The sequence below is a fragment of the Pandoraea commovens genome, from assembly GCF_024704525.1.
Lineage (GTDB): Bacteria > Pseudomonadota > Gammaproteobacteria > Burkholderiales > Burkholderiaceae > Pandoraea > Pandoraea commovens.
Genome location: NZ_CP102780.1, coordinates 4,197,264 through 4,311,900, shown reverse-complemented (window position 1 = coordinate 4,311,900; position 114,637 = coordinate 4,197,264). Strand labels below are relative to the sequence as shown.

The window sequence follows — 114,637 nt, the reverse complement described above, 5'->3', positions numbered from 1 at the left end:
GCCGTCGAGCACCTGCAATGGCGACTGACGTGAGCCAAACCAGTGACTTACGCCCTGAATGTCGATCTGCGCGCCGGTATCGTTGGCCGGATGTGCACCGTTGTGAATCGAAGGCGATGGCAAAGCGGCATCCGCACCTGCGAACGTGGGGGAAGAAGTTGACGAGGAAGTTGAGGACGAAGCGGCGGCGCTTACCATTTGACGGTTCCTTTCTGCCAGGCGAGTGCACGGTCGCGCACGGTGAAGAGCAGTGTGATGACGCCGGAGAAGAGCAGGGCCATGACGATCAGCGCGGCGTACATGTTCACGTAAGACGCCCAGCCTTGCGCCCATGTGAGATACCAGCCGAGGCCGGACTTCACGCCCATCATTTCGGCCGTCACCAGCACCGAGAACGACGCGCCCAGCCCCATGAACAGGCCGACGAAGACGTTCGGCAGCGCGGCCGGAATCGCCACGCGCAGCACCAGAAACGCTTCGGACGCGCCCAGCGTGCGTGCCACGTCGTAATAACTCTTGTTGACGCCTGCGACGCCCGACCACGTGAGCACGGCAACGGGAAAGGCCGTCGAAAGCGCGATGAGGAAGGCCGCTGCGGAATAGCTCGACGGGAAGAAGTAGAACGTGAGCGGCAACAACGCCGTGGCGGGCACGGGGCCCAGCACGCGAAGCACCGGGTGCACCCAGTAGCCAATGGCGCGCGACCAGCCGATCGAGACGCCGATCAGAAAGCCCGCAATCGCCCCGAAGCCGAAGCCCAGACCGAGCAGCTTGAGGGTGTTAGCGGCGCTGTCGCCGAGACGTCGCCAGTCTTCCGTGTAGACCTCGATGAGGGCCTGCGGCGGTGCGAAGAACGGCGTAGGCAGCGAGCCGGTCTTTGCGGTAAGGATTTCCCAGGCGGAGAGCGCCACCGCGATGGCCACAAGCCACGGCCCCGCACCCGTCAGGGCTTCACGCAACCGCAGCAGCGGCGGTGTCGCGCGGCCAGCAACCGACAGCACGGCGAGGAGGGCGGCCACAGCCAGCGCAAACACGCCCAACTCGTCGGTGAAGGCCCAGTCGGAGAAGCCGACGACCTTGTTCGGCCAGCGCAGCGTGAGCGCACCGAAGGCGGCCCACGCCAGCGCGGCGGCGAAGCCCACACCCCACAGCGCAGACGTGCGCGGGGCGGCGAACAACTGGTCGATCTCGGTTTCGTCGAAGGCCGGGATGCGCGGCACGGAAGCGGCGCTCGCCGCACTGGTCCGCAGCGCGGAGCCTTCGGTCTGTTCCGTCAGCTCAAGCGCACTGGCGGGCGATGCACCGCGCAGTGCGGCGTTGTCGAGAATGGCACTCATGGTCACTTGTCCAGTGATGCGCGCTTAGCCCAGCACGTTGGCGTAGACGTGTTGCGCGAGTTTCTGCGGATCGGTCGTCTTCTTGAGCACACCGATGCGGCGGAAGTCGTCGGCGAAGTACGCGATCTCGTCGCGCAGGTCCACGCCGGTCGGGTGATGCGAATAGGTCAGCGTGGCGTAGAGCTTGCGCAGATCCTCGGGGCTGATCTTGGGCGAGTACTTCGCGAAGATCTTCGCGGCCTCGTTCGGGTTCTCGTTGACGAATTCGGTGGCCTGCACGATGGAGCGTGCCAGCGCACTCGCCGCCGCGCGGTCGTTGCGCACCAGATCGCCGCGCGCGCCGATCACGCAGCACACCTTACGGGCGTACTCGCCGGAGAGGTTCGTCGCCAGTTCGACGTAAGCGCCGTTAGTGCGCTTCTCCAGCAGATAGAGGTTCGGATCGCCGTCGGCAATCGCCTGGATCTCGCCCTTGTCGACGGCGACACCGAGCAGGTCGGCCGGGTACTGACGCCAGGTGATGTCTCGCTCGGCGTCGATACCGTTTTTCGCCAGCAGAATCTGGAAGAAGTGCTTGCCCGGTGCAGCCAGATCCGACACGCCGACCGTCTTACCCTTGAGGGCAGCGAGCGACGTAATGCCCGCCGCCTTCGAGCCGAGCAGGCGCACGCAGCCGCCGTGCGAACTACCGATGATCTTCACGTCGAAGCCCGATTCGAGCGGCTTGAGCCAGCGGTGAATCATGCCCACGGCCGCGTCGGCCTTACCGGTGGCGATGGATTCGAGCAACTGGTCCGTCGAACCGCTGTAGTTGATCAGGTCGACTTGCAGGCCGTTCTTCTCGAAGAAGCCACGCTCCTGTGCGGCAACGATGGGCGTCAGGCAGAACGAGTTCTGGTTCCACGCGAAGGTGAGCTTCTTCGGCTGCGACCAGGCCCGACGGCCAAGCAGCAGGGCGGGCGCGGCAAGCGCGAAAGCGGTGCCTGCACGCAGCACCTTGCGGCGACCGGCGTGCACGTCGGCCTTGGTGGCGGTGCTGCTGATACCGGTAATGCCAGTGGTCTTGTCGGTGTGGCGGAACTTCATGGGTACGACTCCCCTGTTGATTTCTGATGTTTGTGTGTCTGGCGCTTTAGTCGATCACGTCTGTCGATCACGTCAGTCAAGAAGATCGGGCTCCGCCTCGACGAGACCTTCGTAAAGGCTCTCGAACGAATACAGCGCGCCCTCTGGGCCGCCGACCTGACTGTGCGTGTGACGTGCCGTCGCTTCGTCGATGGGGTGCGGCGTACCTGCGGCTTCGGCGAGCAATTGCGTGTGCGCCACGTTCTCCAGCGCGATGTACCACCACGCGGCGGCTTCGACGCTCGGACCGGCGGTGAGAATGCCGTGGTTCTTCAGAATCACGCCTTTGACGGTGCCGCTGCCATCCGGCTTGTTCAGCGCGTGCGCAATGCGGTCGCCTTCGCTGCCGTCGACCACCATGCCGGTGAAGTCGTCGAACAGCGCGTGGTCTTCGAAGAAGCCGCACGAATCCTGCGTGAGCGGATCGAGCGGACGGCCCAGCGTCGACCACGCTTTGCCGTAGGTCGAGTGCGTGTGCGCGGCGGCGACCAGATGCGGATGCGCTTCATGGATGGCCGCATGAATGGCAAACGCCGCTTTGTTCAGGGGACGGTCGCCGACCACGGTCTCGCCTTTGGCGTTCACCAGCAGCAGATCGGAGACCTTGATGCGCGAGAAGTGCACGCCCAGCGGATTGACCCAGAAGTGATCGGGCAACTCCGGGTCTCGTGCGGTGATGTGACCGGCCAGCCCGAGATCGAAGCCGTGGCGCGCGAAAATGCGGAACGCGGCGGCGAGCCGTGTCTGACGATGGCGACGCTCGGCGAGGATGTCGCTGCGCACGGGCGGCGCGTCGAACCAGAAGCGCTGCTGCGGCGCGGCGTTGAGCACGAGGCCGGTCGGTGTGGTCTTGGTCTGCGCGGGTGGGGTGGACGTGGTGCGTCCGAAGCTATGTGTGTCGACGGGCAGAACGGCTGCCATAGTGTTTTCTCCGTGTCGTGTGGGGGCGCCGCTCAGGCGGCGCGGCGCGTGGCGTCGTTCTGACGGTCGCGCTCGGCGACCAGCGTGCGCAGACGCGGAATTAGCTCTCGGCCGTAGTCGATGGCGTCGCCCAGCGGATCGAAGCCGCGAATGAGGAACGTCGTCACGCCGAGGTCGTAGTAATCGAGCAGGGCGTCGGCGACTTGCTCCGGCGTGCCGACGAGGGCCGTCGAGTTCGAGCGTCCGCCGATCAGCTTGGCGATCTCCGTCCATAACACTTTGTCCAGACGCGCGCCCTTGTCGGCGGCGGCGAGCAGACGTCGTGCGCCTTCGCTTTGCAGCGCCGAGCCTTGCGGCACACCGGCGGCTTCACGGATCGCCTTGGCTTGCGCCAGAATCTTGTCGGCACGTTCCCACGCCTTCGCTTCGGTCTTGGCCAGCACCGGGCGGAACGAAACCGAGAAGCGCGGCGTGCGGCCATGCACGGCGGCGGCGGCGCGCACGCGCGTGGTGATGTCGCGCACCTGATCGAGCGATTCGCCCCACAGCGCGTAGATGTCGGCATGTTTGGCCGCGACTTCCAGCGCGGCGTCGGACGCGCCGCCGAAGAAGATCGGCACATGCGGCTGCTGCACGGGCTTGACCTCGGAGAAGCCCTGTTTGAAGCGGTAATACTTGCCGTCGTGATCGAACGGCGTGTCTTCCGTCCAGATGCGACGCAGGATGCTCAGGTATTCGTCGGTGCGCGCATAGCGCTCGTCATGCAGCAGGAAGTCGCCGTCGCGCTGCTGTTCTTCGTCCGATCCGCCGGAGATAAAGTGGACGCCGAGGCGGCCGCCACTGAACTGATCGAGCGTGGCGATCTGACGTGCGGCCAGCGTCGGCGCAACGAAGCCCGGACGATGCGCGAGCATGAAGTGGATGTTCTCGGTCACTGTGGCCGCATAGGCAATCGTGAGCGTGGCCGACGGGCTCGTGGAGTGATGGGGCACCAGAATGCGGTCGAAGCCGGATTGCTCGTGAGCGCGCGCAAAGTTGCGCACGTAGTCGCGGTCGACAGCGGCCCCCTTCTTGGGATGAATTTCGGACTGCTTACTGCTCTGAATCATGCCGATGATTTCTACGCTCATGACGACGTTCTCCTTGTGGGGTAAGGGACGCGTGCACGGCGACGTGGGTCGGTTTGCGCTACACGCCCATCGATCGGAACAGACGGTGAATGGGAGTGAGCCTACGCAAACAATCATCGAGCGTTAAATAATCATTTACGCAAAGATTATTCGATATGGATGGTTGGGCGCGGCATCGCCGAGCTTTACGCTAGGGGCACTGCGTAGATCGGCGCATTGTGCGTCGAACGCGTATTTGCTTATTCCAAAATCATGGCTTCTTCAGGTCTCGCATCTTCCGGGGCGGTGCTGCCACTGCCGACCCAGCCACGTGGAGACGGCCCCGCACGTCACGCGCAACTCGATGCGCTCCTGCCTCCGATCACCCGCGCGCTGGCCGAGAGCGCGACAGCGCTCGATCGCGATGCACGTTTTCCATTTGACAATTTCGCGCTGCTGCATCGCCACGGGCTGATCTCGGAAGTGGTGCCGCGTGCGGCGGGCGGGGGGGATGGCGGTCTCGCGACGGCACGTCGCATCGTCGGTGCCGTTGCCAAGGGGGAATCGGCCACTGCACTGGTGCTGACGATGACGTATCTCCAGCACCGCTCGCTCGTGCGGGAAAGCACGCGCTGGCCGCAGGCGCAGCGTCGCGCGGTGTTCGAGAGTGCGGTGCGTGAGGGTGCGCTGATCAACGCGCTGCGCGTGGAGCCGGATCTGGGCACGCCCGCCCGGGGCGGGCTGCCCTCTACGATTGCACGACGCACCGAGACAGGCTGGCGTTTGTCCGGCCGCAAGCTCTATTGCACGGGCATTCCCGCGTTGCGCTGGCTCAATGTGTGGGCACGCACGGACGAGGCGGAGCCGCGCGTCGGGGTGTTCTTGGTGCCACGTCCCGCCGGTCCGACGGATTCGCCAGACCGCCCGGGCATTCGCGTCGTACAGAACTGGGATCACCTCGGGCTGCGCGCGTCCGCCAGCCATGAGGTCGTGCTGGAGGACATCGATCTGCCGTTCGGTAACGCCGTCGATATTCGTCCACCGAACGAATGGGCACCGGCGGGGATCGGTCAGCGTGACAACGATGCACATATCGAACAACAGGCATGGATGAGCGTGCTGCTGGGCACGCTTTACGATGCGGTCGCGCGCGCTGGCGTCGACTGGCTCGTGACGTTCCTGAACACCCGTGTGCCGGGCAATCTCGGCGCGCCGCTGGCCACTGTGCCGCGCATTCAGGAGACCGTCGGAGAAATTGCCGCGTTGCTGCACGTCAACCAGCGTCTGCTGGACGCGGCGGCGCAGGCGGCCGATGCGGGAGAACCCGATGACGATATCGCCAGCGGTGCGCTAAAGTTCACGGTGACGGGCAATGCGATCCGAGTCCTCGAACTGGCCTTGCAGCTTTCGGGCAATCACGGGCTTTCGCGCAACAACCCGCTTGAGCGCTATCATCGCGACGTGCTGTGCAGCCGTATCCACACGCCGCAAAACGACACCATTCTGGGCGCTGCCGGTCGGCAGACGCTCGCTGCTTTCCGGGAATTCGCATGACTGGTACGACCGAAGTGCTGGATGGCATCGCCTTGTCGCGCGACCTGCCAGCTCACGATTACGACGCGCTCGATCCCTTGCGCACCTTCGTCGCCGGGTTCTCGCGACTGTTGGATCGACGTCCCAATGAAACCACGCTACTTGAAGAGGGCGCGGGCCTGCTCGCTCAACTGGTGGCGCGCGACGACTGGCTGCCCGACGCATTCGCCACGCCGCATCCCGACCATTACCAGCAGTTCTTGCTGCACTGCGACTCGGCGCAGCGTTTCTCCATCGTGAGCTTCGTCTGGGGCCCTGGGCAGCGCACGCCGATTCACGATCACACCGTATGGGGGCTGATTGGCATGCTGCGCGGCTCGGAAGACTCGCAACCTTATGTGCTCGACGCGAAGGGTGTTCCCGTCGTGGCAGGCGAGGCGGTGCGGCTACTGCCGGGCGACGTGGAAGTGTTGTCGCCGCGTCTGGGCGACATTCACCGCGTGAGCAATGCGTATGCGGATCGCGTGTCGGTGAGTATCCACGTGTATGGCGCGAACATCGGCGCGGTGCATCGCAGTGTCTTTACCGAGACGGGCGAGCGCAAGGGCTTCGTGTCCGGCTACGCCAACGCGCAGTTGCCCAATCCGTGGGGCAAGGCCGCGCCACCTGCCGACAAACAATAGACAAGCCTCAACGTTTCGACTTCTGAAGAATTCAAGGAATGACCGTGTCCGAGCATCCGAACCACACGACCCCCGATGCACCGTCGCAGGCCGCAGACTTCCCCGAACTGACCTACGCCGAAGTGCGCGCCGCGCTGCTCGCGCGTGAGGAAATTGCACTGCTCGACGTGCGTGAAGAAGACCCGTTCGCGCAGACGCACCCGCTGTGGGCCGCGAACCTCCCGCTTTCGCGCGTGGAGATCGACGCATGGGCGCGTATTCCGCGCCGCGACACGCGCATCGTCGTCTATGGCGTGCATGACGGCGAAGACCTCGCACCGCGCGCAGCCGCCGTGCTGCGCAAGCTCGGTTACACCGACGTCAATCTGCTGGCGGGCGGTCTGGACGGCTGGATTGCCGCGGGCGGCGAAGTGTTCCGCGACGTGAACGTGCCGAGCAAGGCGTTCGGCGAGTGGGTCGAAGGGCTGCGTCACACGCCGTCGCTCTCGGCGCAGGAAGTGCAGGCGTTGCTCGACGCGGATGCCGACGTCGTGGTCGTCGACGCCCGTCGCTTCGACGAATATCAGACGATGAACATTCCCGGCTCGACGAGCGTGCCCGGTGCCGAACTGGTGCTGCGCGTTCGCGAGCTTGCGCCGGACCCGGCTACGCGCGTGATCGTCAACTGCGCGGGGCGCACGCGCAGCATCATCGGCACGCAATCGCTCGTGAACGCGGGGCTGCCGAATCCCGTCGCAGCGCTGCGTAACGGCACCATCGGCTGGACACTTGCCGGGCAAACGCTGGAGCGCGGCGCGGACCGTCGTCACCCGGCAACTGTGCGAGAGGCCACGCTGGCCGTTGCCCGAGAAGGCGCGCGCGCTGTGGCGGATCGTGCCGGTGTGCGCCGCGTGGCGCTTGAGGACGTGCCATCGCTGAATGCGCCCGGACGCACGGTCTACCGCTTCGACGTGCGCACGCCGGAAGAGTATGCGGTGGGGCATCTGCCGGATTTCGCAAACGTACAAGGCGGTCAGTTGGTGCAGGAGACGGACCATCAGGCACCGGTGCGCGGCGCATGGATCGTGCTGGCGGACGACGATGGCGTACGCGCCGACATGACCGGCTCGTGGCTCGCGCAGATGGGCTGGACGGTGTATGTCGTGGAGCCGCACAGCGCTCATGCCCGTAGCGCGCAAGGCGGCTGGCCGCTGCACACGCCGAGTGCACCGGAAGTCGCCACCGTCACGCCCGCGTTGCTCGCGCGCTGGCTCGACGAAGCGGCGCTGGGGCAGATCGCGGTGCTGGACTTCACGTCCGGCGTCAATTACGTCAAGCGGCATATCCCCGGCGCGTGGTTCGTGATTCGTGCGCGTCTGGCCGAAGCCCTGCGCACCATCGGGCCGGTGCAACGCTATGTGCTGACGTGCGGCTCCAGCTTGCTGGCACGTTTCGCGGCGGCCGACCTGCGTCGTCTGACCGATGCCGAGATCGTAGTGCTCGACGGCGGCACGCAGGCATGGATCAACGCCGGGTTGCCGCTGGAGTCCGGTGAGACACATCTGGGCAGCGCGCGGGATGATCGCTATCGCCGTCCGTACGAAGGCACCGATAATGCGGCCGAGGCCATGCAGGCCTATCTCGACTGGGAGTTCGGTCTCGTCGACCAGTTGCATCGCGACGGCACGCATCACTTTCAGGTGGTGTAAGCCGTCAACGTTCAGGGCATTCGACCGAGTCTGCCGGGGCGCACGCCGTCCCGGCGGTGCGCCCGTGGCATACTCCGGAACTTCCGGCGCTGCCCTGCTTTCGATCCGACCATGCCACTTCCGCGTTTCATCACCCGCCGACTGGAGGCGCTCACCGAGCCGAGCACCCGTATTCCGTACGCGTGGGTGTATCACGAGCCCGACGTCTTCATGCAACGCACGTCGGCGTTCAAAGTCGCCAAAAAATATCTCCACCGCCGTCTGCGTCTCGCGATGAGCGGACAACTGCGCCATGAGGTGCAGCACGTCGCACCGCAAGCGCGCGTGTTGTGGATTTACGGTGGAAAGCATTCCGTGGGCGATGCCGTGATGGATATGTCGGGCCGTGCGCTACTGCGCGGACGCGAAGGCCCCATCGATCTGCTCATCAGCACGGGACTCAAAGCGGTCTTCGAGGGCGACGACATCTTCCGAAATGTCTTCGACGATCCGGCCGCGGTGAATCCGGCCGAGTACGACGTCGTCGTCATGCAGGAATTCAACTACCCGACGTTGCGCATCAAGCGCCGCTTTTTCGCGACGCTCCCCTTCGCGTGCCTGTTTCGCTTTTTCCACGGCCCGGACCGGAATCAGACGCAATTCAGTCTGGCAGCCGTCAACGATGTTTTCGGCCTGGAACTGGCGCCGGACGAACTCTTTACACAGGCGAAGCCGTATTTGCGCGATGAGACGGACTTGCCTGCGGCTGTCGTGAATCAAATGCCTGCGGGACCGTTCATCGTGCTGGCGATGGGGGGCGTGGAGCCGCGCCGCACCTATGCGCATTGGCGCGCGTGCCTCGATGCCTACGATGCGGCGTACGCGCCCGGTCTACCCACGGGTATCGTGCTGTTGGGTTCGGGCAACGGGGCCGATGCCGCCCGGGCGCTCATGGAAGCGAAATTCCGGCATCTCGAAATGGTGTCGTTCGTCGGCCAGTTGACGCTGCGCGACGCGAAGCGCGTGATCGCGAATGCCGCACTGTTCGTCGGCGCCGATGGGGGGCTGATGCACGTGGCCCACACCACGCGAGCGCCAAGCGTGTCGCTGTTTGCTGCTGCGGAGCCGCCGTATCTGCGTCTCACACCGCGCTGTCAGTCGACACCTTTGCAAACGCAAAGCGACGTGAGCGCCCTCGATCCCGCCGAGCTTGCCGAGACCATCATCGCGACCCTCGCCAGTCATCCCCCACGCCTTCGGTAAGGCGTTCATCGCGCGTTCGCGAGCGCTTTGCGCGTCGCGGGTCCGCTCCATCCCCACACCACACAACAGCGCTGTCACCCCTTCACAGAGGTCGGTGACGGCGCTGCTTCGCCTGCGCCGCGCACATTCGCGACCGGCGCATCTTCGGCTCACGTTGCCCTTTTTGTGTCGCCGAAGCAACAAGGGTGACGTCCGATTAATTCGAATGAATTGCCGTGAAAACCAACGTATTCGATCGCCTTTCGGCGGCGTTGACGCTTATCGTTTGCTTCGATCGTCGTCGAGCAAAGAGGATTCAATAACGATTTGTCAGGCACGCAGGTGGAAGTCGGTGAGGTTGTGCCTTATCGATGCAGAAAGAGAATATCTGCGGGCGTGTCGGGATGCTTGTAGTGCGGCGACGAGTGTCCCGACATGCCTTGGGAAGTGCGCGTAGGGGTGCGTGCACTGCCCTACCACTGGCTTGACGTGGCCTGAGAGCTGGTTCCCCTAACCTGGCTTCCAGGACCCTTGTTCCCCGCACAGTTTCGGCTGTGCGGGGATTTTTTCGTTGCCGGTCACCTGTCAACGTTGACAGGTGACGCATTGCCATGTGTCGCCTAAGGTAAGTCGAAATGACTAGGTGTATGCACGTCACGGGTGGTTTTTCTGCATGACGAATCGGATTTTGGCCGCTCAGATGCGAATTTGGCGCATGACAAGAGACTTCGAATAACAACTCGATTGCGCGCAACGCAGACTGAAATGGCATGGCGAAGGGCAACGCCAAGGAACTCGTTTTCTTGAAGTTGTGAGCTGGGATGGCGGAGGCTAGCCCGGTCTTTGGGAGCCAACGATCATGCGTAACTCTATCTCCGTGAAACCTCGGCAGCGCGTGCTGGCGTCGGCTGTCGGGCTGGCCGTCGCGTCGCTCGCTATCCCGGCTCAGGCCGGTACGGTGACATCGGGCACTACCACGGTGGCCGCTCCGGGCGATGCCAATACCACCTGGACGGTGACTAACAACTCCACGTTGAACGTCCAAAGTGGCGCATCGACCAACTGGATATCGTTGAAGGGCGATCCACCCTCGACGGGACGGCCTCAACTGATCATGGACGGCGCGACCGTTATCTCGACGCTGCCGCCGCTCCCCACTTCCCCGCCCGGCTCGACGCCGCCACCGGCGATCAGCGTACGCAACGCCTCGGCAACCATCTCCAACTCTACGATCTCCAGCCCGAACAACATCGGTATCGAATTCGTCACTCAACTGACAGCCGGGCTCCAGCCCTCGACGGGGACGATCACCAACAGTACGGTTTCCGGATTTCAGTACGGCGTGGCGGCGAGCGCCGGGGCGACCGTGACGATCACCAATTCGACCCTGAGCGCTGGCACCGGGACTAACGGCGGGATCAATGGCGGGCTGATCAATTTCGACTCGAACGTGACCGTCAACGGCGGTTCCATCAGTGGCAATCTGGCCGGTGTCGGTGCCATCTCGCTCAATACCGGGCTCTCGATCATCTCGAACACGACGCTCAACGGCGTCGCGGTAAGCGCGGCCAGCGGCCCCGCGATTCTCATTGCACCGGGGCGTCCCATATATACCGGTCACACCGCTAATGTCTTGGTGCAAAACGGCACGTCGCTACAGGGCAGCAATGGGTTCGCGGTACAGGCGAACGGCAGCGTGACAGGCAACGTGACCATCGACGGCGCGAACACGGTGATCGGTGGGGATGTCGGCAGCGACGGCACCGCCACGCTCAATCTCACGCTTCAGAATGCCGCCTCGCTCACCGGCAATCTGACCAATCTGAATTCGCTGGCGGTCAACTCGAGTGCCGTGTGGCGTCAGGCAGGCGACAACACCGTTTCCAACGTGACGATGAATGGCGGCACGATCGACGTCTCCGGTACCGCGCTCGGTACGTCGACGCTGCGTACCTTGAACATCGGCACGCTGGCGGGTAGCGGCACGTTCCAGATGAGCACGAATCTGGGCACACATTCGGGCGATCTGCTCAATGTGACCGGCGCCGCCACCGGCGACTACCAGGTTCTGGTGCGCAACACCGGCGCGCAGCCGACCAACTTCTTGCCGCTGACCATTGTGCAGACCGGCGGAGGCGGTGCAGGCTTCGGGCTGGTCAACGGCAAGGTCGATATCGGCGTGTACACCTACAAGTTGCAACAGCAAGGCAACAACTGGGCGCTCGTGACCGACACCGGTACCCCCATCGACCCGCGCACGGGCGAGGAGACGCTCGGTGTCGTGACGGGAGATCCGGGCGATCCGGCGACCGGCGATCTGTCACCGAGCACGCAGACCGTGCTGGGGCTGTCGTCCGCTGCGCCCTCCGTCTGGTATGGGGAGGCGACAGTCCTTCGCACCCGCATGGGCGAGTTGCGAATGGACGATCAGCGCAATAGCGGTGTCTGGGCACGCACCTTCGGCAAGCAATTCAATGGCAAGCCCAATGCGGGAACCAGCTATCGCCAGACGCAATATGGCGTGGTGGCGGGCGTGGACGGGGTGGTCGGGCAGACATGGGGCGGCTCGTGGCTGGTAGGCGCGATGCTCGGCACCAGCCACAGCAAACTCACCTTCGAGAATGCCTCGACGGGGGGCGTGAATAGCTATTCCGCCGGACTCTACGCGACCTGGCTTGGCCCGACGGGATGGTATTTCGACGGTGTGTTCAAGTACAACCGTTTCCAGAACACTGCCGACGCTGTGATGAACGATGGCGTCGCCGCGCACGGCAGCTTCAACAACAATGGCGTGGGGCTGCAACTGGAGTTCGGCCGACATCTCGAGTTCGGCGATCGCTGGTTTGTGGAGCCTTATGTTCAGTTCTCGGCGCTGGGGGTGAGCGGGGCCGATTACGGACTGACCAACGGGATGGTGTCCAACTCGGCGCACAGCGGGTCCGTACAGGCGCGCGTTGGCGCTGCGTTCGGCAAGACGCTGACGCTGCCCGGTGGCGGCGCGATTCAGCCGTATCTGAAGATTGCGCTGGTCCAGGAATTCATCAAAAGCAACCAGACCACCATCAACGGCATTGTGTTCAACAACGACTTGTCAGGCACGCGCGCGGAGTTTGGCGCCGGGGTGGTCGGGCAATTGCGGCGCAACGCTCAGGTCTATGTGGAAGCTGAGACTGCGGTGGGCAAACGTCTCAACCAGTCCTGGGGAGCGCAGATCGGCGTGCGTTACACCTTCTGAGTCTTTCAACAAAATCTGTGATGATGCTTCAAAATCGATGAAATTTTATTAAATTCACTGATATTCGTCTTAAGTTGACGTAGATTCGCGGTTCTTGCGCATATCGTTCGCCTTGCTTTTTTACCCCGACAAGGATTATCGATATGCCATCCCAAGCCCAGACACCTTTTCGTGTCCGCCTTTTAGCGGCCGCCGCGTCCGCTCTCGTTTTCGCGCCTCTGGCGCACGCGCAAACCAACCCGGTCATGACGATCGACACGCCCGGCCCCGGCGGCATGGCCCACGTTGTCTCGGCGACCGACAACATGGGCGTGACCGTGACGGGCGCAGGAATTGCGAACATCGGCGGCGGGGGCAGAATCTCGATCGATGGCCGGACCCCGATGTCGTACCTGCGTACGACGAATGGCGGCACGAGTTTCATCAGTGAAATCAACATTACGGGCTACGCCGGCGTAGCACCGAGTTCTGCGCTGGCGACCGCGATGTATGGATCGACCGTCACGCTCATCGATTCGACGATCAGGAACTCCGGCGATGTCGCCTTTTGGGCGGCGCGCGGCAATACCGACATGAACGTGCCGGGTTCGACCGTGCACATGGATAACGTGATCCTGGAAGGTAGCGGCCGCGCGCTCGTGGTGGCTGGCGACAGCACGGTCGACGTTAAGAATTCGCACATCTCGGCAACGCGTCGCGACGGTGCGCGCATGAATTACGCCGTGCAGGTGACCGATTCCCAGTTCACTGCCGTCGATACGACGATTTCAGGGTCGGACGCCGCTGTGAAGATCACCACCGAGTCGCGCCCGCAGCGGGCCGGTTCGACGGTCGTGCTGGACAACGCGCGTCTGCTTGCCGAAGGTGCGGGCATTCGAATCGAGCGCGGCGTTCTGAGTGCGCCGGGCGATTTCATGATCGACGTCGATATCAGGAACGGCACGACCATCAAGGCTGACAGTGGCACGCTTCTCAGTGTCACGTCGGTGCCGAATGCGACGACGCCGTATCACGTCAACGTGAACGTGGACAACAGCGTTCTCGAGGGCGACATGATGTTCCATCCAGAACACATGACGAACGAGCCTGTCGACACACGTCTGCGCCTGGACAACCACGCGATCCTGACCGGCCGAATCGACGGTCTGGCCCATCTGCACGTCAACAACGACGCCGAGTGGCGTCTTGTCGACAACCAGGTGCTCGCGGGCGAGGTGATCATGGGCGGCGGCGTGATCGATCTGCGTCATGGCGAGGTCCCCGGTCAGTTCCGTACGCTGGAGATTGCCACGCTTGCGGGCGAGGGCACCTTCCGCATGCAAACGGATCTCGAGCACGGTGGTGCCGACCAACTGCACCTGACCGACAACGATTCGACGGGCCAGTTCAAACTCGACGTGCGCAATACGGGCGCGTTCGCCGCAATACCAGTGCAGCAACTGGTGCAGGACGATGGCGGTGCCGCAACCTTCTCCGTCGTCGGCGGCAAGGTCGATCTCGGCACTCGCGCCTATGAACTGGCGGCGCGCGAGGAAGATGGCAAGCGCTATTGGGAGTTGGTGCGCACCGAAGAGCAATCCAATAGCACCGAGACGGTTCTCGGCGCGGCCAGCGCCCTGCCGACAGTGTGGCTCGGCGAGATCACAACCCTGCGTGCGCGTCTGGGCGAAGTCCGCCTGAACGAAGGCAAGGGCGGTGGCGTGTGGGCGCGTACGTTCGGCAACCGATACAACGCCAAACCGGCGGGCGGCCACGGTTATTCGCAGGATCAGTGGGGCGTGCTCGCTGGCGCCGATGGTATCGTCGCCAGCAACGGCGCGGGCCAGTGGCTCGTCGGTGGGATGGCGGGTACGTCGACCAGCCGGATGAAGTTCGGTGTCGGCTCCACCGGCAGCGTCGAGAGCTACACGGTAGGCATGTACGCGACGTGGCTGGGCAAGAACGGCTATTACTTCGACGGCGTGCTCAAGTACAACCGTTACGCATCCGACCTCGATGTGATGATGCGCGACGGTCGCCGCAGCAAGGGCGACTACCATGCCAATGGTCTCGGTCTATCGACGGAATTTGGCCGCAAGCTGTCGTTCAACAACGGCTGGTTCGTCGAGCCTTATGCGCAAGTCGCCGCCATGATGTCGAGTGCCTCCGACTACACGCTCGATAACGGTATGCAAGTCGACGCGGGGCGTGGCCGTTCGGTGCAGGGCGCGCTGGGTATCGGCGTGGGTAAGACGATCGAAACGAAAATGGGGACGTTCGAGCCTTACGTTCGCGCCGCGGTGGTGCAAGAGTTCGCGAAGAACAACGCGGTCGTGATCAACGGCGAAGCCTTCAATAACGACTTGTCGGGTACGCGCGCAGAGTTCTCCGTCGGTCTCGCGGCCCAGATGCAGAAGAACCTTCAGGCCTATGTCGATACGTCGTACGCCGTGGGCAAGCGTCTCGAAAAGCCTTGGGGCGTCAATGTGGGCGTGCGCTACACGTTCTGAAAATAACGAGAGGCGAAGATACGGCCGGGTGTCGACATGAGCGAACACCTGGCCCGGATCTTCTTCAACCCTGTGCGACGTGATATCGCACAGGGTTTTTTTATTGCCGCTCGCAAAAGAGGCGGGGCTGGTCGACGAACGCCATCGCCGCGTTGTTCTTCACGCGCACGATCTGGAAGTAATCGGTGTTGCCGGGACGAAAACGCGGCAGCAGATGTCGCAAGACTTTCTCCTCGTCCGAGTTGTCGCTCAGCATTCGGGCGCTACGCGTGGTGGTCATGCGCACGGTGTCGGCGAGCGTCTGATAGTCGAACTCCATCGCGCGATGAATTCGCGTCGACGAGCGGCCGTCGGCGATGTAGCCGGCGAAGCGGGAAAACCCCGTGCCGTCCCGGCCAAACGCCGTGTCGAGTTCTCCCCAGACCCGCACCATGCCGGGTTGGGGCGTATCCGAATGTGTCACGATTTCAATGTCGGAGTGACATTGCCAGGGCATGCGCTGCGGCGTTGTGGTCAGCCACACGACCACCCACGGCACGATGACGGCGAGTGCCGTTCCGAGCACAACGTGGCGCAGGCGAATTCGGAGTCTCATTGCAATCACCGGTTGCCCGTCTCCTGCATGACCAGATACGAAACACAGTTCGCATCGGGACGATCAATGGGTTGTCGGCAGAGGAAGTAACTGTACAAATCGTTGTACGCAGTGCCGTTGATGTAGACCAGCCGTTCGGGAAAGTCGACGATCGATTTGGGAGGCTCCTTTTCGATCATGCTCACGCGATTCGCGAGGAACTGGGCGTCACCCGCGCGCTCCGGCGTCACGAAGTAGCGATGGGTCTCGTCGCTCGGCACGGGGACCCATTGGCCCGAACGCGCATGTTGATACAGATTTCCGAGCAACGGCGGAAGCGTTCGGAAAGCATAAATGGCACTTGCCAGCGCGATGATCGTCCAGAGGCCCATCGCGAAGAAGAGATGCGTGGTGCGTACCGGCCGCACAAGCATGCGGTGCCGGGCAAGGGGGGGGACATCGTGGGACGAAGGGATTGTCACCGGCGATGTCGTTGCCACCACGGCGTCCGAGGGGATGGGCGTAAGCGCAGGAACACCGTCTGTCGTCAACGGGATGTCGCCTGGCAATCCCGCTTCCGATGCGGTTGCGGATGCCGTTGGCGACATCGGTGCGAGATCGGATTCAATTTCGCGAACGATCGCTTCCGTGATGGGAAAAGAATTTTCTGGTTCCGAGTCACTTTGGGATTTTTCATCGAAAAAGTGAGGTATCGGAAGCACCGGAGAGGCCGGAAGTACGCTTTCGACTGCGCTGGCGTCGACGAACGGACTGACCTTCACAACGCTGTTCAGGCGATAGCCGATGCGCGGCACGGTTACCAATAACGAGGGGTCGGCACCGGCTTGCTCGAAGGCGCGCCGGATCTGCATGATTGCCTGGCTCAAATTGTTGCTCGTCACGACGGCGCCGTATTGCTCCCATGCCTTGCCGAGCATTGCACGCTTGGTGACGATTTCGCCGTTCGCTTCGAGCAGCACCAGCAAGCACCGGCCTGCTGCCGCGCCCAGTGGGAGCGACACGTTGGGATTCCCTTTGGTAGCAAGCGCAAACGTATCGCTGTCGAAACGTACGGCGTCGCCGATCAGGAGCTTGGCCATCTATGAATGTAAGAAAGCGGCGTTGCGCGTCTGCCACTGGCGCTGCGTCGCGGTGCTGTCGGGGGGACTTCGTTACGTGCATCTCGCGCTTGTGGCAACAGCCGGACGCACTGGTTTTCAACCATAGTACGCCGAAAACGTAGCTTCGGAGTTGGCCCGCCCTTCGACGCCCCGAGTTGAAAAAACGGACCGTTTCCCGATGATCGGGGAAACGGTCCGGCGTGCCGCAATGTACCGGCGAAGCCGTTGAACGAGCGTCCGATCAGGTCGGGCGACTCGGGTCGGTTGGCGGGGTCCTGTTTGCCCGCGTATCGGCGAAGATCATCGGCGCCTGCGGCGACGTGACCGAACCGCGGAGGTTGGTGACCGTCACCCGGGCCGTGACCTGACAGATCGAGTAAAAATATTGCTGACGAGACCATGGGTACCTGAACTCGATAGGTTGTCCCGGCGTGGTCACCGTGACCTCGAACGGTGTCCCGGGAAGCAACGTGTCGCCGACATGGCCGAATTCGGCGAGTGCAACCGGTCCCAGATCGCCGTTTCTGCCAAAGAAGCCGAAAACGTGAATACGCACGCGGTCGCCGACCTGCATATTGAGGTACGGCAGGACGCGAACGATCGAGCCCCCGGCCGCGAACGAGCGCGTGTAATCGAGGTTGTTGTTGGGCGCGCCGACTAGCGGCATGAACACCGGCACCGGTAACCCGCCGCCGCCGCCGGGAAGTTCGGCCGCGCTTTGCACCGTGACGTTCTGCACGCGGGAGTACGACGTATTGGCGACCTCCGTGATGCCGTTAGCAGGGTCGGCTGCACGCACCACGCGTGTGGCGGTGTACGCGGCGGGAATCGCTCCGCTGCCGAACTCGGTGATCTTTGCGAAGGGCAGCACCTGCGTGAGGTCGACGCCGCTCGTCACATCGGCCGGGGTGACGGTATACGTCGCAAATGGCGTGGCGGCCGGCGTGACCAGAGGATCGACGCCGTAGAAGAGCGAGATGACGTCGCCTGCCTGGAACGAGGGGGTACCCGATGCGCCTAGCCACGGGATGACGAAAGTCGCGTCCCTGAGCGAGTCTTCCACCGGAATGTCGTTGATGGGAGCGGGGGCGACCCAGCCTCCCTTGCGCACGATTGGCAGACCGAGGTTATCGTTGGTCGGCGTGTTCGGATCGGCATCGTCTCCGCCCGGCTGCGACAGATCGACGACCACGGTGGCCGCCATGGCTGGCGTACCGAGCAATTCGCCGTTGCGAAGGACCTCGTAGGTGACGGCAATGTTGCCGCTACCCTCGGCCTGAACCGTCGCATACGGGATCGAAATGCTCATGAGCGGCTCGACCGTCCCATCCGCGTTGGTCACGGCGACCGGTGCACTGCGTGTGTTTCCCCAGATGACGACAATCCGGTCGCCGTTCTGAATCTTCGCGTTCAGCGGAATGTCCACGCCGACCGGCGTGCGGGCGTCGGCCTCGCCGATGAGACCGTCATCGTCGAACAAGGGGACGACCGGCGGTGCGAGATCGGTGATGCCTTCCTGAAGACGAATGACGGACGGCACGCCGGGCGAAGTGGTCGACGTGTTGCCCGCCAGATCCTCGATCGTGTAGGTGAACGATACGGGGCCGTCCCCCAGAGAGAGCAACTGGTCGCGGGTGAACGGCACTTGGATCAGATCGTCCTGGCCGCCCAGGGGAATGCGATAGGTACTCGTCGCGGTGGAGCCGTCGGCACCGGTCGCGACGACGGTGATGACATCGCCCGGAAGCCGGTCGGAGTAGCTATGGATGGTGGCATTCACCACATCGCCGAGTGCGGTGAGTACGGCGTCAGTAATGCCGTCGGGCAGGACCTCTGGCGGAAGACTCAGACTGCCCGGATTGGGCATCGCCGGGCGTCTCGTGTCGACGAAGAAGAACACAGGGTCGCTGAAACCCGATTCGTTACCGACGAGATCGGAGATGAGTTGATACCGCACCTGATAATCGCCGTGGGCGCGCGGCGCGGGAATGACGATGGTGATTTCTGCGGCATCGCTTTCAGCCCGGGTAATCGCACGCTGCAGCTGAAGCTCGCCGTTGATCGACACTTCGACCAGATCGCCTTCAAAGTAGCCGTCAATGCTGGCGCGATCGAGCGTCGCCCTGAGCGTAAGCGGCTTGTCGTTCGCCGATGCCAGCAGCAGTCCATTCGCAGGAAATCCGGGGGGCAACGGTGCCAGGAGTTCTACGGGAAGTGTCGGCGTGTAGATGTCGATCCCGGAGTCGCTTTGCACCTTGATTCGAGGGGCCGCGACCTGATCGCCTACCGGCACGATCAGTGGCGTATTTTCATCGGTTCTCATAACAGAACTCCTTACCAGTGGAAGTCGGCGCGTGCGCGTTGCTTGCTGGCTGTCGGGGCCATGCCTCCATGCTCGCGACTCGCGAGCAGATCCGCCGGGCGCACACCGTTGGCGGGTGACCATTGTTAATCCGCAGTCTGCTGCCGGGTAACTGTCAACCTTGACAGTTGGCGCACACAAATCAAGCGTGGCTTGATGGAGCTCCGGAGTGCCGGGTGCGCTATCGTCGCGCCCGGGCATTCGACGGCTCATCGAATTCCTGCGGAGACGAACCATGCCGACGACCGACGTTCTTTTCGCGCTGCAACCCGAGACATCGACAAGCGACGCGCTTGTCTTTGCGCCTGTGCAGCGCGATCTCATTTCGATTAATACCGACCTTCAATCGATTATCGTGCCGGTGGTCCTGGCATACGGCGGCGTCGGCTTTCGCGATGTTCAGCAACCCGACGCAAAGCTCCTCGTGACCATTGCGCCGAATGTGCTTTTCGAGCTCGGCGACGTCTTCAGGGTGTTCTGGGGTACTGACCAGTTCGCTGCGGCCGTGCACACGATGACGCCGGAAGACAGGAACCTGCCCATCACGCTCGAGATCGACGTGACGTTGATTCAACGTATCGGCGACGGCCTGATTCCGGTCTGGTTCACGCTGACGTCTGCCTTCACTGGCGACGTGCAGCGCTCCCCGGATGCGCTGGTGCGCGTGAAGATGACGGTGCCGGGCGGTCGCGATCCGAACCCGGTCGATACGCCTTACACCAACGAGAACCTCGCCGCGCCGACCATTCCGCCGGGCATCATCGGCGTGCCGGAAGCGGAAACCGGCGTGCCTGTCACGGTGCCCCCCTGGCTGAACATGGCCGTAGGCGATCGGCTGCGCATTCGCTGGGGCATCGAGTCGGTGCGTCACCCGCCGCTCACGCAGGCGGAAGTCGGCAAACCGGTCACGGTAGTTATCGACAAGAACACGATCCTTGCTGGCGGGGATAGCGAGAATCTGATGGTCACGTACGACATCGACGACGTGGTGAGCGAATGGTCGTTTAACTCGCCGCCGGCGTTCGTCAACGTCGAAGCGAGCGGCGCGACGCTTGCCGTGCCGTACATCCTTCAGGCGCCCAGCGGCGACCTTGACTATGCCGCGCTAAGTGGCCGCGACGCGGATGTCGTGGTGATGTATCTGAGTCCGCCGATGGCTATCGGCGACACCGTGCTCGTGGTCTTCGAAGGACTCTCCGGCGACGGCATTACGGTTCGCCACGAAATGACGGCGCGCGTCACCACAGCCGGTGCGCTCATCACGACCAAGCTGCCGAATGCCGTGGTGCGCACCATCACGCCGGGTACCGCGTCGGTCTATTACTTCGTGCGTAGCGGAACGACGGAGAAGGGGCGTTCGCGGCGGCTGTACTTGCGCGTACTCGGTGAGCGGGGCGGGCTGGCAGCGCCGCGCGTTCGCGAGGCAACCGCCAACCGCCAACTCGATCCCATCAACACCCCCAACGGTGCCAACGTGGAGATCGACCCCTACGTGGGAATGAGCGAAGGGGATCTCGTGTCATTGCGTTGGGAAGGCACCCGTGCGAACGGCACGCCGATGGTGTACACGTCGTGCAGGACGCTGACGGCGGCCGATATTCAGAATCGCGTGGACTTTCTGGTGCCGCCGCTCTATGTCGATACCCTGTTGGGCGGCACGGTGGACGTGTTCTACACGGTGACGCCGGCTTCGGGCGACAGACTCACGCGCGTGTCGGATGTCCTCACGCTCAACGTGGTCGGCGCGAATTTGCTGCCACGCCCCGAAGTGGCGGGCGTGACCAATGGACAACTGACGCCGCCGACGAACCCGACGCAAGGTGTCGAGTTGACCGTGTTGCCCTACACGTTGATGAGCGCGGGCGACGTGATCGAGTGGTTCTGGGACGGTCCGACCACCGCGGGTACTACGCGCGGGCGCGTCGTCGTCACCGACCCCAGCCGGGCTGTCACGGTGACGGTTCCCCGTTCGGTCGTCGATGCGAATTCCGCCGGGCTCGCCTCGGTCGACGCGCATTACCGCGTGACGCGCGCCGGTCAGGCCACGACGCAGGATTCGGTCATCAATCGTTTCACCGTACTGGCTGCCCCGCAGCCGGGGTTGCCCCCGCCGCTGGTCGACGAGGCACCGATGGGCGTACTGGACCCCGAAGCGCTGACGGGCAGTTTCGTCACGGTACGCATCAAACCGTATCCCGGCATGCGCAACGGCGACCGTGTGACCGTGCGATGGGGGGAGGGCACCGGCGGCGGCGAGCAGATTCGCATGATCGACATCACGACGAACATCGAGAATATGGATATCACGATGCGCGTGGACAGGAGCCGGGTGGACTTCTTCCAGGACAGCTCGGTCGTCGTGAACTACACCGTCAATCGCCTTGACGGTACCCGCCAGGATTCCGAGGACTTTACGGTAGTCGTGCGCACCGAGCGTCGGTGGCCGGCACCGCGCGTTGTGGACGCAGTCGGCGACTTCCTCGATCCTGCACTGGCCGCCCTTGGTGCGGAAACCATCGTGCTGCGCTACGCCGATATGATGCGCAGCGATCGCCTCATCATGCATTGGGGCAATCCGGGTGACGTCGGGTTCTACACCGACAGCATTACGGTGAGCACCGTCCGCGATTATCACTTCCTGCTCAGTGCCGCCACGGTCGCGCCGTGGATCAATCGCACCGTACCGGTCTGGTACGAAGTGCAGCGCGGCGGGGTGGTGCGATTCCGTTCCGAGGTGCTCCAGTTGCGCATCGGCATGAACGAACAGCCGGCGCTGCCCGCACCGTCGGTGCCGGAAGCCGACGGCACCGTGCTCGACCCCTCGAAGCTCACCACCGGTGCGACCGCGACGATTCCGGCCTACCCCGGCATGGCCAGTGGCGACTTCATCGTCATGACGTGGGGTGGCGGGCCGGGCAGCGGCGGGTTGGAGTGGGAGATCGACGTGTCGGCTGCCATGGTCGGGCGGCCGATCACGCGGCCGATCCCGATGGCGAACATCACACCGTTCGAAGGACGAGACGTCACGCTGCAATACAGCGTCGACGGCATTCGGCCACCCCGCCGCGTGTCAGATCCCCTGACGCTGACGGTGCGTCGTCAGTCGCTTCAGATCGGCGCTCCGCGCGTGCCGTCCGTACAGAATGGCGTGCTGGATCCGCGTGAAGTGCCTCAGGGCGCGCAGGTGCTGGTCGACTTCAGCAACGTCATGCGTCAGGGCGACACCATCCGCCTGCATTGGGAAAACTCGATTGCGGCGGGTAGCGACGAGCGGACTGCGACCGTCGGCAGCACGCAGAATCCCATTGCGTTCACCATCGGCGCGGACAAGGTTCAGGCGGGCACGGGGGGCAATGTCTCCGTCTGGTACGAAGTGGTGCGTCTGAATGCGGTCATCGCGACGAGTGCGCGGCTGGATTTCGTCGTCCGCCGTTCGGCGCTGCCCTTGCCGATCATCCTGCAGGCCGTCGGGCAGGTCCTGGACCCGACCGCCGTGCCAGCCACGGGCGCCACCGTGCGGCTCGCGGCGACAGGGTTATTCCGGGCCAACGATCGGATCGAATTGCGGGTGGTCGGGGCCGCTGGCGCGGGTTCCGGGACGTTCACGCACGTGGTGCTGGCGTCGCAGGAAGGTTCGCATATCGACATTGTCGTGCCGAAGAGCGTGATCGACGCGAACAATGGCGGCGCGCCCATGACACTGAGCTATTCGGTGACGCGTGGCACCCTCGTCGAGAATTCCGGACCGAACGTGTACGACGTGCGGCGTGAGCTGGGCGTCGGCGATCTGCGCGTGGTCGGCGCGCGTAACAACGGTACGTCCTACCGGGCGTCGGCAATGCCGCAGTACCTGCGCGCCCTCGATCGCACGACGCGCAACGACATGTTGGCCGAATGGCGGTATTCGGACGAGCAAGCCTGGACGTCTGCCGTTTCGTTCAAGGACACACGCCCGTGGATGCCGCTGCGCGTGCGCTCAAGCACCAACCAGGTCACGATCAATCCGGTGAATCTCTTCGGCAACGGCTCCGACAGCGTGACGGCGAATGGTGTAGCGGCAATGAGCGCGATCTTCGCTCGCAGGAACATCGATGCCTGGGGGGCCGACGCACACGGCGGCGTGGTTCGTCCGACGACCTATCTCACGCTGGATGACATCGTGGAGATTTCGGCAACACGCAGTGCGTTCGCCATCCGTCGCGCGGGTGGACAGATCGCCGGTTGGGGCAATAGCGCCGAAGGCGGGGCGAGCGCCCTCTTCGCGAGTGTCAACGATGCTGTGCGTATTCACGGCAACAGCCGGGCATTCGTCGTCGTGCGCGGGCAGGGTTACCTGAGCGCATGGGGCACCGGCGCATCAGGGGCATCGCTCTCGACGGCCGCAGCCAATCTGAGAGACGTCAGGTCGGTGGCTGTCGCAGGCAACGCGTTCTGTGCCCTGACCAGCCGTCGCACGGTCGTCGCCTGGGGCGAGCAAGCCAACGGCGGTAACCCCAGTCAGGCGATCACCGGTCTGAACGACATCATCGACATACGCGGCAATTTCACGGCGTTCTGCGCCTTGCGCGCGAACGGCTCGGTCGTGGCATGGGGCGCGGGCGTCGACGATGGCAGGCAGATCGCCGGTCGGTTCGACATTGTGGAACTGGCCAGCGCCACGGCGCGCGCCTTTGCGGTGCGCACCCGAGCGGGCGGGGTCCTCGCGTTCGGCCTGGGCGCGTACGGCGGCACGCCTGACAACTCCATAACCAGTCTGACCAATGTCGAAGAGGTGACGGCGACATGGGGCGCGTTCGCGGCCCGGCTCAGCAACGGTGCTGTCGTTTGCTGGGGCGACGGCGCCCGTGGTGCGACCGTGCCGGATGCGATCGCGCGCCGTCGCGACATCGTCCACGTCGTCGGCACAGCGGGCGCCTTCGCTGCGCTCACGCGTAGCGGCACGGTGGTTGCCTGGGGGAATCAGTCGCAAGGCGGTAACGCCGTGCCGGTCGCCGGTCAGTTGACGGACATCGTCGCGCTCTATTCCACCACGGAAGCATTTTGTGCGGTCAGAGCAACGGGGGGCGTCGTGACCTGGGGCGTAGCGAACGGCGGGGCAACCATTCCGGCTGCGATCCGCGCGAATCTCGATACGAACTTCTTCTATCAGGCGACTGCGGGGGGGGTGTCATTGGCGACCCCGCAAGGAAAGGCTGCGATGTTGGCTACGGTATGACCCACGCTGCGCTGGCGCGGTCCATGCGAGCCGTGTGGACCCGCTGACGCTAACAGGAAACGTTTCGGGAGATCGATCATGGACGATGGCAAGAGCAGTGTTGACCCGGCAGGCGCGGGTGCAGGCGGTGCGCCGCTGCCCCCGCCGATGTGCAACGACGCAGTGAACGGCACCCTTCCGCTAGGCGAACTGGGCATGCGCGGCGCCTGCTTTTCGGTTGCCGCGTACCCCGGCATGCGCGAGGGCGATTACGTGTCGCTGCGTTTCGACGGTGGCGCTTCGGGGGCGGGCGCCATCGACTTCGATGTGACATCGAATTGGGTCGGAAAGGACCTGGAGATGTGGGTGCCGTGGCCCAGACTCAAGACATTGGCCGCCCGTAACGTGACGGTGGACTATGTCTTGCAGCGAGTCGGCAGCGGCGTCGGCGAAGCTTCGACGGCGGTCACGTTGAACGTCGAAGCGTTCCCGGTTGGTGGGGCCGGGCGTCGACGTCGCAGTGCCGATGAAGACGACGAACCGCGCGTGCGCGGCGAACGGAAGGACTTCCGAAATCGCACGCGGTGGCAGAGCTAGGCCCGATCGCGTCATTCGCTGACATTCGAAAGTAGTAGGAGGTAATCATGGCAGAAGGCACTCTGGTCGCTGCTGCGGCAACCCTTGCGGCGCCGGTTAGCAACGAAGCAAAGAATGGGGCGGTCAACCCGCCGGACTTGTCGGCGCGTGGCGCGACCTTCACAGTCAAGAGCTATCCGGCGATGGCCGACGGCGACTACGTCCAGTTGTTCTTCACGGTCGATGGCGTCAGGACGCAGGTCGGGGAGTACGACGTCTCGGATACCAAGGTCGGTACAGACCTCGTCATTACGGTGCCAAAGGCGACGATGACCGCAGCACTGAACAAGACGATCAGCGTCGACTATGTGGTGTCGCCGTTCGATGGAGACGATTTGACGTCTGCGTCATTGCCGCTGTTCATCGGGGTTCGGGCAGTGACCAAGCTCATTGCGCCGGTAGTGGTGGAGGCGACGGGAGACCAGCTGGACGTCGAATATCTCGACTACGGCATCTCGGTGCGCATTCCGATCTACTCGGGCATGGCGATTAACGATGAGATTCGTCTGCTGATCGGCACGCCGGGCGAATCGTTCTACACGGACAAGATCAAGGTCCGTGCAGTGCGAGCGGTGACGTTCTCGGTGCCGCCAGAGGCCATCGTGCCGTTCAAGAATCGGAAGGTGCCGGTGGCCTATGAGGTGGTGCGTGCGGGCGTCGTCGTGGCGTCCTGATCGTCAAGGAGAGTCATCATGGATGAGAGCAACACCAACAGCAACACCGAGGCGACCGACACGGTGCCGGTCGCGGAGATCTCGGGCATTGCACCCGCCGCAGATGCCGCAGTTGTGGCACAGCCGTCCACATCCGCTACCGAACCGCTGCTCGCGCCCACGGGCGTCGACGTGGAGGACGGCAAGCTGGTCTTGCGCACGGTCGGCATGCGTGGTGCGGCGTTCACGATTGCGCCTTATAGCGGTATGAGCGAGGGCGACAGTGTGTCCCTGCGTGTGAGCGGCGGGGACGCGGGCGTCGTCTCGACCGATTTCGACGTGACCGAGAACTGGATCGGCGAGGACATCACGCTATGGGTGCCGTGGCCGAAGCTCAAGGCACTCGCGGGGCGTGATATCACGGTGGACTACATCGTGCGCCCGGCCGCAGGTGGCGCGCAACGGGTGTCGGACACGCTCGGCGTGCACGTTGAGGCGCTGGGGAAGGAGGGTCTCGGCGAGCGGCGCTCACGATGGGTTGCTGGGGGAGGGAATGCCGACGATGGCGATAGTGACGCCGCACGACGTCGCGCACGCCGCGAGGCGAGGGCCGACCGAACGCGCTGGGCGAGCTAGCCGATGCGGCCCGGGCGACGTGCATGGCGGCACGACGACCGGGCGCGACGCGAGGCACTTTCCCGGCCATCATTCTTGAGTGGAGCACGATCATGGATCGCGACGACGTATCGGTGTTGGCAGCCGCTGCGGCAGTCCTTGAAGCGCCGAGAGTTACCGAAGCGACCGGTAACAATCTCGACCCTGCGACGGACCCGGCCACAGTGGAAATTCCCGTGTATACGGGCAAGGCGTTGGACGACCTCGTCACCCTGAATTGGCGAGGACGCTCGGCAGCCGCAAACTTTTCAGATGCGTTACGGGTGAGCGCGTCTGCCGTGACGCGAGTGCAGCGTTTCTCCGTGCCGGGCACTGTCATCCTTGCGGGCGAGGGCGGGACGGTCAGCGCGACCTATACCGTGACACATCGTAACGGGGTGACGGACACGTCCCGCGCGCTCACCCTCCAGATCGGTGAGCCTGCGCCGGAGCCGGGGCTCGTCGATCCGCCGGTCATCGATGGCGTTGTGGGCGGGGTGTTGAATCTGGAGAGCGTGCCCGCACAAGGCGCATCGGCGACGATCAGGCCGTACGCGGGAATGGCGCGCTTCGATGTCGTGTTCATCAACATCGACAACGCCAGGTGGGAAGACGCGAAACGCATCGAACTGCCCACCGACGTCAACCAGCCGGTGCGATTCACCATTCCTCGCGAGGTACTTGCCAGCATCTCCGGCCGCGAAGTCGTGGTGAAAACGCAGGTCATGCTGGCGAACGGCACGCTCATCCACTCGAACGATTCGAGGATACGGGTGCTGGAACCGGTCGGCGCGCTGCCTGCCGTCGACGTGCCACAAGCCCAGTCCCAGACGATCGATCCTGTCACGCTCAATACCCCTACGGTGCAGGTGCGGGTCAGGCCTTATCCGGGCATTGCAACGGGCGACGTGGTGGAACTCTCCTGGACCAACGCCAGTGGCGCACCGGCCCCGTTCGTGGCCCGCAGCACGGTGGGTGCGACACCGCAGGATGACATCCTCTTCGAAGTCCCGCGCATTCACGTCGACCAGAACGTCGATCGTTCGGCGACGATCTCATACGCCGTAGTGCGCGGCACGGCCATGCCCGTGCGCTCGGCGGCCTATCTGTTGTATGTGGGCGCGCCCTTCGATGCGCCCGCGACGATCGATCTGGCCGTACACGGCTACATCATCGGCGAGCGGCCTCCGCTTGCGCCCCCCAATTTCGCCATGCTCACGCGCGAGGCGAGATTCGGCACGGCGCCGTACACCTATCGCTCGGACGACACTACAGTGGCGCAGATCGATGCCAATGGGCGCGTGACGGCAACCGGCAACGGGACGGTGAGGATTACCGCGACAGACGGCCTCGGACAGTCGCGCAGCTTCACCCTGACGGTGCGCGGCGCACGCCAGATGTTTTTCGTCAGCGGCAATCAGACCCAGGCGGGCGCACGCATCGCATGTACGACTGCAAGGCTGGTGTTGCCGAGCGTGGACGAAATGCAGGCGTTCTGGCGAACTTATTTCCCCAGCAGCGGGCCAGTGGGTCGTCATATGGGGTGGCTCAGTTACCACTTTTGGACGAGTACGCCGCTGGACGCGGCGACTGCGGTGACCTACGACCTGAGCGGCGGATCGGAGGAGAGAAATGTGAGCGGCCGCCGCCTGACCGATCGGCTTCAGGTGGTGGGCATCACGCCCCCGTGACGTCCGGCGTTACCCATGCGACGCGCAATCGTACCCTTGTGACGCTTGCCTGACGTCGCTTCGATTCCTGTCTGATATTCCCGAAGGATTGGACCGCCCGGTGGAGCGGCCATGACCCCGGCGTGCGTTCGCGCGCGCCGGGTGGACCGGTTCACGCGCAGAATTCACGCCGAATTCGCGCCGTCCCCACGCAGGGCTTTCGTATGGAGGTTCCTCATGACGCGCCTATTCCGATGGCTTACGAGCGTTGGCTACGTGCTGACACTATGGCTTTTCGTGGGGGCGGCGCATGCGCTGGCGCCCGACGATATCGATTTCGGCACACTCAACGACACCGCCGCAATCGATGCCGCCGACGCGGCGCAAATGAGCGGTGCCGACACCGCACGGCTCATCAACGCGCGATACGCGAAAGCGGTGCCCCGATGCTTTGCGGAGAGTCCGACCTACGAGTGCTCCGGGCTGCTGCTGCGCGTGGCCCCACCGAACGGGGTGGGCAATACGTTCTGGCGTCAGAGTCCTGCCGAGACGGCGGCGGGGTATGCCGAACTGACGTATGTGCGTCGGGACACACCGGCTGCGCGCCCGCCTGCCTCGGTGGGCTTCGTGCTGGCAGACCGACCGACCGCAGCAGGCAACGAGAAGCCGTATTCGCTCATGTGCGGTTGCCCGCCATACGGCCAGACATTGCCCACATGCGCGGCGTGCGCGCGCAGCCCGAACGCCGTGGGCGTGAGTCTGTGGAACGTCAATACACCGGCCACGCTCGACGTGGAGGCGATCTACTACGACGTGAGCGCGGGCGGTCAGCTCATGCAGGCGCTGCGGTACCAGAACGATTACTTCGCCGCGACCGGGCAATGGGTGCCGATTCTGCGCGCGTCGCTTACTGGCGGTGACGGCACCGCCTTCGGCTTCGATGAACGGGACCAACTGATGTGGGGCTTTACCGTCGTGAGGGATCTGGAAGCGCGGTATGCCGATACTCGCATGGTGTGTCCGGGCAACACGCCGGGCTACCAGTGCTCCGGCGTGTTGATACGCGTGACGGGATACGGTCCCACATTCAGGTCATGGAATCCGAGTCCGGCGGCTGTCAGAGACGGTGCTGTGTCCTGGTCGTACGTACGCAGGGACATGAACATGACGGTCACGGCGGGCACCGGGCCGGGGCTCCTGCTGCACGAATTGCAATATCCGTCGGCCTACACGCCGCAATGGCGGTGCGCTTACGCGGTGAACGGGAGTACGGCGGGCAACCCGGGGCGGTGCTCGCGTCCGGGCGCGTTGCCTGCGGGCGCTGCCGGATTCCAGTCGTTGGTGACCGCCCGGAGAACGATCCGCGACCAGCACAACGAAATCATTCTTGCCGCATGGCCGCAGAACATTCCCGACGATCTGCCCTTGCAGGGCATCTTCTATACGGTTGACACATCTCGCGGCGGCGCACAGTCCATTCAGCAGGACTACATGGGGACGACCGGGCACTTCATGCCGGTCCTTTCCGTGCGTCTGACGATGGCGCCGGGAGCGATCTTCCGATTTGTTCCAGCGGAACAAACGGGGTCGATGAGCACGACGGCTATCGGAAACTGAGTCCTCACAGGACTTTCGCAGGGAGGTTCCTCATGACACGCTTATTCCGATGGCTGATATGGGGCGGCTACGTGCTGACGTTATGGTTTGCCGTGGGCGTGGCGCATGCGCTGGCACCCGACGATATCGGCACCCTCAGCGACACAGCCGCAATCGATGCCGCCGAAGCGGCACAAATGAGCGGTGCCGACACCGCCCGGCTCATCAACGCGCGATACGCGAAAACGGTGCCCCGATGCTTTGGGGAGAGTCCGACCTACGAGTGCTCCGGACTGCTACTGCGCGTGGCACCGCCGAACGGGGTGGGCAATACGTTCTGGCGTCAGAGCCCTGCGGAGACGGCGGCCGGGTATGCCGAAATGACGTATGTGCGTCGGGACATGCCAGCGGCGCGCCCGCCCGCCTCGGTGGGCTTCGTGCTGGCCGACCGGCCGAGCGCGGCAGGCAACGAGAAGCCGTATTCGCTCATGTGCGGTTGCCCGCCATACGGCCAGGCATTGCCGACGTGCGCGGCGTGCGCGCGCAGCCCGAACGCGGTAGGCGTGAGTCTGTGGAACGTCAACACACCGGCCACGCTGGACGTGGAGGCGATTTACTACGACGTGAGCGCGGGCGGTCAGCTCATGCAGGCGCTGCGGTATCAGAACGATTACTTCGCCGCGACCGGGCAATGGGTTCCGATTCTGCGTGCGTCGCTCGCTGGTGGCGACGGCACCGCATTCGGCTTCGATGAACGGGACCAACTGATGTGGGGCTTTACCGTCGTGAGGGATCTGGAAGCGCGGTATGCCGATACTCGCATGGTGTGTCCGGGTAACACGCCGGGCTATTACTGCTCCGGTGTGGTGATTCGGGTGACGGGATACAGTGCCGGGGCCCGGGCATGGAATCCGAGTCCGCAAGGCGCCAGAGACGGTGCGCTGTCCTGGTCGTACGCCCGCCGGGACATGAGGATGACGAATGCGGCGGGCACCGATGCGGGAATGCTGCTGCACGAACTGCGATATCCGTCGACATACACGCCACAATGGAGATGCGCCTACACGTACAACGCCGGGACTTCGGGTACGCCGGGACGGTGCACGCGTCCGGGTGCCATGCCTGCGAGCGTCGCAGGATTTCAGGCGTTCGTGAGCTCCCGGCAATCGGCTGGCCCCGCGCACAACGAAATTATTCTTGCCGCGTGGCCGCTGGACATTCCCAACGATCTGCCCTTGCAGGCCTTCTTCTATCAGGTAGATGCAACGCGCAGAAACGCGCAGTCCATTCAGCAAGACTACATGGGGAGAACCGGACACTTCATGCCGGTCGTTGCCATGCGCCTGCCGATGGCACCGGGGTCGGTTTTCAGATACGTACCGGCAGAACAAACGGGAGCGATGAGCACGACGGCCGTCGGCAACTGAGTCGCAGGATCGAGGGATTTGCCCACCTGGCGGCGTGGCCGCGCCCCTGGTGGACCGGGTCGCGCTGTTTCTTCCCAGGGCTTTTGAATGGAGGTTCCTCATGACGCGCTTATTCCGATGGCTGACGAGGGTCGGTTACGTACTGACGCTATGGCTCGCCGTGGGGGCAGCTCATGCGCTGGCGCCCGACGATATCGGCACACTCAGCGACACAGCCGCAATCGATGCCGCCGAAGCGGCACAAATGAGCGGTGCCGACACTGCCCGGCTCATCAACGCGCGATACGCGAAAACGGTGCCCCGATGCTTTGGGGAGAGTCCGACCTACGAGTGCTCCGGGCTGCTACTTCGCGTGGCGCCACCGAACGGGGTGGGTAATACGTTCTGGCGTCAAAGTCCTGCGGAGACGGCGGCGGGGTATGCCGAACTGACGTATGTGCGTCGGGATACGCCAGCGGCGCGCCCGCCCGCCTCGGTGGGCTTCGTGCTGGCAGACCGACCGACCGCAGCAGGCAACGAGAAGCCGTATTCGCTCATGTGCGGTTGCCCGCCGTATGGCCAGACATTGCCCACATGCGCGGCGTGCGCGCGCAGCCCGAACGCGGTAGGCGTGAGTCTGTGGAACGTCAATACACCGGCCACGCTCGACGTGGAGGCGATTTATTTCGACGTCAGCGCGGGCGGCCAGCTCATGCAGGCGCTGCGGTATCAGAACGATTACTTCGCCGCGACCGGGCAATGGGTGCCGATTCTGCGTGCGTCGCTCGCAGGCGGCGAGGGCACTGCGTTCGGCTTCGATGAACGGGACCAACTGATGTGGGGCTTTACCGTCGTGAAGGATCTGGAAGCGCGATATGCCGACACCCGCATGGTGTGTCCGGGCAATACGCCGGGTTATCAGTGCTCCGGCGTGTTGTTTCGAGTGACGGGATACAGTGCCGGGGCCCGGGCGTGGAATCCGAGTGCGGCAGGCGCAAGAGACGGTGCGCTGTCCTGGTCGTATGCACGCCGGGACATGAATATGACGAACGCGCTGTACGCCGATGCGGGGATGCTGCTGCACGAGCTGCGATATCCGTCGACATACACGCCGCAATGGCGATGCGCCTATGCGCGCGATGCCGGGACTGCGGGCACGCCGGGGCGGTGCTCGCTTCCGGGGGCCATGCCTGCGAGCGTCGCAGGATTTCAGGCGTTGGTCACCGCCAGGCAATCGATCCGCGGCACGCACAACGAAATCATTCTTGCCTCGTGGCCGCTGAACATTCCCAACGACCTGCCCCTGCAGGCCTTCTTCTATCAGTTCGACACACTGCGTACAAACGCGCAGTCCATTCAGCAGGACTACATGGGGAGGACGGGGCACTTCATGCCGGTCGTTGCCATGCGCCTGCCGATGGCACCGGGGTCGGTTTTCCGATACGTACCGTCAGAACAAACGGGAGCGATGAGCACGACGGCCGTCGGCAACTGAGTCGCAGGGCGGCGAAGCAACGGGAACGACGCGCCCGTGCCGACGCGCGTCCGTCCGCGTGGATACGGGGCGACGACGTACCGTGAAATGCTCACTTTCTGAAAGCCAATCTCCCAAATTTTTCAACGGACGACTGTCAACCTTGACAGTTTTCGCTCATCGGTCCGGTCGATACGCTGAGCTCTCCTATTATTTTTTATTGGAGAGATTCGATGCGAGTGGATGTGATCACAGGTGCCCAGATGATGCCGGCCATGCGAGCCGAATTGGCGCGCTTCAGGCACCGGGTATTTGTGGAGCGGCTCGGTTGGCGCGTGCCGGATCAGCGGGCTGCGGATGCCGCTTCGCGTGGCGAAGAGGCCGACGAATACGATCACGAGGAAACCGTGTATGTCACGTTGCGCGGCCCGGGCGAGGAGATCGTCGGCTGTGCCCGTCTGTTGCCCGCGACCCGGCGTTTCCTATTGAAAGACCATTTCCAATATCTCGTCGACGACCTACCGGCGGCTCTGTCGCTCGGAGTTCCCGCAAGCATCAAGCGAGGCGCAAATGGGGTCACCTGCGGCAGTGATGGGGGCAGCGAACATTTCTCGCCGGACGACACGGCTTGCGCCTCGGTGTGGGAGCTGTCGCGTTTTGCGCTGTCGCTACCGGTTGCGCAGTCGCACAGTGCAATTCAGGGGGCGCGCGAACTGTTGCGTGCCGCAATGTTCGCAGCCCTGGCGCTAGGCGCCAAACGCCTCGTCGGCGTGACGTATGTCAGTCTCGCGCGGCTGTTCGTGCGATTGGGTGTGCCGACGCATCGGCTGGGGAAATGCCATCGCATCGACGGTCGCTGGGTGGCGGCCTACCGCATCGATGTCGATCCGATCGCACTTACGGCGCTGGGCCTGACGTGCGCGGCAACACCTGCCGCCGATATGACACTGCCGCCGGGGATGCCGGAGATGTCGGGGATGCCGGTGAGTACCCCGGCATCGATACCCGATCCGCGTCAACGCCACATGACAAGCCGAATGGCACTTTGAACCTTGTTACGGCATCCCGTTTTGTCGAGACAGTTGCGGATGTGAAAATTGACCGTTCGAGTGGAAATGCCGAGGATTTCGCCGATCTCGTCGGCCGTCTTCCCCTCTGCGGTCCACAGTAGCACTTCACGTTCGCGCATCGAGAGAGAATCGATGTCGAAAGGGGGGCGCTTCGGCCGTAGAAGGCGACTCATGGCCTCGTGCGTATAGTTCGCTATCGCCCCCATCCCGACACGCAACGAAGCGATCTCAGCGGCATTGAGTGGGGGCTGCGTGCGTCCGAAATTCAGCAGCCCGAATTCGCCGTGCGGCCCCCAGCTCGATCGCGCGACACCATGATTGAGTCCGAATCGCGAGGCGGCTTCCCAGAAGGCGTTCGCCGACGGTAGCGTCGGATCGCGCCAGATCAACAGACGGTCGCTGTGCTGACCCACGACGACGGTCGGGTCGACTTCGATGAAATTATGCTTTGCGTAATAGTCCATCCAACCCGGCGGATACGTGTCGAAGATATGCAACTCCGACTGCGTTGCGCTGCGATGGCTGCGAAAGCCGTAACACGTGTAATCGAAGCCGATTCGTTTGGAGAACTCGTCGATGCGCTGAAACAAGATTTGCGCATCTGTAATGCCGTTGCAGTCCTTATCCATTGCTTCGAGCAAATGCATCAAGGCAGACATGATGTCTCCAGGGGGAAGTCGGATGCTTGTGCGCTTAACTGCTTATTTTAGAGACACCGATTCCGAAAGCGCGCACGACGCCACCATGGCGAATTACGCCATGTCGGCCCCTGGGTCATGCTGATGCGTCGGAGTTTTTAATTGAACACTGCGAATAAGATGGTGTCGCTTACGTTGGCAATCGTTTCGCACGCCGTGGCAAATGCAATAAATCGAAAGCACTACGTACCGGTGTCGGGTGGCTCTGGCCACATGTATGAACTTGGTTCCGTACACCGATGCGCTGAAGAATATCAACGAGTTAACGGTATTTCAATGAATGCATCGAAAATATTGAAAAACGAGACTTCTCGAATTTCAAGATATTTTTTTGTTGTTTTTTATCGTCTAAGATCGAAGATTTTGTCTGAAACGGATCCTGTTTTTCGCGCCTTTTTTATTGATGTTTTTGGCTTTTTGTTTTTTTGAGAATCGTTGTCAGGAATTCTAATCGACGCTTCTGAAGCGCGCAATCATTAATTAAAAGGTTGCTGATTTCGCGTGCCGCGCATTAGCCGCGATTCGCCTTGATGGCTTCGCGAATAAGATGGGCTAGCGCTTTCTCGTCAATGTCGACGCCTTCACGGAAATCGATGGCGCGGCGGGTATTGCCTTCGAGGCTGGCGTTGAATAGACCCGTGGGGTCGGGGAGCGAAGCGCCTTTCGGGAAGGTCAGTTTGACGGCCGCCTTATAGGTTTCCCCGGTGCATAGGATCCCGTCACAGGACCAGACGGGCACGCGCCACTTCCATTCCTCGACGATATCGGGGGCTGCGCGCGTCACGATGGCGCGCAGGCGGGCGAGCATATCGCCACGCCAGTCTGCGAGCTCAGTGATACGGGCGTCGATAAGTGCTGAGGCTTCGTCGGGTGAGGGAAAGGCCTTCTTCATGTCGAGCGTCTCCAATAGGGAAAGAAACCGCGCGTAGAAAAAGGCCTCATTCTAACGAGATCAGAACGCTGCCGAGTAGATCGCGAAGGCGTCGGCTTCGGAGACTTCGCGGGGGTTGTTGACGAGAAGGCGCGTCTGAAGCATTGCGTCGCTGGCCATACGTGCGATGTCATCCTGCTTGACGCCCACTTCGCGCAGCGTGCGCGGAATGGCGGTGTCGACGATCATCGACTCGATGTGCCGGATCAGCGCATCGGTTTTCGCTTCATCGCTGCCGGTTGCCTTGACGGGAAGGATCACGTCTGCAAGTTCTGCGTAAAGCTTGCTGGCTGCGGTTGCATTGAAGCGCATGACGTGCGAGAGCACCAGCGCGTTCGACAGACCGTGGGCGACGTGAAAGATGCCACCGATCGGGTAGGCGAGCGCGTGGACGGCGGCCACCGGCGAATTGGCGAACGACTGCCCGGCGAACATCGCGCCGACGAGCATGGCTTCGCGTGCTTCGCGGTTTGCGCCATCGTTGCAGGCGGGTAGGAGATTGCGCGAGAGCAATTCCAGGGCCTTCACGGCGAGCATGTCCGAGATCGGATTTTTCAGGTGTGCCGACGTATAGGCTTCGATCGCATGCACCATCGCGTCGATACCCGTGGCGGCGGTCGCCGCGCGCGGCAGGCCGAGCGTGAGTTCTGCGTCGAGGATCGCGAGATCGGCAAAGAGTTGCGGTGCGACGACACCCATCTTCGTTGTCTCGCCGGTCGTCACGATCGACACGGCCGTGACTTCCGAACCGGTGCCTGCGGTCGTCGGCATTTGGACCAGCGGCAGGCGCGTGCCCGTCACCTTCTTCACACCGTACATGTCCTTGAGCGATTGCTTGCCCGGCAGCAGCACTGCGAGCAGCTTGGCCACGTCCATCGACGAACCACCGCCCAGCCCCAGCACGATTTCGGCGTCTGCCGCGCGAGCACGCTCGGCGGCTTCGAGCACCACGTGTTCGGGCGGATCGGCGATCACGTCGTCGATGACCGACACTTGCCAGTCGTGCTTCGTCAGATCGGCCAGCGCCGGGGCGAGCAGACCGCTCTTATGCAAAAAGCCGTCCGTGACCACGCACAGGCGTTTGGCCGACGGAAACTGCTCGCGCAGGAGAGCGCCCAGGCGGCGCGCTGCGCCGAATTCCACGACGACGGTGGGGACCGTCTGGAAACGAAATGCGTTCATGATCGCTTTCCTATTTTCCTATGAAGACTTGATAAGACTTACGCGACCATCTGGCCGCGATCGATCCGGTAGACGTTGTCGAGCACCGCACCGGCGTGCTGCAAATCCGCACCCGAGAGAATGACGGCGAGGCCTTCGCCGCGCATCTGGCCGATCACTTCGGCAATGCGCTTCGACAGGGCCGGGGCCACGCCTTCGAACGGTTCGTCGAGCATCAGCAGTCGCGAACTCGTCATCAGCGCGCGGCCGACGGCCACCAGTTTCTGCTGGCCACCCGACAATTGCAAGGCGCGGCGCGGGGCCCACTCGCGGGCCTCCGGAATGATGCGATACACCTTGTCCAGACGTGCCTGTACATCCTTCGCCTTGAGTGCCCACGCAGGCACGCAAAGGTTTTCTTCCACCGTCATGTCAGGGATCAGACGACGATCTTCCGGCGCATAGCCGATACCCAGCGAAGTACGTTCGTGCGACGGCGCTTTGACCAGATCCACACCATCGAACGTCAACGTGCCGCCGTTCGCCTTCACGAGGCCCATGATGGCGCGCAACGTCGTCGTCTTGCCCGCGCCGTTGCGTCCGATCAGCCCGACGATGGCGCCCTTGGGCACCGAGAACTGCACGCCCCGAAGAATGTCCGTCGCGCCGAAGCGCACATTCAGATTTCCGACTTCAAGCATGGGCTACCTCGCCAGCCATATTTCCCGACGCTGGCGTTGCTGCCACCGTCTCGCCAATGATCAACTCGCGCACCTGCGGGTCGGCCAGCACCACGTCGGGTGTCCCGTCCGCCAGAATGCGGCCGTCGCAGAACGCCAGCACGCGGTCGCTGTAGCGGCGCACGATTTCCATATCGTGTTCCACGAACAGCACCGTGATGCCCAGTGCACGCGCGGCATCCAGCACGCGATTCATCACGTCGAATTTCTCTTCCGCTGCAACGCCTGAAGTCGGTTCGTCGAGGAGAAGAACTTCCGGTTTGCAGACCATCGCCAGCGCGATGTCGAGTAGTTTGCGCACGCCTTCAGGCAAGGTGCCCGAGATCATGTCGGCAAACTCCAGCACGCCCAGACGCGCCAGACTCTCGTTTGCCAGTTCCGCCGACAAACCCGAAATCGCCAAGGCAATCTCGATGTTCTCGCGCGCTGTTTGCGAGCCGAACAACTGCGGAATCTGGAACGAACGCGCAATGCCCAGACGCGTGATCTTGCGCGGTGCCAGGCCCGTGATGCGCTTGCCACGGAACATGATCTCGCCGCGATCCGGCTTGATGTAGCCCGTGAGCATGTTCACGAACGTCGTCTTGCCTGCGCCGTTCGTGCCGATCAGACCGACCACGCTCTGTGCGTCGATGTTGACGGTGATGTCCTTCGCGGGCGTCACGCTCCCGAAGGTCTTGTGCAGGCCCGTAGCCTCAATGATGTGTGTCGATGCCATCTCGTGCCTCTTATGCTGCGTCGGCCGAAGCGTTGACTTTCGCGGTCGCCGTCTGCGTGACGGGATGTGCAACTGCCGCCTTGCGACGCCCCAGACCCAGACTCGTGAGACCGCCCGGCAGGAAGGCGATGATCGCGAGCATGATCGCGCCCATCACGATTTGCCACGTGTTCGGTGCGTAGCGATACGCCATCGCCCGCGCCACTTCGAGCAGCAACGCGCCGATGAACGGCGAGAAGGCGAAGCGGGTGCCCGAGAGCACGGCGATGAAGACGAATTCGCCCGAGGTCGTCCAGAACGCCATGTCCGGATCGATGTGGCCGATGTTGAACGCTTGCAACGCACCCCCGAGACCGGCGAGCGCGCCTGCGATCACGTACGTCAGGTGAATGTTGCGACGGGCGGAAGTGCCCAGATACTCCACGCGGATCTCGTTGTCCTTGATCGCGGGACCGAGGCGTCCCTGCGTGGAGCGCATGTACACCGCCACGGCCATCACGCAAACGATGGCAGCGATGAAGCCCACCGCGAACAGGTTCGTGCCCGTGAGTTGCCACGGCTCGGCACTGCTGCCGAGGGTGGGTGCGTTCACGTTGAAGCCGTCGCTGCCGCCGAGTTCGACGTTATTGAGCAGCAGGCCGTAGCAGATCATCGACAACGCCAGCGTGAGCATCGCGAAGAAGATGTCGCGATAGCGTGCCAGCAAAAAGCCGAGCACGAAGGCCAGCACGGCCGACACGACCATCGACACGGCGAGCAGCGCGAACAGCTCCGTCAGACCGTAGTAGTTCATGCCGAGGCCCACGCAATACGCGCCGACCGCGAAGAACAACGCCTGACCGAACGACGCGAGCCCCGTGCGCAGCAACAGCGCCAGACCCAGTGCGACGATGCCCTTCGATAACGCCACCGACACCAGAAATTGCCATTGGGGCAGGGCGAGACCTGCTGCGCCGATGACGACGAAACCGACCACCGCGAGCCACGTGCCGGGCGCGCGCAGTTGGGAACAGATTGCGGAACTCATATCTTGCGAGCCTCCAGCGGAGCGAAGATGCCTTTCGGACGCACAGCCAGCACCAGCGCCATGACGATGTAGATGGAGAACAGCTCGCCTTGCGGCCAGTAATGCACGGCACTCGCGCGCACCAGACCCACGAGCAACGCACCGAACGCCGCGCCGGGCAGCGAACCCAGCCCGCCGATCACGACGACGGCGAACGTAAGCACCACGATCTCCACGCCCATGCCGGGCGCGACCGACACGGTCGGTGCGGTGAGTGCGCCACCGATGGCGGCGAGCACCGCGCCTGCCATGAACGTCACCACGAAATAACGGCTCACGCGAATGCCCATCGCCTGACTGACTTCACGGTCGTGAATCACCGCGCGCAGCAAGCGGCCGCTGCGGGTGAACTTCAGGAACGCTGTGAGGCCGATGCCCGCGACGAGCGCCACACCCACGATCAGGAAGTTGTAGTTCGGGTACGAGAGATCGCCGAGGTCGAAGTTACCGAGGAAGCTGTACGGTTCCGAGACCGAGTACGGATCGACGCCCCAGACGAGTTTGATAGCGTCTTCCATGATGAGGAAGAGCGCATAAGTGACGAGCAGAAGCACCACGGGGTCCTGCCCGTAGAAGCGCTTCAGAATGCCGCGCTCCATGATGAAGCCGATGGCTCCGCCCGCGACGATGGCCGCCAGCACGAGCAACAGATAGCTCACGTAGAGATTGCCGCCCTGGGCAACCCACGGGCCGATCAACGTCACGCCAGCATACGCGCCCAGCGCGTACAGGCTGCCGTGCGCCATGTTCAAGATTTTGAGCACGCCGTAGACGAGGGTCAGTCCCAGAGCAACCAGGAACAGCCACGCGGCGTACATCACCCCGTCCACCAGGACGGCGTAGATCTGCGACATCTCGCATTCTCCTTGGAACGCAAGGCCGGACGCAGTCAGCGCCACGACACCGGCCTTGCGGGTACCGCTTTATTGCGAGGGGGACGAAGACTTGCCCGTCCTCCCGAACTTGATGCTTAAGTGTTACGCGACAGGATCTGCCGGGGGATGGCTTAGTGCTTCAGGCCGCCCTTGATCCAGTCGGCCGACTTCACGCCTTCCGGCGGCGTGACTTCGGCGATCGCGTACTGCTTCACGTCGGTCACGGTGACCTTGCCGTTCACGTTCTTCACGATGCCGAACGCGGTGCCTTGCGCGGCCTGGTGGCCCTTGCCCAGCGTCAGGCCGATCTTGCCAGCCGGTGCTTCGAAGGCGAGGTGTTCGAACGACGCGATGACCTGCTCGGGCGTGGGCTGCTTGCCGCCGTTCGCGGCTTGTGCCTTCTCGTAAGCGGCCTTGAGCGCGAGGATGCTCTGGTTCATCTTGTACGACGGGTAGCTCGGCGTGTCGTTGAACTTGGCGCTGTAGGCGGTGCGCAGCCAGCGATTCAGCGCGTTGTCCGGCGCGAACATGCCGTACATGCCGCGTGCGCCGATGATCACGCCGTCCGGCAGACGCGTCTTACCGTGCGTGGCCGTTTCACCGGCGGTGAGCACCGTGAGCGACTTCTTGAACAGGTCGCGCGGACCGGCCTGCACGACGAGACCTTCGAGGTCGCCGCCCCAGAAGCTCGAATGCAGCACGTCCGGGTGGGCGGCGAGCAGGCTGGAAATGCCAGCGTTGTACTGACCTGCGCCCAGTTGCGGCATTTGCGAGCTGACCGACTTGGCGTTCGGCTTGAGCGACTTGAGCGTGCCTTCGAAGTCGGCCCAGGCGTCCTGACCCCAGGCGTAGTTCTGGTTGATACCGGCGTACGTTTGCAGATCCGGCTTGCGTTCTGCGACGTAGCGGGCAGCGCCCACGTTGTCCATCGTGGCGGTGGCCACCGGGCGGAAGACGTACTTGAAGCTCGCGTCTTCGAACACGCGCGGCGTGCCGCAATCGAAGAACAGCGTGACCTTCTTCATTTCTTCGGCCACCGGTGCAATCGCCAGGCAGTTGCCCGACGAGGTGTAGCCGACGACGTAATCGACGCCTTGGTTCAACAGGTTGCGGTACTCGCTGACCTGCTTGCTCGTGCTGCCCGCTTCGTCGATGTAGACGAGTTCGATCGGTGCGCCGCCGAAGCCCTTCGTGGCATACGGGGCAGGCACCTTGCCAGCGTTAAGCTCGGCAGCGGTGACTTCGGCGGCGTTCTTGGCCGGCACGCCGAAGGGACCGGCGGCAGCGCCCGACATGAACGTCACGATGCCGATCTTGATCGGCTTGGCATCGGCGTGTGCCGTGGTGGCAACCGAGGCGATCGCGGCGCCGGCCGCAAGTGCGAGAGCGAGCGGCTTCATGCCGCGCTGGATAACGCGCTTCATACTGGTTTCCTTTGGTGGTGTTACGACGTGTATGTCGACGGGTGTCGATGAGTGTCGATGTATGTCGATTTATGAACGTGCGGAGTCTGATGCCCCGGTGCGGTGCCCGGGCCTGCCAGGGGTTTGCCGATGGCTTGCCTGGCAGGCCGCCTACCTCACACTTGCAGGCACAGGTACTTCATTTCGAGGTATTCCTCGATGCCGTAGCGCGAGCCTTCGCGGCCCACGCCCGATTGCTTGATGCCGCCGAACGGCGCGACTTCGTTGGAGATCAGGCCGGTGTTCAGGCCGACCATGCCGTATTCGAGCGCTTCGGACGTGCGCCAGGCACGGGCGATGTCGCGCGTATACAGATAGGCGGCGAGGCCGAATTCGGTGTCGTTCGCGAGAGCGATGGCGTCGGCATCGCGCGTGAAGCGGAAGAGCGGGGCGACCGGGCCGAAGATTTCTTCGCGGGCCATGCGCATTTGCGACGTGGCGTCGGCGATCACCGTCGGTGCGTAGTAGGTGCCACCCAGTGCGTGGGCTTCGCCGCCCACGAGCACGCGCCCGCCACGCGACTTCGCGTCTTCGACCAGCGTGACGACCTTGTCGACAGCCTTGCCTTCGATCAGCGGACCGATGACCACACCGTCTTCCAGACCGTTGCCGACCTTCATTTCCGCGACGCGCTTGGCGAACTTTTCCGCGAACGTGTCGTAGACACCGTCCTGAATGTAGAAGCGGTTCGCGCAGACGCACGTCTGACCGCCATTGCGGTACTTCGCGGCGAGCGCGCCTTCGACTGCAGCGTCGATGTCGGCATCGTCGAACACGATGAACGGCGCGTTGCCGCCCAGCTCCAGCGACAGGCGCTTGACCGTGGGGGCGCACTGCGCCATGAGCAGACGGCCCACACCGGTCGAGCCGGTGAACGACAGCTTGCGCACGCTCGGGTGCGACGTCAGCACGCCGCCCACAGCGCGGGCGTCGCCCGTGACGACCTGGAACACGCCGCCGGGAATGCCCGCGCGATGTGCCAGCTCGGCCAGTGCGAAGGCAGACAGCGGGGTGAGTTCGGACGGCTTGACCACGATGGCGCAGCCCGCCGCCAGTGCCGGTGCGACCTTGCGCGTGATCATCGCGGCCGGGAAGTTCCACGGCGTGATGGCGGCACACACACCGACCGGTTGCTTGATGGTGACCAGACGCTTGTCGGCGGCGGGCGTGGCGAGCACGTCGCCGTCTACACGCTTGGCCTCTTCCGCGAACCATTCAATGAAGCTGGCCGCGTAGGCGATCTCACCGCGAGCTTCGGCCAGCGGTTTGCCTTGTTCGCGCGTCATCAGGTACGCGAGGTCGTCGGTGTTCGCGATCATCAGATCGAACCAGCGGCGCAGCACATTGGCGCGCTCCTTGCCAGTGCGGGCGGCCCACGACTTCTGGGCGGCCTCGGCAGCGCTCACGGCGCGCATGGTTTCCTCTGCACCGAGCTCCGGCACTTTGGCCAGCACTTCGCCGGTCGCCGGGTCGAGCACGTCGAACGTCTTGCCGCTGTCGGCCGAGATCCATTGACCGTCGACCCACGCAAGGGTCTTGAAAAGATTGGTGTCTTTGAGTTGCATGGCAGTAGGCCGGGAGGACCGGCGTTTCCTATGGGCAGTGTCTCGGGTTGTTGCTTGCCGTTCTATCTATTGAACGGTATTCTATGTATTGAATGTGATTCTACGTATTGAACGTTTTAGGTGCAACTAAGGGGTTTTCCCTAGGCCGGAATGAGAATGACTTGCCCGTACCATGCTGGCGGCGAGTTGCTCGTCACCCGATCCATCCCGACAAAATCGACGCCGTTTCCTGAGATTCCCGAGATCCCCGATTCATGCCAAAGCGCAAACTCGATCTGCCTGCCAACGCTTCTGCGGCGAATGCCGCCGCCCAATCCGACGAGCCGCTCAAGACCACAGCGCCTGCCGTGGTGCGGGCTGTGCATGTCCTCGATGTGATTGCGGCGTCGTCCGAACCGGTGGCGCTGGCCGATCTTGCGCGCGAGACGGGCGTGCCGAAGAGCACGCTGCACGGGCTTTGCGACACGCTGGTCAAGCTGCGTCTCGTGAAGCGTCATGCCAATGGCGGCATGACGATGGGGTCGTATGTGATGGGATGGGCGAACGCGTTCCTTTCGCAGACCAACATTACCGAGGAGTTCCGGGCGGTCTGGGAGGCATCGCGCGCGTTCTCGGAGGAAACCGTCACGCTCTCCATACTCGATGGCGCGGAAGTGATCTATCTCGCGTGCCACAACGGTAACCGTCCGCTGGGCGTGACGTTCCGCATCGGCATGCGTTTGCCCGCGCCCTATACGGCGACCGGCAAAGCCATGCTATCGACATTGCCGCCGGGCGAGGCGGGCGATCTGCTCGCGGGTGCATGGCCTGCACCGCTCACGCGTGCGAGCGTCGGGACCTATCCCGCATTGGCCGAGGAGATGGCGCAGGTGCGTCGTGACGGTTATTCGATCGACAACGGGCAGATGCGCGAAGGCATGATCTGCTTCGGCGCGCCGGTGTTCGACGCGAGCGGCGAGCGTGCAGTCGCCGGGTTGGCGGTGAGTTTCCTCACGAATGAGATCGATGCGCAGACCGGACAACGCATCGGTCGCCAGATGCGTGAACTGGCCGATCAGTTGTCTGTGCGACTTGGGGCACCCGCCGGGGCACTGTCGCGACGCTGAACGCGCATCGTCGACGAAGAAAAAACGCGCACGGAATATTCGTGCGTCGTTGAGTCGAACTCACGCGGTTTGCGGGAACTGTTTGCCGTCTGTTGGCGCACCCTGCACTGTCGACAGCCTCGAATCTTCCTATAATTGCCCCTGCCGTCGGTGGGGCCATGAGCATTCGGCTCAGCCTGGCGGGGCGACTCGGCCCATCGACCTCTCGCGCCTTGCTGCGCGGGGCTTTCCGGTCGGTGGCGTCCACGGCGGCGCACCGTCAGCGCCGCGTCATTTTCCTGTCAGTTTCGCGCTCGCGAAGTGACAGCGTCCTGCATTCGTTCGATTGTTATCTTTAGCGGAACAGTCATGTCCACGAATGCGGGCTATTCCCTAGGGGTTATCACTGGCATTATCTGGCCTTGACTGATGTCCAGACAGCCAGAGGAAGCGTAGGGAAGCGCGATCCCGGCGGTGCCATGGGGCGGACATCCAATAGGGAAGCACTACGCCATGTCCAATATCGCAATCGTCTATTACTCGCAGGGCGGCGCAACCGCCATGATTGCCCATTCGGTCGCCCAGGGTGTGAATGACGCGGGCGCACACGCCCAACTGTTCAGCATCGAGCCGCATCAGCTTATCGGCAATCAATGGCACGACGAAGTCATGCTGTCGCGTCTGGCTGCGGCCGACGCCATCATCTTCGGTGCACCGGCATTTCAGGGCGGCGTTGCCGCCGCATTCAAGGCTTTCGCCGACGCGACCACAGGCATGTGGCGCGCGCGCAGCTGGCGCAACAAGGTCGCGGGCGGATTCTCGTTCAGCTGCCGCTCCGGCGAGGACAAGCGCAACACGCTCGATTACTTTGCCGCGCTGGCCGCACAGCACGGCATGGTGTGGGCCGACGCGCAAGCTGACGACGCCGACTTCGAGATGCGCGGCTCGGCAGGATCGATGGTCACGCGCTTCGCTGGCGATTTCCCGGCGGTCACGGCGCCGGGCGTAGAAGTCGACGCGGCCTACGCGCTCGATCCGGCCGATGTCATCGCTGGCAAGCAGTACGGTCGTAACGTGGCGTCGCTCGTCGCGCGTCTTGCGGGAGAAGTGCTGGAGTCACCGGCAGTCCTGGCTCGTCGTGCACTGGAAGCGGCAGAGCGTCGGCTGTAAAGTCGTGCGGAGGTGAAGCGTCGGTGAGTCCGGCGCGAAGCGAAGCGTTGCGCGGCAAAGGTCGTCGTAAAAGCAGCCGCAGAGAAGGTCGCGACAAATTCAGTCGCAAAGCAAACGGCACGTTGAGTGGATGCACTCACGTGCCGTTTGTCGTTTGTCGTTTGGCGCGATGTCGGCGAGATGCCGTGGGTCAGTTGCTCGGGGCGTCGCTCGCCGGTTCGGCGTGAATTTGCAGGACGGCGTCGCGCTTGGCCAGCAAGTGCTTGCGCAGAATCTCACCGAGCCGTTTGCCGTCGCGTTGCTCCAGTGCGTCGATCATCTGCTCATGCTCGTGGATGGCGCGATCCCACTTGTCCGAATGGAAGTTCGAGCGAAAGCGCAGCGCCATCAGCCGACGGTTGATGGCCACATAAGTCTGTCGCAATGCCCCGTTGCGCGCCGCTTCGTTGATGCGATCGTGAATCGCCTGATTCCGCGCGTAGTAGCCCGGCAGGTCTTGCTGCGCCCGGCACGCGAGCATGGCGTAATGCAACGCCTTGATCTCGGCGAGTTCGACGGCTGTCATACGCTCGGCCGCCAATTCCCCCGAGAATGCTTCGAGCGCGCTCATGAGCTCGAACATCTCGCGGATTTCCTTCTCCGTCATGCGCGCGACGCTCGCGCCGCGATTCGGTGCGATCTCGATAAGCCCTTCGGCCGCCAGCACCTTGAATGCTTCGCGCAACGGCGTGCGCGAGATGCCCAACGTCTCGCACAACTCGCGTTCGTTGAGCTTGACCCCGGGGGAGAGCACCCCCTCGATGATGAGGCGGCGCAGGTGCTCGACGACGGTGTCGTGCAATCGAAGGCGCTCGACTCGCGGGATTTCGGGGGCGGCAATCGTCGACGTGTTATCCATTTTTTGCATTCAAAATCATAAAATCGGCATCAGGCGTCATAGGCGCGATTGTAACGCACGGTATCAGGCACCCGTATCTAGGGTCTGTCCCCCCCTAAATCCGGACTCGTGAACGTGTTCTACCGACTGGCTGGCAAGGCGCCCGCAGCGCCGCTTGGTCGCTCCAAGCAAGCTGCGGGCAACGCCGCCAGACGGCCGGTAGGGGACGTTCCCTTCGGGTTGCCTACCCAAAGGGGCGATCGCCGCGTCATGACCCTCGCGAATATTCCCGATATTCGCTTCGGCTCATTCCTTGCGTTCGCCCCTTTGGCCAGGCAACACGAGTCCGGATTTAGGGGGGGACAGACCCTTCGGGTAAACGACTGTATTAAAAGCGCTTCTCACCCCTTGCGAAAGTCATCCGCTCTGCTAAAGTATTTTGAATGCAAAATTCAAAACAGAATTTTTCAAGAGGAGATAGACGTTCATGTTGAAGCTCGATTTCCATCCCTCGGGTCGCCATTTCCTGCAGATCCCTGGTCCGAGCCCGGTGCCCGATCGCATTCTGCGCGCCATGAGCTATCCGACGATCGACCATCGCGGCCCGGAATTCGGGGCGCTCGGTCGCAAGGTGCTCGCCGACATCAAGAAGATTTTCAAGACCGAGCAACCGGTCGTGATCTATCCGGCTTCGGGCACCGGCGCGTGGGAAGCCGCGCTGACGAACACGCTCTCGCCGGGCGATCACGTGCTGATGTTCGAGACCGGACACTTCTCCACGCTGTGGAAGAAGATGGCCGAAAATCTCGGCCTGAAGCCGGAGTTCATTGGCCTGCCGGGCACCGAAGGCTGGCGTCGTGGCGTGCAGCCGGACATGATCGAAGCGCGTCTGCGCGAAGACACCGGCCACGCCATCAAGGCCGTGTGTGTTGTGCATAACGAAACGTCCACCGGCGTGACCTCCGATATCGCGGCTGTGCGTCGCGCCATCGATGCGGCCAAACACCCGGCGCTGCTGCTCGTCGATACGATCTCGGGCCTCGGCTCGGCCGACTACCGCCATGACGAGTGGGGTGTCGACGTCACCGTCTCGGGCTCGCAAAAGGGTCTGATGCTGCCGCCGGGTATCAGCTTCAATGCCGTCTCGCCCAAGGCGCTGGAAGCCGGTAAGCAGGCCAAGCTGCCGCGCGCCTTCTGGGGCTGGCAGGAAATCATCGAAGCGAACAAGAACGGCTACTGGCCGTACACGCCGAACACGAACCTGCTGTACGGCCTGTCCGAAGCGCTCGATATGATTCTGGAAGAAGGGCTGGATAACGTGTTCGCGCGTCACCAGCGACTGGCCGAGGCGACGCGTCGCGCTGTGAACGCCTGGGGGCTGGAGATCCAGTGTCAGGACCCGGCGGTGTACAGCCCGGTGCTCACCGGTGTGGTCATGCCGCAAGGCGTGGACGCCGACGAAGTCCGCAAGCGCATTTACGAACGCTTCGACATGTCGCTCGGTCAGGCGCTCGGCAAGATTCGCGGCACGATGTTCCGTATCGGCCATCTGGGCGACTGCAACGATCTGACGCTGATGGCAACGCTCTCGGGCTGCGAAATGGGCCTTCAAATTTCCGGCGTCAAGCTGGCGGGTTCGGGTGTCGTCGCTGCGATGGACTATCTGGCGAAGGCAAAAGACACGCCGTCGCTCAAGGTCGCCGCGTAACCTGCCGTTGTAGGGTCTGTTTCCCCTAAATCCGGGCTCGCGTTGCCCGGCCAAAGGGGCGAGCGCAAGGAATGAGCCGAAGCGAATATCGGGAATATTCGCGAGGATCATGACGCAGCGATCGCCCCTTTGGGTGGGCAACCCGGAGGGAACGTGCCCTACCGGCCGTCTGGCCGCGTTGCCCGCAGCTTGCTTGGAATGACCAAGCGGCGCTGCGGGCGCCTTGCCAGCCAGCCGGTAGAACACGTTCGCGAGCCCGGATTTAGGGGAAACAGACCCTAAGTCCTAACCAGGAGACGAGGGGTGCCGGCGATTTGGATGGAGGATCACCGGCGCTTCTGAAGTAAAACGCTTTAATTGTCATTCAAGCGTCACAGAGCCTCACAACAGAAGCGCTCGTGACGCAGCAACACCTTTGCGCTGCCAGCATGCTGCGGGCGCGCTTCACAGGATGTTTCAGGAGACATGCAATGAAGCTTTTCAAGGCGACAAGGGTCGTGCTGGTGATGCTATGCGTCATGTATTTCATCACCTACCTCGATCGCGTCAACGTCAGCACGGCGGCAGCCGGCTTCGGCAAGGAATTCAATCTCAACAAGACGGAAATCGGTCTTGTCTTCTCGGCATTTGCCTATCCCTATCTGGTTTTCCAAATCATCGGCGGTTGGGTGAGCGATCGCTTCGGTGCGAAGCGCACGTTGCTGGTGTGCGGCGCATTGTGGGCGGTGGCGACGATCCTGACCGGTATGGCCGGTGGCCTCGTCACGCTGCTGCTTGCCCGCTTGCTGCTGGGTCTGGGCGAAGGGGCGACGTTCCCGGCAGCCACCTCGGCCATGTCGCGCTGGATTCCCAAGGAAAAGCGCGGTTTCGCGCAGGGGATCACGCACGCGGCCTCGCGTATCGGTAACGCCGTGGCGCCGGCCGTGGTGGTGTTCATCATGGCCACGCATGGCTGGCGCGAGTCGTTCTACCTGTGCGGGATCGTGAGCCTGATCTGGGTGGCGCTGTGGGCATTCACGTTCACCGAACGTCCGCAAGACCATCCGCGCATCACGACCGAAGAACTCGCCGTGCTGCCTGCGCTCAAGGCCAAGAGCGGCTCGGTGCCGTGGGGGCCGCTGTTCAAGCGCATGATGCCGGTCACCGTTGTGTACTTCTGCTATGGCTGGACGCTCTGGCTGTTCCTGTCGTGGATTCCGCAGTACTTCCTGCATAGCTACGACCTCGATCTGAAGAAGTCGGCGCTGTTCGCTTCGAGCGTGTTCTTTGCCGGTGTGATCGGCGATACGCTTGGTGGGATCGTCACCGACAAGCTGTACGAGCGCACCGGCAACCTGAAGCGCGCCCGTAGCTGGATGGTCTCCGTGTGCATGCTGCTCACGCTGATCTCGCTCGTGCCGATGATGTTCACGCACCATCTGTACGTATCGATGGCGTGTCTGGCGTCGGGCTTCTTCTTCGCCGAAATGACGATTGGCCCGATGTGGGCGATCCCGATGGACGTCGCACCGGAATACTCGGGCACGGCCAGCGGCATGATGAATACCGGTTCGGCACTCGCGGCGATCATCTCGCCGGTGCTCTCGGGCTATCTCATCGACCGCACGGGGAACTGGGAACTGCCGTTCGTGGGCAGCATGATTCTGATGGCCGTCGGCGTGGTGCTGGCCTTCCGCATGCAGCCCGAGAGCAAATTCTCGCTTGCAGGCGATGCCGCTAACGCAAGCAACGCCCGTCAGCCTGCCTGACGTGCACTTGATGTCTGCCTGATTTGTTGGATCGTGAGCGGCGTGGTGAGCGAGCGTCCGCACGATCCGCACGATCCGCAAGACAAGCGACATCTTCCGCAAAACACCTGCCGGACGGGCCTCGTGTCCGTTCGCCGCAGGCCCGTCCCCGATGCCTTTTGCATCTTCTTCGGTACGGCCAGCTCAACGCCAGCAACGTCATGAATTCCCAATCGAATGCCCGCGCGACGCCTCAAGGCACCCCTCCGACTTCTCCCGCGTCCCCGACGTCCATCAGCCAGCCCGTGCATCTGATGCCGATGCAGCGCGGCGGGGTGACGCTCACGCCATTACAGGACCGCCTGCGCCGCGAACTGCGCGGTGACGTGCTGTTCGATCGCGCCAGTCGTGGCCGCTATGCGACGGATGCGTCGATTTATCAGATATTCCCTATCGGTGTGGTGGTGCCGCGCGATCAGGAAGACCTGATTCGCGCGCTCGATATCGCACGCGACCAGAAGGTGCCGGTGCTCGCGCGCGGCGCGGGCACGAGCCAGTGCGGACAGACCATTGGCGAAGCGCTCGTCATCGACAACAGCAAGTGGTTGAACCGTGTGATCGACTTCGACACCGAGGCGCGCACTGTGACCGTCGAGCCGGGCATCGTGCTCGATCATCTGAACGCGTGGCTCAAGCCGCACGGGCTGTGGTTTCCGGTGGACGTTTCGACCGCCGCGCAATGCACCATCGGCGGCATGACGGGCAACAATTCGTGCGGTTCGCGCTCGATCGAATACGGCAACATGGTGCACAACGTGCTGGCGATCGACGCGGTGCTGGCCGATGGCGCGCAACTGCACTTCGGCTCGCTGCACACACCGCCCACGGACGCACGTACGAAGGCGATTCTCGCGAGCGTTCACGACATCGCGATGCGTGAACAAGCGGAGATGCGCGAGCGCGTGCCGCGCGTGTTGCGTCGTGTAGCGGGCTACAACCTTGACTTGTTCGATTGCCTGAACCCGCGCGCGTACACCGACGACGGCGTGGCCAACCTCTCGCATCTGCTGGTGGGTTCGGAGGGCACGCTGGCGTACAGCCGTCAGATCACGCTAAAGCTCGCGCCGCTGCCCGCCCACAAGACGCTTGGCGTGGTGAACTTCCCCACGTTCTATCAGGCGATGGACCTCACGCAGCACATCGTGAAGCTGGGGCCGGTGGCCGTGGAGCTGGTCGATCGCACGATGATCGATCTGGCGATGGACAACGCCGCGTTTCGTCCCGTCATCGAGAAGGCGCTCACGGGCGATCCGCAGGCGATCCTGCTGGTCGAGTTCGCGGGCGACGATCCCGCCGCACTGCGCGCGAAGCTCGACGATCTCGCCACGCTGATGGGCGATCTCGGCTTACCCGACAGCGTTGTGAAGATGCCGGACGCCGGGCCGCAAAAGGCGCTCTGGGAAGTGCGCAAGGCGGGCCTTAACATCATGATGAGCATGAAGGGCGACGGTAAGCCCGTGTCGTTCATCGAAGACTGCGCGGTGCCGCTGGAGCATCTGGCGGAGTATACGCGGCGGCTGACCGAAGTGTTCCATCGCAATGGGACGGAAGGCACGTGGTACGCCCACGCGAGTGTGGGCACGCTGCACGTGCGTCCGATTCTGGACATGCGCCGCGACGGCGCAGCGAAGATGCGCGACATTGCCGAGGAAGCGGCGGCGCTCGTGCGCGAATACAAGGGCGCTTATTCGGGCGAGCACGGCGACGGACTGTGTCGCGGCGAATGGGTGGCCTGGCAGTACGGGCCGCGCATCAATGCGGCGTTTGGCGAGATCAAGGATTTGTTCGATCCGGAGAATCGCTTTAACCCGGACAAGATGGTGCGCCCGCCGAAGATGGACACGCGCGAGCTGTTCCGTTTCGCACCGGGCTATGCGGCAAAGCCGGTCATCCCTGCGCTCGACTGGACGGCCTGGAACGTGAAGCGCGATGCGCTGACCGGCGAGCAGAGCGCGCCGGACACCGGGACGGACGCCACGCACGGCCTCGCATCGGCCGTCGAGATGTGCAACAACAACGGCCACTGTCGCAAGTTCGACGCGGGCACGATGTGCCCGAGCTATCGCGTGACGCGCGACGAGCAGCATGTCACGCGCGGACGGGCGAATACGTTGCGTCTGGCCGTCTCCGGGCAACTGGGCGACGAAGGGCTGGCGAGCGACGAGGTGAAGGCGGCGCTCGATCTGTGCGTGTCGTGCAAGGGCTGCAAGCGCGATTGTCCGACGGGCATCGATATGGCGCGCTTCAAGATCGAGGCGCGGCATGCGCGGGCGAAGCGCCACGGCGTGTCGTTGCGCGACAAGCTGATCGCGTACCTGCCGCGTTACGCGCCGTGGGCCAGCCGAGTGGGCGGGCTGCTGGATGCGGCGCAGCGGCTGCCCGGCAGCAACGTGGCGAAGCGTTGGCTCGGGCTCGCACTGGAGCGCTCGGTGCCTGCGCTCACCGGCTCGTTCCTGGCGCGTCAGGCGCCGCTGGGCCATCCTGTGGATGCGGAGAATTCGCGCCAGGTGCTGCTCTTCGTCGACACGTTCAACAACTATATGGAGCCGGAAAATGCCCGCGCGGCGAAGCAGGTGCTCGAAGCGGCCGGCTACACCGTCCATGTGAATCAGCGCGCTGGCGAGCGGCCGCTGTGCTGCGGCCGGACGTTCCTCGCGGCAGGTCTTGTGGACGAAGCGAAGGCGGAAGCGCGACGCCTGCTCGACGCGGTGATGCCGTTCGTCGAGCGTGGGGTGCCGATTGTGGGGTTGGAGCCGTCGTGCCTGCTCTCGCTACGCGACGAAGTGCTCGGGTATGGCTTCGGTGATGCGGCCCGCAAGTTGGCGGACAACGCGTTTTTGTTTGAGGAATTTCTGGTTCGCGAGAAGGCGGCAGGGCGCCTGGATGTGGCCTGGCAAGCGCTGCCGGAGGGCGTGGGCGAGGCGCTGGTGCACGGCCATTGCCATCAGAAGGCGTTCGACGCTTACTCTCCCGTTACAGCGGTCCTTGGTTGGGTGCCGGGGCTGAAGGTATCATCGATCGAATCGTCGTGCTGCGGCATGGCAGGCAGTTTCGGTTACGAAGCGGAGCATTACGACACGTCGCGCGCCATGTCGGAGTTGACGCTGTTACCCGCGATTCGTCAGCGCAGTGAAAACGCCATCGTGGTGGCCGACGGCACCAGTTGCCGCCATCAGATTCACGATGGGGCGCAAACGGATGCGTTGCACGTCGCACGCGTATTGGCGCGGGCGTTGCCGGGCGGGGTGGCGTAAGCGGCGACCGCCATTTTCTGCGAACGCCCATCAAAGGATTGAGGATTGTGATGCCAGATTCAGTCAATACGGTTTCGACGTCGGCGAGTGCTGCCAACACGGCCACTGGCAGCATCGCCGTGCCGCCCGTGGCGCGTGTGGGCGATACGCTCGCACAGGTGGCTACGCCGTCGCTGCTGCTCGATCTCGACGCGTTCGAGGCGAATGTCGAACGCATGGCGAGCGCCGCGGCAGCGCGCGGTGTTGCGGTGCGTCCGCATGCCAAGGCGCATAAGTCTGTCGCCATCGCGCATGCACAAATGGCGGCGGGCGCAGTAGGCATCTGCTGTCAGAAAGTCACGGAGGCTATCCCGTTCGTCAACGCGGGCATCGGCAACATCCATATCAGTAACGAGTTCGTCGGCGAGGCGCGTGTGGCGCTGGCTGTGGCGATGGCGGCGCACGTCACGCTGTCGGTGTGTGTCGACGATGTGCGGCAAGTCGCACCGCTCGGTAAGGCCGCGCAGCGCGCAGGCGTGCGCATCGCTGTGCTGCCCGAAGTGGATGTGGGGCAGGGGCGTTGCGGCGTGGATTCGACAGATGCCGTGGCGCAACTGGTCGATGCCATCGATCATTACGAGGGGCTGCGTTTCGGCGGATTGCAGGCGTATCACGGCAGCGCGCAGCATGTGGACGGCTGGGAAAAGCGGCGCGATACCGCGCGTCTTGCTGCCGACCGTGCATCGGCCTACGTGCGCTTTCTCGAAGCGCGCGGCATTGCTTGTCCGGTCGTGACGGGCGGTGGCACGGGCACGGCCGAGTTCGATATCGAGAGCGGCGTGTACACCGAAATTCAGCCGGGGTCGTATGTGTTCCTCGACGGTCATTACGGCTCGCTCGAATGGCGCGACGACTGGCGCTTTCGCCACGGCCTGTTTCTCGCATCGACGGTCATGAGCACGGCGCGCAGCGGGATCATCGTGTGCGATGCGGGGCTCAAGAGCGTAGCGATCGATTCGGGCTTGCCGCGCTTCTGGTCGTCGCAACAGGCGAGCAAGCCGCATTACCGGACTGCCTCGGACGAACATGGCGTGCTGGAGCTCGCCTCTGCGGACGAAGACAGCGCACCGTGGCTGGGCGAGCCGATTCTGCTGGTGCCGGGACACTGCGATCCGACGGTCAATCTCTACGACCGCTACGTGGCGGTGCGGCACGGACGGGTCGAAGGTCTCTGGCCCATCGAGGCGCGTGGACTAAGCCAGTAAGGCGGGGGAGTGGCGGCGCTGGCGTCATCTCGGTGACATCCGGCCCCGTCAAAATATTTTGATGCAGGGGCTTCCCAAGGTCGGAAAAGCACGCTATAGTCTCACTTCTTCGCCGTACGGGGGTATAGCTCAGCTGGGAGAGCGCTTGCATGGCATGCAAGAGGTCAGCGGTTCGATCCCGCTTACCTCCACCAAAACGGAAGACTTTAGGTCCCCTTCGTCTAGAGGCCTAGGACATCACCCTTTCACGGTGAGTACAGGGGTTCGAATCCCCTAGGGGACGCCAGATTTAGTGGCGTGATTCTCGGAAAGCTCCAGAAACACGACGCACGATCGGTTGTCGACAAACGCGCTTGGCTTCACGGCCAAGCGCGTTTTGTTTTTTGTGCTGCCGATTCGTACGCCCGGCTATTTTTCAGCGCACCGGCGTGCTTGCCATCTTGCCGACGACCGTCTTCCACGGCCGTACGCGCCACGATTTCACCAGACCATTCACCACGTACGGATCCGTTTTCGCGAAGGCTTCTGCCGCCGCAGGCGAGTCGCTTTCGAAGAGTAGGGCTGCCGTGTCGACGGGCGACTCCAGCGCGCCCGCAAGCAACAATTCGCCGCGCTCCGATGCGGCCCAGGCGAGAGCCAGATGGGCATCGCGGTACTGGCCGCGACGCTCGAGGTAATCGTCCACGAGTTCGTAAGTGAGCAGGTAATGCATGGTGTGATCTCCGTGATTTTTTGCGCGCCTGACGCCGTGACGAAGTTGTGCAGTCGCTTCGACACGCGTCGTACTCGTCATTATCGATAAAACGCCGACGGTGGTACGCCGAAGTGCCGTTTGAACATCGCCGCAAATGCGCTCTGGCTGGCATAGCCATGATCCAGCGCCACGTTCACGATTTTTTCGCCGCGTGCCAGCGCTTCCAGCGCTTGAAGCAGGCGCGCTTGCTGACGCCAGCGGCCGAACGTCAGGCCTGTCTCCGTGGAAAAACGCCGCTGAAACGTCTTCGGTGAGAGGCCCGCTTCGCTGGCCCAATGGTCGATGATGGCGTCGTCGCAAGGGCTTTGCATCAGACGATCGCAAACGCGTGCCAGACGTGCGTCTCGTGGCCACGGCAGATAGAGCGGCAGGACGGGCAGGGCGATCAGTTCGTCTAGCAGAAGACGCATGAGGCGCGCGTCGCGAGAGTCAGGCGCGTAGTCCGGTGGCACATGGATGGCGGCGAGAATCAGTTCGCGCATCAGTGGCGTGATCTCCACGACACAACTGGTGTCGGGCAACGGCTCGCTGCCCGGTTCGACGAACACTGTGCGCATCTTGACATTGCCGCTCATGCGCACCGTATGTTCCAGCCCCGCCGCGAGCCAGACGCCACGTGTCGGTGGCACTACCCAGCGACCCGACGACGACGCGATGATCATCACGCCCTCAATCGAAAAGAGCAGTTGCGCGCGCCGATGCGAATGCGAGGCGATGAACTCGTTGTGCGCGTAATCGACCGCCATCGCCGCCATCGGCATGGGGGTGCTTTCGAATCGCAGGTGATCGGTCAGACGCGGATCGATGACGCGACGCACAGCCTTTTCGGTAGCCACGAGTGTCCTTTTTGAGACAGGTTTTGGAATTTTAGCGTGAGACGGTCCTGTGTGACATCCCTGACGATGGCGCTTCCTTTGTCAAACCTGTGGGAAATCGTCATGGGGTACTTTCTGTATCCGCTCGGCGCCATGTTGTTGTGGGCCGGCAATGTCATCGTTTCGAAGCTCTCGGCCACGACCATCGCGCCGTCGGCCATCACGTTCTATCGTCTGGTGCTGGCGCTAGCCGTCATGACGCCCTTCGTCATCCGTCCGCTACTGCGCAACTGGCACCATGTGCGTCCGCAGCTCGCCAAGCTCGGCTTCCTCGGCTTCCTGAGCATGTCGTTCTATCAGAGCCTGTCGTATCTCGCGGCGCACAGCACCACGGCGACCAATATGGCGATCGTGACGGCATTGGCCCCGCTACTGACCCTGCTGTGGAGCGTGGTGCTGCTGCGCGAGCCGCCGACCCTCGGCATGCTCGTGGGCGGTCTGCTGTCGCTCGCAGGGCTGGTGTACCTGATCGGGCAGGGGCATCCGTCGCAGTTGCTTGACGGCGGCATGCATCTGGGGGACATCCTGATGCTGATCGCCTCGGCATCTTACGGGTTGTACAGCGTGTTGCTGCGACGCTGGCACGTGGCGGTGCCGCCCGCGCAGTCGACCTACGTGCAGGCGTGGGCGGCGCTGATCACGATGATTCCGATGCTCGCGATGGTGCCTGCCGGTCAGGCGCAGCTGAATGCGGCGACGGTGCCGCTGGTGCTGTACGCCGGATTGGGGGCGTCGATCGTGTTGCCGATTCTGTGGATTCAGGGCATCCGGCATCTCGGGCCGAACCGTTGCAGCATGTTCATCAATGTGCTGCCGGTGATGACGGCCGCAATTGCTGTCGTGCTGCTGGGTGAGCAGTTGCACACGTTCCACGTGATCGGCGGCGGGGTGGCGCTCGTCGGCGTGTTCATCGCGCAGCGCTGGCAGCGCCCGCTGCCCGGCTTCGGCGGTGTGGAAGATTCGGACGAAGTGCCTGCGTGATTTTTTAGAGGGCTTCCGTCCAGCGTAAGGTCCAGTCAGGTTGCCATTGACTGGACCTTCGACATTCAGTCGCTGGGAACGAGCGGAACCACGAAGTCTTTCGCCACCGCGAGGTTTGCCGTCGCGAGATTCTTATACTCATCCGGGATCGGCAAAGAACAAGCCCCTTGTTGCACGCTTTCCCAGAATGCTCTGGCGGCGGAATAGGCCTTGCCCCAAACGGTCGGCCTCGCACCAATGGCCCCAATTTTGGGGGTGATCGGCAAAAGATCGGGATCGACGCCTGCGCCCAACGGCGCGTAATTCATAGGGAGAATGTCATACGCGGGGGCCACTCGATCAATCCGGCCATGCTCATTAAAGAGAAGCGAGATGTTCTCGAAATGTCGGTCTCCGTTACCGATAAGCTCGCTAAATGCGGCCATCACGTGAATCTTCGTGGTTTCGGTTGCCGGAAGGATTCGTGCTTGCTCGCATCGCGTCGCGAATGCGGACCAATTGTCTCGCTTCCCAAAGTACTCGTCGTCTATCGCCCCCGCAGAGAGCATTCCTACGCGACCAAAGCGTCCGATCCGGTCGAACCGCTGCACCTCAAGAAACGTATAGCTGTCGGTCGCGAGGAGGTGCGTCGAAGCTGACGGGATGTCCGCGTTAATCAGCGCCCGGAGGGCCAGATGCTCAAGCGATAGCAGTTCCGCCATGCGACTACCACGCTTTGCGAACTTTACGATCACATGGCCGACATCTTCGGTCAGAGAGAGAAACTTTGGTTGCTCGCCGCCCGCGCTGGAGCCGTAGGAGGCGTCCTTAAGCTGATTGGCCATCGCCTCGTACGACTCTAGCTTTTGTGCAGACGACACTGGCAGTAACTGGCGGAATTCCATCTCCCTTTGGAGGGAGGTGTCGCCGTAAATCAAGTTGCCCGGAAGATTCAGTCCTCTGGAGAAAAGATAGGCGACACGATGTTCGTCGCTCCAATCCCGAAGGCTCTCCGGAAGCTTCATTTCCACAGCAACCGTTCGGGCGACCTGGCGGCCCAAGAATCCCGATGGCGTAGCGAACGTCATATACGGGGGCAGGCCTTCGTATAGCGCATTCCGGGAATTACCGAGTTCGAGCGTCGCCCCGCCGGTCAGAAATTCGACGCGGATGAACGGTTCAATCGCGCCTTCGGCTGAAACCCGATAGACCGCTTGACGGGGAGACAACCCGCCGGGCAGCGGACGCAAAGTCCCGTACTTTGGGGTGCGATCCCCAGAAATTCGAAACGTTGTGAATAGTTCAGGCGCTTCCCGAATGACTCGTGAGAGGGTCGGCTGGCTGATCGATAAATCAGCCATGATCTCCTGTGCAGTAAGCGGTCCAAGCCTTAGCAGGCGGCGTATTTCCTCAATTCGAAGTGATTGATCGGCCATCTGAACCCTCGGTTTGAACGCGTCCATGAATATTTCATGAATAGTTCAAGAATAGCACATGTGCAAGTATGAGATGCCTTTCGACCGTGCCTTCATCTGAGGTTGCCCCTACCGTTGCTCGGTCCCAAGCGGGTGGGCGAGGGGCAGGGCGCTCACGTATTGCGTACCGCGACCCCGTAAGTACTCACTATGCGACGGTCTTGTTCTGCGGCGGAGAAGGCTTCCCACAGCAGGCCATTGCAGTCCGTGCTGCTGGCGTACTCGGGAGCATCGTCGTCTTCGAAGCCGACGTGGCGAAGCTCGCCCGCGCGCGACGGCGACTGATTGATCGAGAAGTTCAGCAGGTCGGTGCGCCACATGGCGTAGGCGCCCGGCACGACGGCTGCGGGCGGCTGTCCGAGACGCGCGGAATAGTCGGTGATGGATTCGTCGAGATCGCGCACGGCGAGCGCGATATGAAAGCGTTTCATGGGGTCTCCTGACGCCGGATTCGATGGGAACGCCGCCGCTGCACTGTGTGAGCGCCCGCTCGCATGTTGCAGCGCATACGCGGATCTTGCTGTGTAGGCGGTATGTCGGCGAAATCCATCTTAGGCGTCGTCAGGCACGCTAACCAGACGGGCAGTTATCCCGGTATCCGCAGTGATGGGATGGGAGGAGGCAGGGTTAGCGGGTGCTCACTGGGGACGTTGAAAGTCGTTCTCGACCCAGGCGCGCGCACTGTTGCGCGAGAGCTTGAACGACGGTGGCACTTTGACCGTCGCAATCGTTTCGCCGAAGCGGTCGATGGCGCTCAGCATGGCGTAGGGATCGTAGTCGTCGGGCACGATATCGAGCGTGACGTCGATTTCGCCGTCCGGTCCGTCCACACTGATGCGCTTGTGCAACTGCGCGCGCAGTTGCTGTTCGTGACGCCGCAACACCTCGGCCGCCGTTTTCACCAGCGTATGGAACGCCCCGACGTCCAGCGGCTTCGGATTCTTCTTGTCGCGCCCCATCGTCCACGGCCCCACGAGGGCGGGTTCCGACTCGCCGTCCTTGAACATCGCCACCGCCCAGCCGTCGTCCTCTTCGTTCTTGACGACCTTCGCCGTCCAACCGTCGTCGCGCCACAGGCGGGCTTCGTGGATGGCATCGGTGCTGCTGGTGTCGTCAGTCGGGATGTCTTCGGGTGTGGCGGAAGTTGCGGTCACTGTCTGAATTCGGGGTTTGGAAGTGAGATGGGTGTGAGCACGCGCTCACAAAGATGGCAATTTTACCGCGTCCGGCGATAGCACGGACACGTTCCCCGCCTTGCGTACTCCATAGGTTGGACCTAGGGCCTGTTCACACTAATTCCGGGCTCGTGAACGTGTTCTACCGGCTGGCTGGCAAGGCACCGACAGCGCCGCTTGGTGGTCCCAAGCAAGCTGGCAGTAACGCGGCCAGACGGCCGGTAGGGCACGTTCCCTTTGGGTTGCCCACCCAAAGGGGCGATCGCTGCGTCATGATCCTCTCGAATATTCCCGATATTCGCTTCGGCTCATTCCTTGCGCTCGCCCCTTTGGCCGGGCAACACGAGCCCGGAATTAGTGTGAACAGGCCCTAGAGGGCTCAGCCCTTCACCAGCCCGCCGTCAACGATGAGGTTCTGCCCCGTCACGGCGCGCGCCCACGGCGAGAGGAAGTACAGCACGGCGTCGGCGAACTCTTCCGGCGTCGTGACCTGGCGCAACGGCGTAAGGCTTGCGATCAGATCGAACACGGCTTCCGGCGTGGCGGCGCTGGCATCGGTTACACGCAGAAGACCGCCCGATACCATGTTGACGGTGATGCCGTCGGGGCCGAGATCGTTGGATGCCGTGCGCGTGAGCGCGAGAAGGGCGGCCTTGGCGGTCGTGTAATCGTGATACGGCACGACCGGGTTCTGAAACAAGTTAGTGCCCACGTTCACGATGCGCCCGAACCCGACTTCGCGCATGCCCGGCAGTGCGGCCTGCATCGTGTTGAGCGCGCCTTTGACGGCCCCTTCGAGCTGCTGCGAGAAGCGCGACCAGGAGATGTCGGCGAGTTTGGGACGCGCGTCACCGTCGAAACGGAAGTCGGCCAGCGCGTTGTTGACGACCGACACGATGGGTCCGCCGATGCGCTCGTGGGCTTCGGCGAAGAGGCGGGTGACAGCCTTCTCGTCCGTGACGTCGGCCTGCAACGCGATGGCGCGATCGCCGAGCGATTCGGCCAGTTCGCGAGCGGCCACGTCGCTGCGCAGATAGTTGATGACGACGCCCGCGCCTTCACGCGCCACAGCGCGCGTAATGGCCGCGCCCAGTCCGCGTGCCCCACCCGTCACGAGTACCCACTGTGAATCCAGCTTCATTCCGATCTCCCCCTAATCCCGCAAAAGGCGGTCATTATCGCGCGTTCCGCAGGATTGTTCTTCGGGGACGGAGGTGGCTCATTCGTTGGCGGTGGCGAGCGCGGCGAGCAGCACGACTGGCAACAGCACGCTCCAGAAGCCCGCGCCGTGATACGCGAAGCCGCCAAGGATGGCGCCGACGGCGAAGGCCGCCAGTGCAGGCAACATTTTGCGCAGCCGCGTTCTGGCGGCCTTGTCGTCGCCGCAGTTGCCGCTGGCGAGTTCCACCATGTCGATCACGATCTGCGTGGTGTTGCCGGTCATGATGGTGGTCGGGGCGAGGTCGGCGAGCACCAGCCGTCCGATGGCGTTCTGAATCGCCAGCGCGGCGACGCCGAACATGCCGGAGAGAATGGCGAGCGGCGCGTCGGCCGAGAGAATCGGCTGCGCAGCCATGCCGATGATCATGAACCCCAGCAGCAGCAACGTCTGCAAGATCAGCAACAGCCGGAGCGGACGACGGTCGGTGTTCGCAAAGCCCTGCACGATGAGCTTGACCATCGCGACGAAAATGACGAACACCGGCAAAGCGAGCAACTTGGCGAGCACGCCGACGTGGGTGCTGGCGACCAGTTGCACACCGATCATCACGAAGTTGCCGGTCACGTGCGCCGTGAAGAGGCCGAACAGCGCGATGAAGCCGACCACGTCGATATAACCGGCGACAAACGCGAGTGTCATGCCGATGGCGGTGGGTTTGGAAAATTGGCTCACCCAACTGCGGGCGAGCGTGGCGGCCTCGGTCGGCGTGGGGATGTGGCGGGGAGTACCCATGACGGCTCCTGTGTCGGCATGCGTGGCAGATGGCGTCCCGTGCAGCGTGCAGGGGTGGCCTCGATACTTGCGTGCCCGAAGGGGGCGTCTGTCCGGCCCCGGACGCTGATGAAGCATATCACCGGCCTGCTACGCCGGACGCCACTTCGACCCGCTATACTGCCTCACACCGTCGGTCCGGCGCGACCGTCCGAACGTCTTATTGCATCGCGTGGCCTCGGTTGCATTGTCCACATCGCCGACATGAACGTCACCGGCCACGCGGCCCACATCGACAGGAGATTTTCATGAAGACCAGTGCCCGCAACCAATTCAACGGCAAAGTGATTTCGCTGCAACGCGGTGCAGTGAACGACGAAGTCACGCTGCGCACGGACGCGGGGCAGGAGATCGTTGCCGTCATCACGCATGAGAGCACGGTGAATCTGGGTCTGAAGGAAGGGAGTGACGCGGTGGCGCTGATCAAGGCTTCGTCGGTGATCGTGATGGTCGATGCCGACGCGAGCAAGGTCTCCACGCGCAACGTGATCACCGGCAAGGTCTCGCGCGTCGAGACGGGCGCAGTGAACAGCGAAGTTGAAATTGTGGCCGACAGCGGTGCGATCATTGCCGCCATCGTGACGAACGAAAGCGTGAAGCGTCTGGGCCTGACGGCCGGTCGCGCTGCCGCCGCGCTGGTCAAGGCGTCGAGCGTGATTCTGGCCGTCGCCTGAGTTACTTAGTTCTGAAGAACTGCCTGAACGTAAGGCGATGTCATTCATGCACGGTCTCACACTGACGCCTTCGCATGCACGCCCCGAGGCGGTGTTGTTCGCCTCGCTCCTCGCGGCCAATGCTACGCCCGAGCGCCTTGCGCGTCTCGGGCTGTCGGGGGCGGCGCTGGCGACGTTGCTGCGTCGTCACTTTCTTCCTGCGTCCGACACTTGGCAGATGCTTGCCTCGACATTACCGACGCCCGCGTGGACGTCGCATGCCATCTTCGTCGTCGAGATGAAGGAGGTGTTGCGCCGTCGCGCCGATCCGATGCTGCATCCGGTCGACGCGGCCGACATGGCGACGATCCTCGCCACGGCGTGTCTGCGGCCCGACCATCTCTGGCGCGATCTGGGCCTGACGGGGCGCGACGACGTCACCGCGCTGCTGTCACACTTCTTCCCGACGTTGGTCGCCGAGAATACGGCGAATCTGCGATGGAAGCGATTCCTCGCCGAAGCTTGCGCGCACGCCTACGGACGACCACCCGCACCCGCGCCGGGTTGCCCCGGCTGTGAGGCCTATGGCGAGTGCTACGCGCACTTGCGCCAGACCATCACCCCGATCGATACGGACTCGACGCGTCGTTGACACCGACACCTTATTGGCCGATCTCTCGCCCCGGCATCGGACTGCGGTGCGTCGCGAGACGCTCATGAAACATATCGGTCACAAGCACCATGACGTCCTGTGCCATGCCGCCCATGCGCACACTCGACGTTTGGATGGCTTGCTCATCGGTCTTTCCGCTCCCGACCAGCGCTTCGCGCCACGCCTTCTCGACCAGGATGCCGAGTGCGTGGGATTCGTCGCAGCTCGCGCCATTGCGGTTCATGCCGACGAACTCCAACGCTTCGACGAGCGTAGGTGAGCTTTCCAAGTAAGTTTTTTTGGTACTGAGGTCATGGAAGACAACGTCGTCTTCTTCCACGCTTGCCCGAGGCGGACGCAGCAGGTGGCCGGTTTCCATTTCAACGCGCATGAACGCCGACAGTAGCGACTCGTCGCCGTGATGCGTCCTCAGCAAAATCTGCGCCATGTCGTCGACGTTCAGCGGCTTCTCTCCGCGTGCGGACCAGTCCGGAGCGGCGAGCACGACGCAGTCGCCGATCATGAAATACGGATCGCCGCTATCGCCCGCACACCACTTCAACTGATCCCTGTGTTCCGGTTCGATACAACGCAACAGATCGAGAAATGCGTCGATTTGCGCGCTGGACGACGGGGTGGTGGCCAGCGTGTGAATCGCGGTCATCGCAGTGACCTTGTTCGTGCCGAAGAACCAATCCTTGATGCGCTCCCACAAGCTGGTCAATGCGTAGTCGACGCCGGTTTTCGTGCATATCGTGACGGTCTCGGCATCGAGACTGTGCGGGATATTGCCAATCAGATTTATCGGCGAATTCGTTGCTGAAACGGTCATTGCAAACACTTCCTTCGTTGTTACGTGAATTCTTCATCTGACGGTGATGTCGATCAGGCAGCGCGATTGAATGGGTTGACGTGCAGGTTGAGTGACAGGGCGGTCCGCTTCAGATGCTCGCGATCGTGGAACATATCGGTCACCAGACACATCAGGTTCTCGGCATTGCGCGACATCACGGCGGCCTTGTCGTCGTCCTCACCGCCAAGCGCCTGTTCGACGGCTAGCCGGAGTTGGTAGGCAAGCTCCCCGTCGTCGTCATTTCGATGCAGGCCGATGAGTTCCAGTGCGTCGACAAGCGACGGTGAGCGTCCCAGAAACCACTGTTGTGCGTCGAGCATTCGATCTGCGTTCACTTCGGCCTTTGCCTCAGGGAGCCCTTCCTCGCGCGCCGCTTCGACAATGCGACAGAGACCGACCTCGCGCAGCGTCTCCAGCACCGGCATTCCCTTGTATCGAAGCGACAGCAGCAGCTTTGCCATATCGGTCACGCTCGGCGGCGGCTCCGAGGGCACCTGAGACGCCCAGTCGACCTTCGATGGGACGACGTACCCGCCGATCTGGAAGGCGGGGCGTTCTTGTTCGCCGATGAGCCACGCCAACTGCTGACGATGTTCGGGCTCGACGTAGCGAAGCAGCTCGAGATACGACGTCTGCATCACAGCGGTCGTTTCGGCGTTCAGCATCCGATACAGCGCCAGTTTTGCGTCCACGCGATGCGTGCCGAAAAACCAGTCCTTGATGCGTCCCCAGAGGCTTTCCAGGTCCTTCTCGGTGCGCGCGTTCGTGCACTCATCGATGTTCTTCGCGCTGAGGCTGGACGCGGAGTCGCCGCAGAGTAAGAGTACGGGCGAGGACGAGTTCGTGATCATGGCGATGATTCCTTTGCAATGCGTTTCCAATCTTGAGGCCGCTGGGTTGCGCTATTTACACAGTGACTGCTTAGTAGCGATCCTTGAGCGTCGTCGCGAGCTTGCATAGCTGCTCGGCATTACGGCCGATCTCGCTGCTCACGGGTATGCGGGTACCGTTGATCTCGATCATCAGCGCGTTGATCGCGGCCCTTACGCGCGCACTGAGGCCAGGAATTTCGTCGTCCCGATGCAGGCGCATGATTTGCAGGGCGTCGAGCAGCGTCGGCATGGCGCTCAGCTGCCGCTGGCATCTCCCGAGCGTCACGGCACAATGCGGTGCATTCGTCAGATCGTATAGCGGCAGTCCGAAGTGGTCGCCTCCCGTGAGCACATGATGGCCGTCGAACCGAAGGCTGAGCAGCAGATGGCAACTGTCTTCGAAGTCCATCCACGTGGTGTGCTTCATGTAGTCGACGACGTCGTGCGCGGGCGAGAAGACAGGATCGCCGACCTGGAAACCGATGACTTCGTGACTTGAGATATGCCATTGCAGGCGGTGCATATCCTCGGGGGCGACGTAGCGCAGCAGTGCGGCGAATGCGCCGACCTGCTCGTCCATGGTTTTCGGGTGTGCCAGTCGAAACAGCGCGCGTTGTGCAGCTTCCTTGTGCGTGCCCAGGAAGAAGTCCTTGACCTGGCCCCAGGCGCTCATGAGTGCCTTCTCGCTTTCGGCGTCCCTGCACGTCTGGATCGTCTCCTCGCTCAATGCGCACGCGAAGTGGCCGGAGAGCGTTGGCGGAAGAGAAAGAGGGGCGGAAGGCGTCGAACTCGCCATGCGATGAAATCCTTGTGTCGTGATGGGGGGGGCGAGTCGTCGTTGCGCCGCTGCCCCGGGCCATTAATTTTGCGCAAATGTCCGGGTGGCGAATTCCAGAAATCGCCCGGTGCGCGGCAAGAAAATTCCTGCGCTGATAGCATGTGCTTTTGCCCGCATTTCCCCCTTACCCGCGCATTGCGCAATGGGTCATCTCCCGAGGAGTTCCCCGATGTCCATCACCCTCTATCGCGCCACGATTCCCGTTTATCTCCGTGGCCTGACCGTCATGGCCGACTACATCAAGAAGGCGCGCGCGCATTGCGAAGCGACGTCGACCGACCCGGATTCGATTCTCAAGGCGAAGCTCGCGCCGGACATGCTCGACTTCGTCGCGCAGGTGCAGCGCGTGAGCGATACGGCAAAGTTCGCGGTGTCGCGCATCACGGGCGTCGAGTCGCCAAAGTTCGAAGATACGGAGACGACGTTCGATCAATTGCGGGACCGCATCGCCAATACCGAGGCATACATTGCGGGCATTCTCGAAGACCGTTTCGACGGGGCGGAGTCGCGCCCGGTCACGCTGAAGTTCAAGACGCAGCAGACCACGATGGACGCCGTCGACTATCTGTTCAAGTTCGCGCTGCCGAACTTCTATTTCCACGTGACGACGACGCACGACCTGCTGCGTGCGCAAGGTGTGGAAGTGGGCAAGATGGACTATCTGGGACCGTTCGAGATGCAGCCGGTCTGAGGTCTTGACGACGCGCGCCGCGTTGCTGGCGTGCGCGTGCAGGAAGCGAGCGCGCCGACGAGGAAAAGTGTCGGCGCGCTCGTTTTCGTTTGGGTGACGGCTGGCAGTTCAGTGCGTGGCGATCGGCAGATACATGCGAATGTCGTCGCAGAAGTCGTTGCCTACGCGCATGGCGTCGGGCTCGCGGCCGATCTCCACGAAGCCGAAAGACTGGTAGAGCGTAAGCGCTGCACGATTGTCGGCGTTCACCTGAAGGGTGAGATGGCGCAGCCCGGGCTGTGAGCGTGCGAGGGCAAGGGCCGCGTCGAGGAGCGCTCGGCCAACGCCGCGCCCGACGGCGTCCGTATGGACGTACATGCCCCAAAGGAAGCCGACGTGCGCGAAGTTCGCACGTGTCTGGCGTCCCAGGCCGACCACGCCCACAAGCCGCTCGTTTTCGAACGCACCGAAAACGCCCGTGTCCGGGCGCACTGTCAGCCACTCGCGCACCCGTTCGACCGGCCAGTCCTTTTCTTCGGCATAGCTCGATCCGAACGCCTCCGGATGCGCCTGCAAACCGGAAAGACGCAATGCCTGAAACGCGAGTGCGTCGGCGGGAACGAGCCGACGCACCTGAACCGACGACCCTGTCTTCATGGCAGGCGCGGCTCCATCATTGCCAGCACCGTACGTGCGGCCTCTTCCGATGAGGCGGGGTTCTGCCCGGTGACGAGGCGTCCGTCGCCGACAACATGGGATTCCCAGTTGCCACCTTTCTCGTATAGCCCGCCCAGCCGCTTGAGTTCGTCTTCCACGAGGAACGGCACGACGTCGGTGAGGCCGACGGCGGCCTCTTCGTCGTTGGTGAATCCGGTGACGTGCCGTCCGCGTACGAGCGGTTCGCCGTTCGCCGCGCGCACCTGACGCAGCACGCCCGGCGCATGACACACAAAGCCGATGGCTTTGCCTGCGCGCTCGAAGGCTTCGATCAGATGAATGGAGTGAGGGTCTTGCGCGAGGTCCCAGAGCGGGCCGTGGCCGCCGGGGTAGAAGACGGCATCGTAGTCGTCGGCGTTGACGTCGGCGAGTTTGAGCGTGCTGGCGAGCGCCTTCTGTGCGTCGGGGTCTTCGCGAAAGCGCCGGGTGGCTTCCGTTTGCGCGTCCGGCTCGTCGCTCTTGGGATCGAGTGGCGGCTGGCCACCGGCCGGCGAGGCGAGCGTGACGGCGAGTCCTTCGTCGATGAATACGTAGTACGGCGAGGCGAATTCTTCGAGCCAGAAGCCGGTCTTCTTGCCCGTGTCGCCCAGGCGGTCGTGCGACGTCAGAACCATCAGGATGTTCATGAAACGTCTCCCTGTCGAATCGGCCATGCGAATCATTCTACCCGTCATGTATGATCGACGAAACCGGCCATAACGGCACCATAACGGCGATGAGCGCCTCGAACCTTGGAGCGAGACATGCAGTTGATCGGAATGTTGGATTCGCCGTACGTGCGTCGTACGGCCATTTGCCTGAAGTTGCTTGGGCTGCCCTTCGAACACCGTTCGTTGTCGGTGTTCAGCACCTTCGACGCGTTCGCGGCGATCAATCCGGTCGTCAAAGCACCGACGCTCGTGACCGACGACGGCACGGTGCTCATGGACTCGACCCTCATCCTCCAGTATCTGGAATCGCTGGTCGATCCGGCGCAGCGGCTGGTGCCGGTCGATCCTGCTGAGCGTGTGCGGGCGTTGCGTCTGACGGGACTTGCGCTGGCGGCCTGCGAGAAGTCGGTGCAACTGGTGTACGAGCGCGAACTGCGTCCGAGCGAGAAGCGGCATACGCCGTGGACAGACCGGGTGCGCACGCAAGTGCATGCGGCGTTTCATGAACTGGAACTGGAGTTGGCGCAGGTGCCCATCCTGGCCACGCCGGAACAGATTGGCGAGCATGGCGTGGCAGTAGCCGTGGCGTGGCGTTTCCATCAGTTGCTGCTGCCGGAAGTCGACTTCGGCGCGGAGTTTCCCGAGATTGCCAACTTCTCGGCGCAGGCCGAGGCGCTGCCCGCGTTTCGCGAGACGCCGCCGATCTGACGTATTGGGGAGGGGGTGAAGCGGGGGAGTAGAGACGGGATAAAGACAGGCCGGACGGCATCACCGTCCGGCATTGCGATCTACGTCAGCTCTTCAGGCGATAGCCCGTCTTGAACATCCACGCGACGACGGCAAGGAAGATCGCAAGGAACAAGAGCGTCATGCCAAGACTCACGGCGACGCTCACATCCGCCAGTCCGTAAAAACTCCAGCGGAAACCGCTGATGAGATACACGACCGGGTTGAACAGCGTGACGGCGCGCCAGAACGGCGGCAGGATGCTCGTCGAGTAGAAGCTGCCGCCAAGGAACGTGAGCGGCGTGATGATGAGCAACGGCACGAGTTGCAGCTTCTCGAAGCCATCGGCCCAGATGCCGATGATGAAACCGAGCAGACTGAACGTGACCGCGGTGAGCACGAGGAAGAAGATCATCCAGATCGGATGCTCGATGCGCAGCGGCACGAACAACGCGGCCGTGCCCAGCATGATGACCCCGAGAATGATCGACTTGGTCGCCGCCGCACCCACGTACGCGCACACGATCTCCATGTAGGACACCGGTGCGGAGAGCACCTCGTAGATCGTGCCGGTAAAGCGTGGGAAATAGATGCCGAACGAGGCGTTCGTCACACTCTGCGTGAGCAGCGAGAGCATGATCAGGCCCGGCACGATGAACGCACCGTACGGCACGCCTTCGATTTCCGGAATACGCGAGCCGATCGCTGCACCGAACACTACAAAGTACAGTGAGGTCGAGATGACCGGCGAGATGATGCTCTGCATCAACGTGCGACGCGTGCGTGCCATCTCGAAGTTGTAGATCGCCTTCATGGCGTAGAAATTCATGGCGCGGCTCATCCTTCTTTCCTGTGCACGAGCGAGACGAAGATGTCTTCGAGCGAGCTTTGCGTCGTGTGCAGATCCTTCACCGATATGCCCGCGCGCTCCATGTCGCGCAGCAGCGAGGCGATGGACGTCTGCTCGATATTGGCGTCGTACGTGAACACGAGTTCGGTGCCGTTGTTGCCGAGCGTGAGGCCGTACGCGGCGAGCGCGTCGGGAATGACGGAGACCGGCTCGGTCAGTTGCAACGCGAGCTGCTTGCTGCCCATGTGCCGCATCAGTTCGGTCTTCTCTTGCACGAGCGTAATCTGCCCGCCGGTGATGATGCCCACGCGGTCGGCCATTTCCTCGGCCTCTTCGATGTAGTGCGTGGTCAGGATCACGGTCACGCCGGTCTCGCGCAGCGACTGCACGAGACGCCACATGTCGCGGCGCAGTTCGACGTCCACCCCCGCAGTCGGCTCGTCGAGGAACAGCACACGCGGCTCGTGCGAGAGCGCCTTGGCGATCAGCACGCGTCGTTTCATGCCGCCCGAGAGCTGCATGATGCGGCTGTCCTTCTTCTCCCATAGCGAGAGCGAGCGCAACACCTTCTCGATGTGCGCCGGATTCGCGGGCTTGCCGAACAGGCCGCGCGAGAAGGAGACGGTGGCCCACACCGATTCGAACGAGTCGGTGGTCAGCTCCTGCGGGACAAGGCCGATGGCTTCACGCGCCGCACGGTAGTCCGTGACGATGTCGTGACCGTCGACCGTCACCGTGCCCGAGGTCGGACGCACGATGCCGCAGATGGTGCTGATAAGGGTCGTTTTGCCGGCGCCGTTCGGGCCGAGCAGGGCGAAGATCTCGCCGCGCTGGATTTCCAGGTTGATGTTCTTGAGCGCCTGGAAACCTGTCGCGTACGTCTTCGACAGATTCTGGATAGAGATCACGGATGGCATGGCGGCGACGATAGCACAGGCGTGAGGAACTTGTCGGACACGAACCGGCGGAAAGCCGAGGAAAAAAAAATGCTCGCCGCCCAATGGCGGGCGACGAGCATCGATGCGTGTCTGTCTGCGTGCCGGGAGATTCGGCATAGGCGAAGGATCAGCCCTTCGGCATTTCCTTGGGGACGATCACCATCCAGTTCATGCCGAAACGATCCTTGACCATGCCGAACGTTTTCGCGAAGAACGTCTCGCCGAGCGGCATGTTGACCGAACCGCCGTCAGCCAGCGCGTGGAACGCCTTTTCGGCAGCGCCGACTTCCGTGAAATCGACCGACAGCGAGAAGCCGTCGAACTTTGGCTTGCCGCTCACCATGCCGTCCGAAGCCATCACCATCGATTCGCCGATGAAGAACTCGCCGTGCATGATCTTGTTGTCGCTGCCCGGCGGCAGCATGCCTTCGGGGCACTTTTCCGGACTTTCGCCATAACGCATCAGCATGCCGCGCCGTGCGCCCAGCGTCTTCTCGTAGAAATCAATGGCTTCTTCACAACGACCTTCGAAAAACAGATAGGAATGAACTTGCATGGAACGCTCCTCGATGTGTCGGTAATAAAGGGCGTGGGGACGCCCCGTTGGGGAAGTGTCATTGGGCGAACGTCTTCGGTACCTCATCAACCATAGTCCCTTCGCATTTAATGCGCGAATGTGACGAAGCCGGTGCCGTCTGACGCACTGCAACTTGCCTTTGTGGACAGTGTACACAAACAATAGCAGACATAATGGACACTGTCCACAAGGGGTAGCAATGACAGAACAAGAAACAACGACCGGGCCGGCGCGGGCGACCTACCGCCACGGCGACCTGCGTCGGGCGTTGCTGGAAGCGGGGATCGCGCTGGCGCGCGATGGCGGGCCGGACGCGGTGATCCTACGTGAAGCGACGCGTCGCGCCGGGGTCGTTCCCAATGCCGCTTACCGGCATTTCGCCAATCGTCAGGATTTGCTCGATGCGGTGCGCGCGGCGGCACTGGCCGAGCTGGCGACGGGGATCGAACATGAGCAGGCGATGATCGACGCCGCATCGATGCCGGACGGCGTGTCGCGCTCGCGCGCCGTGCTTCGCGCGGTGGGCATCGGTTATCTGCATTTCGCGCGTCGGCAGCCGGGGTTGTTTCGCACGGCGTTTGCGCCGTCCGAGAACGTGCGCTCGGCGGGCGGGCCGGAGAAGGCGGGCGCGAGCGGTCTGAATCCGTTTGAGCTGTTGGGCGCGGCGCTAGACGGCATGCTGGCGGCGGGCGTCATCGACGCGGCGCAGCGGCCCGGCGCGGAGTATCTGGCCTGGGCGGCGGTGCATGGCCTCGCTGTGCTCGTCATCGACGGTCCGCTCCGGGACTTGCCCGACGATGAGGTCGGCGCGCTCGGGCAGCGGCTCGTCGCGATGGTGGAGAAGGGGCTGTAGCGCCCCTGAATGGGCCGCGCTACAGACGCGGCGTCAGCAGCTCCGCAAGCCAGTTCATGAAGGCTTGCGCACGACGTGGCAGGTGACGCCGGTTCGCATACAGCAGCGAGACGGCCAGCGGTTCCGCCTGAAATTCCTGCATCACCTCCTGCAACTTGCCCTCGGCGATGAGGCCGCGCACGCCGCCTTCGGGCGCTTGTATGAAGCCGAGTCCGGCGACGCAGGCGGCCTGATAGGCATCGGCGTTGTTCACCGTCAGCACGCCTTCCATAGGCCATTGCGCATAGTGTTCGCCGTCGAAATACTCCCAGCCCGCCGGACGCGTGCCCAGTGTGGTCGTGTAATGGATCAGACGGTGCTGGCTCAGGTCGTCCAGCGTCGTCGGCACGCCGTGCCGTTCGAGATATGCAGGACTTGCCACATTGATCTGACGCATATGACCCAACGGCCGCGCGATGAGCGTGGAGTCGGCGACCGCGCCCACGCGCAGCACGCAATCGAACCCTTCGCGCACCAGATCCACTCGCCGGTCGGTGCTCGACAACTCCACGCGTAGCGCCGGATGCTGCGCGAGAAACGTGGGCAATGCCGGGATGACGGTCGTGCGGGCGAGCGTCGCGGGCAGATCGACCCGTAGACGGCCGGTGAGCGCTTCGTCGCGCGCCACGAACATCGTTTCCCACTCTTCGACGTCGGCAAGCAAGTCCTTGCATCGTTCGAGACACGCCTGACCGTCCTGCGTCAGTTGTACGCGCCGCGTGGTTCGATGCAACAGGCGCGTGCCCAGCTTCGTTTCGAGTTGCTTGATGGCGTTGGAGACGCTCGCGCGCGGCAGGCCGAGACTGTCGGCGGCCTGCGTGAAACTGCCGGTTTCGGTAACGCGCACGAAGATGCGCATGGCGTCGAGCTGATGCATGGGGGCGAGGGGCCAATCGTCTCGACGGACGATCGATTGTTATTTGAATTTGATCAGTGTAATCAAATTCGTCCGGTTTATTGGTGAAATTCGTTGCAATAGGATGTTGAACAGTTCAACGCGGTGTGGCCGGGCGGCCTCGCCGGATCCCCTTCAGCATTCAGGAGAATCACCATGACGCACAAGATCGCTCTCATTACCGGTGGCAGCCGTGGTCTGGGCCGTGCATCGGCCATCGCCGCAGCACAACACGGCATCGACGTCATCCTCACTTATCGCAGTCAGCGCGCCGAGGCCGACGCCGTCGTCGCCGAGATCGTCAAACTGGGTGCGAAGGCCGTGGCCTTGCCGCTCGACGTTTCGGAATCTTCGCAGTTCGCGCCCTTCGCCGCAGAGCTCAAGCGTGTGCTGAACGAGGTCTGGAAGCGCGACACGTTCGACTTCCTCGTGAACAACGCCGGTACGGGCTTGCACAAGCCGGTGACCGAGACGACGGAAGACGAGTTCGACTTCCTCGTGCGGCTGCATCTGAAGGGCCCGTTCTTCCTCACGCAGACGTTGCTACCGATGATGGCCGATGGCGGTCGCATCCTCAACGTGTCGAGCGGGCTTGCTCGCTTCACGTTCCCGGGCGCGTCGGCATACGCGATGATGAAGGGCGGTATCGAAGTGTTCTCGCGCTATCTGGCGAAGGAGCTGGGCGCGCGTGGCATTCGTGCCAACACGCTTGCGCCGGGGGCCATCGCCACCGACTTCAACGGCGGCACCGTGCGCGACAACGAGGCCGTGCATCAGATGGTCGCAGGCACCACTGCGTTGGGACGTGTGGGCGAAGCCGACGACATCGGTGGTGTCGTGGCGGCGCTGCTCGGCGACGAAATGGGCTGGATCAACGGGCAGCGCGTCGAAGCGTCGGGCGGGATGATGCTCTAAGGGGCGCGAAGCGGCACAACAACGTCGCTTAGACGAAAGACAGACGGCTCAGTGAGCCGGGCGGCGCGAGCGCATCGAACCGGACCAGGCGACGGCACCGACGATGCACACGCCGCCAATCGCCATCTTGAGTGTGGGTGACGTGCCGAACAGCACCCACGCGAACGCAATCGCGTAGACAGGTTCGAGCGCAATCACGACCGCCGCCTGACTCGCCTTGACGGTACGCAGCGCGTGAATGAAGAGGGTGTAAGCCAGCGCGGTGCAGACGACGCCCAGACACGCGAGCCATCCCCATTGCGCGGCGGGAAGTGTCAGGGACTCGCGCCATGCAAATGGCCCGAGCACGATCAGAATGCCCAGGCATTGCCACCAGCTTGCCTGCAACGGCGAGGCCTGCGCGCCCAGCACCCGGTTCGAGAGGGCAATGACGGCGTAGATCGCGCCGGACAGCACACCCCACGCAAGGCCGACCGTCGCACCGGCCTGCCAGTCGAACGCGGGCGTCACCAGCGCGAGACCGATACAAACGAGCGCAATCACCCCGGCGTCCCCCAACGTGGGACGTTCACGGCGCAGTGGCCATTCCAGCAGAATCACGAACGCCGGGAAGCAGGCGAAACCGAGTGTGCCGACGGCCACGCCGCCCGCTTTGATGGCGAGGAAGAAGGCCAGCCAGTGCACGGCCAGCAGCACGCCCGCGACGATGAGGCGGGCGCTGGATGCTATCGACAGGCCGCGCCACGGCGCACCGCCGGAAAGACGCGCGGCGCTACGCATACCGGCAAGTCCGGCGAGCGCGATGACGGTGAGGGCGAGCCACGAGAACAGTCCGCGTCCGAAGACGATCATCGTGCTGCTCGCGGCGATGTGTTCGCCGAACAGGGCGGACGCGCCGAAGAGCATGGCCGCCACGTGCAGTGCAATCTGCTGGCTGGCGCCACCCTGCGGCGCGGCGCTCAGCGCGCCGGTCGGTGGGGACGAAGTCTCGGAAGTGGCCTCAGGCATCGCCCGAGGCGTCTGGCGGCTGGGGCACTGGCACGGCCGTGGTGTACATCACTTGCTTGAGCGCGAAGCTCGAACGAATGTTGCGGATACCCGGAATGCGGGAGATGCGGTCGGTAATCAGCGACTCGTAAGCGGCCATGTCGCTGACCATCACGCGCAGGAGGTAGTCGGCGTCGCCGGACATCAGGTAACACTCCATGACGTTCGGCAGCGCGGTCACGGCGGCTTCGAAGGCATCCAATCCGTCACGATTCTGGTTTTCCAGCGTGACGTGGATGAAGACGTTGATGTGCAGCCCGAGGCGCGACGGGTCGAGCAGCGTCACACGCTGCCGGATATAACCCGCGGCTTCGAGCGCCTTGACGCGCGCCAGACAGGGCGACGGCGACAGGTTCACGCGCGAAGCGAGTTCAACGTTGGTGAGGCGGGCGTCGGCTTGCAGCTCCCGCAGAATCTTCAAATCAATGGCGTCGAGTTCCATACCACTCTACGCACGTGCCCCGGATGGGGGCCGGCGTTCCGTTCAATTAGCCGCTCGGTAGGCGACAGTGCCGCGATATTAGCCTATTTGTCGACGTTGCCGGGGCTCACGTGACTCGCGATGCGTGCGTTGCCCATCTTGGACGCGACCGGCATGGTAAGGAACGGAAATGTTGTATTTCGGTGTTGTCGTTGCCGCCTGACGACAACATTTGTTGACGCTGGGCGGTGGTTTGTTAATATCCCGAACCTGTGAATGAGAACGTTAACGATTCTCATTAAAAATATATTGTTTAGTCACACGGGATTTCAAGCATGTCTTCCGCTCCGGCTCACCGGGTCAGCCGCGTTTTGCGCGCGAATGGCCGCCTCGCTGCACGTCATCTTTCTCTGGCTCCCCGTAGTACTGTCGCACCGCTCGCGCTCGCCACATTGCTGACGTTTGCCGCTTCGTCGGCGTTCGCTCAGTCGGCTACCGACGCTACCGACACCACGAATACCGGGGCCGCGCCCGCCACGCTCAAGGCGACGACGGTGACCGACTCGACGTTGCGCGAAACGCCGCAGAACCTGAAGCAGTCGGTGCAGGCCGGTGCGCTCGGCTCGCGCAGCCAGCTCGATACGCCGTTCTCCACGACGGTCGTGAGTCAGGAGCAACTTGAGAAGCGTCAGGCGACCAAGCTCGGCGACGTCTTCGTCACGGACGCCTCAGTGACCGACGGCAGCAACGCCTTCGACGCATGGGCCGGGTACATCTATGTGCGCGGCATGCCCATCGACTGGCAATCGGGCTTCAAGCTCGACGGCATGCCGGTCATGACCTACGGCGTGACCATGCCGTACGAACAGTTCGACCGCGTGGAGTTGCTCAAAGGCCTGTCCGGCTTCATGTACGGTTTCGTCGCGCCGGGCGGCGTGGTGAACTACGTCACGAAGAAGCCGACGGATGAGCGTATCGCGAGCATCGACGTCGGTTTTCAGTCGGAAGGCATCTGGCGTGAGCACGTCGACCTTGGCGGGCGCGCCGGTCCGAACGACATGTTCGGCGCGCGTCTGAATTACACGCACGAAGAAGGCCGCACGTACACCGACGGCAATCTGAACCGCGACACGGTGTCGGTCGCCCTCGACGCACGCATCACGCCCGATCTCACGTGGAACTTCGGCGCGATGTATCAGGACCGTCGCGCGACGGGCACGTCGCCGTCGCTCTCGACGTACAACTTCACGGGCAACCAGTTGCCTGCGCCGATCAATGTGTCCAACGCGAACCTGCAAACGCAGGCGACGCACCTGAACACGATCACGCAGTTCTACACGACAGGCCTGCAATACCAGCTCAATCCGGACTGGAAGGTCTCGGCCAACTTCGCCTACAACAAGTCGACGCGCGACCGTAACGAAGCCACCCTCTACCTCCTGAACGGTGCCGGTAACTTCAGCGGCATGAACGACCTCGGCGACGAAGTGAACACGTTCCACGCGTGGCAGGTGACGGCCGAAGGCCGCGTCCGCACCGGCCCGCTGACACATCAACTGACGTTCGGCTACGCTTCGCAATATCAGACGAACGATTACGCCTACACGTACAGCCCGAGCTACACGGGCAACCTGTATCAGGGCACGTCGTATCAGTTCTACGGCAATGGCACGCCGCTTCAGGCGCAACGCTCCAGCGCCATCGAGCAGAAGTCCGTCTTCGCGTCGGATACCGTGCAGATCACGGATCGCTTTTCGGTGCTGGCCGGTGGCCGCTTCACGAACTACGACCAGACGAATGCGCAGGGCGCGTCGACGTACTCGACCAACGGCGTCTTCACGCCGACCCTCGCCGCGATGTACAAGCTCACGCAGAACACCACGGCCTACGCCAGCTATGTGGAAGCGCTCGAAGCGGGTGAAGTGGTCGGTTCGACCTACGCCAACGCGGGCGCGGTGCTCAACCCGTTCAAGAGCCGTCAGTACGAAGTCGGCGTGAAGACGGAGCAGGCGACGTGGAGTACCACGGCGGCGCTGTTCCGCATCGAACGTGGCGCCGTGTACACGAACAGCGCGAACGCCCGTGTGGCCGACGGTCAGTCGATCTATCAGGGGATCGAACTCGCTGGCTCCGTGAAGCTCGGCCCGCAGTGGACGCTGGGTGCCAGCGCCATGGCCCTCGACGCCTGGTACGCACGCACGGCCGGTGGCTTCGATGGCAACCGTGTCGGTGGCGCACCGCGCTTCGTGCTCTCGGGCAACGTCGAATACAAGGTGCCGTACGTGCCGGGCCTGTCGGTCGGCGGCGATATCCGCTACAACGGCCGCACGACGCTCAACCCGCAGAATTCGCTGACGGTCTCCGGCTACACGCTGATTAACATCGGCGCGACGTACCGCACCCGCGTCGCCGGTAAGGACGTGACGCTGCGCGCGGCCGTAAGCAACCTCACCAACCGCAAGTACTGGGAGTACCAGTACGACAACTACATCAAGCCCGCCGACCCGCGCATGGTCAGCCTGAATGCCAAGATCGATTTCTGATCGACGCTGAGTGTCTTGATGTGACGAACTTCATGTGACGAAAATCAGCGGCCTGCGGGTCGCTGTTTTTCATTGGGCGGCAGATGCTCGTTGGCGTAGGGCTATCGCCGTCATCGAAACAATCAACCGATGTCCCCGAAGAAAGCGCTTGACTGTCTATCTACTAGTAGATAAAGTTCGTCACATGAACCGCACAACGACATCGCCTGCTGCACCGACCGTCCGGGAACAACTGCTCGATCATGCGCAGACGTTTCTGATGACGCGGGGCTACAACGGCTTTAGCTACCGCGATCTGGCGGAGCGTGTCGGGGTGAAGACGTCGAGCATTCACTACTACTTTCCGGCCAAGGAAGATCTGGTGCTCGAAGCGATCAAGGCGTACGACGGTTTCATCAGCGAAGGACTGGCGGCGATCGACGAGACGCTGCCCGCACCGGAAAAGCTGGCGTTGTATGCGAAGGGTTTTGGACGAATCATCGAAGACGGCCACCGGATTTGCCTGTGCGGCATGCTGGCGGCAGACATCGAAACGCTGCCGGAGACGGTACGCGAAGCGGTGCAGCGGTTCTTCGCGTTTCACGAAGCATGGCTGGCGCGGGTGCTGACACAGGGCACGCAAGCGGGCTCACTGACGTTGACGTCCTCGCCAGAAGCAACGGCCCGCGCGCTGTTCGCCGGGTTTCAGGGCAGTGTGATGGCGTCGCGGTTGTTTCGGGCGCCGTCCAGGCTGGAGGATGTGGTCGCGTCGGTATGTGGCGTGGCCTGAAAGGCTGAAAACGCGCCGCAAACTACTGCGGTGCAGCAGGATCAAGACGGGAGACATCTCCCGCTTATTTGGGTTTGATTATCTATCTAGTGATAGATAGATATAATGAGGTGCGAGAAACGGGACGAGCGAAGCGGTGAGGTTGCTGCGACGTTCACAGAAGGTGTCCCGTGGGTGCATTAAGATGACCGCTTGGCTGCAAGGCACCGCGTTGTGCTGTGTCGGGTCAGGAAGGTCGAAGTTTGGAAGTGAAATTTTTCTACTTACCAGGAGTTCGTCATGTCGATCGAAAAAGTGCTGTACACCGCCCATGCCACCGCCACCGGAGGCCGTGATGGCCGCGCCACGTCGTCGGACGGTGTGCTCGACGTCAAGCTGGTCGTGCCCAAGGAAATGGGTGGCCCCGGCGTTGGCGGCACGAACCCGGAGCAACTGTTCGCCGCTGGTTACTCGGCTTGCTTCCTGGGCGCGCTGAAGTTCGTCGCGGGCAAGGAAAAGGTGGCGCTGCCCGCTGACACGAAGATCGACGGTAGCGTCGGTATCGGTCAGATCCCGACCGGCTTTGGCATTCAGGCCGAACTGAAGATCAGCGTGCCGGGCGTCGACCGCGCCGTCGTCGAAGGCCTCGTGCAAAAGGCACACATCGTGTGCCCGTACTCGAATGCCACACGCGGCAACATCGACGTGACGCTGACGATCGTTTAATCGTCTCCGTCCACGTACGTCGGATGTGAAAAGAGCAGCCCTCGGGCTGCTCTTTCGCTTTCTGCCGCCTGCAATCCTGTGCGGCGCCGCGTTACTTCGTCTTCACTTCGACCTTGATGCCGTCCGGCAGCACGGTGATCGCCCCCGGCTCGACGTCGCGTCCGCCGTACTTCAACTGCTCCGGCTTGAACGTGTAAATCGGGTATTGATTGAGGACCTGCTGCGCGACGTTGCCGCCGATGGCCGTGAGTTGCTGACCGTAGGCGGGCGGCATACCGTTCACGTCGACGCGCTCGACGCTCGGGTTGTCGAGCAGCACCGCGCGTCTGACCGGGTCGTACTTCAGCGCACTGGAGATCGCGAGTACGCCTTTGAGTGGCTGACCTTGCAGCAGCACGTTCTGCACCTGCGCATCGACTTGCGTGTTGATGCGGTTGGCCTGCGGGTTGAAGCCGATTTGCGGATGCGTCAGCTCGACGGCGAGCAACTGACCGTAGTTCAGCGTCGTCGGAAAACGTTTGTCGACGGCGGCCTCGATGTCCTTGCGCGTCATCGTGTATTCGCCGGTCCAGATGTTGTAGGCGGCATCGGCTGGGCGCATGAACGGCGTGAGCGTCAGACCGAGCAACCCGCCGATGGCGAGACGCAGGGTGTCGCGGCGCGACAGGGAAGATGTGTCGTCGAGACGCAGTGTGTGCGCGATCGTTTGGGTGCGGCGTGAGCGTTGCGAAGTCATGTCACTGGGCCCGGCAAGCGGGCGTGCTTGAATCGTCGATGGTCGTGTGACCCGCATGACGTGGAATCGTTCTGAATGCCGCGTTGATCTGCGCAATCGACGTTGGAAACACGATTCCACATTTCCCGTTGCGGGGCAGCCACAAACGTTGCCGCAACGAGGCGCGTCTCAATAGTGCGGCGGGATTTCGTGACGCGGATTACCGTCGCCGCCGCCACTCTGACCTTGGGACTGCATCTGCTGATAAAGCGCCTTGAGCTGCTTTTGCAGCAGGTCGATTTGCTGCTCCTGACGCGTCACGATCTCGTTGAGCGTCTCCAGCAGGTCTTCCTGAAACGCTGCCTTGACTTCGAGTTCGACGACGCGGGCTTCCAACGATTCCATGAGCTTCTCCGGTGAACGCGGCATTGTAGGCCATTGAACGATCCACACGTCCGCGCTGCAACGTGGGACGTGTGTGGCGAGACGTTTCACGAACGTGCCGGGCATAATCGCAACATGAAAACCTTTCTGCTTTATGTCGTCACGGCGGTGGCGGAAATCGTCGGCTGCTACTTGCCCTGGTTGTGGCTCAAACAGGATCGCAGCGCGTGGCTGCTGGTGCCAGGCGCTGCGGCGCTTGCGCTGTTCGCGTGGTTGCTCACGTTGCATCCGGCGGCCGCCGGACGCGTCTACGCCGCGTATGGCGGCGTGTACATCAGTGTCGCCATTGTGTGGTTGTGGCTTGTCGACGGTGTACGTCCGACGTCATGGGACGTCGCGGGTGTCGTCGTGGCGCTGGCAGGCATGAGTCTGATTGCGTTTCAGCCGCGCTGACGTTGTACCCGCAGCAATAGCAAAGACGGCCGTTCAGGCCGTCTTCACCCGATAGGTGCAGCGTTGTCCGCCCGCGAGGATGTGCGTCTCGCGCGACACGGTGCCGCGTTCACCGATCAACTCCTGGAACAGTTCCAGTTCCGTGCGACAAAAACCCTGACAGGTCTTGGCCGCCGCGCAGATCGGGCAGTGATCCTCGATCAGCAGCCAGTCGTCGCCATCGCGCTCCACGCGCGCCATGTAGCCTTCCGCTGAGCGAATCTCCGCAAGCTTTTCCATACGCGCCGGTAGGCCGGGGAGCGGGTCGATGGCCTTTTTGTAGCTCGTGCGCGTCTCCGCAGCGCGTTGCGTGATCAGCCGGTCGAGTCCGTCCTCGCCGAACAACTGACGAATCGAGCCGATCAGTTGGATCGTGAGCGTGGAGTGGGCGTCGGGAAAGCGGCTGTGACCGGCTTCGGTGAGCGTCCATGCCTGACGGGGACGTCCCGCACCCCGCGAGGGCATCGTCTCGCCAACAAGCAGACCGTCCGCCACCAGCTTCTGCACCTGCTGACGCGCCGCTTCCGCCGTGATCCCCAACCCCGAGGCGACTTCCGCTGTCGACGCCGGGCCTTGCGTCTTCAACCAATGCAAAACGCGCTCGTGCCCGGCAACCGGGACCACGAGCGGTGCTGCCCTATTATCCAAGTGGTTATTTGGGTAATTCATCGTGAGGCATGTAATATCCAAGAACTTTCTTGCATATTAGTCGCCCGAGAGGTGACTGTCCATCCATGACAACGAGCACGACGAATTCCACGGCGCCGGGCTGGCGCGATTTGTTGAGTGGCAACAACGGCTGGCGGTCGCTGGCGCTCGCGGGCGGGGTCGCGTTGCATGCGACCAACGTGTATGTGGCGACGACGGTGTTGCCGTCCATCGTCAAAGAAATCGGCGGACTGGATCTGTATTCGTGGAACACGACGCTGTTCGTCGTGGCGTCGATCCTCGGCTCGGTCTTCGCGGCCCAGATGCTCTCCACGCTCGGGCCTCGCGTCGCCTATATCGCGGCGCTCGTCGGCTTCAGTGCGGGCACGATCGTGTGCGCAGCTGCGCCGAGCATGCCGTGGATGCTGGCGGGACGCACACTGCAAGGTTTCGGCGGCGGCATTCTGCTTGCATTGAGCTACGCCTTGATCCGCATTGTTTTCGCGCCGCCGTTGTGGTCGCGGGCGATGGGGTTGGTCTCGGGGATGTGGGGCGTCGCAACGCTTTGCGGTCCGGCCGTCGGCGGCGTCTTCGCGCAGTTCGGTCACTGGCGCTGGGCCTTCTGGTCCTTGCTGCCCATTGTGGTGGGACTGGGGCTCATCATCCGCGCGCAGGTCCCGGCCGGACGTGCCGTGAAGGCCGCAGACGGGACCTCGCAAAGCCACGGTGACAACGACGGCGCGCACGCCGTGCCGTGGTTCAAGGTCGTGCTGCTGTGTGCGTCGGCGGTGGCGATTTCGCTCGGCGCGGTCGTGAATTCGCACGTCGTGGCTGCCGGGTGGATGGTGTTCGGCCTCGCGCTCGCGTGGTGGCTAGCTCAGCGAGAGCGCAGCGCGCGCCATGCGTTGCCGCGACTGATGCCCACGGGCGCGTACTCGTTGCGCACGCGTCTGGGCGGACTCTACGCCACGATGAGCCTGCTCGGTCTGGCCATGACGAGCGAGATCTACATCCCCTATTTCCTTCAGACGATTCACGCACAGACGCCGTTCGCTGCGGGCTATCTTGCTGCGCTGATGGCGGCAGGCTGGTCGGTCGGTTCGATGACGAGCGCCAGTCGCCAGGGCGACGCCGCCGAGCGGCGCGTTCGCCTCGGCCCGGTCATCGTCGCCCTGGGGATGTTCGCGCTCGCGTGGTTGCTGCCGCAGGCATCGCTCTTTGACAGCGCCGCAGGGATCACTACGCTCTGCATCGCGTTGTTCGGGGTGGGGATCGGCGTCGGCATCGGCTGGCCGCATTTGCTCACGCGGGTGATGACGGCGGCGCGTCCGGGCGAAGCGGGGCTGGCGTCGGCCTCGATCACCACGGTGCAGTTGTATTCGATGGCGCTCGGCTCTGCGCTCGCGGGACTCGTCGCGAACTCCGCGGGTCTTGCCGACGGCGGACTGCCCGAAATCCAGCGCGCCTCGATCTGGTTGTTTGCGGTATTCGCCCTCGCACCGGCGGGCGCTGCCGTCATCATCCGGCGCGGCAGGACAGCCGCATCCGTTAGCGGACAGAACGGACAAAACGAACAAAACCAACGAGAAGGGCAGGAGGCATCATGATCGATCGAATCACTGCCATGCGTACCTTCGTACGCGTGGCCGAAGTCGGCAGCTTCACGAAGGCGGCGGCGTCGCTCGATATTCCGCGCGCGACGGCAACGACACAGGTGCAGCATCTCGAACGCTGGTTCGGCGTGGCGCTTTTCACGCGCTCCACCCGGCGAGTGGCGCTCACGATGGAAGGTGCGGCGTATTACGAGCGATGCTCGTCGATTCTCGCGGACGTCGAAGAAGTCGAGTCGGGACTGTTCGGCGCGCAGGCGCAGTTGCGCGGACGCCTCGCCGTCGTGCTGCCGCCAGTCATCGCCCGTGAGGTGGTCATGCCGTCGCTCGCTGAGTTTCAGGCGCGTTATCCGGGGCTGGAGATTGCGCTCGACGCGACGCCAGCACACGGGGACTGGCGGGGTGACGGGGTGGATTGCGGCGTTGTGTTGGGGGAGTTGCCGGACTCGCGGCTGGTCGCGCGACATCTGGGCGACCTGCCGCGCGTGACGTGCGCAAGCCGTCGCTATCTCGACCTGCACGGCACGCCGGAGGATCTCGACGGACTGGCGACGCACACGTCGGTCAAATGGCTGTCTGCACCGGCGGAGTCGTTGGCTTCGCTTGCCGCGCCATCGCCGGGATCGTCGGGATCTTCCGGCGAGGGCGGGCAGGGCTTCATGTTGCCGACGCGCTGTGGCGATCTCACGTTGACGGTCGGCGGCAAGGCGACGTGCGTGCGCACGCGCGGACAGTTGCACGTCGGCGACGAAGCGGCCTATCTCGCGGCAGGGCTGGAAGGGTTGGGACTGATTCAGCCGACGCTGCTGGCGGCCGCACCGTATCTGGCGTCGGGGCGGCTGGTGCCGGTGCTGCCGAAGTGTCCGCCACCTGCGTTGCGGCTGTCGGCGGCGTATCCGGCGCAAAAACGCGTGTCGCCGCGTGTGCGCGCGTTCGTTGATTGGCTGGCGTTGATCTGCGAGCCGTTAGGTCATGCGCAGACGGCTGCCAGCGACGTGACAGGAGATGCCGGAACGGTCGGCCCGAAGGCCGACGCGAAAGGTTATGTACCTCTGCCGGTCTTGCCCGAGGGGGCACCGTCCAGCACGCGACGCTCGTTGACGCTGCCCGCGTAGTGATTGCGCTTCTCTTCGTACATCAGCAGATCGGCGCGCTGGATCGCGGCTTCGAGCCGTTCGCCAGCTTCGCACGTCGCCATCCCCATCGAGAACGATAGCGGCGTGCCAGGGTAGAACGAGTTGTTCAGTTCCACGAGCTGACGAATGCTCTCGATCATGGCGGCACCGCCTGTCGCGTCGGTCGACGGCAGCAGCAGCGCGAATTCGTCGCCACCAATGCGGGCTGCGATCTGCGGCGCTGCGACCGCCTTACCCAGCACTTCACCCGCGCGACGCAGCAGCGCGTCGCCAGCGGCGTGACCCAACTGATCGTTCACCGCTTTCAGGCCGTTCAGGTCGGCGACCACCACCGTCACCGGATACGGGCCCTTGCGTTCGAGCCGATTGAGTTCGTCCACATAGAACGAGCGGTTGCGCAGCTTGGTGAGCACGTCGTGCTTGCCGAGGAATTCCAGATACGACTCAGCCTTCTTGCGCGCGGTGATGTCGGTGAGCGCAACGAGCACGAGATCCCAGCGCGATTCGTGACCGGGCAGCACGGCGAATTGCAGATGGACGTTGATCTCGTTGCCGTCGAGCGCGTAGTTCACGACTTCGCGCTGCTGAAAGAGCTTGTTCTCCCACAGGTCGATCAGCTGCTCGCGGAAGTTATGACGCATGTCGTCGCGGAACACGTCGGGCAGACGGCCGAGCAGGGTAGCCTTGTCGGGCGCGACGAACATCGCCAGCGTATGACGGTTCACGTCGAGCACATCGATTTCCTGCATGCAGCGCTCGACGAACTCCGGGTGCACGTCGGTGAACGTGCGGAAGTCGGTGATGCCGCGTGCGCGTGCGTCGTCGAGGAGTAATTTGATCGCGCTGAAATCTTCGACCCACAGCGAGACCGGCGAATACTCGAACAGTCCCCGGGCGTATTGCTCGCCCATGGTGACGCGCTCGCGGGCATGCTCCAGTTCGGTCACGTTCTCCAGCGAGATCAGCACGCGGTCGAGCGTGGCTTCATGACCGGGCAGGACGGCGCCGTTCAGCAATACATCCAGGCGACGGCCATCGAGCGTGTAGTTGACCGTCTTGCTCGTGAATTGGGTGTCGCCGTCCCACAACTGGCAAAGCTCTTCGATGTGCGTCTTGAGCATGTCGTCGCGGAACACACGCGACAGGTTGGCGACGAGTTCATCGAGCGTGGGCGCGTTGAACATCGTCAGGGTCCGACGATTGACCTTGATGACGCGAATGCGTTGGGAGCACTGCGAGACGTGCGCCGGATCGGCTTTGAAGTGTGCGCGCAGATCGACCACGCCCTGTGCACGCCATTCGTCGAACAATCGCTTCACACCGCTGAAGTCTTCGAGCCACAGAGAGACGGGCGCGAGGTCGAACATCAGGGCGTCGTCGGTGACGCTGGCCGCCGCGTTGGTCACAGCTGTCCCGGCGGTGGCGGATGTCGCGTTAGGCGAATTAGCTGAGGGTAAGGCGGGCATGGCGTCCGGCATTTGGCACCTGATCTGTTATGTCTGTTTTAGCCCGCCATTTTACGTTCAAACGATTTGCAAGCTGTCCTGACTTCGTGCGATTTCGCGTTGCGTCGAATTACAGCAGCGGCGCACCGGTATCGCGTTTGACTTCGCGCAGGGAAAGCATCGACTCGATGGACGACACGCCGGGCAGGGCGCGCAACACATCGCGGGTGAAACTGCCGTAATCGTCGAGGTCGGTGGCGACCACGCCGAGCAGATAGTCGGCGCTGCCGGAGATGTTGTGGCACGAGACGATACGGTCGATGGCCTGCACTTCCCGCTCGAACTGTTCGGACAGGGCACGATCGTGCACCGCGAAGCGCACGTGGACGAAAGCGGTCACGCCGAGGCCCAGCGCGCGGTGCGAGAGTTCGGCGCGGTAGCCGGTGATGTAGCCCTCGGCTTCGAGACGCTTGAGGCGTCGTGCGCACGGCGTTTCCGAAAGCGATACACGCTCGGCAAGGCGGGCGTTGGAAATGCGGCCATCGCGTTGGACGATGGCGAGAATCGCCCGATCGATCGCGTCGAGTTCGTTCATTGTGGGTATCCCGCTACAAAATCTGCTGCAAAGATGGCATTCCACCACGATATGGAAGGAGGGGAAAGTGTTTCCCTCGTCCGTTTGGCTTAAGCCGATTGGTAGGGGGATAAAAGCGAGGTTGGTGTTTTTTGTCGATGATGAACAAATGGTGGAGCAATGCACCAATAAATGAAGTTGTAGTGGGTGGAAAACGCCATATATCGCTCATGAAATGGCGAGATCATGGAGCTCATTTTCGTCCGCTTTCATTCATTGGGGAAAAGCATGGTCTCGCCGCAGTTGCTCACCGTATTCATTGGCGCGCTGGTTGTCGTCTACGCGCTGCCCGGCCCCGACATGGCGGTGGTGATGCAAACGAGCATGACGCGCGGCACGCGACACGGACTGGCCACGGCCGCCGGTCTCGCGCTGGCGCGTGCCGCTCACGTGACGCTCTCGGCCTGTGGCGTAGCGGCGCTGCTGCGCGCAGCGCCCTGGCTGTTCGAGGCGGTGCGCATTGTTGGCGCTATCTACCTGGCATGGGTGGCTATTCAGATCTGGCGCTCGCCAGCTTTCGGGGTGCAGGCCGTGGCCGCCGCAGACGATGCCGCGCCGCCGCTCTCCCATGCGTTTCGCCGTGGCGTGCTGTCGAGCGTGCTCAACCCGAAGGCGCTGCTGTTCTGTTCGGTACTCCTGCCGCAGTTCGTCCGCCCCGAAGCAGGCCCGGTGTGGACGCAAGTGCTCCAACTCGGCGTGTTGCTGCTGATCGTCGGGGCGATGTTCGACGTCGCACTCTCGTTCGGTGCGGCACGCATCGCGAACTGGCTGCGCACCCGGCCGTTTGCGCAAAAAGTACAACGCTGGTCGTTCGGGGCGGCGCTCATGGCATTCGCCGTACGTCTGTCGCTCGACTGAAAAGCCGGGCACAATACATCTCCCCTACATCACCTTCCAGCGGCTGCACCAAATGAGTGCATTTCGCTGCGACACCGCAAATTGTGGTGCGACACAACGTCGCACCCATTGAATTCCCAGAACCTTCCCGCATTGCTGCATTGCACAGCGTTTACCGTCAAAAAGGTGCCGATCTGCTCGGAAATCGTCGCGCGCGTACGCGTGAGGGCCGCGCGACACATTGTCGCGCAGGCGGGTGTGCGATGTCCGGCCTAATTAAACTTCGGCATAATGCCGCACCGTGATGGAAGTAAAAGACAAGAAGTCGGACAGTGACTTGAGGTCTGCGGGCGGCAATCCGCCCCGGTTCACGTCTTTTCGATGACACAGTCGTCGTAGTTCGACCGGTGCAATACCGGCGAGACGACTGCTCCCGTCCCACCTAACCCTTGCCAACCTCCTGCGACCCTGCATCAGGCCGGTAAGCCCGTGTTGCGCCGTTCGCTGGCCAACTCAACCCTGTCGTGTGACATGAAGAAACACAGAAACCCGCGATTGTTTAGGCTGCTCGCCTTGTGCTCGCCGCTGCTTTTGGCAGGCTGCGACATGACGCTGCTCGACCCTAAGGGGCAGATCGGAATTGAGAACAAGAACCTGATCCTCACGGCCACCTGGCTGATGCTGATCGTGGTCATTCCGGTCATTCTGATGACGCTGTGGTTCGCGTGGAAGTACCGCGCAACCAACAAGACGGCACGCTATGAGCCGAATTGGTCGCACTCGACGGCCATTGAGGTCGTGGTCTGGCTCGTGCCGATCATCATCATTGCGATCCTCGCGCGCATCACCTGGGTCTCCACCCACGAACTCGATCCGTACAAGCCGCTGGAAAGCGACGTGAAGCCGATTACGGTCGAAGTGGTGGCGTTGAACTACAAGTGGCTGTTCATCTACCCGGAACAGGGCATTGCGTCGATCAACGAACTGGCCGTTCCTGTCGATGTCCCGGTGAATTTCAAGATCACCTCGGAATCGATCATGAACTCGTTCTTCATTCCGCAATTGGGTAGCCAGGTCTACTCGATGGCCGGTATGGAAACGAAGCTGCACCTGATCGCCAACCACGTCGGCACGTACGACGGGATTTCGGCGAACTACAGCGGCGGCGGCTTCTCGGGCATGCGTTTCAAGACGCTGGCGATGACGGACGGCGACTTCCAGCAATGGGTCACGAAGGTGCGCGAGTCGAAGAAGGTGCTCGACCGCGACGCCTACGCCTCGCTGGTGCCGATGAGCGAGAACACGCCGGTCACGTACTACAGCTCGGTCGACGCAAAGATGTTCCAGTCGATCGTGCACGCCCCGATGGCATCGGGCATGGCTGCGCAGCATGAAGGCCATGAAAATCACGGTGCCATGGAAATGAAGGGCATGGACATGAAGATGGAAATGAAGGGCGCGGGCACCGACGCCGCAATGGCTCCGGCCGCTGCAGCCAACGTGCAAGGCCAGTCGATGACCATGGCCATGGACGCCGGCGCGCACGCGATGCACGCTGCCGGTCCGGCTGCGCACGCGCATAAGGAGTAATCAACAATGTCAGCACTGTTTGGCAAACTGACTCTCGAAGCCATCCCGTACCACGAGCCGATCATCGTCGGCGCGGTCGGCATGATGGTGCTGGGCGGGTTGGGCATTTTTGCCCTGCTCACCTACTTCGGTAAGTGGAAGTACCTTTGGAGCGAGTGGGTCACGTCCGTCGATCACAAGAAGATCGGCGTGATGTACGTGCTCGTCGCGCTCGTCATGCTGTTGCGCGGCTTTGCCGACGCCATGATGATGCGTACCCAGTTGGCGCTCGCGCACAACTCGCCCGGCATTCTCCCGCCGGATCACTACGACCAGATCTTCACCGCCCACGGCGTGATCATGATCTTCTTCGTGGCGATGCCTTTCATGACGGGTCTCGTGAACCTCGTGGTGCCGCTGCAAATCGGCGCGCGCGACGTGGCGTTCCCGTTCCTGAACACGCTGTCGTTCTGGCTGTTTGCCGCTGGCGCCGTGCTGGTGAACCTGTCGCTGGGCGTGGGTGAATTCGCACGTACGGGCTGGCTGGCTTACCCGCCGCTTTCGGGCATTCAGTACAGCCCGGGCGTGGGGGTGGATTACTACATCTGGGCCTTGCAGATTTCAGGTCTGGGGACGTTGCTCACGGGTGTGAACTTCGTCGTCACGATTCTGAAGATGCGCGCACCGGGCATGAACCTGATGAAGATGCCGATCTTCACGTGGACGTCCCTGTGCACGATGGTGCTGGTGTGCGCTGCGTTCCCGGTCCTCACCGTGACGCTGGGCCTGCTTTCGCTGGATCGCTACCTCGACTTCCATTTCTTCACGAATGAGTTGGGCGGCAATCCGATGATGTACATCAACCTGATCTGGATCTGGGGTCACCCTGAGGTGTACATCCTGATCTTGCCGGCGTTCGGTATCTTCTCGGAAATCATCTCGACGTTCTCGGGCAAGAAGCTGTTCGGCTACAAGTCGATGGTGTACGCCACGGCCGCGATCATGGTGCTGTCGTTCCTCGTGTGGGCGCACCACTTCTTCACGATGGGTTCGGGCGCAAGCGTGAACGCGTTCTTCGGTATCGCGACGATGATCATCTCGATCCCGACCGGCGTGAAGATCTTCAACTGGCTGTTCACGATGTACCGTGGTCGCGTGCAAATGACGACGCCGGTGCTGTGGACGCTGGGCTTCATCGTCACGTTCGTGATCGGTGGTATGACGGGCGTGCTGCTGGCTGTGCCGGGCGCTGACTTCGTGCTGCACAACTCGCTGTTCCTGATTGCTCACTTCCACAACGTGATCATCGGTGGCGTGCTGTTCGGTTACATCGCCGGTATGAACTACTGGTTCCCGAAGGCCTTTGGCTTCAAGCTCGACGAGCGTCTGGGCAAGGCAAGCTTCTGGTGCTGGCTGATCGGCTTCTACCTCGCATTCATGCCGCTGTACGTGCTCGGCCTGATGGGCATGACCCGTCGTCTGAACCACTACGACAATCCGGCATGGCAGCCGTGGCTGATCGCGGCCCTCATCGGTGCACTGTTCATCGCCGCAGGTATTGGCTTCCAGGTACTGCAACTGGTCGTGTCGATCAAGAACCGCAAGGCGCTGGCCGACACCACGGGTGACCCCTGGAATGGCCGTACGCTGGAGTGGATGACGTCGTCGCCGCCGCAGTTCTACAACTTTGCCGAAGAGCCGCGCGTGCATGACATCGACGAGCTGGCTTACCGCAAGGAACACGGCATCAAGAGCGATCTGAAGACGAGCTACGCCCCGATTCACATGCCGAAGAACACCGGCGCCGGTTTCATCATCAGTGCGTTCTCGCTGGTGTTCGGTTTCGCCGCCATCTGGCACATCTGGTGGCTGGCTATCGTTGGCTTCGTGGGCATGATCGTGACGTTCATCTGCCGCAGCAACAACGATTCGATCGACTACTACGTGCAGTCGCCGGAAGTGGTGGCCATTGAATCGGCTCACCATCAGGCACTGGCCGCAGCAGCAAAGGCTTAATCATGACGAGCGAAGTTCTCAAACACACGGGCGCGCATGCCGATGCGCATGCGCACGACCACGCGCACCACGACACCGGCGGCAACACGATCTTCGGTTTCTGGGTGTACCTGATGACCGACTTGGTGCTGTTCGCCAGCTTGTTCGCCACCTTCGCGGTGCTGCGTGACTCGACGGCGGGCGGCCCCACGGGCAAGGAACTGTTCGACCTGAAGTTCGTTCTGGTCGAAACGTTCATCCTGCTGTTCTCGTCGATCACGTATGGCTTCGCCATGATCGGCCTGCACAACGGCAAGAAGGGCGCCACGATGGGCTGGCTGGCCATCACGTGGCTGCTGGGCGCAGGCTTTATCGCGATGGAACTCTATGAATTCCATCACCTGATCCTCGAAGGCGCAGGTCCGAACCGTAGCGGCTTCCTGTCGTCGTTCTTCGCACTGGTGGCAACCCACGGTCTGCACGTGGCCTCGGGCCTGCTGTGGATGGCCGTGCTGATGTTCCAGATCGCCAAGAAGGGCCTGACGTCGACCAACACGACGCGTCTGCAGTGCCTCTCGCTGTTCTGGCACTTCTTGGACGTGGTCTGGATCGGCGTGTTCACGGTCGTGTACCTGATGGGAGCGATGTAATGAGCAATAGCAAATCGGTGCAATCGCACGGCCACGAAGCTGGCCACAACGCAGCCGGTGGTAGCCACGGTAGCGTGAAGTCGTACCTGATCGGCTTCGTGCTCGCCGTGATCCTGACGGTCATTCCGTTCAAGCTGGTGATGGACGGCACGATGCCCCCCTCAACGGTGCTCCCGCTGATTCTCGGCGCAGCGCTGATCCAGATCATCGTCCACCTGATCTACTTCCTGCACATGGACCGCTCGTCGGAACAGCGCTGGAATGTGATGGCGTTCCTGTTCACCGTGCTGATCGTCGCCATCGTGCTCGTCGGCTCGCTGTGGATCATGCACAACGCCAACTCGCTGATGATGCCGGGGATGTAAGTCCCGGAACTTGCCGGTAGTCTTCGGTAAGTGCTAAAGGCGGCTTCGGGTTATACCGAGCCGCCTTTTTCTATTTTTGGCTTCCGTAGTACGCAAAAAGGGCAATTCGACTAATCGAATTGCCCTTTTTGCCCACACGCTATCTGTCCGTCGACACCGCCCGCCATTCCTTCCCCTCCACCCTTGACCCACCCCCGAACCCGCGGCGCTTGCCGGTATCCTGACTCCGCTCCACCTGAAAGTCGCTCCGTCAGGACACCGACAATCACCGCTCATATTTCCTGTGCGGTTATCGCCGTCTATCCTCTCTACGCTCTCGAATTGGGACGCCTGCCCCTACACCGGGCATCGGCCTGCGTTGAAACACTATCCCCGCCCTGTTTGGGGTGTGCTCTCGCTAGTACGTGCCGACAACTTCCCATCGTGCACTCGCGCCTGGCGTAAACGGAAAGGTGGCGGTTGGTAACGATAAGTGCGGTATCTCATGAAGGCCAAAATGAAGACTCCTTCACCGAAACAGGAGATTCACGATGGACCCGATAAAGCATGCTGATATCCCACCCACAATTCATCGCCAACCGCCGAGCAATGCGTCCGCCCCGATGGGCTCGACGCCTGCGTTTCACTCAGACCTGAGTGCCACCGTGCAGCGGAGCACTGCTGCTTCAGTATCGGCATATCAATCGCCTCCGCTCGACTCGGCATCCTTTGATATTACCTACAACATTTTGGGGGAGGGCGAGGGTGGGCCAAAGATTGGTCCTCGCACTTGAACGCGACAAACGAATCCGACGCCCATACCGTAAGAAAGCTCGGAGAGTTGATCAACCGAGTTCAGAACTACGGGCAGTACTCGTCAGATGACGAATATACGTTGGGATCGGTATCGATTTGCCATGCTTTGACAGAGCTCACTTGTGAGAGTGGAATGATGCCAACGGATATCGGTGATGTGCCTTTCGACGGATTGATCGTTCCCGAACACAGGCGGTTAGCTGCATTGACGGCAATCCTCCGAGATCCAAACCATACACCCGAGTCCGCTAGCGATGTGGCACGCCTCGTTTTCAAGTGGAACTACGGTCTCTGTGCCTTCCCGGTGCAAGACAGGGAATCGGCGAGGGCCCTACTGGCCGAGTTCAACAATTATCTCGGCTAAAGCAGCAGAATCTGCAGGAAGCCGGTTGAGGCGAGTGCTCGCCTCAACCGTAGACGCTCTCACCCATGCGGCGGCTTGTCGTCCGGCGGCGTATCCGAGGTCGGTGCGGCCAGAATCACCCCCGGTCGCACCGGCAGGTCCGGACGAATGCCCAGCAACGGCAACGCCTGCGACGCAATCTCGGCAAACGCCGGACCCGCCGCCTGACCACCAAAGTGCTGCGATGCCTTCGGCTCATCCACCGACACCGCAATCACCAAACGCGGTGCCGACAACGGCGCTATCCCCACGAACGACGCCCGATACTTCGAATGGTCGTAACCGTGCGCGCCCGCCTTGTATGCCGTCCCCGTCTTGCCGCCGATGCTGTATCCCGCGACCTGCGCCGTCGTTGCCGTCCCGCCCGTATCGACCACAGCCGCCAACATCTTGCGCATCTCAGATGCGGTATGTGCATCGATTACCCGCACACCCTCGGGCTGCACCGGTGTGTCCGGCTTGATGATAGAGATGGGGACCATCACGCCATCGTTCGCGAAGATCGTGTACGCACGGGCCAACTGAAACAGCGACGCTGAAATCCCGTAGCCGTATGCCATCGTCGCCTGCTCGATCCGTCGCCACGATTTGTACGGACGCAGTCGGCCCGACACAGCACCCGGGAACCCCAGCTTCGGCTGCTGGCCCAGACCAATCTCGGTGAACATGTCCCACATCTCTTCCGCCCGCAACATCGTCGACACCTTCGTCATACCAATGTTGCTCGACTTCTGAATGACGCCCGCCGCCGTCAGCGTGCCGTTCGCACTGTCGTCGCTGATCGTCGCCCCCTCGAACACATAACGGCCCGGGCCGGTGTCGATGAGCGTCGTCGGCGTCAGACGATGCAGATCCAACGCCAGCGCCATCGTGAACGGCTTGAGAATCGAACCCGGCTCGAAGACATCGGTGAACACGCGGTTGCGCAACTGCTCACCCGTCAGATGCGCGCGGTCGTTCGGGTTGTATGTCGGCAAATTGGCCAGTGCCAGCACCTGTCCCGTCTTGGCATCGATGACCACTGCCATCGCTGCCTTCGCGCCCGTACGATCCAGCGCATTCTTCAACGCCTCATAAGCGATGTACTGCACGCGGGTGTCAAGCGTCAGACGAATGTCCTTGCCGTCACGCGGCGGACTGGAGTCGTCGAGATCCTGAATGGTTCGGCCGATGCGATCCTTGATCACGCGCCGCACGCCAGCCGCACCTTCGAGCAGTGGCTCCTCGCCCAGCTCCATGCCTTCCTGACCCTTGTCCTCGACATTGGTAAAGCCGACCACGTGCGCGGCCACTTCGCCCTCGGGGTAGAAACGCTTGTATTCGCTACTCTCGTAGACGCCAGGAATGCCCAGCGCTTCGACCTGCTTGCCGATCTCAGGCGACACCTGACGCTTTACATAGACGAACTTTTTCTCGCCGATGAGCTTGGTGCGCAGTTCTTTTGCGGGGATGTCGAGCAGCTTGCTGGCCTTCTGGATGTCGCTGTCGGAAAGGTCGTCCGGCACTTCAGTCGGGACGGCCCAGATGGTGCGCATCGGCAAACTGGTCGCGAGCACACGGCCGTCGCGATCTTCGATCTTGCCCCGCACACCCGGCATGACGATGGCGTGCTCGTAACGCTTTTCACCCTGCGCGATGTAGAAACTGTTGCCCGGCCCGGCAATCCAGAAGGCCCGGACGACCAACCCGATGAAGGCGATCGTGATGACAATGACGACGAATTTGGAGCGCCACAACGACATGCGCGATTGCAAAACAGGACTGGCGGCGAACGTGACGTCCTTGGGCTGGCGATTCTTTTGCATGGCGCTCGCGGGGCGAATGAGAGGCTGGTTACAGCAATTAGCAGCAATGAGCCAGTCAACCAACTATGGCTCAGATTCTAGGCGAGATAGCGTAGCATGCAAGCGACTGTTGCAATAGCGCAAAAGCCCCGTCAGACGGGGCTTTCAGGGTTATTTTGGAGGCTTTCGACACGACATTTTGCATGGGTGTCGGCAGGTGAAACCAGAGGCGAATTTTCGTTCGGTTTGGCGTGCCGGTCAGCGCGAGTCTTAAGGCGCTTGTTAGGGCGCTTGTTGCGGCACTATTTCCCCGCGTCGAACCGCACGTCGCCGTACCACGCATGCGCCGTCGCATGCGTGTTGTCGCTGTCGGTGAAAATGCCGTAACCCAGCAACTTGCCCGGCTTCTCTTTATAGACGCGTTCGTAATCGGCCGCGACGTTACGCGAGAACGTCTGCCATTTGCCGAGCGACGCGTCGCCACCCGCTACGACCAGCATCTGCACCCTGTCGGTGTGCGGGTTCTGGATGACGCCGCCCACCGGCGCGTCGTTGGACCAGATGTACATGAGCGTGGCGTACGGCAAGTCTTCGCCGCCCGCCTTGGCCAGCGTCATGGTCGCACGGTCCCCGAAAGACAGCGACGACTTGTCGCCGTCGAAGAAGAACACGAGCCGCGCCGGTGAATCCTCCTTGTCGCTCACCCGGTTATCCGCCCCAGGAATGACCCTGTCGACCTTCCATCGCCATGCGACGACCGGCGTGGCGTTCAGATCGACGCCGTCACCCTTGGCCATGAGTGCCGACGCCGAATCGGTGGAGTTCGCTTCAATGACGCTGCGCTTGCCGTCGGCCACCACGGTATAGGTGGTGAGCTTCTTGCCGCTCACGACAGGCAGATTCTTCCAGCCCTCTGGTAGCGCGCTACCCGGGCTGGCTTTCGAGAAAGGGACGGCTGCCGCGCCGCTACCGGAGGCTGCGTCGGCCGAAACGGCGTTGGGAACATAGGCCAGCACGGCGAGCCACGCGAGGGCCGCAGCCAACGCCACCCCCGTCACGCGACGGGGCGGCGGGTGGAGGGCTTGCGTGGAACGTGAGACGTGCGGCGAACGAAGCGTGGAGACAATGCGTTGCATGGCGAACGACTCCAACGTTGAAGGACGAACTCGGCAGAACGAACTCAGCGCTGCTGCATGGCGACGCGCAGGCCCAGGCCGATGAAGATGGTGCCGATGATCTTGCCTTGCCAGCGCAGCAGCCAGGTGAAACGTCCCACGAACTTGCCGAGCGGACGCACCGACATCGCAATGGCCGCCGTATAAAGCGCGCTCATTGCAACGAACACCAGCCCCAACACGAGGAACTGACCGAAGGCGTTGCCCTCGCTCGCATGCACGAATTGCGGCATGAAGGCGAGGAAGAACAGGGCGGTCTTCGGATTGAGCACCTCGGTGGCCACCGCCTGACCGAACGCCCGTCCGGGCGAGACTTTCGGTGCGACGGGCAACTGCGGGTCTGACGGCCGCTCACGCAGCGCCTTGACGCCCAGATAGATCAGGTAGGCCGCGCCCACATATTTAACGACGTCGAACGCCAGCGCGGACGTCATCAACACCGCCGACAGTCCGACCGCCGCGCACAGGGTGTGCACCAGATCGCCGAGCGCAATGCCCATGCCGGTCATGACACCGGCGCGGCGTCCGCCTTGCACGGTGCGGGTGATGGTCAGCAAGACGGCCGGGCCGGGAATCAGAAAAAGCCCGAGGACAACGACAACGAATGTGGCAAGCGTGGCAAGGGTCGGCATCAAAAGCCTCCGGTGGGGTCGAGGGCGGTGCGGGCCGTGACGGCCGTGCAATGGCGACATCATCCCAGATTCCGAAGGAGGGCGCCCAAAAGGGCGCAGAGCGAATCCTGAAGCGCCGCGCGCTCCTGTGACAGACCATGCCCGGTCTTTCGATCCCGCCGGATTACGGCATTCAGGAGCCAGCGCTATGTCACTCATCTCTTCAGCTTCGTCTTCTTCTCTCTCGACGGTCTCGTCTCCTCCCGCGACAGGCACGCTCGTTCAGGTAGCACTGAAAGCAATGCATTGCGCCTTCGACAGCTTCCGTGGCGACTTCTCGGGCGCGGTGGCATGTTTGCGCGAGAGCGGGCTAAGCCAGTTGCTGTCCGACACATGGCAGCACGCAGGCCAGCGGTTCCAACAGCACGCGCCAACACATTCCGGTGTCTCGGACGTCGGCATCGCTTGCGCATTGAGTGCGATCGCCGTGGGCGCGACATACACCTATCTCTGGCCTGAACTCAAGGCGCTGGAACGGGCCATCGACGGGGGCGACGAGACGCAGCGTCAGTGGGCGTTGCAGACGGACACGCAACTGCGACGTCGCACGGTGGCAGACGTGACGGCAATGAGTCAGTGCCTCGCAGTGTTCGACGCCACGGCCCTCGCCGCAACGGCGCAACAAGCGGGTACGGACATGCCCCGGCGCGCGCTGGCCGAAATGCGCATCGCCGAAGCGCTGCTGCTTCATATCGCCGACGTCCCGCAATCCGATTACGCAAGGAGCGATCGGATTGCGGGGCTCTGCCAGCTCATGGCGCACGGCCTCGGGTTCAAACTGCCGAAGACGGTGCGAGACGCCTTGCACATCAGCGACGAGCGGCAATCTCTGATTCGCGACGATAACGCGTTCGCGCTGCTCAAAACCCAGTTGGAGCCGGATTGGCGTCAGGACGAGGCGGGCAGCGCGACCTTCACCGTGCATCCGGTCGATGTGCAGGTGTTCGATCCCGACGAGACAACCGACGACCTTTCGCCGGAGACACGCAACGAACGCCGCTTGCTGACGAACCCGGTTGCACTGCGTCGCGTGCGCGCCCGTCTCGTGGCGCTGTTCGCCGCGAGTGTGCGTGAAGACTGCGGGGGGACGGGCGATTGGCGTGCGCTCGCGCTACGGGCATTGGGGGTTGCCGCACAGCACGGCATGTCGTGCGACAACGTATTGCTCGCGATGGGGATCGCCACGCGCTCAGGTATCAGCGCCCGCTTTGCATGGCGCTGGAGCGACGAGCGGGGGCCCCGGCCGGGCGAAACGCTACCGCCGACGATTCCCGTGGACGTGGCCCAATGGATCGGCCGGGTGATGATCGTCGCGGGCAATCCCGACGCGAACCTGCCGTGCCCGTCGCGTCTTGCCGCACTGGTCAGAGGCGACACCCCGCCGACGCTGAAGATCGGCAGCGACGAATGGGTGCGTCTCACCGATGGCATCGAAGCACTGGGCCGCGATCACTGGCATAAGTCGTTCGCGCAGGTCTGCAACGCCGCACGCGGGGCACGCCACGTGTGACGCGCTCGGCACGCTCAGAGGTATGCGCCGCCCAGCAGTCCGGCGACGCTGCCCGCTGCGAGCCACCACAGCGGATGCACGCGGGTTCTGATGGCCAGCACCGCCACGCTTGTCGTGATGCCCGCAAGCAGCCACGACGTGGCCGATGCTTCGGCGATCAGCGCCGCGCTCGCGGCAACGAGCCCCGCCGTCATCGGCATCAGACCCGCCTGCACGATGCGCCGCCACGGCCGATCCCGGAAGCGCTGCCACAGATGCAGCACGCCGACCGTAATGAGCGACGACGGCCCGAACTTGGCCAGTGTCGTGACGAGCATGCCTTGCCAGCCAGCGACATGCCAGCCGACGAGCGTCACGATCATGAGGTTCGGTCCAGGTGCGGCCTGCCCCAGCGCGAACAGCGCGCTGAATTGTTCGGAGGTCATCCAGTGATGCAGATCGACCACCTGCCGCTCCATCTCCGGCAGGATCGTGTTGCCGCCGCCAAAAGCGAGCACGGACAGCTGCGTGAAGATGAGCGCAAGCGAAATGAGGGTGCCGGTCATTGCGAAACCCTCCAGGTGGCGTAAATCGAGATCGGCGTCATCACGATCATGGTGAGCACCAGCGGCACGCGCAGCACGGCAATCGCAATGAAGCACGCCACCGCTACGCCGCCGAGCACGACGGACTTGCGCAGCGGCCACGCCACCTTCCACGCCATCTGAATCAACAGACCGGCCGCCGCTGCCGCCAACCCGGCAAACAGATGCTTCACGTGCGGGTCGTTCTGGAAGTGCTGATAGATCGTGCCCAGCGCAATCACCACGGCCGACGGGGCCGCAATCAAACCGAGGATCGACGCGAGCGCGCCGCGCCAGCCATGAAAGCGCATGCCGAGCGCGACCGACAAGTTGATGATGTTGCCGCCCGGCAGAAACTGGCACAGACCGAGCAGATCGGTGAACTCCGCGCCGCTGATCCAGCGATGCTTGTCGACGATCATGCGGCGCGCGAGCGGCAACGCGCCGCCGAACGCGGTCATGCCGAGGCCGAGAAAGCCGAAGAAGAGGGCGCGAATGCTCGGGCTGTCCGCCACCGCTGTGTCGTGCCCGGTGTTGGGGGCAGCAGCGCTGGCATCGGTGTTCGGCGCAAGACGGGTGTCGGGTGTCCCGGGTGTACCCGGGTTGGGGGAGGTGAAGGGGGCCTGAGTGTTCATGGCGGGCAAACTCTGAAAACTGGACTACGGTGGGGCCGCCCGGCAGAGAATGTCATCGAGGGATGGGATGCATGGGTGCCGCGCGGGACACCCTGAGAGTAAGGCGATTGCGTTATATTGTCCAATATATGGAAATGACTTGAATCATATTGGATCGATATGGCAAACATCGACGTGCGCTTGCTGCGCTATTTCATTGCGGTGGCTGAAACCGGGCACATGACGCGGGCCGCAGAGCGGCTCGGCATCGGGCAGCCACCGCTCTCGCAACAGATCCGCGTGCTTGAGACACAACTGGGCGTGACGCTCTTCGAACGCTTGCCACGCGGCATGGCGCTGACCGACGCGGGGCAGGCTTTCCTCGCCGACGCCTACGAAGTCGTGCGCAAACTCGATCAGGCGGTGGACGACGTGCGGCGCGTGGCAGCGGGCATCAAGGGGCGTCTGTCGGTCGGCTTCACCAGCTCGGCGGCACTGCATCCGTTCGTGCCGACGGTCATTCGCGCGTTTCGTAGCGATGCGCCATCGGTGTCCCTGATGCTGGACGAGTCGAGTACCGGGGATTTGCTGGACGGGTTGCGCGACGGACATATCGACGTCGCGTTCATCCGTCAGCCGCAGGGCAACACCGGCGAGATCACCGTCGTGCAGGTGCTGGAAGAACCGATGGTGCTGGCCGTGCCGTCCGCGCATCCGCTGGCGCTCACGGGTCGAGCCGGGAAGGCCGCCGTGCCGATGACGGCGATTGCGTCGGAAAAGCTGATTCTCTATCGGCGACGCGCAGGGCAGGGGCTGTACGACGCGATCATCGCCGCATGCCACGGCGCCGGTTTCAGTCCGGCCATTGAACAGGAAGCGCCGCGTCTGTTGACGACGCTCTCGCTCGTCGCCGCCGGGCTGGGTGTATCGGTGGTGCCTGCGTCGCTCATGCGCATGCAGATCGAGGGGATCGTCTACCGGCCCCTCGCACCGCCGCCGCGCGCACCGCTGTGCTGTGCCTATCGAGAAGGCGTACTCGCCGGTCCGACGGCGCGTCTGTTAGAGCATGTGCACGCGGCTGTGAAGGCCATCGCCACGGTGTAACCGGCGCGAAAGTTCAGGCCGATGTGCCGCCCTTCTGTGCGACCAGCGCTTCGATGTGGCCGTGCAGTCCCACGTCGTTCCAGTCCAGTTCGCCCATGCGCCAGAAGCGCGCGTTTCCCGCCCGGTCCACGAGATACGTGGCGGGCAGACCGAGCGAGCCGAAGCGTTTGTAGACCGCACCGTCGGTATCGAGCAGCACGGTGCCGTCGATGGGGAGCTTGTCGACGAAAGGCTTCACCGTCGTGGTCGGTTCCTTGTAGTTGACGGCGAGCAACGCCAGACCTCGCCCACGGTACTGGCGCACCACCGCCCCCATCGCCGGAATCTCCTCGCGGCAAGGCCCGCACCACGTCGCCCAGAAGTTGACGATGACGACGCGTCCGCGATACTGCGACAGCGAGTATGTCTTGCCGTCGAGCCCGTCGAGCGAGAACGCCGGTGTCGCACCGCGCCATGCCGAGAGCGTGCCGCCGGACGTCCCGGCGAGCGCGCTGTCGTCGACTTCCGTCGAACCCTTTGCCGGTCCCGCCGCGAGCGCATTGGGGCCAGCGGCCCCGAATGCGCCGACCGCACCGAGCGCCCCCAGCGTGTGAAGAAAGTGACGGCGTTGCATGGTAATGCGCTCCTTCATTGGCGTGTGACGGTCACGCCGAGGCCGATGTTCAGGGTGGCTGTGGTGCGGCTTGCTTCGATCAGGCCGAGATTTCGCGGGCGTTCATGCGATAGCGGAAGGTATCCGGATTCAGGCTGTCGAGCTGAGCACGCGCCACTTCGCCGTTCGGATACATAAGGAACGGCACGGTACTTGCAGGCTTACCTTGCGCGCCGGGCAGCGGAATGTCCGCGCCGTGATTGAACGCGACCCAGTTCATTTCCCACTGACCGAAGAGCATCGCACGCGCGGCGCGAACGCGCAGATCGTCGACCGGCAGACCGCCCGGCACTTCTTCGAGCACGACCTTGCGCACATCCGCCGGATCGACCGGCACCCAGCCGTAACCGGCCGCGTAGAACTCGGCGCGGCAATGCTGGGCGCGCGTGACGTCCCCCGCCTTGCCCAGACTGTTGAAGCCATGACGTGAGGTCGCCACGCGCACACCGTAAGCGTCGCGTGCAGGAATTCCCACGGAGCGGGCCAGCGCCGTAAAGAGTGCGTTGATGTCGGCACACTTGCCCGCGAGGTCGCCGGTGGTGAGCATGTAGCGCACGTCGCCCGTGCCGCAACCGCGCACCGAGCCTTCGCGACGGCAGTTCTCCACGATCCATTGATAGATGGCGCGCGCTTTCTCCACGTCGCCGTTCTCGCCGCGCGTGATCTTTTCGGCGGTTTCGCGCACCAGACCGTCGGTCGGCTGAAGTTCTGTCGGCTGGAGGTACTGACGCAGCACCGCCGCCGATTCGCGCGGGGCGTTGGCCGACGGGGGCTGCGACAGATCGACGACGCGATCGCGCGTGGCGAACGTGTTCGTCAGGGTGACGGTGCGAGCGCCCTGCGCGGCACCCTCGGGCCATGCCACGGCGAGCATCGGCACACCGATGCCTGAGGCGCCACGCACCATGCGCAACTCGGCCTTGGCCCCCGGGGCGTCCCAGCGCGTGCCGAGCGCATGTTGATAGGCCCCGGACGGCGACGTCGCCACCGGTAGCCAGACGTTCGCCGGGCCATTGCCAGCGGGCAGGTCGACCTGCGTCGTCAGCTCGAACGTGCGCCAGCCGTCGGCGGCGCTGGGCGCCTGCGTCGACGATTTGGCCGCGTGGGCGTAACCCGGCAGCAGCGACGTGGAAAGGAACGAGGCGGGCAGGGCGTAAGCGCCCAGAGAGAGGAAGCGGCGGCGTTGCATGATGTAGACCCCTTTTGGCATCAGCGCTCACGGCGCATTGAGGTTAGGGCAATAGCGGTGGCGTCCCATGCAGGGACGATGTAACCCGGTAGCATGACACCGTCGCATGTCGTCCACAGTCATTTCGGGACATGGCGACGGCGCAAAGCTGCTTCATAATACGTCGACTTAAGGAAAACGAACACCAACGACCATGACTGCAATCGAAGCAACTCAAGTGGGTGATCAAACGGCGGCACAATCGTCGGCACAAGCGCCGCGTCTGACGTCGCTTTCGCACGGCGGCGGCTGCGGCTGCAAGATCGCGCCGGGCATCCTTTCCGAATTGCTGGCGCGCACCGACGCGCCGCTGCCTGCCCCGGCTGCGCTGCTGGTGGGCACCGAAACGTCCGACGACGCGGCCGTCTACCAGCTCAACGACGAGCAGGCCATCATCGCGACGACGGACTTCTTCATGCCCATCGTCGACAATCCGTTCGACTTTGGCCGCATCGCCGCGACCAACGCACTCTCCGACATCTACGCGATGGGCGGCAAGCCGATTTTCGCGCTGGCCATCGTCGGCATGCCGATCAACGTATTGCCGCACGAAACGATCCGCGAGATTCTGCGCGGCGGCGAGTCGATCTGCGCCGAAGCGGGTATTCCGATTGCGGGCGGGCACAGCATCGATTCGGTCGAGCCGATCTACGGCCTGGCGGCGCTGGGCGTGGTGCATCCGAAGCGCTTGAAGCGCAATGCCGACGCGCAAGCCGGTGACGTGCTCGTGCTCGGCAAGCCGCTCGGCGTCGGCGTGATGTCGGCCGCACTCAAGAAGAATCAACTGGACGACGAGGGCTACCGCTGCATGATCGACGCCACCACGCGCCTCAATCGCGTGGGCCCGGCGCTCGCCGCGTTGCCTGGCGTACATGCGCTGACCGACGTGACCGGTTTCGGTCTGCTCGGTCACACGCTGGAGATGTGCCGAGGCGCGAATCTCGCCGCCTATCTGCGCATGTCGGACGTGCCGCTGTTCGACGGCGTGCGCGAACTGGCCGACAAGGGCTGCATTACCGGCGCGTCCGGTCGCAACTGGGCGTCGTACGGCAAATCGGTCGAGCTTGGGGAACGCATTACGGAGCGTGACCGCGATCTGCTGTGCGATCCGCAGACGGCGGGTGGCTTGCTAGTGTCGTGCGCGCCGGGCGCGGTGGACGACGTGCTCGCCGTCTTCCGTGCCGACGGCTTCGACGCCGCCGGGATCGTGGGTGCGATGCGTCCGGGCACACCGGGTGTGCGCGTCATCTGACGAGCGGCTTGCCGTCGTCTAACTGCGGTCGTCCAAATGACAACGGGCGCTCTCCGGTCTTCGGGGAGCGCCCGTTTGGTTTCTGCGACGTCAGGCGTCAGCCCACACGTCAGCCCACACGTCAGCCCATAGGTCAGCCGCGGCGATCACGCCGCCTGACGTTGTCCCTGTGCGCCAATGAACGCGACGATAGCCTCGCCGAGCGGTGCCGGAGCGTCGCGATGCGGCGAGTGTCCGCAGTCCGGCAGCTTCACCACCTTCGCGTGTGGCACGTGCGCGGCGATGCTATCCATCTGCGCCATCGTGCCGTACTCGTCGTCCTCGCCCTGAATCGCGAGCAACGGCTTCGAGATGGTCGCCACCGCACCGACCAGATTCCAGTCGCGAAACGCCGGATTCAGCCAGATGTCGTTCCAGCCCCAGAACGCCGAGTCCACATCGTCGTGATAGCGGCCGAGCCTCAAACGCAGGTCCGTCGTCTCGTAGACGGTTTTCGTCTTTGCGATGCTCTCGACGGAAACGTCCTCGACGAACAGATGCGGTGCGATCACGACCGCGCCAGCCAGCCGGTCAGGGAACGCCGCTGAGAACAGCAGCGCAATCGAGCCGCCATCGCTGTGACCGACGAGCCACACGCGGTCCGCCTGCGCCGCACCGATACCGACCGCATCGAGAAACGCGGGGAGTACTTCGCGCGCCTGACGGTGCATGAAGTCGACGGGCCACTTCTCATCCTTCGGGCGCGGCGTCGAGCGGCCATAGCCGTTGCGTGAAAACACGAGACCGCGATAGCCGCCCGCGTCGCACAATTGCTGCGGCCAGTCCTTCCACATGGCGATGGAGCCGAGCCCTTCGTGCAGAAACACCAGCAGCGGCGCGTCGGTGCGCTCGCGGTTGATCCATCGATACTCCAGCGAGAGCGCACCGTGCGAGGGCGTTTCGATCTCTGCGAACTGTACGTCCGACATTCTGTTTCTGTCTCCTAGGGTCTGTTCACGCTAATTCCGGGCTCGTGAACGTGTTCTACCGGCTGGCTGGCAAGGCACCGACAGCGCCGCTTGGTCGCCCCAAGCAAGCTGGCGGTAACGCGGCCAGGCGGCCGGTAGGGCACGTTCCCTACGGGTTGTCCACCCAAAGGGGCGATCGCGGCGTCATGATCCTCGCGAATATTCCCGATATTCGCTTCGGCTCATTCCTTGCGCTCGCCCCTTTGGCCGGGCAACACGAGCCCGGAATTAGTGTGAACAGACCCTAAAGCATCTCGCGCAGCTTGAAGCGCTGAACCTTGCCCGTGGCGGTCTTCGGAAGATCGTCGACGAACACCAGCTCGCGAGGATATTTGTGTGGCGCGAGGCGCGCCTTGACGAAGGCCTTCAACTCGGTCGCCATGGCGTCCGTGGCGACCAGCCCCGGCTTGAGGACGACGAACGCCTGCGTCTTCGTCAGACCGTTGTCGTCGCGTCCCACGACCCCCGCCTCCAGCACTGCGTCGTGCTGCATCAGTACCATCTCGACTTCGATGGGGGAGACGTATTGGCCGCTGACCTTGAGCATATCGTCACTGCGTCCCGCATAGACGTAATACCCATTGGGCAGACGCTGGTACTTGTCGCCGCTCTTGAGCCAGTCGCCGAGGAACGTCGCGCGCGACTTCTCGCGGTTGCACCAGTACATGAGTGCGGCGCTCGGCCCCTTGATGTACAGATCGCCGATTTCACCGTCGGGCACCGGCTGACCGCTCTCGTCGCGCAGCTCCACGGCGTAGCCGGGCACTGGTTCGCCGGTCGTGCCGTAGGCGACCTGACCTGCGCGGTTCGACAGGAAGATGTGCAGCATTTCGGTCGAGCCGATGCCGTCCAGAATCTCCGCACCGAAGTGCGCGGTGAAGCGCTCGCCGATCTCACGCGGCAGCGCTTCGCCTGCCGACGTGCACAGGCGCAGCGCCACGTCGGCGCGGGCGGGCAGATGCGGCGAGGCGAGCAGCGTGGCGTAGAGCGTCGGCACGCCGTAGAAGATCGTCGGACGATGTTCACGCAGTCGCTTTGCGACCGCCTCCGCCGTGGGGCGCTCCGACATCAGCACGATGGTTGCGCCGACCGACAGTGGGAACGTCAGGCCGTTGCCGAGTCCGTATGCGAAGAACAGTTTGGCCGCAGAGAACACGATGTCGTCTTCGCGAATGCCGAGCACGTTGCGTCCGTAAGTCTCTGCCGTCCAGTAGAGATTGGCGTGCGTGTGCACGGTGCCCTTGGGCTTGCCGGTCGAGCCCGAGGAGTACAGCCAGAACGCGATGTCGTCGCCTGCCGTGTCGACGGGCAGCGCGCTGGGCGCGCCATCGAGAAGTGCGTCGAATGTCGGCAATGCGGTCGCACCATCGGTCTCGGCCGCAATCGGTTGCGAGACGATGCACGGCGGCGGCGACCCGGCCTCGGCGACCTTGTCGAGCGCAGCCTGCACCGTCGGCATCAGTGCGCCGGAGGCGATCACGAGCTGCGCTTTGCAATGCGAGATCATGTACGCGTAGTCGTCGGCCGTGAGCAGCGTGTTCACGACGACCGGCACCACGCCCGCATATAGCGCGCCGAGAAACGCGATGGGCAGATCGATGGTGTCGAGCATGACGAGCAGGATGCGCTCTTCGCGATGCACGCCCGCGCGCGTGAGGCCGGTGGCGAAGCGTCGGCTTTGCTCGGCCAGTTCGCCATAGGTCAGCGCGCGCGTGTCGTCGAGATATGCAGTCTTGGCAGCGCGCTCGCGGTTGAGCGCCTCCAGATGCGCAGCGAAGTTGAAGTTCGCCGGCGGTGGGGTGAGTACGGCTTCCATGTTGCCTCCGGTGGATCACCACACGGCGCAGCGCACTCCAACGGGCGCGGCACGCGTGGCGTGAGTTCTATTCAGCGCTCTGACGGCGCCTCTTTGAATCACCTTGACTGCGACGGCTTGCGACTTCTACGACTGGCGTAAAACGGTGCCGATGGCGGAGGCTGTGCCCGCCATCGACTTAAATCTGCGTTGTGTCTGCGACTTCGTTGCGACGTTATGACTTCGGCAGTTCGACGGCGTCCTGCGTCAGCGCTTCAACGAGGGCGGCAGGCCCCTGAACGGCCGAGCGCACGTGATAGAAGCGCAGCGCGCGCAGGCCACCGAGTTCTTCGCCGCCACCGGCGCGTCCCGGGCCGCCGTGCAGCGCCTGCGGCATGACGTTGCCGTGACCCGTCTGCGTCTTGGCGACCGACGGATCGACGGCGTGAACGCGACCATGCGCGTCGGCCAGCGCAAGGGCGGGCGCGCGCATGGCGATGGCGTCGTTGCTGTACAGCGAGACAACCAGCGACCCCTGACCGCGCTTGGCGAGTACGACGGCTTCGTCGAGATCGCGATAACCGATGAGCGTCGCCACCGGGCCGAAGACTTCGGTGTCGTGCACGCGCTTGCCTGCCGAACCCTCGCGCAGACCCAGCAGCACGGGCGCGACACAGGCGCTATTCACATCGGCGTCGACAAAGACGGCGTCGCGATTCCCGTCGTAAAGCGTTTCGGCTTCGGCCTGCAAATGCGCAATGCCGTCGAGCACTGCGCGCTTTTGCGCAGCGCTCACGAGCGAACCCATCTTCACGGTCTCGTTGCGCGGGTTGCCGACGACTGTCTTCGCCAGTCGCTCGGCAATGGCGGCCGCCGCCGCGTCGAAATGCTCGACCGGCACCATCGCGCGACGAATCGCCGTGCACTTCTGCCCCGACTTGACCGTCATCTCGCGCGCCACTTCGCGCACGAACTGATCGAAGGCGGCGGTGCCCGGTGCGGCGTCCGGCAAAAGGATGGCGCTGTTCAGGCTGTCGGCCTCCACGTTGATGCGCGCGGAGCGTTCGGTGAAGGCGGGATGTGCGCGCAACGTGGCGGCGGTGTCCGCCGAGCCAGTGAACGAGACCACATCGAACGGTCCGATGCGCTCGAGCAGACCGGCGGCGCTGCCGCAGATCACCGACAGGCTGCCCGGCGGCAGAATGCCTGCGGTGACCACATCGGCCACCATGCGTTGCGTGAGCCACGCGGTCGACGTCGCAGGTTTGACGATGACGGGCACACCCGCCAGCAACGCACCTGCCGCCTTTTCCCAGAGACCCCACGCGGGGAAGTTGAAAGCGTTGATGAAAAGGGCGACACCCGGCGTCGGACGGAATACATGACGCACGGCAAACGACGCGTCTTTGGCAAGCGGCACGGCGGCGCCATCGAGCAGCGTGTGCGCATCGCCCAGTGATGTACCCAGCTTCGCGTAGGTGGAAAGTGTGTAAATCGCGCCGTCGATGTCGACAGCGGAGTCGGTGGCGACCGTGCCCGAGTTGGCCGTCGCGATGGCGTAGTAGTCGTCGCGATTCGTCTGCAACGTGGCGACGATCTGCGAGAGCCGCTGCGCCCGTTCGCCGTACGACAGCGCACGCAGCGCGGGGCCTGCCGTGTCGCGCGAGAAGGCAAATGCGGCGTCGAGATCGAGACCGGCGCTCGAGACGAAGGCGAGCGTGTCGCCCGTCACGGGATCGGTCAGCGCAGTGCGCTCGCCGCCACCGGCCACCCATTGGCCAGCGACGTAGTTTTCCAGCAAGGCAGGGGTACTCATATCCATCAACCGAAATGAATCAAGCAGAGATGCAGGGGCGCGCCGGTTTCAGGCGCTGCGTGTAAATTCGATAGCGCCTTCGGGCAACAGGTACAGCACGAGGGCGCGGCCGCTCGCCACTGTCGGGCGATGCGCGGTGCCCGGGCCGTACACGCACCAGCCCGCGGGGTGTCCGTCGAAGGTCGCGCCCGGCGTGAGCGGCATGATCAGATCGATTTCGCCATTGGGATGCACGTGGTGCGGTCCGGCCAGATCGGCCATGTCGACGACGTCCACGGAAAAGCCGTGCGTGTCGGGTGTGGGCTTGATGACGCGCCCGTACCGAATGCCGCCGCCTTCGCGATTGCACAGCCAGCCCTCCGCCACGCCGGTGCGGCAGGCGTCGATGAGGGCTTCGTAACCTGGGGAGCCCGCGCCGTAGCTGGCGTTGAGCCAGTCGGCAAGCGAGTTGTCTAGAGGGCGACCGTCGAGCTGACGTGTCACGTCGGCGATCAGCGCCTGAAATTGGGGCACATCCATCCATGTCTCCTGGGGACGTCGTGTTTGCTTTTTTACCGACGCATGGTGAAAATTAGAGCATGCAAATTTGGCTGTCAAGCAATATATTACATGTTACATGCTTCGAGGATCTCATCCGATGAATAAGAGTGCGCAAGCCGATGGGGTGCCGACGGCGCGAGGCGCTGGCGAGAAAGACCCGTTTCTGGTCGCACTGGGCGAGCGGGTTCGGACGCTGCGCGCCCGTCGCGGCCTGACCCGTAAGGCGCTAGCGCTGGATGCCGGAGTCTCCGAGCGTCACGTCGCCAATCTGGAGTCGGGCGTGGGGAACGCCTCCGTGCTGTTCCTGCGTCAGCTCGCACAAGCACTAAATTGCACATTGGCCGAAATCGTGGGTGACGAGACCACGTCGTCCGCCGAGTGGCTGCTGATTCGCGAGATTCTGCACGGGCGCGACGGCGAGGCGCTGACGCGCGCGCGTCAGGCGTTGAGCGAACTCTTCGCGGGCAGCGAGCGAGACCCCGACCGGCGTGGGCGCATCGCGCTGATCGGCCTGCGCGGTGCAGGCAAGTCGACGCTGGGCCGCATGCTTGCCGACGACATGCACGTACCGTTCGTCGAGCTCAATCGCGTGATCGAACAACTGGCGGGCTGCCCGCCGTCGGAGATCTATTCGCTGTATGGCGCGAGCGCCTACCGCCGGTACGAGTTGCGCGCGCTGGAAGCCGTAGTGGCCGAGCATCCGCGCGCCGTGATCGCTTCGCCGGGCGGTATCGTCAGCGACGCCGCCACGTTCAATTTCCTGCTGACCCACTGCTATACGGTGTGGCTGCAAGCGTCGCCCGAGGAGCATATGAAGCGCGTGGTGGCACAGGGCGACCTGCGGCCGATGTCAGGCAATGCGGAAGCGATGGACGACCTCAAGCGCATTCTGGCCGGGCGTCAGGACTTCTACGCCAAGGCCGATATGAGCTTCGACACCGGCGGGCGGGCGCTCGCGGACGCCTATCTGCAACTGCGCGGACGCCTGGCAGTGCAGTTGTCATCCGATTGATCGAGTGCATTCTGCAAAATAATTCATTTTTGTTTGTATAAACGGTTGACGGTGGGTTTGTGCTGCACTATATTGCAATTCAACAAGATCATTATTCGAGTTGGAGGCAATCATGTTCGGCAAACCCCACGTCGACTACCGTACGGACCCCACGCAGTACAAGCATTGGAAGCTGACCTTCGACGGCTCGGTGGCCACGCTCGCCATCGACATCGCGGAAGACGGCGGTATTCGCGAGGGCTACAAGCTCAAGCTCAATTCGTACGACCTGGGCGTAGACATCGAGCTGCACGATGCCGTTCAGCGCATCCGGTTCGAACATCCGGAAGTCAAGACGGTGGTGGTCACGAGCGCCAAGGACCGCGTGTTCTGCTCGGGCGCGAACATCTTCATGCTGGGCCTCTCCTCGCATGCGTGGAAGGTCAACTTCTGCAAATTCACCAACGAAACGCGTAACGGTCTCGAAGACTCCAGCCGTCATTCGGGCCTGAAGTTTATTGCCGCCGTGAACGGCGCCTGCGCTGGCGGCGGTTACGAGCTGGCACTGGCGTGCGACGAGATCTATCTGGTGGACGACCGCTCGTCGTCGGTCGCGCTGCCGGAAGTGCCGCTGTTGGGCGTGCTGCCCGGCACCGGCGGCCTCACGCGTCTGACGGATAAGCGTCATGTGCGCAACGACCGCGCCGACATCTTCTGCACTATCGTGGAAGGCATTCGCGGCGAGCGCGCCAAGCAATGGCGTCTGGTCGACGAAGTGGTCAAGCCCGCGCAGTTCGCGCAGGCCGTGGCTGCGCGGGCGCAGGAACTGGCGCAGGACAGCCATCGTCCGGGCGGCAAGGGCGTGACGCTCACGCGCATTGAGCGTACCGACGAGCCGGATGCCATCCGTTACGAATTCGTCGATGTGGAAATCGACCGCGCCAATCGCACCGCAAGCCTGACCGTGAAGGCGCCGAAGTCTGCGCCGCCGAGCGACATCGCCGGTATCGAAGCCGCGGGCATCAATTGGTGGCCGCTGAAGATGGCGCGCGAGCTCGACGACGCAATTCTTAACCTGCGCACCAACGAACTCGACATCGGCACCTGGCTGCTGCGCACTGAAGGCGAAGCGAAGCATGTGCTGGCCGCCGATGCGTCGCTGCTCGCGCATCAGGATCATTGGTTCGTGCGTGAAACCCTCGGCATGCTGCGTCGCACGTTCGCCCGTATCGATGTGTCTTCGCGCTCGCTGTTTGCGCTGATCGAGCCGGATTCGTGCTTCGCCGGCACGCTCGCCGAATTCGCCTTCGCGGCCGACCGCACGTATATGGCCGCGCTTCCGGCAAGCGAAGAAGACGAACCGGCCATCACGCTGAGCGAGGTCAACTTCGGCCTGCTGCCGATGGTCACCGATCAGTCGCGTCTCGCACGCCGTTTCTATGAAGACGCTGCTGAACTGGATGCCGTGCGCGCCACCATCGGCCGTCCGGTGCGTCCGGACGAAGCCGAGCGTCTGGGGCTGGTCACGGCCGCGGTCGACGATCTCGACTGGCCGGACGAAATTCGCATCGCCATCGAGGAGCGTGCGGCGATGTCGCCCGATGCGCTCACCGGCATGGAAGCCAACCTGCGCTTTAACGGCAAAGAGACGATGAACACGCGCATCTTCGGTCGGCTGTCGGCGTGGCAGAACTGGATCTTCATTCGTCCGAACGCCGTTGGCGAAAAGGGCGCGCTCAAGGTCTACGGCAAGGGCAACAAGGCGCAGTTCGATCTGAACCGCGTCTGACGAATTCGCAGGGATGGGCGGCGGCAGTCGCCCCCCGCACCCGATCAAACGTTTCCATAGAACACGTACGAGACACGAGGATTCCCACGATGGCTTCGATCAACTACAGCGAGAAGATCCCCAACAACGTCAACCTGTCGGACGACCGCACGCTGCAACGCGCGCTCGAACAATGGCAGCCGAACTTCCTGTCCTGGTGGGGCGACATGGGACCGGAAGGCTCGCATGGTTTCGACGTCTATCTGCGCACGGCCGTGAGCGTCGACCCGAGCGGCTGGGCGCACTTCGATCACGTGAAGATGCCGGACTATCGCTGGGGCATTTTCCTCACGCCGGGCGAGTCGGATCGCAAGATCCACTTCGGCGAGCACAAGGGCGAAGCCGCGTGGCAGGAAGTGCCGGGCGAGCATCGCGCGAACCTGCGTCGCATCATCGTCACGCAGGGCGACACGGAACCGGCGTCGGTGGAACAGCAGCGTCACCTCGGGCTGACCGCGCCGTCGATGTACGACCTGCGCAACCTGTTCCAGGTGAACGTGGAAGAAGGCCGTCACCTGTGGGCGATGGTCTACCTGCTGCATCGCTACTTCGGCCGCGACGGCCGTGAAGAAGCCGAAGCGCTGCTCGGCCGCCGCTCGGGCGACGAGGACAATCCCCGCATTCTCGGTGCGTTCAACGAGAAGACGCCGGACTGGCTCGCGTTCTACATGTTCACGTACTTCACGGACCGCGACGGCAAGTTCCAGTTGTCCGCACTGGCCGAGTCGGGCTTCGATCCGCTGGCCCGCACCACCAAGTTCATGCTCACGGAAGAAGCGCACCACATGTTCGTGGGCGAGTCGGGCGTGTCGCGCGTGATTGCCCGCACGGCGCAGGTGATGAACGAACTGAAAACGGACGACGTGTCGAAGCTGCGCGCCGCGGGCGTCATCGATCTGCCGACGATCCAGCGCTACATCAACTTCCATTACTCCGTGACGATCGATTTGTTCGGCGCGGACCAGTCGTCGAACGCGGCGATCTTCTATAGCTCGGGCCTCAAGGGTCGCTATGAAGAGAGCAAGCGCGACGACGATCATCAACTGAACGGTCAGATGTACCGTCTGCTCGATGTCGACAACGGCAAGCTCGTGGAGCGCGAAGTGCCGATGCTCAACGCGATGAACGAAGTGCTGCGCGACGACTACATCAAGGACTCGGTCGCCGGTGTGAACCGCTGGAACAAGGTGCTGGAGAAGGCCGGTATCGACTTCCGTCTGACGGTGCCGCACAAGGCGTTCAATCGTCAGATCGGTACGTTCGCAGGCGTGCGCGTGTCGCCGGATGGTCGTGTGGTGAGCGAGACGGAGTGGGCTGCACATGAGCGCGAATGGCTGCCGACGTCGGAAGACCGTGCGTATGTGGCGTCGCTCATGGGCCGTGTGACCGAGCCGGGCAAGTTCGCCAACTGGATTGCGCCGCCTCCGCTGGGCATCAACCGCCAGCCCATCGATTTCGAGTACGTGCGTTTCAACTAAGTCATTGCCAAGTTATTGGAAAGGCCGCAAGAGCCATCCCCACAAGGAGACAGCATCATGAACGGCCCCGTTCCGGTCGAAGTCCTGAAGCAGCATCTGATCGATCCGGAGATCTGCATTCGCTGCAACACCTGCGAGGAGACGTGTCCGATCGACGCGATCACGCATGACGAGAACAACTACGTCGTGCGCGCGGACACGTGCAATGGGTGCATGGCGTGTATCTCGCCGTGCCCGACGGGGGCCATCGACAACTGGCGCGACGTGCTCAAAGCCGAGGCCTACGCTGTCGACGACCAGCTCACGTGGGACGAACTGCCCGTGCAGGACGACGCGCTCGCCGGACAAGGCACGATTGGCGAGGCGTCGGAGGGCGCGGCTGGCGGTGCGTCGGGTGCCTCTGCCGATTCGTCGGAGCCCGTCATCGGTGGCTCGGATCTGGTGCGCGGCTCGGTCGTGCCGCCGTGGTCCGCTGCGAAGCCCTACGTCAACCTCTATAACCACAAGGCCCCGGTGCAGGCCACCGTGGTCGGCAACTATCGCGTGACGGACGCGAGTACCGAGAGCGATATCCATCACATCGTGCTCGACTTCGGCAAGCAACCGTTCCCGGTACTCGAAGGGCAGTCGATCGGCATCATCCCGCCAGGCTCGACGGCGGACGGGCGTGCACACCATGCGCGTCAGTATTCGATTGCGTCGCCGCGCGATGGGGAGCGTCCGGGATACAACAACCTGGCGCTCACGGTGAAGCGCGTGACGAAGGACCATCAGGGGCAGGCCGTTGGCGGCGTGTGCTCGAACTATCTGTGCGACCTGAAGAAGGGCGACGTGGTCAACGTGATGGGGCCGTTCGGCAGCACGTTCCTGATGCCGAACCACGCCGACTCGCATCTGCTGATGATCTGCACCGGCACGGGCGCGGCTCCGATGCGCGCCATGACCGAATACCGCCGTCGCCGTCGCATGAAGGGCGCGACCGGCAAGCTGATGCTGTTCTTCGGTGCGCGCACGCAAGGCGAGTTGCCGTACTTCGGTCCGCTGCTCAATCTGCCGAAAGATTTCATCGATACCAATCTCGCGTTCTCGCGCACGCCGGGAAGCCCCAAGCGTTACGTGCAGGATGCGATGCGCGAGCGTGCGGCCGATGTGGCGGCGCTGCTGCGGCACGAGCATACGTACATCTATGTCTGCGGGCTGAAAGGTATGGAGGACGGCGTGCTCCAGGTGTTGCAGACCATCGCCGGTGAAGCCGGTCTCGATTGGCAGACGCTCTGGCAGCGGATGAAGACGGAAGGGCGTCTGCATCTGGAAACTTATTGACGAATCGATTGACCGACGGCGTTTTGCGCCGACTTGATACCGCGTGCTTCGGCACGCGGTTTTTTTTCGTCCCGATGCTGTCTCAGGTACGTCACCGGAATTGAGTAACATGGAGGGGCTGTTTCCCTTCCATTTTTTCTCTGAACGGAGAGTCACATGGGCAAGAAGCGGATTCTGGTGTTGGCGGGCGACTACGTCGAAGACTACGAGCTGATGGTGCCGGTGCAAGCGCTGATGGCCGTCGGGCATCGCGTGGAAGTCGTCTGCCCTGGCAAGAAGGCGGGCGACAAGGTGCGCACCGCGATTCACGATTTCGAAGGCGATCAGACCTACAGCGAGAAACGCGGTCACGACTTCACCCTCAACGCGACGTTCGACGGCCTCTCGCCAGCGGACTTCGACGCGCTGGTGATCCCCGGTGGCCGCGCCCCCGAGTATCTGCGGTTGAACGAGCAGGTGCTCGCCGCCGTGCGCCACTTTGCCGAGAACGACAAGCCGATTGCCGCGATCTGTCACGGCGCGCAATTGCTGGCGGCCGCCGGTGTGATCGAAGGGCGTGAATGCTCGGCGTATCCGGCGTGTGCGCCGGAAGTGCGTCTGGCGGGCGGGAAGTACATGGAGATCGCCATCGACGACGCCCATACCGACGGCAAACTCGTGACCGCCCCGGCGTGGCCCGCGCACCCCGCGTGGATCGCACAGTTCCTCGTCGTGCTCGGTACGAAAATCGAGCTGTAATGCAGCCGTAATGCGGCCGTAATGCAGCCCTAAAGGCGTTGTAAGGCAAAACCTCCCATCGGACGTCGCCGCCGCTGCGGTCGTGGCCGCAGACGCGCGGCGGATTTGTCCGATCTTGCCTCATTTTCGAAAGCTGGATGCCCGACGCCGCAGCAAGATTGCCGGTCTCAACCGGGGAGGCCGGCGTCCGCACACGTCACGGCCCCCTGCCACGACCAGGGAGCGTCGCGATGCAGGTCAACACTTTCCTCGTTCACGGTGACATCGATCACCACCGCCACGACAAGCTCATCGGCGACGTTGCCGGGCGCGCGAGCTTGTTGCCGGAAGCCGGGCCATTGGGCATCTTCGGAGCGGTCGTCGGGCACGACGGCAGTGGTGC

At 63.1% G+C, this 114,637-nt stretch carries 100 protein-coding genes and 2 tRNA genes (2 of these 102 only partly in view); 50 read left to right on the top strand and 52 right to left on the bottom strand.

Translation table 11 applies throughout. The annotated features are described in order from the left end of the window. From NTU39_RS19380 to NTU39_RS19360, 5 genes are all read right to left on the bottom strand, one after another. Nucleotides 1-198, bottom strand: partial view of an ABC transporter ATP-binding protein gene (locus NTU39_RS19380; RefSeq protein WP_257958328.1) — the start only. It extends 678 nt beyond the left edge of the window; only the first 198 of its 876 coding nucleotides appear in the window; its start codon is at nt 196-198; the stop codon falls past the left edge of the window. Then, entirely contained in the window at nt 192-1,337 is a 1,146-nt protein-coding gene (locus tag NTU39_RS19375) for an ABC transporter permease (protein WP_257958327.1), read from the bottom strand. Before NTU39_RS19375 ends, NTU39_RS19380 begins: the two co-directional genes overlap by 7 nt. Before the next feature lie 24 nt (nt 1,338-1,361). Further along, on the bottom strand, nt 1,362-2,423 hold the full coding sequence (locus NTU39_RS19370) for an ABC transporter substrate-binding protein (RefSeq protein WP_373275323.1): 1,062 nt from the start codon (nt 2,421-2,423) through the stop codon (nt 1,362-1,364). Nucleotides 2,424-2,495: 72 nt separating this feature from the next. Beyond that, nucleotides 2,496-3,383 carry a class II aldolase/adducin family protein gene (locus tag NTU39_RS19365; RefSeq protein WP_257958326.1) on the bottom strand — a complete coding sequence of 296 codons (888 nt, stop codon included), beginning with the start codon at nt 3,381-3,383 and terminating at the stop codon, nt 2,496-2,498. 32 nt (nt 3,384-3,415) lie between these two features. Next, nucleotides 3,416-4,513, bottom strand: a complete 1,098-nt coding sequence (locus NTU39_RS19360) for an LLM class flavin-dependent oxidoreductase (protein WP_257958325.1) — start codon at nt 4,511-4,513, stop codon at nt 3,416-3,418. A 252-nt stretch (nt 4,514-4,765) separates the two neighbouring features. Between NTU39_RS19360 and NTU39_RS19355 the strand changes: the two genes are divergently transcribed. The 6 genes from NTU39_RS19355 to NTU39_RS19330 all read left to right on the top strand — a co-directional run bounded on the left by NTU39_RS19355 (nt 4,766) and on the right by NTU39_RS19330 (nt 15,341). Then, nucleotides 4,766-6,046 (top strand): acyl-CoA dehydrogenase family protein, encoded by a 1,281-nt coding sequence (locus NTU39_RS19355; RefSeq protein WP_257958324.1) that lies wholly within the window; start codon nt 4,766-4,768, stop codon nt 6,044-6,046. Then, a complete protein-coding gene (locus NTU39_RS19350) occupies nt 6,043-6,708 on the top strand; it encodes a cysteine dioxygenase family protein (RefSeq protein WP_150666004.1) in 666 nt (221 codons plus the stop codon). The genes NTU39_RS19355 and NTU39_RS19350 overlap by 4 nt, the downstream gene beginning before the upstream one ends. A 107-nt stretch (nt 6,709-6,815) precedes the next feature. Beyond that, on the top strand, nt 6,816-8,396 hold the full coding sequence (locus NTU39_RS19345) for a rhodanese-related sulfurtransferase (protein WP_257960108.1): 1,581 nt from the start codon (nt 6,816-6,818) through the stop codon (nt 8,394-8,396). Between the two features lie 111 nt (nt 8,397-8,507). Beyond that, a complete protein-coding gene (locus tag NTU39_RS19340) occupies nt 8,508-9,638 on the top strand; it encodes a glycosyltransferase family 9 protein (protein ID WP_150666006.1) in 1,131 nt (376 codons plus the stop codon). Nucleotides 9,639-10,476: 838 nt separating this feature from the next. Further along, the gene (locus NTU39_RS19335) at nt 10,477-12,852 is read left to right on the top strand and encodes an autotransporter outer membrane beta-barrel domain-containing protein (protein WP_257958323.1); all 2,376 of its coding nucleotides are present in this window, start codon (nt 10,477-10,479) and stop codon (nt 12,850-12,852) included. A gap of 245 nt (nt 12,853-13,097) precedes the next feature. Next, entirely contained in the window at nt 13,098-15,341 is a 2,244-nt protein-coding gene (locus NTU39_RS19330) for an autotransporter outer membrane beta-barrel domain-containing protein (RefSeq protein WP_257958321.1), read from the top strand. 100 nt (nt 15,342-15,441) lie between these two features. On the opposite strand, the gene NTU39_RS19325 is transcribed toward NTU39_RS19330, so the two are convergent. The 3 genes from NTU39_RS19325 to NTU39_RS19315 all read right to left on the bottom strand — a co-directional run bounded on the left by NTU39_RS19325 (nt 15,442) and on the right by NTU39_RS19315 (nt 19,359). Next, nucleotides 15,442-15,936, bottom strand: a complete 495-nt coding sequence (locus tag NTU39_RS19325) for a hypothetical protein (protein WP_150666009.1) — start codon at nt 15,934-15,936, stop codon at nt 15,442-15,444. A 5-nt stretch (nt 15,937-15,941) separates the two neighbouring features. Then, on the bottom strand, nt 15,942-17,015 hold the full coding sequence (locus NTU39_RS19320) for a winged helix-turn-helix domain-containing protein (protein ID WP_257958319.1): 1,074 nt from the start codon (nt 17,013-17,015) through the stop codon (nt 15,942-15,944). Between the two features lie 262 nt (nt 17,016-17,277). Next, entirely contained in the window at nt 17,278-19,359 is a 2,082-nt protein-coding gene (locus tag NTU39_RS19315) for a hypothetical protein (protein ID WP_150666011.1), read from the bottom strand. A 274-nt stretch (nt 19,360-19,633) separates the two neighbouring features. Between NTU39_RS19315 and NTU39_RS19310 the strand changes: the two genes are divergently transcribed. From NTU39_RS19310 to NTU39_RS19270, 9 genes are all read left to right on the top strand, one after another. Next, nucleotides 19,634-24,613 carry an RCC1 domain-containing protein gene (locus NTU39_RS19310; RefSeq protein ID WP_257958318.1) on the top strand — a complete coding sequence of 1,660 codons (4,980 nt, stop codon included), beginning with the start codon at nt 19,634-19,636 and terminating at the stop codon, nt 24,611-24,613. Between the two features lie 78 nt (nt 24,614-24,691). Further along, nucleotides 24,692-25,189 (top strand): hypothetical protein, encoded by a 498-nt coding sequence (locus NTU39_RS19305; protein ID WP_150666013.1) that lies wholly within the window; start codon nt 24,692-24,694, stop codon nt 25,187-25,189. Nucleotides 25,190-25,236: 47 nt separating this feature from the next. Further along, the gene (locus NTU39_RS19300) at nt 25,237-25,902 is read left to right on the top strand and encodes a hypothetical protein (protein WP_257958317.1); all 666 of its coding nucleotides are present in this window, start codon (nt 25,237-25,239) and stop codon (nt 25,900-25,902) included. 18 nt (nt 25,903-25,920) lie between these two features. Next, nucleotides 25,921-26,517 (top strand): hypothetical protein, encoded by a 597-nt coding sequence (locus NTU39_RS19295; protein WP_257958316.1) that lies wholly within the window; start codon nt 25,921-25,923, stop codon nt 26,515-26,517. 23 nt (nt 26,518-26,540) lie between these two features. Next, nucleotides 26,541-28,226, top strand: coding sequence for an immunoglobulin-like domain-containing protein (locus tag NTU39_RS19290; protein ID WP_257958315.1), 1,686 nt, complete (start codon nt 26,541-26,543; stop codon nt 28,224-28,226). Nucleotides 28,227-28,442: 216 nt separating this feature from the next. Next, complete coding sequence (locus NTU39_RS19285; RefSeq protein WP_257958314.1) at nt 28,443-29,822, top strand: hypothetical protein; 1,380 nt, start codon at nt 28,443-28,445, stop codon at nt 29,820-29,822. 32 nt (nt 29,823-29,854) lie between these two features. Further along, on the top strand, nt 29,855-31,228 hold the full coding sequence (locus NTU39_RS19280; RefSeq protein WP_150666019.1) for a hypothetical protein: 1,374 nt from the start codon (nt 29,855-29,857) through the stop codon (nt 31,226-31,228). A gap of 100 nt (nt 31,229-31,328) precedes the next feature. Further along, nucleotides 31,329-32,702: a hypothetical protein gene (locus NTU39_RS19275; RefSeq protein WP_150666020.1), complete on the top strand. Its 1,374-nt coding sequence runs from the start codon at nt 31,329-31,331 to the stop codon at nt 32,700-32,702. A gap of 212 nt (nt 32,703-32,914) precedes the next feature. Beyond that, entirely contained in the window at nt 32,915-33,730 is an 816-nt protein-coding gene (locus NTU39_RS19270; RefSeq protein WP_257958313.1) for an acyl-homoserine-lactone synthase, read from the top strand. Here NTU39_RS19270 and NTU39_RS19265 read toward each other — a convergent pair. From NTU39_RS19265 to NTU39_RS19225, 9 genes are all read right to left on the bottom strand, one after another. Next, on the bottom strand, nt 33,697-34,410 hold the full coding sequence (locus NTU39_RS19265) for an autoinducer binding domain-containing protein (protein WP_257958312.1): 714 nt from the start codon (nt 34,408-34,410) through the stop codon (nt 33,697-33,699). The two genes, NTU39_RS19270 and NTU39_RS19265, sit on opposite strands and share 34 nt — an antisense overlap. 550 nt (nt 34,411-34,960) lie before the next feature. Beyond that, nucleotides 34,961-35,341, bottom strand: a complete 381-nt coding sequence (locus tag NTU39_RS19260; RefSeq protein ID WP_150666022.1) for a DUF1801 domain-containing protein — start codon at nt 35,339-35,341, stop codon at nt 34,961-34,963. A gap of 60 nt (nt 35,342-35,401) precedes the next feature. Next, nucleotides 35,402-36,562 carry an iron-containing alcohol dehydrogenase gene (locus tag NTU39_RS19255; RefSeq protein ID WP_150666023.1) on the bottom strand — a complete coding sequence of 387 codons (1,161 nt, stop codon included), beginning with the start codon at nt 36,560-36,562 and terminating at the stop codon, nt 35,402-35,404. Between the two features lie 38 nt (nt 36,563-36,600). Next, entirely contained in the window at nt 36,601-37,242 is a 642-nt protein-coding gene (locus tag NTU39_RS19250; protein WP_150666024.1) for a branched-chain amino acid ABC transporter ATP-binding protein, read from the bottom strand. Next, nucleotides 37,235-37,999 carry an ABC transporter ATP-binding protein gene (locus NTU39_RS19245; protein WP_150666025.1) on the bottom strand — a complete coding sequence of 255 codons (765 nt, stop codon included), beginning with the start codon at nt 37,997-37,999 and terminating at the stop codon, nt 37,235-37,237. The genes NTU39_RS19250 and NTU39_RS19245 overlap by 8 nt, the downstream gene beginning before the upstream one ends. 10 nt (nt 38,000-38,009) lie before the next feature. Beyond that, the gene (locus NTU39_RS19240) at nt 38,010-39,026 is read right to left on the bottom strand and encodes a branched-chain amino acid ABC transporter permease (RefSeq protein ID WP_150666026.1); all 1,017 of its coding nucleotides are present in this window, start codon (nt 39,024-39,026) and stop codon (nt 38,010-38,012) included. Beyond that, nucleotides 39,023-39,919, bottom strand: coding sequence for a branched-chain amino acid ABC transporter permease (locus NTU39_RS19235; RefSeq protein ID WP_039396822.1), 897 nt, complete (start codon nt 39,917-39,919; stop codon nt 39,023-39,025). The genes NTU39_RS19240 and NTU39_RS19235 overlap by 4 nt, the downstream gene beginning before the upstream one ends. Before the next feature lie 152 nt (nt 39,920-40,071). After that, nucleotides 40,072-41,364: an ABC transporter substrate-binding protein gene (locus NTU39_RS19230; protein ID WP_246184712.1), complete on the bottom strand. Its 1,293-nt coding sequence runs from the start codon at nt 41,362-41,364 to the stop codon at nt 40,072-40,074. Nucleotides 41,365-41,519: 155 nt separating this feature from the next. Further along, on the bottom strand, nt 41,520-42,968 hold the full coding sequence (locus NTU39_RS19225; RefSeq protein ID WP_150666027.1) for an NAD-dependent succinate-semialdehyde dehydrogenase: 1,449 nt from the start codon (nt 42,966-42,968) through the stop codon (nt 41,520-41,522). A 254-nt stretch (nt 42,969-43,222) separates the two neighbouring features. Here NTU39_RS19225 and NTU39_RS19220 point away from each other — a divergent pair, with 254 nt between their 5' ends. Both NTU39_RS19220 and NTU39_RS19215 read left to right on the top strand, forming a co-directional pair. After that, the gene (locus tag NTU39_RS19220; RefSeq protein WP_150666028.1) at nt 43,223-44,074 is read left to right on the top strand and encodes an IclR family transcriptional regulator; all 852 of its coding nucleotides are present in this window, start codon (nt 43,223-43,225) and stop codon (nt 44,072-44,074) included. A 492-nt stretch (nt 44,075-44,566) separates the two neighbouring features. Then, entirely contained in the window at nt 44,567-45,223 is a 657-nt protein-coding gene (locus NTU39_RS19215; protein WP_150666029.1) for a flavodoxin family protein, read from the top strand. Nucleotides 45,224-45,413: 190 nt separating this feature from the next. On the opposite strand, the gene NTU39_RS19210 is transcribed toward NTU39_RS19215, so the two are convergent. Further along, entirely contained in the window at nt 45,414-46,130 is a 717-nt protein-coding gene (locus NTU39_RS19210) for a GntR family transcriptional regulator (RefSeq protein ID WP_039396830.1), read from the bottom strand. Nucleotides 46,131-46,587: 457 nt separating this feature from the next. Between NTU39_RS19210 and NTU39_RS19205 the strand changes: the two genes are divergently transcribed. The 6 genes from NTU39_RS19205 (at nt 46,588) to NTU39_RS19180 (ending at nt 54,379) form a co-directional block, all read left to right on the top strand. Further along, on the top strand, nt 46,588-47,808 hold the full coding sequence (locus tag NTU39_RS19205) for a pyridoxal-phosphate-dependent aminotransferase family protein (protein ID WP_150666030.1): 1,221 nt from the start codon (nt 46,588-46,590) through the stop codon (nt 47,806-47,808). A gap of 470 nt (nt 47,809-48,278) precedes the next feature. Continuing rightward, nucleotides 48,279-49,556 carry an MFS transporter gene (locus tag NTU39_RS19200; protein ID WP_150666031.1) on the top strand — a complete coding sequence of 426 codons (1,278 nt, stop codon included), beginning with the start codon at nt 48,279-48,281 and terminating at the stop codon, nt 49,554-49,556. A gap of 200 nt (nt 49,557-49,756) precedes the next feature. Further along, a complete protein-coding gene (locus tag NTU39_RS19195; protein WP_257958311.1) occupies nt 49,757-52,849 on the top strand; it encodes an FAD-binding and (Fe-S)-binding domain-containing protein in 3,093 nt (1,030 codons plus the stop codon). A 50-nt stretch (nt 52,850-52,899) separates the two neighbouring features. Then, nucleotides 52,900-54,093, top strand: coding sequence for a DSD1 family PLP-dependent enzyme (locus tag NTU39_RS19190; RefSeq protein WP_257958310.1), 1,194 nt, complete (start codon nt 52,900-52,902; stop codon nt 54,091-54,093). Between the two features lie 118 nt (nt 54,094-54,211). Continuing rightward, a tRNA-Ala gene (locus NTU39_RS19185) sits at nt 54,212-54,287 on the top strand. A 16-nt stretch (nt 54,288-54,303) separates the two neighbouring features. Further along, nucleotides 54,304-54,379, top strand: a tRNA-Glu gene (locus NTU39_RS19180). A 129-nt stretch (nt 54,380-54,508) separates the two neighbouring features. Here NTU39_RS19180 and NTU39_RS19175 read toward each other — a convergent pair. After that, nucleotides 54,509-54,805, bottom strand: a complete 297-nt coding sequence (locus NTU39_RS19175; RefSeq protein ID WP_150666034.1) for a YciI-like protein — start codon at nt 54,803-54,805, stop codon at nt 54,509-54,511. 80 nt (nt 54,806-54,885) lie between these two features. Then, complete coding sequence (locus NTU39_RS19170; protein ID WP_373275415.1) at nt 54,886-55,713, bottom strand: AraC family transcriptional regulator; 828 nt, start codon at nt 55,711-55,713, stop codon at nt 54,886-54,888. 72 nt (nt 55,714-55,785) lie between these two features. Here NTU39_RS19170 and NTU39_RS19165 point away from each other — a divergent pair, with 72 nt between their 5' ends. Continuing rightward, nucleotides 55,786-56,703, top strand: coding sequence for a DMT family transporter (locus NTU39_RS19165; protein WP_150666035.1), 918 nt, complete (start codon nt 55,786-55,788; stop codon nt 56,701-56,703). Between the two features lie 65 nt (nt 56,704-56,768). Here the strand turns inward: NTU39_RS19165 and NTU39_RS19160 are convergent, their stop codons facing one another. The 5 genes from NTU39_RS19160 to NTU39_RS19140 all read right to left on the bottom strand — a co-directional run bounded on the left by NTU39_RS19160 (nt 56,769) and on the right by NTU39_RS19140 (nt 61,286). Continuing rightward, nucleotides 56,769-58,145: a HipA domain-containing protein gene (locus NTU39_RS19160; RefSeq protein ID WP_257958309.1), complete on the bottom strand. Its 1,377-nt coding sequence runs from the start codon at nt 58,143-58,145 to the stop codon at nt 56,769-56,771. Nucleotides 58,146-58,270: 125 nt separating this feature from the next. Next, nucleotides 58,271-58,588, bottom strand: a complete 318-nt coding sequence (locus tag NTU39_RS19155; protein ID WP_150666037.1) for a VOC family protein — start codon at nt 58,586-58,588, stop codon at nt 58,271-58,273. A gap of 207 nt (nt 58,589-58,795) precedes the next feature. Next, nucleotides 58,796-59,281, bottom strand: a complete 486-nt coding sequence (locus NTU39_RS19150; RefSeq protein WP_150666131.1) for a hypothetical protein — start codon at nt 59,279-59,281, stop codon at nt 58,796-58,798. A 430-nt stretch (nt 59,282-59,711) separates the two neighbouring features. Continuing rightward, on the bottom strand, nt 59,712-60,473 hold the full coding sequence (locus NTU39_RS19145) for a 3-oxoacyl-ACP reductase (protein ID WP_257958308.1): 762 nt from the start codon (nt 60,471-60,473) through the stop codon (nt 59,712-59,714). Nucleotides 60,474-60,551: 78 nt separating this feature from the next. Then, on the bottom strand, nt 60,552-61,286 hold the full coding sequence (locus tag NTU39_RS19140; protein WP_150666039.1) for a YoaK family protein: 735 nt from the start codon (nt 61,284-61,286) through the stop codon (nt 60,552-60,554). 287 nt (nt 61,287-61,573) lie between these two features. Between NTU39_RS19140 and NTU39_RS19135 the strand changes: the two genes are divergently transcribed. Both NTU39_RS19135 and NTU39_RS19130 read left to right on the top strand, forming a co-directional pair. Continuing rightward, nucleotides 61,574-61,999 (top strand): TOBE domain-containing protein, encoded by a 426-nt coding sequence (locus NTU39_RS19135; RefSeq protein WP_257958307.1) that lies wholly within the window; start codon nt 61,574-61,576, stop codon nt 61,997-61,999. Nucleotides 62,000-62,045: 46 nt separating this feature from the next. Next, nucleotides 62,046-62,630 (top strand): nitrogen fixation protein NifQ, encoded by a 585-nt coding sequence (locus NTU39_RS19130; protein ID WP_246184713.1) that lies wholly within the window; start codon nt 62,046-62,048, stop codon nt 62,628-62,630. A gap of 10 nt (nt 62,631-62,640) precedes the next feature. Here the strand turns inward: NTU39_RS19130 and NTU39_RS19125 are convergent, their stop codons facing one another. The 3 genes from NTU39_RS19125 to NTU39_RS19115 form a co-directional block, all read right to left on the bottom strand. Continuing rightward, nucleotides 62,641-63,462 carry a hypothetical protein gene (locus NTU39_RS19125; protein WP_257958306.1) on the bottom strand — a complete coding sequence of 274 codons (822 nt, stop codon included), beginning with the start codon at nt 63,460-63,462 and terminating at the stop codon, nt 62,641-62,643. 53 nt (nt 63,463-63,515) lie between these two features. Further along, the gene (locus NTU39_RS19120; RefSeq protein WP_150666043.1) at nt 63,516-64,334 is read right to left on the bottom strand and encodes a hypothetical protein; all 819 of its coding nucleotides are present in this window, start codon (nt 64,332-64,334) and stop codon (nt 63,516-63,518) included. Between the two features lie 70 nt (nt 64,335-64,404). Beyond that, nucleotides 64,405-65,028: a hypothetical protein gene (locus NTU39_RS19115; protein ID WP_257958305.1), complete on the bottom strand. Its 624-nt coding sequence runs from the start codon at nt 65,026-65,028 to the stop codon at nt 64,405-64,407. 334 nt (nt 65,029-65,362) lie between these two features. On the opposite strand from NTU39_RS19115, the gene NTU39_RS19110 reads away from it, so the two are divergent. Next, nucleotides 65,363-65,884: a DUF1993 domain-containing protein gene (locus NTU39_RS19110; protein WP_150666045.1), complete on the top strand. Its 522-nt coding sequence runs from the start codon at nt 65,363-65,365 to the stop codon at nt 65,882-65,884. A gap of 108 nt (nt 65,885-65,992) precedes the next feature. Here the strand turns inward: NTU39_RS19110 and NTU39_RS19105 are convergent, their stop codons facing one another. Both NTU39_RS19105 and NTU39_RS19100 read right to left on the bottom strand, forming a co-directional pair. Continuing rightward, nucleotides 65,993-66,520 carry a GNAT family N-acetyltransferase gene (locus tag NTU39_RS19105; RefSeq protein ID WP_257958304.1) on the bottom strand — a complete coding sequence of 176 codons (528 nt, stop codon included), beginning with the start codon at nt 66,518-66,520 and terminating at the stop codon, nt 65,993-65,995. Further along, nucleotides 66,517-67,206, bottom strand: coding sequence for a type 1 glutamine amidotransferase domain-containing protein (locus tag NTU39_RS19100; protein ID WP_150666047.1), 690 nt, complete (start codon nt 67,204-67,206; stop codon nt 66,517-66,519). The genes NTU39_RS19105 and NTU39_RS19100 overlap by 4 nt, the downstream gene beginning before the upstream one ends. A gap of 117 nt (nt 67,207-67,323) precedes the next feature. On the opposite strand from NTU39_RS19100, the gene NTU39_RS19095 reads away from it, so the two are divergent. Beyond that, a complete protein-coding gene (locus tag NTU39_RS19095) occupies nt 67,324-67,938 on the top strand; it encodes a glutathione S-transferase family protein (protein ID WP_150666048.1) in 615 nt (204 codons plus the stop codon). An 85-nt stretch (nt 67,939-68,023) separates the two neighbouring features. Here the strand turns inward: NTU39_RS19095 and NTU39_RS19090 are convergent, their stop codons facing one another. The 3 genes from NTU39_RS19090 to NTU39_RS19080 form a co-directional block, all read right to left on the bottom strand. Further along, nucleotides 68,024-68,785, bottom strand: coding sequence for an ABC transporter permease (locus NTU39_RS19090; protein WP_039402551.1), 762 nt, complete (start codon nt 68,783-68,785; stop codon nt 68,024-68,026). Between the two features lie 8 nt (nt 68,786-68,793). Further along, entirely contained in the window at nt 68,794-69,723 is a 930-nt protein-coding gene (locus NTU39_RS19085; protein WP_150666049.1) for an ABC transporter ATP-binding protein, read from the bottom strand. A gap of 148 nt (nt 69,724-69,871) precedes the next feature. Then, the gene (locus NTU39_RS19080) at nt 69,872-70,300 is read right to left on the bottom strand and encodes a VOC family protein (RefSeq protein WP_150666050.1); all 429 of its coding nucleotides are present in this window, start codon (nt 70,298-70,300) and stop codon (nt 69,872-69,874) included. Nucleotides 70,301-70,520: 220 nt separating this feature from the next. Here NTU39_RS19080 and NTU39_RS19075 point away from each other — a divergent pair, with 220 nt between their 5' ends. Continuing rightward, nucleotides 70,521-71,174: a TetR/AcrR family transcriptional regulator gene (locus tag NTU39_RS19075; RefSeq protein ID WP_257958303.1), complete on the top strand. Its 654-nt coding sequence runs from the start codon at nt 70,521-70,523 to the stop codon at nt 71,172-71,174. 19 nt (nt 71,175-71,193) lie between these two features. Here the strand turns inward: NTU39_RS19075 and NTU39_RS19070 are convergent, their stop codons facing one another. After that, nucleotides 71,194-72,090 carry a LysR family transcriptional regulator gene (locus tag NTU39_RS19070; RefSeq protein ID WP_257958302.1) on the bottom strand — a complete coding sequence of 299 codons (897 nt, stop codon included), beginning with the start codon at nt 72,088-72,090 and terminating at the stop codon, nt 71,194-71,196. A 174-nt stretch (nt 72,091-72,264) separates the two neighbouring features. Between NTU39_RS19070 and NTU39_RS19065 the strand changes: the two genes are divergently transcribed. Beyond that, nucleotides 72,265-73,023: an SDR family NAD(P)-dependent oxidoreductase gene (locus NTU39_RS19065; RefSeq protein WP_257958301.1), complete on the top strand. Its 759-nt coding sequence runs from the start codon at nt 72,265-72,267 to the stop codon at nt 73,021-73,023. Nucleotides 73,024-73,071: 48 nt separating this feature from the next. Here the strand turns inward: NTU39_RS19065 and NTU39_RS19060 are convergent, their stop codons facing one another. Both NTU39_RS19060 and NTU39_RS19055 read right to left on the bottom strand, forming a co-directional pair. Continuing rightward, nucleotides 73,072-74,031, bottom strand: a complete 960-nt coding sequence (locus NTU39_RS19060) for a DMT family transporter (protein ID WP_257958300.1) — start codon at nt 74,029-74,031, stop codon at nt 73,072-73,074. Then, nucleotides 74,024-74,512, bottom strand: coding sequence for an Lrp/AsnC family transcriptional regulator (locus NTU39_RS19055; RefSeq protein ID WP_039396891.1), 489 nt, complete (start codon nt 74,510-74,512; stop codon nt 74,024-74,026). The genes NTU39_RS19060 and NTU39_RS19055 overlap by 8 nt, the downstream gene beginning before the upstream one ends. Nucleotides 74,513-74,826: 314 nt before the next feature. On the opposite strand from NTU39_RS19055, the gene NTU39_RS19050 reads away from it, so the two are divergent. From NTU39_RS19050 to NTU39_RS19040, 3 genes are all read left to right on the top strand, one after another. Beyond that, entirely contained in the window at nt 74,827-77,034 is a 2,208-nt protein-coding gene (locus tag NTU39_RS19050) for a TonB-dependent siderophore receptor (RefSeq protein WP_150666055.1), read from the top strand. Nucleotides 77,035-77,218: 184 nt separating this feature from the next. Further along, nucleotides 77,219-77,803: a TetR/AcrR family transcriptional regulator gene (locus NTU39_RS19045; protein ID WP_150577102.1), complete on the top strand. Its 585-nt coding sequence runs from the start codon at nt 77,219-77,221 to the stop codon at nt 77,801-77,803. 279 nt (nt 77,804-78,082) lie between these two features. Beyond that, nucleotides 78,083-78,508: an organic hydroperoxide resistance protein gene (locus tag NTU39_RS19040; protein WP_150666056.1), complete on the top strand. Its 426-nt coding sequence runs from the start codon at nt 78,083-78,085 to the stop codon at nt 78,506-78,508. Nucleotides 78,509-78,599: 91 nt separating this feature from the next. Here NTU39_RS19040 and NTU39_RS19035 read toward each other — a convergent pair whose 3' ends face one another. Together NTU39_RS19035 and NTU39_RS19030 are read right to left on the bottom strand one after the other, a co-directional pair. After that, a complete protein-coding gene (locus tag NTU39_RS19035; RefSeq protein WP_257958299.1) occupies nt 78,600-79,244 on the bottom strand; it encodes a DUF1439 domain-containing protein in 645 nt (214 codons plus the stop codon). 168 nt (nt 79,245-79,412) lie between these two features. Continuing rightward, nucleotides 79,413-79,628, bottom strand: a complete 216-nt coding sequence (locus NTU39_RS19030; RefSeq protein WP_370855767.1) for a SlyX family protein — start codon at nt 79,626-79,628, stop codon at nt 79,413-79,415. A gap of 114 nt (nt 79,629-79,742) precedes the next feature. Here NTU39_RS19030 and NTU39_RS19025 point away from each other — a divergent pair, with 114 nt between their 5' ends. Then, a complete protein-coding gene (locus NTU39_RS19025; RefSeq protein WP_150666058.1) occupies nt 79,743-80,060 on the top strand; it encodes a YnfA family protein in 318 nt (105 codons plus the stop codon). A 33-nt stretch (nt 80,061-80,093) separates the two neighbouring features. On the opposite strand, the gene NTU39_RS19020 is transcribed toward NTU39_RS19025, so the two are convergent. Next, nucleotides 80,094-80,693, bottom strand: coding sequence for a helix-turn-helix transcriptional regulator (locus tag NTU39_RS19020; protein WP_308340584.1), 600 nt, complete (start codon nt 80,691-80,693; stop codon nt 80,094-80,096). Between the two features lie 140 nt (nt 80,694-80,833). On the opposite strand from NTU39_RS19020, the gene NTU39_RS19015 reads away from it, so the two are divergent. Both NTU39_RS19015 and NTU39_RS19010 read left to right on the top strand, forming a co-directional pair. After that, nucleotides 80,834-82,354, top strand: coding sequence for an MFS transporter (locus NTU39_RS19015; protein WP_150666060.1), 1,521 nt, complete (start codon nt 80,834-80,836; stop codon nt 82,352-82,354). Then, nucleotides 82,351-83,472 carry a LysR family transcriptional regulator gene (locus tag NTU39_RS19010; protein WP_257958297.1) on the top strand — a complete coding sequence of 374 codons (1,122 nt, stop codon included), beginning with the start codon at nt 82,351-82,353 and terminating at the stop codon, nt 83,470-83,472. The genes NTU39_RS19015 and NTU39_RS19010 overlap by 4 nt, the downstream gene beginning before the upstream one ends. On the opposite strand, the gene NTU39_RS19005 is transcribed toward NTU39_RS19010, so the two are convergent. Then, on the bottom strand, nt 83,400-84,860 hold the full coding sequence (locus NTU39_RS19005; protein ID WP_150666132.1) for a sensor domain-containing diguanylate cyclase: 1,461 nt from the start codon (nt 84,858-84,860) through the stop codon (nt 83,400-83,402). The genes NTU39_RS19010 and NTU39_RS19005 overlap by 73 nt on opposite strands. Nucleotides 84,861-85,068: 208 nt before the next feature. After that, nucleotides 85,069-85,533: an Lrp/AsnC family transcriptional regulator gene (locus tag NTU39_RS19000; protein ID WP_039396907.1), complete on the bottom strand. Its 465-nt coding sequence runs from the start codon at nt 85,531-85,533 to the stop codon at nt 85,069-85,071. Nucleotides 85,534-85,800: 267 nt separating this feature from the next. Here NTU39_RS19000 and NTU39_RS18995 point away from each other — a divergent pair, with 267 nt between their 5' ends. The 5 genes from NTU39_RS18995 (at nt 85,801) to NTU39_RS18975 (ending at nt 90,988) form a co-directional block, all read left to right on the top strand. Continuing rightward, a complete protein-coding gene (locus NTU39_RS18995) occupies nt 85,801-86,430 on the top strand; it encodes a LysE family translocator (protein WP_257960107.1) in 630 nt (209 codons plus the stop codon). A gap of 510 nt (nt 86,431-86,940) precedes the next feature. After that, nucleotides 86,941-87,999, top strand: a complete 1,059-nt coding sequence (gene cyoA, locus NTU39_RS18990; RefSeq protein ID WP_150666062.1) for a ubiquinol oxidase subunit II — start codon at nt 86,941-86,943, stop codon at nt 87,997-87,999. Nucleotides 88,000-88,014: 15 nt separating this feature from the next. Next, nucleotides 88,015-89,994 (top strand): cytochrome o ubiquinol oxidase subunit I, encoded by a 1,980-nt coding sequence (gene cyoB / locus NTU39_RS18985; protein WP_150666134.1) that lies wholly within the window; start codon nt 88,015-88,017, stop codon nt 89,992-89,994. A 2-nt stretch (nt 89,995-89,996) separates the two neighbouring features. Further along, nucleotides 89,997-90,623, top strand: coding sequence for a cytochrome o ubiquinol oxidase subunit III (locus NTU39_RS18980; protein ID WP_150577092.1), 627 nt, complete (start codon nt 89,997-89,999; stop codon nt 90,621-90,623). Beyond that, complete coding sequence (locus tag NTU39_RS18975; protein WP_150577091.1) at nt 90,623-90,988, top strand: cytochrome o ubiquinol oxidase subunit IV; 366 nt, start codon at nt 90,623-90,625, stop codon at nt 90,986-90,988. Before NTU39_RS18980 ends, NTU39_RS18975 begins: the two co-directional genes overlap by 1 nt. Nucleotides 90,989-92,206: 1,218 nt before the next feature. Here NTU39_RS18975 and NTU39_RS18970 read toward each other — a convergent pair. The 3 genes from NTU39_RS18970 to NTU39_RS18960 all read right to left on the bottom strand — a co-directional run bounded on the left by NTU39_RS18970 (nt 92,207) and on the right by NTU39_RS18960 (nt 95,777). Further along, nucleotides 92,207-93,991 (bottom strand): peptidoglycan D,D-transpeptidase FtsI family protein, encoded by a 1,785-nt coding sequence (locus NTU39_RS18970; protein WP_150666064.1) that lies wholly within the window; start codon nt 93,989-93,991, stop codon nt 92,207-92,209. Between the two features lie 281 nt (nt 93,992-94,272). After that, nucleotides 94,273-95,106 carry a DUF3047 domain-containing protein gene (locus NTU39_RS18965; RefSeq protein ID WP_257958296.1) on the bottom strand — a complete coding sequence of 278 codons (834 nt, stop codon included), beginning with the start codon at nt 95,104-95,106 and terminating at the stop codon, nt 94,273-94,275. A 44-nt stretch (nt 95,107-95,150) separates the two neighbouring features. Then, nucleotides 95,151-95,777 carry a LysE family translocator gene (locus tag NTU39_RS18960; protein ID WP_257958294.1) on the bottom strand — a complete coding sequence of 209 codons (627 nt, stop codon included), beginning with the start codon at nt 95,775-95,777 and terminating at the stop codon, nt 95,151-95,153. A gap of 187 nt (nt 95,778-95,964) precedes the next feature. Here NTU39_RS18960 and NTU39_RS18955 point away from each other — a divergent pair, with 187 nt between their 5' ends. After that, entirely contained in the window at nt 95,965-97,326 is a 1,362-nt protein-coding gene (locus NTU39_RS18955) for a hypothetical protein (RefSeq protein ID WP_257958293.1), read from the top strand. Between the two features lie 14 nt (nt 97,327-97,340). Here NTU39_RS18955 and NTU39_RS18950 read toward each other — a convergent pair whose 3' ends face one another. Both NTU39_RS18950 and NTU39_RS18945 read right to left on the bottom strand, forming a co-directional pair. After that, nucleotides 97,341-97,871: a chromate transporter gene (locus NTU39_RS18950; RefSeq protein WP_046292673.1), complete on the bottom strand. Its 531-nt coding sequence runs from the start codon at nt 97,869-97,871 to the stop codon at nt 97,341-97,343. Beyond that, on the bottom strand, nt 97,868-98,524 hold the full coding sequence (locus tag NTU39_RS18945) for a chromate transporter (RefSeq protein ID WP_246184714.1): 657 nt from the start codon (nt 98,522-98,524) through the stop codon (nt 97,868-97,870). The genes NTU39_RS18950 and NTU39_RS18945 overlap by 4 nt, the downstream gene beginning before the upstream one ends. A 159-nt stretch (nt 98,525-98,683) precedes the next feature. Here NTU39_RS18945 and NTU39_RS18940 point away from each other — a divergent pair, with 159 nt between their 5' ends. Then, nucleotides 98,684-99,607, top strand: coding sequence for a LysR family transcriptional regulator (locus NTU39_RS18940; protein ID WP_257958292.1), 924 nt, complete (start codon nt 98,684-98,686; stop codon nt 99,605-99,607). A 13-nt stretch (nt 99,608-99,620) separates the two neighbouring features. On the opposite strand, the gene NTU39_RS18935 is transcribed toward NTU39_RS18940, so the two are convergent. Both NTU39_RS18935 and NTU39_RS18930 read right to left on the bottom strand, forming a co-directional pair. Continuing rightward, the gene (locus NTU39_RS18935) at nt 99,621-100,220 is read right to left on the bottom strand and encodes a TlpA family protein disulfide reductase (RefSeq protein ID WP_257958291.1); all 600 of its coding nucleotides are present in this window, start codon (nt 100,218-100,220) and stop codon (nt 99,621-99,623) included. A gap of 79 nt (nt 100,221-100,299) precedes the next feature. Continuing rightward, nucleotides 100,300-101,448, bottom strand: a complete 1,149-nt coding sequence (locus NTU39_RS18930; RefSeq protein ID WP_257958290.1) for a transglutaminase-like domain-containing protein — start codon at nt 101,446-101,448, stop codon at nt 100,300-100,302. A gap of 193 nt (nt 101,449-101,641) precedes the next feature. On the opposite strand from NTU39_RS18930, the gene selD reads away from it, so the two are divergent. Continuing rightward, nucleotides 101,642-102,739, top strand: a complete 1,098-nt coding sequence (selD, locus tag NTU39_RS18925; protein WP_150666071.1) for a selenide, water dikinase SelD — start codon at nt 101,642-101,644, stop codon at nt 102,737-102,739. Between the two features lie 146 nt (nt 102,740-102,885). Here selD and NTU39_RS18920 read toward each other — a convergent pair whose 3' ends face one another. The 4 genes from NTU39_RS18920 to NTU39_RS18905 all read right to left on the bottom strand — a co-directional run bounded on the left by NTU39_RS18920 (nt 102,886) and on the right by NTU39_RS18905 (nt 107,876). Further along, on the bottom strand, nt 102,886-103,707 hold the full coding sequence (locus tag NTU39_RS18920) for an alpha/beta fold hydrolase (protein WP_150666072.1): 822 nt from the start codon (nt 103,705-103,707) through the stop codon (nt 102,886-102,888). 283 nt (nt 103,708-103,990) lie between these two features. Next, nucleotides 103,991-105,562, bottom strand: a complete 1,572-nt coding sequence (locus NTU39_RS18915) for a benzoate-CoA ligase family protein (protein WP_257958289.1) — start codon at nt 105,560-105,562, stop codon at nt 103,991-103,993. A 214-nt stretch (nt 105,563-105,776) separates the two neighbouring features. Continuing rightward, complete coding sequence (locus tag NTU39_RS18910) at nt 105,777-107,363, bottom strand: 3,4-dehydroadipyl-CoA semialdehyde dehydrogenase (RefSeq protein WP_150666074.1); 1,587 nt, start codon at nt 107,361-107,363, stop codon at nt 105,777-105,779. 42 nt (nt 107,364-107,405) lie between these two features. Beyond that, complete coding sequence (locus NTU39_RS18905) at nt 107,406-107,876, bottom strand: DUF4863 family protein (RefSeq protein WP_257958288.1); 471 nt, start codon at nt 107,874-107,876, stop codon at nt 107,406-107,408. Between the two features lie 118 nt (nt 107,877-107,994). Between NTU39_RS18905 and NTU39_RS18900 the strand changes: the two genes are divergently transcribed. The 6 genes from NTU39_RS18900 to NTU39_RS18875 form a co-directional block, all read left to right on the top strand. Continuing rightward, nucleotides 107,995-108,909 carry a helix-turn-helix transcriptional regulator gene (locus tag NTU39_RS18900; RefSeq protein WP_052252576.1) on the top strand — a complete coding sequence of 305 codons (915 nt, stop codon included), beginning with the start codon at nt 107,995-107,997 and terminating at the stop codon, nt 108,907-108,909. Between the two features lie 112 nt (nt 108,910-109,021). After that, on the top strand, nt 109,022-110,677 hold the full coding sequence (boxC, locus tag NTU39_RS18895) for a 2,3-epoxybenzoyl-CoA dihydrolase (protein WP_257958287.1): 1,656 nt from the start codon (nt 109,022-109,024) through the stop codon (nt 110,675-110,677). 89 nt (nt 110,678-110,766) lie between these two features. Next, nucleotides 110,767-112,194, top strand: coding sequence for a benzoyl-CoA 2,3-epoxidase subunit BoxB (gene boxB / locus NTU39_RS18890; protein WP_046292663.1), 1,428 nt, complete (start codon nt 110,767-110,769; stop codon nt 112,192-112,194). 57 nt (nt 112,195-112,251) lie between these two features. Continuing rightward, a complete protein-coding gene (boxA, locus tag NTU39_RS18885; protein ID WP_150666078.1) occupies nt 112,252-113,517 on the top strand; it encodes a benzoyl-CoA 2,3-epoxidase subunit BoxA in 1,266 nt (421 codons plus the stop codon). A gap of 156 nt (nt 113,518-113,673) precedes the next feature. Then, entirely contained in the window at nt 113,674-114,255 is a 582-nt protein-coding gene (locus NTU39_RS18880) for a DJ-1/PfpI family protein (RefSeq protein ID WP_150666079.1), read from the top strand. 230 nt (nt 114,256-114,485) lie between these two features. Then, nucleotides 114,486-114,637: the beginning of a hypothetical protein gene (locus tag NTU39_RS18875; protein WP_150666080.1), read on the top strand. The gene runs 1,180 nt beyond the window's last position; the window shows 152 of its 1,332 coding nt (coding positions 1-152); its start codon is at nt 114,486-114,488; its stop codon lies beyond the right edge, outside the window.

What these genes read in the sequence shown, in the direction of transcription:
- NTU39_RS19375 (WP_257958327.1), bottom strand. Translation starts at nt 1,337, where the DNA reads ATGAGTGCCATTCTCGACAACGCCGCACTGCGCGGTGCATCGCCCGCC.
- NTU39_RS19370 (WP_373275323.1), bottom strand. Translation starts at nt 2,423, where the DNA reads ATGAAGTTCCGCCACACCGACAAGACCACTGGCATTACCGGTATCAGC.
- NTU39_RS19365 (WP_257958326.1), bottom strand. Translation starts at nt 3,383, where the DNA reads ATGGCAGCCGTTCTGCCCGTCGACACACATAGCTTCGGACGCACCACG.
- NTU39_RS19360 (WP_257958325.1), bottom strand. Translation starts at nt 4,513, where the DNA reads ATGAGCGTAGAAATCATCGGCATGATTCAGAGCAGTAAGCAGTCCGAA.
- NTU39_RS19355 (WP_257958324.1), top strand. Translation starts at nt 4,766, where the DNA reads ATGGCTTCTTCAGGTCTCGCATCTTCCGGGGCGGTGCTGCCACTGCCG.
- NTU39_RS19350 (WP_150666004.1), top strand. Translation starts at nt 6,043, where the DNA reads ATGACTGGTACGACCGAAGTGCTGGATGGCATCGCCTTGTCGCGCGAC.
- NTU39_RS19340 (WP_150666006.1), top strand. Translation starts at nt 8,508, where the DNA reads ATGCCACTTCCGCGTTTCATCACCCGCCGACTGGAGGCGCTCACCGAG.
- NTU39_RS19335 (WP_257958323.1), top strand. Translation starts at nt 10,477, where the DNA reads ATGCGTAACTCTATCTCCGTGAAACCTCGGCAGCGCGTGCTGGCGTCG.
- NTU39_RS19330 (WP_257958321.1), top strand. Translation starts at nt 13,098, where the DNA reads ATGACGATCGACACGCCCGGCCCCGGCGGCATGGCCCACGTTGTCTCG.
- NTU39_RS19325 (WP_150666009.1), bottom strand. Translation starts at nt 15,936, where the DNA reads ATGAGACTCCGAATTCGCCTGCGCCACGTTGTGCTCGGAACGGCACTC.
- NTU39_RS19320 (WP_257958319.1), bottom strand. Translation starts at nt 17,015, where the DNA reads ATGGCCAAGCTCCTGATCGGCGACGCCGTACGTTTCGACAGCGATACG.
- NTU39_RS19315 (WP_150666011.1), bottom strand. Translation starts at nt 19,359, where the DNA reads ATGAGAACCGATGAAAATACGCCACTGATCGTGCCGGTAGGCGATCAG.
- NTU39_RS19310 (WP_257958318.1), top strand. Translation starts at nt 19,634, where the DNA reads ATGCCGACGACCGACGTTCTTTTCGCGCTGCAACCCGAGACATCGACA.
- NTU39_RS19305 (WP_150666013.1), top strand. Translation starts at nt 24,692, where the DNA reads ATGGACGATGGCAAGAGCAGTGTTGACCCGGCAGGCGCGGGTGCAGGC.
- NTU39_RS19300 (WP_257958317.1), top strand. Translation starts at nt 25,237, where the DNA reads ATGGCAGAAGGCACTCTGGTCGCTGCTGCGGCAACCCTTGCGGCGCCG.
- NTU39_RS19295 (WP_257958316.1), top strand. Translation starts at nt 25,921, where the DNA reads ATGGATGAGAGCAACACCAACAGCAACACCGAGGCGACCGACACGGTG.
- NTU39_RS19290 (WP_257958315.1), top strand. Translation starts at nt 26,541, where the DNA reads ATGGCGGCACGACGACCGGGCGCGACGCGAGGCACTTTCCCGGCCATC.
- NTU39_RS19285 (WP_257958314.1), top strand. Translation starts at nt 28,443, where the DNA reads ATGACGCGCCTATTCCGATGGCTTACGAGCGTTGGCTACGTGCTGACA.
- NTU39_RS19280 (WP_150666019.1), top strand. Translation starts at nt 29,855, where the DNA reads ATGACACGCTTATTCCGATGGCTGATATGGGGCGGCTACGTGCTGACG.
- NTU39_RS19275 (WP_150666020.1), top strand. Translation starts at nt 31,329, where the DNA reads ATGACGCGCTTATTCCGATGGCTGACGAGGGTCGGTTACGTACTGACG.
- NTU39_RS19270 (WP_257958313.1), top strand. Translation starts at nt 32,915, where the DNA reads ATGCGAGTGGATGTGATCACAGGTGCCCAGATGATGCCGGCCATGCGA.
- NTU39_RS19265 (WP_257958312.1), bottom strand. Translation starts at nt 34,410, where the DNA reads ATGTCTGCCTTGATGCATTTGCTCGAAGCAATGGATAAGGACTGCAAC.
- NTU39_RS19260 (WP_150666022.1), bottom strand. Translation starts at nt 35,341, where the DNA reads ATGAAGAAGGCCTTTCCCTCACCCGACGAAGCCTCAGCACTTATCGAC.
- NTU39_RS19255 (WP_150666023.1), bottom strand. Translation starts at nt 36,562, where the DNA reads ATGAACGCATTTCGTTTCCAGACGGTCCCCACCGTCGTCGTGGAATTC.
- NTU39_RS19250 (WP_150666024.1), bottom strand. Translation starts at nt 37,242, where the DNA reads ATGCTTGAAGTCGGAAATCTGAATGTGCGCTTCGGCGCGACGGACATT.
- NTU39_RS19245 (WP_150666025.1), bottom strand. Translation starts at nt 37,999, where the DNA reads ATGGCATCGACACACATCATTGAGGCTACGGGCCTGCACAAGACCTTC.
- NTU39_RS19240 (WP_150666026.1), bottom strand. Translation starts at nt 39,026, where the DNA reads ATGAGTTCCGCAATCTGTTCCCAACTGCGCGCGCCCGGCACGTGGCTC.
- NTU39_RS19235 (WP_039396822.1), bottom strand. Translation starts at nt 39,919, where the DNA reads ATGTCGCAGATCTACGCCGTCCTGGTGGACGGGGTGATGTACGCCGCG.
- NTU39_RS19230 (WP_246184712.1), bottom strand. Translation starts at nt 41,364, where the DNA reads ATGAAGCGCGTTATCCAGCGCGGCATGAAGCCGCTCGCTCTCGCACTT.
- NTU39_RS19225 (WP_150666027.1), bottom strand. Translation starts at nt 42,968, where the DNA reads ATGCAACTCAAAGACACCAATCTTTTCAAGACCCTTGCGTGGGTCGAC.
- NTU39_RS19220 (WP_150666028.1), top strand. Translation starts at nt 43,223, where the DNA reads ATGCCAAAGCGCAAACTCGATCTGCCTGCCAACGCTTCTGCGGCGAAT.
- NTU39_RS19215 (WP_150666029.1), top strand. Translation starts at nt 44,567, where the DNA reads ATGTCCAATATCGCAATCGTCTATTACTCGCAGGGCGGCGCAACCGCC.
- NTU39_RS19210 (WP_039396830.1), bottom strand. Translation starts at nt 46,130, where the DNA reads ATGCAAAAAATGGATAACACGTCGACGATTGCCGCCCCCGAAATCCCG.
- NTU39_RS19205 (WP_150666030.1), top strand. Translation starts at nt 46,588, where the DNA reads ATGTTGAAGCTCGATTTCCATCCCTCGGGTCGCCATTTCCTGCAGATC.
- NTU39_RS19200 (WP_150666031.1), top strand. Translation starts at nt 48,279, where the DNA reads ATGAAGCTTTTCAAGGCGACAAGGGTCGTGCTGGTGATGCTATGCGTC.
- NTU39_RS19195 (WP_257958311.1), top strand. Translation starts at nt 49,757, where the DNA reads ATGAATTCCCAATCGAATGCCCGCGCGACGCCTCAAGGCACCCCTCCG.
- NTU39_RS19190 (WP_257958310.1), top strand. Translation starts at nt 52,900, where the DNA reads ATGCCAGATTCAGTCAATACGGTTTCGACGTCGGCGAGTGCTGCCAAC.
- NTU39_RS19175 (WP_150666034.1), bottom strand. Translation starts at nt 54,805, where the DNA reads ATGCATTACCTGCTCACTTACGAACTCGTGGACGATTACCTCGAGCGT.
- NTU39_RS19165 (WP_150666035.1), top strand. Translation starts at nt 55,786, where the DNA reads ATGGGGTACTTTCTGTATCCGCTCGGCGCCATGTTGTTGTGGGCCGGC.
- NTU39_RS19160 (WP_257958309.1), bottom strand. Translation starts at nt 58,145, where the DNA reads ATGGACGCGTTCAAACCGAGGGTTCAGATGGCCGATCAATCACTTCGA.
- NTU39_RS19155 (WP_150666037.1), bottom strand. Translation starts at nt 58,588, where the DNA reads ATGAAACGCTTTCATATCGCGCTCGCCGTGCGCGATCTCGACGAATCC.
- NTU39_RS19145 (WP_257958308.1), bottom strand. Translation starts at nt 60,473, where the DNA reads ATGAAGCTGGATTCACAGTGGGTACTCGTGACGGGTGGGGCACGCGGA.
- NTU39_RS19140 (WP_150666039.1), bottom strand. Translation starts at nt 61,286, where the DNA reads ATGGGTACTCCCCGCCACATCCCCACGCCGACCGAGGCCGCCACGCTC.
- NTU39_RS19135 (WP_257958307.1), top strand. Translation starts at nt 61,574, where the DNA reads ATGAAGACCAGTGCCCGCAACCAATTCAACGGCAAAGTGATTTCGCTG.
- NTU39_RS19130 (WP_246184713.1), top strand. Translation starts at nt 62,046, where the DNA reads ATGCACGGTCTCACACTGACGCCTTCGCATGCACGCCCCGAGGCGGTG.
- NTU39_RS19125 (WP_257958306.1), bottom strand. Translation starts at nt 63,462, where the DNA reads ATGACCGTTTCAGCAACGAATTCGCCGATAAATCTGATTGGCAATATC.
- NTU39_RS19120 (WP_150666043.1), bottom strand. Translation starts at nt 64,334, where the DNA reads ATGATCACGAACTCGTCCTCGCCCGTACTCTTACTCTGCGGCGACTCC.
- NTU39_RS19115 (WP_257958305.1), bottom strand. Translation starts at nt 65,028, where the DNA reads ATGAGCGCCTGGGGCCAGGTCAAGGACTTCTTCCTGGGCACGCACAAG.
- NTU39_RS19110 (WP_150666045.1), top strand. Translation starts at nt 65,363, where the DNA reads ATGTCCATCACCCTCTATCGCGCCACGATTCCCGTTTATCTCCGTGGC.
- NTU39_RS19105 (WP_257958304.1), bottom strand. Translation starts at nt 66,520, where the DNA reads ATGAAGACAGGGTCGTCGGTTCAGGTGCGTCGGCTCGTTCCCGCCGAC.
- NTU39_RS19100 (WP_150666047.1), bottom strand. Translation starts at nt 67,206, where the DNA reads ATGAACATCCTGATGGTTCTGACGTCGCACGACCGCCTGGGCGACACG.
- NTU39_RS19095 (WP_150666048.1), top strand. Translation starts at nt 67,324, where the DNA reads ATGCAGTTGATCGGAATGTTGGATTCGCCGTACGTGCGTCGTACGGCC.
- NTU39_RS19090 (WP_039402551.1), bottom strand. Translation starts at nt 68,785, where the DNA reads ATGAATTTCTACGCCATGAAGGCGATCTACAACTTCGAGATGGCACGC.
- NTU39_RS19085 (WP_150666049.1), bottom strand. Translation starts at nt 69,723, where the DNA reads ATGCCATCCGTGATCTCTATCCAGAATCTGTCGAAGACGTACGCGACA.
- NTU39_RS19080 (WP_150666050.1), bottom strand. Translation starts at nt 70,300, where the DNA reads ATGCAAGTTCATTCCTATCTGTTTTTCGAAGGTCGTTGTGAAGAAGCC.
- NTU39_RS19075 (WP_257958303.1), top strand. Translation starts at nt 70,521, where the DNA reads ATGACAGAACAAGAAACAACGACCGGGCCGGCGCGGGCGACCTACCGC.
- NTU39_RS19070 (WP_257958302.1), bottom strand. Translation starts at nt 72,090, where the DNA reads ATGCATCAGCTCGACGCCATGCGCATCTTCGTGCGCGTTACCGAAACC.
- NTU39_RS19065 (WP_257958301.1), top strand. Translation starts at nt 72,265, where the DNA reads ATGACGCACAAGATCGCTCTCATTACCGGTGGCAGCCGTGGTCTGGGC.
- NTU39_RS19060 (WP_257958300.1), bottom strand. Translation starts at nt 74,031, where the DNA reads ATGCCTGAGGCCACTTCCGAGACTTCGTCCCCACCGACCGGCGCGCTG.
- NTU39_RS19055 (WP_039396891.1), bottom strand. Translation starts at nt 74,512, where the DNA reads ATGGAACTCGACGCCATTGATTTGAAGATTCTGCGGGAGCTGCAAGCC.
- NTU39_RS19050 (WP_150666055.1), top strand. Translation starts at nt 74,827, where the DNA reads ATGTCTTCCGCTCCGGCTCACCGGGTCAGCCGCGTTTTGCGCGCGAAT.
- NTU39_RS19045 (WP_150577102.1), top strand. Translation starts at nt 77,219, where the DNA reads ATGAACCGCACAACGACATCGCCTGCTGCACCGACCGTCCGGGAACAA.
- NTU39_RS19040 (WP_150666056.1), top strand. Translation starts at nt 78,083, where the DNA reads ATGTCGATCGAAAAAGTGCTGTACACCGCCCATGCCACCGCCACCGGA.
- NTU39_RS19035 (WP_257958299.1), bottom strand. Translation starts at nt 79,244, where the DNA reads ATGACTTCGCAACGCTCACGCCGCACCCAAACGATCGCGCACACACTG.
- NTU39_RS19030 (WP_370855767.1), bottom strand. Translation starts at nt 79,628, where the DNA reads ATGGAATCGTTGGAAGCCCGCGTCGTCGAACTCGAAGTCAAGGCAGCG.
- NTU39_RS19025 (WP_150666058.1), top strand. Translation starts at nt 79,743, where the DNA reads ATGAAAACCTTTCTGCTTTATGTCGTCACGGCGGTGGCGGAAATCGTC.
- NTU39_RS19015 (WP_150666060.1), top strand. Translation starts at nt 80,834, where the DNA reads ATGACAACGAGCACGACGAATTCCACGGCGCCGGGCTGGCGCGATTTG.
- NTU39_RS19010 (WP_257958297.1), top strand. Translation starts at nt 82,351, where the DNA reads ATGATCGATCGAATCACTGCCATGCGTACCTTCGTACGCGTGGCCGAA.
- NTU39_RS19005 (WP_150666132.1), bottom strand. Translation starts at nt 84,860, where the DNA reads ATGTTCGACCTCGCGCCCGTCTCTCTGTGGCTCGAAGACTTCAGCGGT.
- NTU39_RS19000 (WP_039396907.1), bottom strand. Translation starts at nt 85,533, where the DNA reads ATGAACGAACTCGACGCGATCGATCGGGCGATTCTCGCCATCGTCCAA.
- NTU39_RS18995 (WP_257960107.1), top strand. Translation starts at nt 85,801, where the DNA reads ATGGTCTCGCCGCAGTTGCTCACCGTATTCATTGGCGCGCTGGTTGTC.
- cyoA (WP_150666062.1), top strand. Translation starts at nt 86,941, where the DNA reads ATGAAGAAACACAGAAACCCGCGATTGTTTAGGCTGCTCGCCTTGTGC.
- NTU39_RS18980 (WP_150577092.1), top strand. Translation starts at nt 89,997, where the DNA reads ATGACGAGCGAAGTTCTCAAACACACGGGCGCGCATGCCGATGCGCAT.
- NTU39_RS18975 (WP_150577091.1), top strand. Translation starts at nt 90,623, where the DNA reads ATGAGCAATAGCAAATCGGTGCAATCGCACGGCCACGAAGCTGGCCAC.
- NTU39_RS18970 (WP_150666064.1), bottom strand. Translation starts at nt 93,991, where the DNA reads ATGCAAAAGAATCGCCAGCCCAAGGACGTCACGTTCGCCGCCAGTCCT.
- NTU39_RS18965 (WP_257958296.1), bottom strand. Translation starts at nt 95,106, where the DNA reads ATGCAACGCATTGTCTCCACGCTTCGTTCGCCGCACGTCTCACGTTCC.
- NTU39_RS18960 (WP_257958294.1), bottom strand. Translation starts at nt 95,777, where the DNA reads ATGCCGACCCTTGCCACGCTTGCCACATTCGTTGTCGTTGTCCTCGGG.
- NTU39_RS18955 (WP_257958293.1), top strand. Translation starts at nt 95,965, where the DNA reads ATGTCACTCATCTCTTCAGCTTCGTCTTCTTCTCTCTCGACGGTCTCG.
- NTU39_RS18950 (WP_046292673.1), bottom strand. Translation starts at nt 97,871, where the DNA reads ATGACCGGCACCCTCATTTCGCTTGCGCTCATCTTCACGCAGCTGTCC.
- NTU39_RS18945 (WP_246184714.1), bottom strand. Translation starts at nt 98,524, where the DNA reads ATGAACACTCAGGCCCCCTTCACCTCCCCCAACCCGGGTACACCCGGG.
- NTU39_RS18940 (WP_257958292.1), top strand. Translation starts at nt 98,684, where the DNA reads ATGGCAAACATCGACGTGCGCTTGCTGCGCTATTTCATTGCGGTGGCT.
- NTU39_RS18935 (WP_257958291.1), bottom strand. Translation starts at nt 100,220, where the DNA reads ATGCAACGCCGTCACTTTCTTCACACGCTGGGGGCGCTCGGTGCGGTC.
- NTU39_RS18930 (WP_257958290.1), bottom strand. Translation starts at nt 101,448, where the DNA reads ATGCAACGCCGCCGCTTCCTCTCTCTGGGCGCTTACGCCCTGCCCGCC.
- selD (WP_150666071.1), top strand. Translation starts at nt 101,642, where the DNA reads ATGACTGCAATCGAAGCAACTCAAGTGGGTGATCAAACGGCGGCACAA.
- NTU39_RS18920 (WP_150666072.1), bottom strand. Translation starts at nt 103,707, where the DNA reads ATGTCGGACGTACAGTTCGCAGAGATCGAAACGCCCTCGCACGGTGCG.
- NTU39_RS18915 (WP_257958289.1), bottom strand. Translation starts at nt 105,562, where the DNA reads ATGGAAGCCGTACTCACCCCACCGCCGGCGAACTTCAACTTCGCTGCG.
- NTU39_RS18910 (WP_150666074.1), bottom strand. Translation starts at nt 107,363, where the DNA reads ATGGATATGAGTACCCCTGCCTTGCTGGAAAACTACGTCGCTGGCCAA.
- NTU39_RS18905 (WP_257958288.1), bottom strand. Translation starts at nt 107,876, where the DNA reads ATGGATGTGCCCCAATTTCAGGCGCTGATCGCCGACGTGACACGTCAG.
- NTU39_RS18900 (WP_052252576.1), top strand. Translation starts at nt 107,995, where the DNA reads ATGAATAAGAGTGCGCAAGCCGATGGGGTGCCGACGGCGCGAGGCGCT.
- boxC (WP_257958287.1), top strand. Translation starts at nt 109,022, where the DNA reads ATGTTCGGCAAACCCCACGTCGACTACCGTACGGACCCCACGCAGTAC.
- boxB (WP_046292663.1), top strand. Translation starts at nt 110,767, where the DNA reads ATGGCTTCGATCAACTACAGCGAGAAGATCCCCAACAACGTCAACCTG.
- boxA (WP_150666078.1), top strand. Translation starts at nt 112,252, where the DNA reads ATGAACGGCCCCGTTCCGGTCGAAGTCCTGAAGCAGCATCTGATCGAT.
- NTU39_RS18880 (WP_150666079.1), top strand. Translation starts at nt 113,674, where the DNA reads ATGGGCAAGAAGCGGATTCTGGTGTTGGCGGGCGACTACGTCGAAGAC.